The sequence below is a fragment of the Pseudomonas sp. N-1-13 genome (assembly GCF_057787095.1).
This window is the reverse complement of sequence record NZ_JBYNRI010000001.1, coordinates 2,242,495-2,357,837: the sequence shown is the minus strand read 5'-3', so window position 1 is coordinate 2,357,837 and position 115,343 is coordinate 2,242,495. Positions and strand designations below refer to the sequence as shown.

Here is a 115,343-nt window from a genome sequence, read left to right as displayed (position 1 = left end):
GCCAAGCGATGCACCGGCCAGAGGTACGCCAGCGGCCAGGCCAAAGGTGAAACACGCAAAGGCTGATCGAGCAATGCTGCCTCGTCACTGGCCGGCAGCGACTCGGCTTGCGCTTGCAGCAGTGCCATTTCGACCCACTCGTAGTGAGCCAGCTCGGCCACGAACGCCGGCTCGTCAGGCGACTGCCGGGCCGCGAGATAGCCCACGAACTCCCCGGCAATGTCTGCGAACCGGGGGGCTACGCAACGATGCTCACGCAAGAAACGGCGTACGCAGGCCCGCCACGCCTCCTGCCCCAGCACGCTCACCAGTACCGGGAATGTGCCGCTGAGCAACGCACGCATGTTTTCGAAAATCAGGTCCCGATACACCTGCGCCCGAGCCACGTCCATGCCCGGCGGAATCGGGCAGTGATCAGGATCGCGCAGGTAGCGGGTCAACGCCTGTTGCTGTTGCTGCAGTGTCTGCATGATTTCAGCCATGGGCCACCGCCTGCCCCGGCTCGGCCTGATCCTGCAATCGGCGAATAGTCTGCAGTTCGGCGGCCAGCACGGCGTAGGGCGGGAAATTGAAGTCCCGCTCGAGCAAGGTCGGCTGGACGCCGAAACGCGCGTAGGCCTGAGCCAGCAAAGCCCAGACCAGCGGTTTGACCGGCGCGCCATGGCTGTCGATTTTCAAGGTGTCGGACTCGTCGTAGTGCCCGGCCACGTGCATGCCCACTACCCGCTCAGGCTCAAGACCGGCCAGGAATGCCTGGGGATCGAAGCCGTGATTGACCGAGTTGACATAAACATTGTTGACGTCCAGCAGCAGGTCGCAATCGGCTTCGTGCAATACCGCGCGGGTGAATTCCAGCTCCGTCATGTCTTGCTGCGGGGCGGCGTAATAGGAAACGTTCTCCACGGCCAGGCGCCGCCCCAGTACGTCCTGGGCCTGCCGAATCCGTGCCGCTACGTGATGCACCGCCTCCTCGGTAAAGGGCAACGGCAGCAAGTCATACAAGTGCCCTTCATCGCCGCAGTAACTCAGATGCTCGCTGTACATCGGTACATTGAAGCGCTCCAGGAAGTCGCGCACCTGCGCCAGAAACGCCAGGTCCAGCGGCGCCGGTCCGCCCAAAGACAGCGACAGGCCATGACACGACAACGGATAGCGTTCGGCCAGCCCATGCAAAGCGGCGCCGTGAGCGCCGCCAATGCCGATCCAGTTCTCCGGGGCCACTTCGAGAAAGTCGAAATCCCCAGCGGGGGCCTCGCGCAGTTCATCGAGCAAGGCGCGGCGCAGACCCAGGCCTACTGAGGGTTTGGTAATTGAGGGGGTGACCTGTACGGCGGGGCCTTTCAGGCCTGAATGTTGAGGCATGGCACATCTCCTTGGGGTAAGAGATGGGAAGCCATGAAGGGCGATTGCCAATCAGTCTGTAAAAACCAAACCCTGTGGCCAGGGAGCGGCTCCCTGGCCACAGTTGTTCGCTCGACAGGGCATCACTGGCGCCTGCCCCGTCAGACTTCCCACCGGTGAAAGTCAGGACTCGATAGCCGCCCCGCACTTGCCCTCGCCGCATTTGCCTTCGGCGCTCTTGGCCTGGCCCGCCAGGTATTTCTCGGCCTCAGGCAACGAGATGCCGCCATCATGGTTGGCGTCGATCTTGTCGTATTCAGCCGCGCGCTCCGGCGCCGCCGCAATGAACTCCTCGCGTGAAACCTTGCCGTCGTGGTTGGTATCGGTCTTGGCGAATTTATCTTCGCCGCACTTGCCCTCAGCGGGTTTCTTCACCGTATCGGCCGCCGCCAGGGTGTAGCCCTGGGCCAGATCGTTCATGGTCAGGGCCGAGGCTGCGGTGGAAAGGCCAAGGCCGCCGACCAGGGCCAGACCGAGTGCAAGAGACGAACTGCTGGAGAAGTTGAGCATGGGGGTGTTCCTCGAAAGTTCAGATACGCCAGTCACCGGCACCGGGGATCGGTGTCGGCTGGCAGGCGTAGTTAACCGTCGATGTGTATCCGGGCTGTGTCGCCAGCCGAGGTGAAAACAAGCAAATGTATCCAGGCCGCCCTGCTACACACTGGGATACACGCCCATGCGCGCGTGGCCGGTCGATCCGAACGAGCGCGGCATCGTTGTGCAGACCGCCAAACAGCTGCCGGGGAATCGCCAGGACAAGGAATGAGCCAGGCCTCTGCGACGACCGTTTTGCCTGAAGGCCAATAGCCAAGCGCCTCTGCGCCGTGTCAACTGTCGGAACGGTTAAGTTAATTGAGCCGACAGCCGATACAGGGACGTGCGGGATATTTCGCGTTTAGCTGATGGCTTGTTTATGAATGAAGATGCTGGCAACGACTCCACCGTTTCGCCCCCAGGCCTGCCCAGCCAGAGCTTCACCCGTCGCACCTTCCCGGCCATCATGCTTTTGCTGTTCGTCATGTCAGCACTGGCTATCGCACTGTTGCTCAGCATTACCGGGGCCCAGGATAGGCGCGCCCGTGAACAGAGCCTGTTTTTCGCCCAGCGCGCCATCGACGGTATCCGCGCCGGCATCGGGCGGGACCTGAGTGACTATTCCAAGTGGAGCGACGCCTACCGGCATCTGCATGTCGAAATGGACAAAGACTGGGCCTATGACCAGGAAAACGTCGGCAGCAGCGTTTTCGGGCTCTACGGCTACCAGGCGGTGTTTGTCATTTCCCCGACCGGCAAAACCGTCTATTCGGTGATCAATGGCGATATGAGTGAGGTCGACGCCGACACGTGGCTGGCCGGTGACCTACAAGGGCTGGCGAAGAAAGCCAGCGACCCGCAGAACCGCGATGAAGTCATCGTCGAGCTGCTGCATCACGACGGCGCACCTGCGTTCGTCGCCGCCTCGGCCATCACCGTCGGCACCGACGACAGCGTGCCCGAAATCCCGGGGCCGCCCAGTTTGCTGCTGTTCGTGAAAGTCCTTGATGCTGCCTCTTTGCAAAACCTGGCGCGAGACTTTGCCCTGCCAGATGCCCACATCACCCATGCGCCGGAGCAGATGGACACGGCCCGGATATCCCTTGACGGCCAGACCGGCGAGGCTTTGGCGTGGCGTCCGGAGACCCCCGGCAACGACCTGCGCAAGGCCCTGCTGCCCTTGCTGGTCCTGGCGCTGCTGGTGTTGGCCATCCTCGCGCTGGCAGTGCTGCGCCATGCCCTGGTCATGCTTCGCGCCCAGGAACGTCAATACGCCAGCCTGTTGGCCCACCGCAAGGCACTGGAACGTAGCGAAGAACGTTTTCGGGATATTGCCGAAGTGTCCTCCGACTGGTTATGGGAAGTGGATTCGACCGGGACGCTGACCTACCTGTCGGAACGTTTTGAACAAGTGACCGGCTTCAACCCCACACAATGGCTGGGCAAGCCCCTGCATCGGTTGCTCCATCCCCACGGTGGCTCGATTTCGATTGCCCAATGGCTGCTCGGCGGGGCCAACAGCGATTCGTCGGCCCCGTTGTTATGCGAGTACACCGCGCGCAATCAGCGTATCCGCACGTGCAAACTTTCGGTCCGCGCCATCGAAGCCGGCACCTTGGGCTTTCGGGGCACCGCCACCGACATTACCGAGGAGCTGCGGGCGCTGGCCCAGATCAAGCACCTCTCGCTGCACGACCCGCTGACCGGGCTGGCCAATCGAAACCGGTTGTTCGATTGCCTCAGCGAACACCTGGACCCGGCCGACGGGGCACCGCTGGCGGTGCTGAACCTGGACATGGACCGGTTCAAGCCGGTCAACGATTCCCTGGGGCATGCCGTAGGCGACAAAGTGTTGCGGGAAGTGGCCCATATCCTTCAGCAGAACGTGCGCAGTTCCGACCTGGTGGCCCGTCTGGGCGGTGATGAGTTTGTCATCGTCATGCCCGATCCCGGCAGTCCCCGGGACCTGGAACAACTCTGTGAGCGCCTGATCGATTGCATGCAGCGCCCTATGCACCTGGACGGCAACACCTTGTACCTGGGCGTGAGCATCGGTGTGGCCTGGTCGCAACCCGGTGACGAGCGCGCCACTGAATTGTTGCGTCACGCGGACATCGCTTTGTATGCGGCCAAGGCGGCGGGCCGCAACACCTGGCGGGTCTATGAGGAGGCCATGGGCAACATGGCTCGCGACCGTCGGCGCTATGAGCAGCAACTGCGCGACGCCATGCAACGCGAACAACTGGAGCTGCGTTACTTGCCTCGCTTCGATGTGTGCGCCGAACAACTGCACGGCTTCGAGGCCCAGACTTTCTGGCACCATCCCGAGAAAGGTGAACTGGGTGGAGCGGACTTCATCCCGATCGCCGAAGCGTCTGGCCAACTGGAAGAGCTGGGGACCTGGATGTTGATCAACGTCTGCGAAGAAGCAGTGACCTGGCCCACCGCTGTCAACGTTTCCGTCGCGGTTTCGCCCAAGTGGTTCAGCAGCAGCTTCTTGCTCAATCAGGTGCGAACGGCCCTTGAGACAAGTGGCCTGGTCCCCCAGCGCCTGACCCTGGAAGTGGCCGAAGGGGTTCTGCTGATCGACCACAAAGCGGTCGCCAGTACCCTTCATGCGCTCAAGGACCTGGGCGTGCGCATCAATATCGACAAGTTCGGCACCAGCATCGCCTCCCTTCGCGAGGTACTGAACCAACCGTTCGATGGCATACGCTTTGATCGCAACATCCTGTCGCAGCTGGGCCTGGAACACGATCGCGAAGGCGTGCTGGCGATGATCCGACTCAGCCGCAGCGTGGGTCTCATGGTCACCGCCGAAGGCATCGAAAACGCCCGGCAATTCAGCCAATTGCGCAGCGTGGCCTGCGACCACGTACAAGGCCCCTACTTCGGCTCGGCCCTGGCCCGCTCGGAAATGGCCTCGTTCTTTACAACACCCCGGTGGTTATAGGGCATCGTTCTGGATGACTTGAAACCACTCTTTGCGCTCATCCAGCGTGTGCCGAATCAATTCGACAAGCATCTGCACTTGCGGCATGTCCAGGGCGTGACTGCCCACGGCCATCCATAACTGACGCTGCATCGGGTGCTCGAATACCCTCGGCAACGCGATCAGGCCACGGTCCAAGCCACTCATGTACTGAGGCAACAGACCGATGCAGGCGCTGCAACGAATCATTTCCAGCATCAACGCGTAGGATTGCACCTGCACCACGCCCGCGCGGCGTTGCTCCATCAGAGCGTTCCACGGCGCGAAGCTGTCCACCTGACCGTCTGGCTGCCATTGCACAAGCATGTAGTCGCTCAGGTCGTCCAGGCACTCGGGGCGGGTAGCCGGGCGTGAGTAGCGCTTGGCGATGTGTGGCACATAGTCCAGCCGTGCCAGTCGTTCGGGTGATTGCGTGGGAAAACTCGGCCCCGGTCCCAAGGCGTGCGAATCACTCAACCACAGCACCAGGTCGGCACTGATGGCTTGCAGCGCCAGCTCACTGTCCAGGGTGATGATCTGCAACCGCACACTGGCGTTGCGCCGCAGCAAAGAGATCAGGTCACGGCCCAGGATGTCGTGCAGAATCGACTCGGCCACGGCCAGGCGGACCCGTGGTTGATCATTGTGCGGCACTGAGCTTTCGTGGACCTGTGCAATCAATCGCGCCTGCAGCTGCCGGCCCTCGCGACTGAGGGTCAAGGCGCTGCCCTGGAAACTGAACAACGAGCGTTGCAGCGTCGCCTCCAGCTGCGCCAACTGCTTGCGCAGCCAGGTCGCTTTGACGTTCAGGCTGCGAGCCGCCTGCATGAAACAGCCGCAACGGGCACTGACCAGAAAACACTGCGCCACCTGAGGCGAAATGCCGGATGCCTGGACCAGCCAGGGCTCAGCGATGCGCGACGGTGAGCGATACTCGGTGACAGCCTGGCGTCCTGCGGGCTCGATGAATGACATAGGTGACTCCCTGTCGGTTGTACGGGATAAGCGTTGATGCACACTCCAGCCAAGCATAATTCCCGTGGCGAGGGAGCTTGCTCCCTCGCCACAAAAGCTTGGTGCGGGCTTGGCTAGCGCGCCTCCTCCAGCACCTTGCTCAACTGCGCGCCATCAATGCTCAGGGTCGCGGTGTCAAGCATGCCGTCCAGGTAAGCCTTGGCAATCTGTTCCTGGCGCTGGGCACGCAAGGCCTGGGTCAGGCGCTCGCGTACTTCCTCCAGGGTTGCTTCCCGGGGCGGCTGTTGTTCAGTGAGTTTGATCACATGGAAGCCCGCCGCGCTCTGCACCGGGTCCGATACGGCGCCGAGCTTCAAACGCGCCACAGCCTCACGCACTGGCGGCACCAATTGCTGCAACGGTTGCAGGCCACTGTCGCCACCGCGCTCGGCACTGGTGCGATCCTGGGAAAACCGGGTCGCCAGGGCGGCGAACTCTGCGGGCGACGCCTGGGCTTTCTGGCTCAACTCGACGGCTCTGCGGCGCGTCGCCTCCATTGTTTGCGGCTCGGTGGCGGCCAGGAATATCTGACTGACCCGGTACAGCGCCGGCACTGCCCAGTTGGCTTTCCCTGCCTCGTAAGCCTGCTGCAATTCCTCCTCACTGGGATACTCGGCCGGCACCTGACTAACCGACTGCAAGTAATCACGAAACACGATCTGCTCAGCCGCCGCCCGGGTCTGGCTTTCCACCTCCGGGCGCTGACGCCAGCCCTGGGCATCGGCCTGTTCCAGCACGGCTTTTTCCGCCAGCCGCGTACGGATCCAACCCTCCAGGACCGCTCGGTTACCGAGCATCTGCTGACGAACTTCCGGCGCCAGCGCTGACAGCAACACTTTGAGCTCTTGCGGGCTGACTTGCTGGTTGCCCAAGCGGGCCAGACTCGGCGAATCGGCCGAGGCAACGCTGACGGTCTGCACCGCCGCTACCGGATCGCTGCCCGGCCTCAGGCCAAGCACAACAGCCACGGCGACCAGGCCCAACGCGGCGGCGCTGATAACAAAAGTCGGTTTTTTCACGATGCGGTGGCCTCCTCCAACGGCGGCTCGGCGGGTTCAACCTGGGGCTGCATCCGTGCCGCGTTCTGGCTGTACTCGCGCAGATAAACGATGAACTCCTGCAACAGGCGATCCCACAACTCCAGGTTGCTGCGCAAGTGATCTGCGCTGACACCTGCGGCGACCACGACATCCATTTCCATCACCAGGAACTCGCCCTGCACCGACAACCTTGCAAAACGCCGCGAAGCGTTCCATAGCTCGGCCAGACCGGCCGGCAACTCACCCTGTACCCGCAAGGCGCAGCTGAAGGTGAAGTCCAGATACTGATCAGGCGCGGCCGACAGGTTGCCGAAGCGCACCGCATAACCAATGCCCTGGCTGGCGCTAAGCAGTTGCACGATGCCGTTCTGTTCCGTTTCGTTGACCCGGTACCCGGCGGCTTGCAACAGCTCGGTCAGGGACGTTGGGCTGACGTGTTCAATCAATGAAGTCATGGTCGACTCTTCCTTGCGCTATCAATGGGTGATCGAGGCCTGGGGCGCATCGAAACGGTTCTTGTAGAGGTCATCGCCAAAGCCCTGGGCCAGCTCTTCGAAACGCACCCGGGTCTTGGCGGCGAAGGGCTGGCGGATTTTCATGACGTCGGTGACGTCAATGGTTTCGTAGGCGTGGAGCAGCGTCTTGGCGACTTCGTACATCTGCTGATTCTTGACCGAACATTGCTGCACTTGTGTGTCACGCTCACTCAGTTGAGCTTCCAGACGAGCACGTTCGGCTTCCTTGCCACGGGCCAGGACCAGCAACTCGTCATAGGCTTTCTTGAACTTGCCGATCTGGTCATTGCTGGCCGCCACCTGGGCCTGGGCCTGGCTGCGCAGGCTCTGCTCGTGCCCGGCCAATTGCTCGTTCAGGGCCTGGGCCTTGCTCAACTGCGCGGTCAATTGCTTGATCTGCTCCTGGGCTTGCCGGGCCTGGTCTTGCGCCGCCTGCCGGGCGGCGCTGGCCTGGGCCTGTTCACTCTGCAAGGTTTGCAACTGCGCGGTGGTGCTGCGCAATTGCGCCCGCAGGCGTTCTTCCATTCCTTCGCCGTGGGCCGTGCCGCTTAACAGCAGGCCCAGCACCAGCAACGCTACCGGACAATGGTTCATGGCTCGCCTTTTCATGAGGCCTCCCTGCGCTTAGAAGCGCGTGTTGATTTCAAGCTGCAAGACATCGATGTCATACGGCGCGCCGTACACCGCTTCGGAACTCAGCCAGCGACCGGTGGCGAAGACGTTGCTCGCCAGACCGTAGTTGCCGCCCAGGAAGTAACCTTTGGCATTGGTGCCACCCAGGTGAAACGACGAATCGTTGAAACCGTCCGGCAAGGCATCCGGCTGGATGTACTTGTAGCCGGCGAACAGGTTCCAGTCGCCCTGGCGCTTGAGTTCCAGTGAGTTGCCCAAGGTGAACTGGAGCATCCAGGCGTTGGCGCCGCTTTCCACCTCACCGTTTTCGTCCAGGTTGTTGGCGAACTGCCCTTCGGAGCGCTTGCGCATCTCGCCTTCGTCGTAGCCCAGGTTATGCACGTAGTTGGCCTGGCTGCGCAGTTTCAGGTCTTGCGGCAGATCGGTGTCCCACTGCAGATTCAGGTCCAGCAGGTTGAACTCCGAGGCCAGGCCGACATACTGCGGCTGTGGGGTGGTGGACGGGTTGAGAGGATTGGGTGTGATGTCCCGCAGCAGGAACACCGTGTTGCCCTTCTGCATGAACGCCACGCGCGAGCCATCGCTGTCGCAACCCGGGTCACCGGCCCACGGCTCGCATGGCGAGGAGCGCTGGCCTTCGATATCGTCGAAGCGGTAATAGGCCAGCGCGCCCTTGACGCGGTTGCTGTCGTTGATCGCCCAATTGGCCCCCAGCTGCGCCCCGTACAACCACTTGTTGTCGCTCTCCTCTTTGTCGGAACCGTTGCTGGTGCTGGTGTCGTTGGTGTACTCCACCGGGAACGCACCGACGGTGCCGAACAGGCCCCAGTCCTGATTGAGCTTGCGGTTGAAAATCGCCGCCACGCCGTCGAAGTTCAGGTCACCGGAATACAACAGGTCGGTGGAGTAAAACGGATTGGCGATTCGCCCGCCGGTCAGGGTCAAGTCGTCCGAGGGTTTCCAGGTCAGGTAACCCTGGTCGAGCCAGATGTCCTTCTTGCCGAAACCGCCGCCCAGGGTCTGGGTGGTGGACACCGGGTTGTTGTCCGAGCCGGTGCCGATGCGAATGCCGGCGGTCCATTGCGGAGCGATCACCGCCTTCATGCCCAGACGTGCGCGCAGGCGGAACAGGTTTTCCCGGTCTTCGCGCGTATTGAGCAACGGCGGCAGACTGGAGCTGCTGTTAGGGTTGACGTCGTACGGTCCTCGGTCATTGAGCCGGGCGAAGTCGACGATTTCGTTGCTGTTGGTACCCGAGTAGTAGCGCGACTCATCGCGCAGACGAATGTCGCCATCAAAACTGATCCGCGAGACCCAATCCGGAAAGGTGTTGGGCTGGGCCCAGTTTTCCTGCTTGGCGGTGGCCATCACTTCAGCCTTGACCTGATCGCGGATCTGCTCGCGCACGATGTTTGGCACGTATTGCACCCGCACATCCCCCGGTGCGCCAGCCGGCGTTGCGACGACCGCCGTGGCCGCCTGACGGGCCTGCACGGCTTCCCGTTCGGCCTGGGCGATCAGGCCATCGGCCTGGTCCTGCTTCAACACGCCCTGCTGTACCAGCAGGCGGATCAGATTGATCGTGGCGTTTTCCGACGGCGCCGGGGCGGCCGCCGCGTGCCCGGCCAGGCTCAATACAACCAGGCCGATTGCCCAAGACAATCGATTCACATTGGAAATCATCTGCACACAACTCCTGTTGGCAAACTTTCAAATATTCGGTTAACCCGGACGCCGTCCCTGCAAGGACAGGCGCACGGGCAAAGTCAGGGAGGCCGGTGGCCGTTCACTCAGAGGGGGAGCGGTGCGCAAGGCGGTGATGACTTGTTCATCCACTTGCCCGTTGCCGCTGGACTTGACCAGCTCGACCCGGGTGATCTCGCCCACGGCGCTCAGCCAGACGTCGGCCTGCAGTGAGAAGGCCAGGCTGCGCAGCTCGGGGTTTTCCCGAAGCAGGCGCTGGAAGGTGAACGCCAGGAACTGGCTGTAGGTGCCGTTACCCAGCCGTCCACCTCCAGCCCCGGCCATGCCACCGCCCTTGCCCGCACCGATGTTGAACGCGTCGTTGCCGGCCTGGGCATCACCGTCCATTTGCATGGGGTTCTCCAGGTCATCCACCGGTGACGGCGGCGCTTCTTCTTCGGGCTTGATCTCCTCGGGTTCCGGGGTCGGTTCTGGCTCGAGCACTTTCTCCTCGACCTGGGGCTCCGGTTCCTTGGGTTTTTCCGGCGGCGGCGGGGGCGGCGGTGGCAGCGGAATAATGGTTGGCACCTTTGGCGCTTCACGGCGCACGCCACTCATGTCGTTGGCCCATTGCCACAGCAGCCAGGCCACCACGCCACCCAGCACCAGGGCGGCGGCCCACTTGAACAGGCGCAGCGGCGCGTTCTTCACCGGGGGCGGGTTGATGGGAAGTTTGGCGGTCATGGTCAGCCCTGGCTCGGTTTGCCGGTCACGAGACCGACCTGTGACAGTTCCAGGCGCCGCAACAGATCCAGCACTTCGATGACTTTCTGGTACTGCACCGTGGCGTCGCCGCGCACGATCACCGGAAAATCCGGGCTCTGGGCTTTTTCGATACGCAGACGCTCCTCCAGCTCGCCCAGGGTCACCGGGTAGGCATCAAGGAACACCTGCCCGCCGTCGTTCACCGAAATGGCCTTGGTCTTGGCTTCGGACAACGACACCGAGGCGCTGGCCTTGGGCAGGTTGATCTGAATACCCGACACCTGCGCCGTAGCGGTGAGGATGAACATCACCAACACCACCATGAGCACGTCCACCAACGGCGTGATGTTGATGCTGTCCACTGCGGCGTCATCGTCGTCATCGTGTGAAGCGTTTACGCTAGCCATGACTGCGCTCCTCAGGCCGGTACGGGCGATTGAACGTGATGGTCACGGCGATGCGCCGCTTCACCGGACTGACCTTCGCCGTGCATCTCCGCCAGGCGCGTGATGAACTCGTCGACGAACACCCGCATGTCGGCGCTGACTTCTTTGTTGCGGGTGATCAGCCGGTTGTAGCCAAACAGCGCAGGGATCGCGACGAACAAGCCCATGGCAGTGGCGAGCAAGGCCGCGGCCATGCCCGGGGCAATGGCGTTGATGTTCACGTCACCGGCCATGGCTGTGCCGAGGAACACCACCATGATCCCCAGCACCGTGCCGAGCAGGCCGATGTACGGCCCGCCGGCGATGGCGTTGGAGAGGGTCGAGAGTTTCGAGCTCAGTTGCTGGTTTTCCCGGGTGCGCACACCGTCCATGGAGCAGCGGATCGCTTCGATGGTTGCGGCCGACACCGACGAGGTATCGGCGCCCTGCTCGCGACGGGTGCGGATCTCCTTGACCGCCACCAGGTACAACCGCCACAGGGACGAATGTTGCAGGCGCTGGGCGAGGTCCTGATCGTCGGCGAACATTTCCAGGCGCGTGCCGATCGTGGCGAACTGCTCACGGAAGGCTTCGTTGGCGGCACTGAGGCGGCTGACCATGCGGTTCTTGCGGATCATGATGACCCACGACTGGAACATCATCAGCACCAGCACCGCGATGATCACCCAGGCGTCCAGCGGCACAGCGTTGAGCAGGAAACCCAGGCTGCCGAAACCGAAACCGGACTGCTCTTCATCGACCCCGTAGGCCACCAGTTTTGATTCGGCGCCCTGGGCATTGGCATCAGCCAACAGCAGCGGCGCCGCACGGGCGACCTTGGACAGCCGCACCTCGTCCATGGCACCGCTGAACGGCACGAAAGCCCCGGTGGGAAGATCAGTTGAAGGGTCGGAGGCAAGCCCCGTAGAAAGATCGGCTCCCAGGGCGATCGGCGAATTGAACGCCGGCATCGCCACCGCCAGGCTCGCGGTTTCACGACCGTTGACGTACAGCACGACCCGGTCGCCCGAGGCGGTCAACGCCAGGTGTTGCCATTGGCCGGGGTTCAACGGTTGAGTCGAGACGGCACGCTGACCGTCAATGTCCAGGAATGGCACACCCTGGTTCACCCCCACCAACAGGCTGGCGGCGGCCTCACGGCGGGCCAGGATCACCTGCTCACCGCTGGCCTGATCCTGGCGCAGCCAGGCGCTGAATGTGAACGCCGCGCCGGCGCTGTGCTGCAATGAAGGGCTGGCCGGCAACAGCAGCGGCTGACCGTTGAATTGCAAGGCACGACCGATCACGCCATCGATGCTGGTTCCAGCGGCACCCTGGGCATTGTTGCCATACGCCGTGGCATCCCGGGGCGGTACACCGGTGGTGCCATCGAAGTGGTAAAGAGCGGTGTAATCCGGGTCGAAGGTCAATTGGCCGCTGCCGGTGGCCGGCGCCTTCTGGTTGCCGTAGTACATCCACAGATCCTGACGCTGGCCACCCTCCACGTTCGGTACATCGACCCAGATCAAGGCCATCCCCATCAACGGGTCGAAGCTTTCGATCTGGTGATTGAGCACGGTCTTGTCATCGGCACTGACAAAACGCAGGTCCGAGCCATCATCCTTGACACCGTCGAAGGTGAAGTTGCCGGTGTGCAGGCGTACCAGCAATGCGGTGCGGCCCAGGGCCTGGCTGATCGCCGCGCCTTGGGGCGTGGTGTCCACGGAAATCTGTTTGCGGTAGTGCCAGTCGTCCTGCCACCAAGCATTGGCCGTGGCTGGAAGCACCAGCCCCAGGCAGATAAACAGGGATAACAATAAGCGTTGCATGGACATGACTCCTAGGTTCAAAACGTCGCTTGCAGGTTGAAATGCAGGCGCGATTCCTGTTTCGAGGTGTTCGGCCCTTCGAGCAGCGGGTAGCCCCAATCGAGGCTGCCGGACAGCCATTTGCTCAGGCTCGCGCGAGTGCCGAGGCCGACACTGGCCAGGCTGTAATCCGCGTCCTGATCGGGCAGTTCGTCGCGCAAGTACAACTGCGCGCCTTCGGCGAAGGCGTAGAACCGCCACTCCTGGACATAACTGCCGAGGAACTTGGCAATGGAAGGTGTACGCAACTCCTGGGACAGCAGGTAGCCGTCATCCCCGGTACGCTCGGCGGCCAGATAACCGCGAACCGATGTCGCGCCACCGGCAGAGAATTGTTCGTTGGAAACCAGCGGCCCGGACGCCAGCTGGAACGCGGCTTTGGACGCGGTCTGCCAGTCGTTGGCGAAGGTGAAGGTGTAATTGCCGTCACCCTTGAGCACGGCAAAACTGGGGCTGGCGCGGTAGCGCTTGTAGTCGAAGTCTTCGTCGGAACTGCCATAGCCCAGCAGGCTGCGGGTGCCCGCCACCAGGCTCAGGCCAAGGCCCAACTGGCTGTTTTCGGTGTAGCGAAAGCCGTTGTAGGCGAAGGTGAACGGCGCGTACTTGAGCGGTACTTTGTCGCTGGCGCCGCCCAGATTCAGCTCTTCCTCAAAGTCTTTGAAATCCACGCCAATGGAAAACGTATTGGCCCAGGCGGCGCTGGACGCCAAGGTGTAGATCGCCGAGACACCGTACGAATGGCCCCTGCCCAAGACGTTGCTGCCGCCGATGGTCGCCACGTTGCTGTCGGACTGGTAACCGGAGAACTGCACACTCCAGTGCTCGTCCAGCGGTGCGGTATAGGAGCCCGACCAGACCTTGGCGTTTTCGGTGTCCTGGGGCGCGGTGAAGAAGGTCAGCGAGAGGCTGTGACCCAATTGCCAAAGGTTGTTGTAGCCCAGGCTGGCGACTGTGCGCAGCTTCTCGGTGTCGGCGCTGTAATCGTTATTGAGCCCCAGGCTGGCTTGCCACGGGTTCTGATCCTCGACCTGCAAGTCCACATCCATGGTGCCGGGCCGCTGGCCCTCGCGCACCAACGGCATGACCTGGCGCCCCGGGGTCTTGTTCAACTGCGCCAACTCGGTCTGGACCTGGGCGAAATCGGGCACCTCGCCTTCCTTGAGCGCGGGCACGTCCTCGCGGATCTCCACGGGCGAATAATGCTTGGCACCCACCACGCGGACTCGGCCGACTTTGGTCTCGCTGACCTGCAGGTAGACGATGCCGTCTTCGACTTTCTGCTCCGGCAACTCGACGAACACCGATTGATAACCGCGCGCCTGATAGGCCTTCTGCAGCGCCTCCCGGGCACCTTCGATATCGCTCAAGGCCTTTTGCGGGCCGAGGAACGGGTACACCGCCTCCTCGATGGCCCGGGCATCGAGCACGGTGTTGCCACGCACGAAATACTCGTTCACGTCCACCAGGCGAGCCGGGGCCGATTCGACTTCCTGCTGCGCTTGCGCGGCGAACGCCGACGGCCCCCCGACCGTCAACACCAACCAGCCCCACAGCGCTGGCCGCGATTTGAAGAAATGCTCCACACCACCCCCTGAATTCAAAGTACCGCTCAATTGCTTGCAGTCGATGTCGTGGCGTGCCGCGCCAGCCAGGTGTGCAGCAGCGCGAAATTCAAGGAGAACTCCGGCATTTGCAGCAAGGCACCGCAGAACACTTCACCGATTATTTTCTGGATGAGCCTCACCGCCCGCGCATCGCCCAACAGCGTGGCGAGGTCTTTGCTCAAAACGTCGAAGCGCCAGACCTTCTGGTTCAGGTCCAGGCCGACGAACCAACGGAACAGCAGGTTGTAATTGAGTTGTTCGTAGAGTTGCTGCTCGCTGGGCACCGAATAGAGCAGTTGCAGTAAAAGGATGTGCATGACGGTCTGCGGTGCGATCAGCATCTCGGCGCTTGCGGTGAGGCCTTGCAGCACGTCGCGGTGGTCGTCCAGCAGGTCGTCGATTTGCGGACGCAGCAACACCAGTGAATGGCCCTGCGGGATGTAGCTGGACACTTCCTTGAGTGCGCCCTGCCAGTCATCCTGGGAAACGATCCAGACCCACGGTGCGCCGTAGCGATACACCGAGACCGGCTGCTTGCGCGCCGCCTCGACGATCTTCGACAACCGCTGGTCAAGCTCCTGCATGCCCACTTTCGAATAACGTTCCATAGTTCCCATCGCCTCACTCCCGGCTGCCTGCCCCGGTTCCAAACGACCTTGCAGGTCCCCTCGAACACGTCACACAGGCTTGACGGGAATGGCGATGTGCTACCGAACTTTTGTCATGAAAGCTTCATTTCCGATGAGACGGATGGAGGCGGATTGCGGGCCTTGCCCTATTGCTCCGCAGGAGCGGGGTTGCTCGCGAACGCGAAAGATCAGTTGCTGTGGCGTTGAAGGTATCGCCGCCATCGCGAGCAGGCTCGCTCCCACAGGGTCTTGAGTGATCACAAGAGTAGTGTTCACCGCAGATTCCTTGTGGGAGCGAGCCTGCTCGCGATGCCGGCGCCTCGGTGCCAGCCGATCGCTACAAACTCAACCGCCCCCGCTCCTCCTCGGTCAAGCGCTGCCGGGTCTGTTCATCCAGGGGGCCGGCTCCCAGCACTTGCACCGGGCTGGCCGGGTCGTAGGCCCGTGGCGTGTCGCGGCTGGCACCGTCGCGGGACGGGGCCAGTTGCTCGGAGCCGAAGCTCACCACCTGCACGGTGAACACCGACGCCTGGTTTTGTCGCGCCGCGTTCTGCTGCTGGCGCGCCACGTCTTCCGCCGCTTGTGTCGCCGAGGACGCCGCCGAACTGGCCGAGGTGATGGCCCCGGTGTTAACCGTGGCCGCCAGTGGCACACCGGAGGATTTGCCCTGGGTCTGGATGTTGGCCGCGTTCACCACGGTCAATGCCGCGATGTTGACGTTGCCCGACACCCGGATCCCCGCCTCGCCCGCATCGATGGTGCCCAAGGGCGCGATCAGGTCGATGTCGCCCGGCGCCACTTCGGCAATCGGGTTGAGCGTGGCGATACCGGCGCCGGTGCTTGGCACCGACGGCGACAACGTCACGTTACCCCAGCTGTCATACAAGCGCTTGGGCGGCGTGTAGACCACGGTGGTCTTCGAACCGCGACCGGCGTTGATATCGCCCTGGGCCGACCAGCCGAGAATCGAACCGCCGAAAGTGGTCATGATCCGGCTCTGCCCCAGCAGGATGCTGTTCTGCGCATACAACTGGATATCGCCCTCGCCCTGGGTAATGACCCCGGCGGTGGACGGTGGTGCGTTGCCTTCGATGCCGAACGTCTGCCCGCCGCCCGGCGTGAGCATCTGGATGCCACCGCCGAAATCGGTGTGCACCCCCGCCCCACCGAACATCGTGATATCGCCCTTGTAGGTGATCGCGTTACCCGCCACATCCTTGCTTGGGAACAACAAGTCGATAGCCTCCCGCCCGCGCAGGTAGCTGCCCTGGCGCACGCCGCCCACTTCGTTGTACTCACGGCCACCGGCCTTGAGCTCGGCGAAGTACACGTCGCGGGCAAACACCCGCTGCTGCTCGGCCGGCAGCGCCGCGAAGTAGTTGCGGGCCTGCTCGGTGTCGCCGCTGAAGCCGAAGCGTTCCTTGAGCCAATCCACCAGTTCCGCCTCGTAGGTCTTGGCGACTTTACCGTCCTGGTTCGCCAGGGGCACACCGGCCAAAGCCTGGTTGGCCGGGTCCAGGTACGCCTTGACGAAGCGCTGGTAATCCGCGCCGTTGAGTCCCGCGCCGGCTTGCAGCACCAGGCTTGCGCCAGGGCGCGAATCCCCCGGCACCACAGCGCCGATACTGTTGATGCTGACCTTGTCGTCCATCCGCAGATTGCGCCCGGCGGTGATCTCCAGCAGGCCGGGACCGGCGACGTTGAAGTTGCTGTAAAGGATGTCGCGCCCGGCCGAGACGATGGAGATGTCGGTGGAGTTGTTGTGGATGAAGAGGTTGCCGGTGCTGGTGTAGTTCCCCAGGTAGAAGTCGCTGGTCAGCGAGCCGCCCAGCGGTATACCGCTGCTTACAATGTCTCGTCCGGCCTTCATCCAAACGGCCCCCATACCTTCGAAGGAAATCTGTCCGAATCGGCCATCGTTCTCAGAGGTGTACCTCATCGCTCGTCCACTCGCGACTGCCAGCAAATCGCCTGTGAGCGCATAAAAGCGAGCAGGATCCGTGTTGCCGGCCCACTCGTTGGAGGCGCTGCTGGTATCGAAGGTAATCAACGGTAAAGTATCCGCGCTGGGAGGCACACGATTGGCATCAGCGGAGAGATTGCTGACCACCACACTGCCATTTACGAGCCCGGCAAAGGCTGGGCGCAACGGTGTCGCCAGGGCCGCAGACGATGCACCGGAACGACTGACCGACATATCGCCACCGTAGATGGAATCGCCGGCCATGAATTGCAACTCACTGTTGATGCCAGGAGCGAGCAGCAGGGCTGGACGATCGTTGCCGTTGTAGCCGGTTCCATCCCATACCGAGGATTGGCCATAATAAAGACTGCCATTGGCCGCCACAGCCCTCAGGATCGACGGGTAGACCACGGCTAAATCCGTGGCCGTCGCGCTAACGAAAGGCGTCAGGTTACCTCCCGACGACCACAAGTCGATCGCCGTGTTGGCGGTCCACAACGTAAACCAGCTGACACCCGATCCGTTGGTCGCACCACTTTTGAAGGGCGAAACGCTCATCATCGGCGCCCGGCCCGGGTCTGCTACGTCCATCACTACCAAGTCGCCCGAAGTGCTCAGATTGAACGTGGCATCGCCCGGCATCAGGGTCAGCCCGCCTGTTGGCAAGCTTCGCGTAGCTCTGAAAGAGTCATAAGCGCGTGTTTCTCCGGGAGACTGTACCGAAGCAACGTTGCCATAGCGCAGGTCGATTCGACCGATGGCACCGCTATCGATCTGCGCATGCCCCCGCAGGTTGATGACCGCGCCATTGAGATGCCCGTTCACGAACAGGCTCTCGGGATTCAAAGCACCACCCACACGCAGATCAAGATCACCACCACCGGTCAATTGCAGACTGTCATCAGCGCCCACACGCCCGGTGCTGCCCACGGCAAGAACCAGTCCTTGGCTGCGGCTGTTGCTGATCGGCACAAGACCACTCCCTGCCATTTGATCGAGCACCCCCGCATCGCCGGCCACCTGAACATTCAGGTTACCGCCGCCTAGAGTACCGAACCCCGTAAACCCGACCATCAAATCAGCCTTGCCGTCCTTCGCGGCGGTGTAACTGCCAAAATTGATCCACCAAGCGGTGGGTTGTGCCTGCGTGCCGGTTGCGACTGAGCCATTGCCCTGACGCCACAGCCAATTGCCGACGTTGACCGTATCGTAACCAACGTCTCCCCCATTGGGCCGCCCCCTATCCGTACTCGATACGTCCAGGCTATTACCGGTCAGATTGCCGCCAACCTTCAAGCTCAGGTTGCCGCCAAAGTCCGGGTACCAGGCACGATAAAGACTGTTGCTACCACCATCCACGAACTGCTCGTTTTCACCTAGTGCATCATTGAGCACCTTGCCCGCCGCCCCCAGCGCCTTGGGCTGATTGTACGGGTCGTTGGCATAAGTCTCGCTGGCTGAACTGCCGGCGGTGTAGACGCCGTACAGAGAATCCATTTTCAGATCGCCCGCCGACAGCAGCTCAAGGTCTGCCGCTCCGGTGCGGATCACACTCCAACGTTGGCTGCCTGCCTTGTATTCCGTTTGCCCAACAGCGGTGCAAAACGACGGGGTGTCGTCACACATTCCAGGATAGGCAAGGTTTTCGAAATCAATCGGTTGACCCACGAGGTCTGGAACCCCGAAGTTTTCCGCCCCTTCCTCCGTCCAGACAAAGCCGCTACTGGCCTTGCAAAACGACGGGGTATCCTCACACATCCCTGGATAGGCAACGTTCTCAAAATCAATGAATTTACCTGCCAGGCTCGGATCTCCGAAATTTTCCGCCCCCTCTTCGGTCCACACCAGCCCCCCCGCCCCGGCCTTGCCAAACATGCCGTAGTGACTATCAGCCAAATGAAGATCTCCACCCGCCAACACAGGCTGCACAACCCGGCTGTCCGCCGCCTGCGTATCGGCGCCGGCCACCAGGCGCAACGACCAGGACTGCGAACCCTCGGCCAGCATCGGCGCAATGGCCCAGTTGCTCCCCGCCACTTCCGGACGCAACTGCACCGACTCGACACCGGCCGGCAACTTGATGTCGGTACCTGAAGGAATTTTCGAACCCACACTCAGCGCCAGGGCCCCGCTGAGACGCAGCACATTGGTCAAGCCGTTGCTCGCGCCCGCAATGCCTGGCAAGGCAACGCCTTTTGGCCAGATCAGGCTGCGTATTGTTGCGCCGCTGCCCAGCAGGCTGCCTACCCCCAGCACCGTGCCCGCCTCCAGGGTCTGGGTCGAAGCCAACAAAGTGCCAGCGGCGAACAACAGATTACCCGAGGCGTCATGCACCGCCGCAGCCAGCACCGTGCCCGCCGGCAGCACCAGTGGCTGATCAAGCGTCGCCGCCACCGGCAGGCGTGTTCCCGCCGCCAGGGTCGCGCCCTTAAGGGGTACGTCGAAGTTGAGCACCGAGCCCGCTGGAAACGCCGTGCCATCCGCCAGGGTCACACCGGTACCGGGCACGACAATATCACCCGCCGCGAAATCAATGCCCGGCAACAGCACCCAGCCCTTGTCGTCGTTGGTCGCGGGCGGTTGGGCGAATCCGTCGGTGATGCTGCCATAGATGTTCAGGTCACCCCCGGCGCGCAGCGTCAGCGCACCCGACTCACCGGAGCCGTACACGGCGGTTTTACGAGTATGCGGATTCACACTGGCGTAGCGATAACCGGACAGGTCCAGGTCACCCCGCACCACCAGATCACCGTCGGCCGTCGCGCTGACGATCTCCACACCGGGCCGTAGGTGGAACGCATCGGCATATCGAGCGTTGTTCAGACCGGCGAGTTTACGTTGCATCAAATCGCCGTTGGCCAGCGCCGCGTTGATGAAGGCAATACTGTCCTGGTGCTTGCCATCCAGGTACGCCTGGTCGATGACCTGATAAGGGCGTCCGCTGGCTGCCGGATCGCTGCCAAACTCTGCATCGTTGTACTGCCACATACCGTTGACCGCGATGGACCGGGCGCCCTGGATATCCAGGCCACCGCGTGCATCGATGGCAATGTCGCCCTGGGTCGGGGTCGAGCCGGCGCGGCGTGCATTGAGTTCCAGCGTGCCACGGGCACGGCCGTCGTGCTGCCCGGCGAGCGCCGCAGTGCCATGACGCAGATCGATGCGTGCACCGTCGGCCAGGGTCAGCACGCCGTTGCGGGAAGTCAGGTCAACGATGGCACGGTTCGGCGAATCGATGATCTTGCCGTAGCTGTCCACCCGCAGACGATTACCGTGGGCGTCAAGCACCGCGTTGCGGCCCAGGGTCAGGGAGCGCCCGGCCGCGAGCCGGATGCTGCCGACCCGCTCGCCGCTGGCGTCCACCTTGCCGTTGACCAGCAGGCTGCCATTGTCCAGGGACACGTCAATGGACGAGGCCTTGAGTTCGTTGCCGATCACCAGGTCGCCCTGTTTGAGCTGGAAGCTGCGGGAACCGAACAGCTGTCCGTCATTCAACCGTTGGTTCAAGGCCGCGAACTGCTCGCTGAGGTTACCGCTACCGCCCAGGCGCTGGGCCTGGATCTCCACGCCACCGGCCAGGTACGGCATGGCTGTGCCGCCGGCGTCATATTCGCCGGTGCTGCTGCCGAGAATCCGCCCTTGCAAATCGACCACACCGGCCGCGCCGTCCAGGGCCACCGCACTGAGCCGGCCAGCCTGGTTGTTGCGCGCCGAAAGCTCGATGCTGGAACCAGCAGCCTGGCGGATGTTGCCGCTCTGGCTTTGCAGGATCACCTCGCCTCCGGCGCTGTAGCGTGTCACATCGTTGAAGGTGACGGTGCGGCCCGCCACGTCGATCAGTGCCCCATCGGCCAGGGTCAGGTCATCCGTTGCGCTCAGGGTCAGCTTGCCGCTGGGCAGCATCACCGCGCTGGCAAGGTTCAGGCTCGCGCCTTTGATGGACAACTCGCCCCCAAGCCCGGAGACAGTGCCCGGCTTAGCGCTTGTACCCGCTACGTTGACCGCGCCGCCTGCGGTGATGCGGTTGACCGAGCCGGCTTCACCGGTCAGCAACGGGGTGAGGATATTCAGGTTGCCGCCGCTGTAGGCGTAGCCCGTTTTCGCGTCATAGGCGCCCTGGCGTTGATACACCGCCAGGCTGCCTTTGTGGTTGGCGGTCAGGCGTTCGCTGGCGCTAAGGTTGACGTTGGCGAAGCCCAGTGCAAGACGGTCCAGGGTAGTGATCGAGCTCGGTTGGGCGAAATCGCCATAGCCGAATTCGATGCGCTGAGCCTGGATGTCCAGGCGACCGGCACCGGTGCCGGCCCCACCGGCAATCACCGAACCCGGCGCGCCAACGGCGCCGTTCCAGATCAGGTTGGCGGTGCGGATGGTCGCCACGTCGTTGACGCTGCCGGCGCCATAAATGGCCGGGGTGCTGAGCATCAGGTTATTCAGGCGCGACTTGCCTGTTGTCGGGTCATAGGTGTCCAGGCTGACGGTGCCGTAGAAATTCAGCGCCTGACTGGCCGACAGTTCGAGGGTTTCCAGGGCCGGGGCGCCGTATTCGGTGTCCCCGCGCAACAGGCGATCGAGTACCGTCTGGCTCAGGGTCAGACCGGCCGGCAAGACCTGACGCGCCGCTGCGTCGCTCAATGCCGGGGCGGTGCCGACGTTGATATTGCTCAGGGCCAGGGTCAGGTGACGGGTGCCGTAGCGCACCTTGTCGTCCAATTCCAGGCTCCCTCCGGTGGCGGCGACGATGCCGCCCTCGGAATGAATTCGGGTGACGCCGCTGCATGGCGTCAGGCTGCAGCCGCCGATGTTGATGGAGCCGCTGCTGCCCGATGAGGGTGCCAACACGTTGAGCAAGCCGTTGGAGGCGGCCAGCAAGTTCTGACCACTCACATTGAGGTCATAGATAAAACCGTCATGGGCATCGTAGGCAGCCGCGCCACGACCAATGGTATTGATGGCGGCGCCTTGTTCCATCGACACCTCGCTGCTGGCCAGCAGGAAAACCTCCGGTGCCGCCAACGTAGCGCCTTCACGCAAGATCACTCTGGACGAGGTTCTACCTCCACTGCTCGAGGGCGTGATGTAGTTTCCGCTCTGACCATAGAGCGTCAAGAACTGCCCGCCAATAACCTGACGCGATGCATTCAAGGCATTCAGGCTTTCGGCATTGAGGGTCACGCCCTCGAAGCCGGCCGTGGCCCCGCGCCCATCGGCAACGACCTCCAACGCCCCATTACCTCCAACCACCGTGACGGTACCGCCGTAGCCACCTTTCTGAGGCGCGAACTTGCCGATGCCTTTAAAGGAGAACGCCTGATCTCCCGCTCCTGGCGCGAGTTTCAACTTCAAAGTCTTGGCGTCCACCGGCAACAGGGCTCGTGGCACGCCCAGGCGTGCGGCATCGGCTACAGCGAACTGGGCGTAGCTGGTTTCGTTGTACTGCGAATAGCGACGCAGCACATCGCCCGAAGTCAGGATGACCTGGCTGGACAGACTGTTGCGCTGCCCGGTATTGACCACCGACAGCACCCCGGCGGTGGCCCAGGAGCCGTTGCGCATCTGCAACGCACCCGCCGTGGAACCCTGACCCGCCAGACCGTTGACCTCGACCCGGAACGCCCCCGGCAGCAAGGCATAGGTGGACGGCATCAGCGTATAGGTACCGGCGGCCAGCCCCGGTACACCGGCGCCAATGGTGATTTGTTGTCCGATCCTGGGGTCCACTGCGCCGCCCTCGGGCGCCACTGGTGCGTATGCACTCTGGTTGCCCGGCACAATGGCGTAGACCGGGTTGCTGGACAGGCCCGGTAAAGTAAAGCCGCCGTTGGCACCGATTTGCACCAGCGGGTTGAAGCGCGCGTCGGTGGAGCCGCCACGGCCGGAAATGAAACCGGCACCCAGCAGATCACCGCCACCCGAAAGATCGAGTACCGAGCCTTCCTGGGCCGCAACAGACTTTCCGCCCAGAATCACACCAATATTCAGATCCCCGTTGCCATAGGAGATGGCCCCTTGCCCCAGAAGCACCACCTTCTTGCCCGCGTACTCATAACTCTGACCATCGACGGTACCGCCGTAAGGCAGAACCAGACCGAGGCCACTGACTGAAGTGAGGCTGTTCGGCAGCAAGTCCACTTGGCTAGTGATGCTAGTGCCGTCGTTGGTGCCGACCTCAATCAACCCCAGCGGGGCCCGAACCACCCCCCCCTGCTCGATATTCGCACTGCCCAGTTGTAAGTGACCGAATGCCGAATAAGGTACCTGAGGCGTCACCTGGGTAGTCCGCCCGATGACCAAGCTGCGCGCCGGGTCGTAGGCAGAGGTGCCACTCAAGCTATACCCCGCCAATACCCGAGCCCCGACCCCGGTCGCCGGATACAGTTGCGCCGCTTGCAGGATCATGTCCGAAGGAGTCATTAATTGCGTGCTAAAGCCCGTAGGCAATCCTTCGCCGGAGAATCCCGCCAGGAAGCGCAAATCACCACGGCTGCTTAACTGGACCAGGTCGAACCCGGCGCGCTCCAACTCGACCGTGGTGCCATTGGCCTGTCTCAGCGTGCCTTTGCTGCTGAATCTCACATTGCCCTGTACATCCAACAAGTCGGCGTTGACGGAAAGCACCGCCTTGTTCGCAAGTGGCGATACGTCGCCTTCGATCAGCGGTCGGGTATAGGAATCCATATTCGGTAGACTGGCCGCCGGCCCCGCCAGCAGCAAATGAGCTGCATTAAGTTGAACACGGGTGTCGGCTGGCGCGGCTGTGCTCAACCCGAAGCTACGCGCATATAGGCTCAGGCTTTGGCCGAGGGACAACGACACGTCGCCACGGATACTAATAATGCCGTTACTCAGCAGAGACAGGCTGTCGAAGCCGCCCGCCTGGACCTGGTCCACACCCAAACGCCCATGACCATAGATCAACGAATCCGCCGAGGCCTTGGCGGTGTCGCTTAGCGGGCTCGCCTGGGCGGTTTGTCCCAGCACCAGTTCACGCACCTGCAAGACCCGGTCATTGACCGCGCTTTTCAGGTAATACGGTGTCTCCAGCGCCACCGACAAACTGCCCCCTGCGGCCCCCGTGCCACCGGAACGGGCGCTGAATTCGCCGTCCAGGTACAGACCATTGGCCGACGCCAGGGAAATACTGCCACCGTTGCTCGTCACCGATGTGCGTCCCTGGCCAGGAACATCCAGCATTGCCTGGCTGCCATCCGCTTGCAGGCGTGCCCCCTCGCGCATCACCACGAACAATTCCGGCGCCGAAGCCGATCCTTTCGCGACATCAATCTGACCACCAATGACAATCTCGCCGCCGTCATGCACCAGGCCATAGGTCTGGCCGCGCATGTCTTGGGCAGTCACGGCCCGACTGGAGACATCGATCAATGCTTGCTCGCCTAACCAGATGGAGCGTCCATGGCCTTGGGCATTGACCGGGTTGCGAACTGGGTTGCTGACGCTCAGTTCGGTGAGACTGACTCGTCCGCCCCAGGCGTTGAGGGTGCCGTTGACGGTCAGTTGACCGATGCTGCGCAAGTCGATGCCTTGTCCCGGATCGACGCTGATCACGCTTCCACGCCCGATGTTCAATACCGTGCTGGCCATGTCTGCCGCGCTGGAGTTCGCGGTACCGGCAGTGAGGCTCAGGCTCGCGCCGTGGCGCTGGGTGAGAACACCTTTGATCGCATCTTCCTGATACAGCTCCGGCGTCCAGCGCTGCAAGGCATCAGCCGGCTCTGCGTTGCTGCCGGTAGTCAACGCCTGCTCGCCGAAACGGTACACCGGCATCGTCACATCGACCCGGGTCCCATCGGCCACCGTCAGGCCTTCGTTGCCGGTGATGTCATAGGCCGAGAAACCCTTGTCGAAAAAGTCGCCGTCCAGTTGCAACGTTCCCGGTTCCAGTGGCGAGCCACTGTTGCCGATCAGCACTTTGTTGGCCGCCAGCTTCAAGGTCCCGCCACCGCTCACCCCGGTGCCGCGCAGTTCACCGTCCAGGTTCAAGGCGCCGTTACCGGACGACGCGCCGGTACTGGCGGTCAGGGTCAAGTCACCGCCCTTGCCACCGCGGGTCTTGCCATCGGCCATGACCGCAGCACCGGAGCTGACGTCGATCAGGCTGCCCTGGCGCACATCGATATCGCCACTGCTGCGCACAGACACCGTACCGCCATTGATGAACGGCAGACCTTCACGGTCGTTGCCGTCGAGCAGCAAATTGCTCCACCGCCCAGCGGTGTTCAACGTCACGCCTTCGCCCAACGTGACCGCTGCACGCTGACCGGTGGCAGGCGAAAGCACGACGTCTACCATCTGGAAATTATCGGTTCTGACCTGTTTAAGCACGTTACCCAGGGCAATGCGACCGCTGCGGGCCGTCAGGTCGGCGTTCACTTCCACCTGCGGCGCGTAAAGCGTGATATCACCGCCATCGGCCACGTTGAGCGCGCCGTCGACTTTGATGCCTTGCGCCGCTGCCACCTTGACCGCGCCGAGTTGGAAGCCATTGAGCAGCTCATTGTCCAGCACCAACTTGCCTTGCCGATCAGTGCCGACCACCGAGGTCAGGTCAAGGCCCGCAGCAATCTTGTCGTTGACCTCGCCGACGGTGACCTGATCGAAGGTAGGGTTCAGGCCACTGTTGATCACACCGCTGGCCTTGTCGTAGATCGGCGTGTAACTGCCAACCAGCAACTGAGCCCGCCGGGCCACGGCGTTTTGCGATTGCTGGTAACCGTCGAGGTTGAGGTTCGGTGCCTGGTTCTGGCGTTCGCCCTGGTAGACCTCGCCGACGATCTGGCCTTCCAGCACCGCGTTGCGGGTCGACACCACCAGCTTGCCGGCATCGCGGCCAACGGTGTAGCCGGCCTCAAAGCGCTCGCGGGGGGCGATCAGTGGGTTGTAGTAGTAATCGGTCTGGCCCCAGCGTTGGCTGTGGTCTTCGTAACCCTTGTAGATGCCGCTGTAGAGGATGTCCCCCGGCGCCTTGGACAATTCATACAAGCGCCCATTGGGGCCCCTGAGCCAGGACTGCCGCAGGTAGCCGCTCTGCACATCCAGGGTACCGCCGGACAGGTTCAACTGCGCCGCCTGCTGGGTCACCACGTCGTTGCCGGTGAACGTCAGCGTGCCACCTTGGGCGGCCCATTCACCCATGCTGTGACCCCGTGTGCCCAGGTAGCCGCCGACTTCCAGCAGCCCACCCGCCGTGTACCAACGGTCGGTGGCATAACCGTTGGTGCCCGCCGGCACGTAGATCAAATCACGCACGTCCACCCAGACATCGTTGTTGGTCAACTTGCCGCCCTCGCGGTTGACCGGTGCGTCACGCTGTTCGTTGCCCTGTACGTTGACCTTGATGGAGTTGGACTCCATCGCCACCTTGACGCCGATGGCGCCGGACACGTCGATCACCGCACCATCGCGCACCAGGCTGCGACCGGCGGCGCTGACCGCGACCTGACCGCCGGTGGCCAGGGTGATGGAGCCGTTCTGGAAGTCGACGCTGCCGCCACTGACGATCTCGACCCGCGACTGGTCGGTGCGGTCGACCACGCTGCTGAGGTTGTTGAACCGACCGGTGATCAGGTTGTTCGGCGTACCGTCCAGGCCGGCGGGCCCGGCATTGTATTGGCTGTCCAGGGCACTGCCGCCGCCGGCGTCAAGCAGCACCGCCGTGGCACTGCCCTGCCCCAGGGTGACGCTGCCGGTGCTGTCGCTGAAGGCGTTGAGCAAGTGCACGGTGCCGCGGGTGTCCACCGAACTGCTCGCCACCGCCACGCCATTCTGCTGCACATTGTGCCCGGTGAGGGTGATGTCGCCGGTGCTGGCCTGGATCAGGCCGCTGTTGATCACCGTGCCGGCGCTGCTGCCCGGCTTGAGGGACGTCGCGACCTCGTTGCCACGGGTGGTGGAACGCGGGTTACCGCTGGTGCCCTGACCCCGGCGAATATAAAAACTGTCGCCCGCTGCCAGGGTGGTCTGGCCCTTGGCGGTGATGATGGAACCGGCGTTCTCCACTTCCGAGCCCAGCAGCAAGGCATAGCCGCCCCCGGCGGTGGAGGTGGCGGCGCGGTGGGTCTCGATCCGCGCACCGCGCTGCACTTCGATCTTGCCGGCGGCGTCAGTGAAGGTCGGCTGGGTGCCAGTGGCATCGACGTACAAGCCGCGCTGGCTGAACTGCTCGTCGCTGACGTTGGCCGCCACCGCCGCCAGGTTGCGCACGTTGACCTGGCTGCTGCCGCTGAAAATGATGCCGTTGCGGTTGACCAGCATCACCGTGCCGTTGCCCTTGATCTGGCCCTGGATCTGGCTCGGTCGCGCTTGAGGGTCGTTGACCCGGTTGAGCACGGCCCAGTCCGACTGCTGCTGGAAATCCACTGTGGTATTGCGGCCGACGTTGAAGGTTTCCCAGTTGAGAATCGCCTTGTCGGCGGTCTGCTCGATCTTCACCGTGGTCTTGCCGCCGACCTGGGTCTGCTGCGGTCCCTTGGCGTTGAGCCAGCCCTGGGTCAGGCTGTTATCGACCTTGAGCCCGCCCTCGCCCAAACCGTCGGGCACGGTCTGCACCTGCCCGAATGCGGCTTGCCGCCCCGCAGCCTGGGCCGCCTGCTGGGCCGCGATGGCGGCCACGGTGTTGTTGAGGTTGGTCAGCGAACGCTGCAACTGCGCATTGGCCCGTTGCTGTTGCGCCAGGGGTGGCGGCATGCCTGGCTGCGCGGTCGTAGGTCGCCCCGCGCCACCGGCCTGAGACGCGCCCTTGGCGGCAAACCAGGCCGAACTGAACGCCGTCGCCGCGTGGGCATTGCCGGCCACCATCAGCAGGGCAATGGCCTGGGCCAGCGGCTTGAGCCGCAACATCGACAACTCGCCATCGCGACGGGGGGCATTCAGGTTCGTCTGGGGTTTGCAGCGCAGCATCCTACTCATCCTTTCGGGTTCGCTCTAAGGGGTCACAACGCCGTGCTGTCAGGCTGCCAGCGTTGGTTATAGGGGATAGGCGGTTACAACCGCTCGGGACCGAACGGTTGTCATGAAAATTTCATGTGGCTGTGTTGGCGCCGGTATTACGCAAAAATCAGCAACGGCTTGCGCCGTTGCTGATCGGGTGTTGCGGGTCGCTCAAGCGTAGGCTTACAACGGACGACCGACGCCATTACAGACGTTGGTGTTGCCGATGCTCAGAGCGTTAGAGGCGGTCAGGAAGCTGCCGCGGATCGCGGACTTCCAGGCGCCTGGCAGCGGCACGAAACGGTTGGCGGTGATAGCCGCGTCGTTGCTGCTGGCAGCAGTGGCGTTGTAATGGCGAGTGAAGAAGTCACGCACTTGCGTGGTTTGGGTGGCATCGGCGTAGCACTGGCTGAAGATCACGTTAGTGAAGCCCAGGATCGGGTAGCCGGTGGTTGGGTAAGCCACAACGCTTGGATCGCTAGGGTTGGTGGTTGCAGCGAATACCGGTACCCAGGCGTTCGGGTTAGCGCGGTTGGCGGCAGCAGGCACGGTGACAGCTGCGATTGCGGCCGACACGTTGGCCGGGGCTGGGGAAACACCGGCAACGCGAGCGACCTTGGTGGCGTCGTCCAGGCCGGCCAAGGTGGTGGCGGCGTAATCCGGGCTCATGTAGGTGATGCGACCTTGGGCAGCATTCACCGCATCCATCACAGCTTGGCTACCAGTGGCGGCTACGGCGCCGGCTGGCAGACCAAGGCTATAGCTGGAGGCGAAGTTGGTGGTGATGGCGAAAGTGCCGGGCACAGCGGGTACAGCTGTAGGGCACTTGGCGTTCAGAAAGCGGGTGAACAGTTCGGTAGTACCGCTGCTCTCAGCACGATAAGTCACAGTGATCGGGCCGGAACGGCCGGAACCGGTGATTTGGTTCCAGTCAGTCAGCGTGCCGGCGAATACGCCGCACAGCTGAGCGACGCTGAGGTCAACGTTGGCGGTGCCGGTCTTGTTGAAAGGAATGGCAACCGAAGTGGCGACCGAAGGCACCTGGATCAATGGGCCCCAGGCGGTGCCGTGGTTGGTGACGTAGGCGTTCAACTCAGCCTGGGTGAGCTTCGAATCGCTGCCCGCCCAGTGCACGTTCTTGCTGGTGTCACCAGGCACGAAACGGGTGTAATCGTTGTTCAGGAAAGCGGCCTTGCCAGCACCGCTGCCCACGCCAATGTAAGGGGCGAAACCGGCAGTCAGGACGCCGGAAGTCTGGTACAGCGGCTGAGGCAAGGTAGCGCCACCACCGTTGACATCAGCCATGGCGGCCTGAGCGGCGCAGAGGCCGGCGAGGGTCAGGGATACCGCGAGAACGTTGCGCTTAAACATGAAGAATCTCCTTTCATCGTGTTCGTACGTAGGTTGGGTGACGCGTGCTTGCCGTCATGGCGCTCGGTCCTGTGCCGATGGCGATGGGGTGAGGCCATGGGTTAGAAACTCGCAGTTTCCGGTGACAGATAAAGGAAAAAACCTCGGGAGCTGGAGGCTGTTTTTTGGGGTTTTTCCTCGGGTGTTCGAGGGCTCTGGGTTGGGGTTTCAGACAGGTTTTGTGACGGTGTTGCGCAGGGTGGGCGTGGAGATGGCGGCGGGTGGTTGTCTGACGATGGAAGATGACAGAACGAGGAACCCGAGTTTGGTGTTGGCGAGGGTCGGGAGGTGTTGCGGCACTGCAAAAATAACTGACGGGTCTCTGCTGTTGTGGCGAGGGGATTTATCCCCGCTGGGCTGCGAAGCAGCCCCAAACCAGACACCTCGGTGTGTCAGGCTGGTTGCATTCAATCTGATTGGGGCTGCCGCGCAGCCCAACGGGGATAAATCCCCTCGCCACAAAATCAATGTTCACCACGGATTGCGTGCGCTTATTGAACCAACTGATTGATCTCGATAATCGGCAGCAAAACCGCCATGACGATCACCAGCACCACACCGCCCATGACCACGATCATCAGCGGCTCCAACAGCGCAGTCATGCCCATGGCCCGGCGTTCGATGTCGCGGGACAGGGTTTGTGCGGCGCGTTCGAGCATTGGCGGCAGGCAGCCGGTTTTTTCGCCGCTGGCAATCAGGTGGATCAGCACCGGCGGGAAGACTTTTTCCACCCGCAACGCCGCCGCCAGGTTGACCCCTTCGCGGACCTTGGCCGTGGCATCGCTGACGCTCAGGCTCAGGCGGTCGTTGGACAGGGTCTGGCGCGCCGCCTCCAGGGCTCGCAGCAAGGGCACCCCGGCGCCGCCGAGAATCGCCAGGGTCGAGGCAAAACGCGCGGTGTTGAGGCCCAGCACGAAACGCCCGATCAGCGGCAGGCGCAGGATGCGACTGTGCCAGTTCAACCGCGCCTGCGGGTTGCGCAAATACAGCCGCCAACCCCAGAACCCACCGGCCAGCATGCCAAAACACAACCAGCCCCAGGCGCGGATGAAATCGCTGGCGGTCAGCATCGCCACGGTCAACCCAGGCAGGTCCTGGCGGGCCTGGGAGAATGCGCTGACCACTTGGGGCACCACGTAGCTGAGCAGGAAAATCACGATGGCAATCGACACCAGCCCCACCACGCCCGGATAGATGAACGCCGTAAGGATCTTGCCCCGCAGGTTGTTGCGCTCCTCGATGTAGTCCGCCAGCCGCTCCATCACCTGGGCGAGGTCGCCGGACTCTTCACCGGCGGCGATCAGTGCCCGGTAGATGTCCGGAAAGTCCCGGGGTCGCGCCGCCAGGGCTTCGGCCAGGCGCATGCCGCTGCGCACATCGGCGCGCACTGCGCTGAGGGTCTGGGCGATGTGTTTGCGCTCAGCCTGTTCCACCGTGGCGCTCAACGCGGCCTCCAATGGCAGGCTGGCTCCCAGCAGGCTCGCCAGTTGCCGGGTGGCCCAGGCCAGGTCGTTGTCCGAGAGTTTGGCGCTGAACAGGCCGCCGCCATGGGCTTGCGTTGTATTGCGTTCGACCTGCACCTGCAACGCCGTCAGCCCGCGACTGCGCAGCAGGTTGAAGGCGCCACTCTGGCTGTCGGCTTCCAGGTGCCCGACCTCGATCTTGCCGGTGGCGTCGGCGGCCTCAAAACGGTAGCGATTCATCAGGCGTCCCGTGTCACGCGCAGGATTTCTTCAGGGGCGGTGGCGCCACTGCGCACCCAGCGTTCACCGTCCTCGCGCATGCTGAACATGCCGGCCTGGCGGGCGGCCGCACGCAGCGCCTGCTCCCCTGCCCCCTGGTGGATAAGCGTGCGGATATCATCGTCGATGCAGAACAATTCATGGATGCCGGTGCGACCGCTGTAACCGGTCTGGTTACAGCTCGGACAGCCCACCGGGCGCCAGGTGCCGGGGGTTGCCGGATCAGCTTGTTTGCACTGCGGGCAGAGTCTGCGCACCAGGCGCTGGGCGAGTACGCCGAGCATCGACGAGGCCAGCAGGAACGGCTCGACGCCCATGTCAATCAAGCGGTTGATGGCCGACACAGAGTCGTTGGTGTGCAGCGTCGCCAACACCAGGTGACCGGTGAGGGACGCTTGCACGGCAATTTGTGCGGTTTCCAGGTCGCGGATTTCGCCGATCATGATGATGTCCGGGTCCTGGCGCAGAATCGCTCGCAGGGCCAGGGCGAAGGTCATGTCGATCTTGGCGTTGACCTGAATCTGGCTGATGCCCGGCAGGTCGTATTCCACCGGATCTTCCACCGTGAGAATGTTGTGTACGCTGGCGTCGAGCCGAGCCAGGGCGGCGTAGAGGCTGGTGGTCTTGCCGCTGCCGGTGGGGCCGGTGACCAGCACGATGCCGTGGGGTTGGCGGATCAGGTGATCGAGTTTGCCCAGTACGTCCGGGTCCATGCCCAGGGTTTCCAGTTGCAGGCGCCCGGCCTGTTTATCCAGCAGGCGCATCACCACTCGTTCGCCATGGCCGGTGGGCACCGTCGAAACCCGGATGTCAATCGGGCGCCCGGCCACACGCAGGGCAATGCGGCCGTCCTGGGGCAGGCGTTTTTCGGCGATGTCGAGCTGGGCCATGATCTTGATCCGCGACACCAGCGCGCCATGCAGGGCCTTGCGTGGCGAGACCACGTCACGCAAGGTGCCGTCGACCCGGTAGCGCACCACCGAATGGCTTTCGTAAGGCTCGATGTGGATGTCGCTGGCCTCATCCCGCGCGGCCTGGGTCAGCAAGGCGTTGATCATGCGGATCACCGGCGCGCCGTCCTGGGTGTCCAGCAGGTCGGTGATCTCGGGAATGTCCTGCATCAGTCGGTCGAGGTCCACCTCATTCTCTGCCGCGCCCACCACGGCGGCGGCGCTGCCGGTGTCGGCGTAGGCCGTGTTGAGCAACCCGTCGAGTTCCTCGTCACGCACCCGCTCCAGCCGCACCTCGCCGAACTGGCGGCGCACTTCACTGATGGACCAGCCTGGCGTGGAGGGACAGACCATCAACACCGCGCCTTCATCCGACTCACGCAGCACCAGGCGTTGGGCCTTGGCCCAGGCGTATGGGAGGGTGTTCATGCTGACACCTCAGGTCCATAAGATGCATCCGCACCTTGTGGGAGCGAGCCTGCTCGCGATAGCAGTGTGTCAGCTTGCATGGATATTGACCGGGTCGCCGTCATCGCGAGCAGGCTCGCTCCCACAGGGCTGGTATTCATCAGCGAGTGCCTCCTTCAACCGGAACCGCCTTGATCACCGCCCTGGGCGTTTGCAGCCCGGCGGGGGTGGCCTGCGGAATGGCCTTGGCCGAGGCCGGCAGTTGCGGGGCTTGCATGTCCGGCATCGCCCAGCTGCGCTCCGGTTGCAGCAGGCCCTGGGCGCGGCGCATGAAGTCGTAGCGGTTGAGGGTGATGCCGCGCCCCGCCGCCGTGTCGCGGATGATGTAGGGGCGCAGGAACACCATCAGGTTGGTCTTGGTGATCTGCCGCCGCTCGTTGCGAAACAGCGCACCAATACCGGGGATGGTCGACAGCCACGGCACCGCGTCGTTGCTCTGGCTGTAGCCGTCCTGCAACAACCCGCCAAGGACCATGATCTGCCCGTCGTCCAGCAGGATGCTGGTGTCGATGGCACGCTTGTTGGTGACAATCCCGCTGGCGCTCGAAGCGCGGTTGTCGACGCTGCTGACCTCTTGATAGATGTCGAGCTTGACCGTCCCGCCTTCGGAAATCTGCGGGCGGACGTTGAGCTTCAGCCCCACCTCTTCACGGGTCACGGTCTGGAACGGGTTGTTGCTGGTGCCACCGCCGCCGGTGACGTAACTGCCGCTGACAAACGGAATGGTCTGGCCGACGAAAATGCTCGCCGCTTCGTTGTCCAGGGTCAGCAGGTTCGGCGTCGACAACACGTTGGTGCCGCCCTTGCTCTTCAACGCCCGGGCCAGGACCTTGAGGTCGAGGATCTTGCCGATGCCGGGAATGTCCACCGTGCCGTTGACCAGGCCCAGGTTCAAGCCCTGGGGCAACACGTCGATGCTGGTCTTGCCGTTGAGGTTGAGCCCGGTGCCACCGAGGTTGACGCCGCCGATCACGCCGCTGCCGCCCAGGTTACCGGTCTGCCATTGCACGCCGAACTCGCTGGCATCGTCCTCGCCGACCTCGACGATCAGGCTCTCGATCACCACTTGGGCGCGACGCTGGTCGAGCAGGTCGATAACTTCCCGCAGGTTGCGGTACAGCGGGTCCGGCGCGGAAATCAGCAGGGTATTGGTGGTGGCATCGGCCTGGATGGTCACGCCGCCGGCACTGAACGCGGTGCTCTGATCGTCCTGCGGCGAAGCCGAGCTTTGTCCGCTGCTGCCTTGGGCATAACCATTGCCAGAGGTCGAAGCGCTACCGCCCGTGGTCCCGCTGGTGCTGGCGCCATCGCCGCTGCTCTGGCCGTTGGTGCTGGCGCCCATGCTGCTGAGCACCGAACGCGAGTTATCACTGCCCTCGCCTTCGCTTTCCCCGGTGAGCAAGCCGCGCAGGGATTGGGCCAGTTTGCCGGCCTGGGCATTGCGCAGGTACACCACGTGCAGGTTGCTCGGGTTGTTCTGGGCGTTGTCGAGCTTGTAGATCAGGTTACGCGCCAGCTCGGTGCGCTCGGGGCTGCCGGCGCGGATGATGATGGCGTTGGAGCGCGGGTCGCCGATCACGTTGATCTTCTGGGTCTGGTCTCCGCCCTGGGTTTCCAGCAACTCGGAGACCATCTGCGCGATGTCCACGGCGATGCCGTTGTGTATCGGCACCACGTCGGTGTCGATGGCGCTGGGGGTATCGATGCCTTCGATGAGCTGCGCCACCCGCGACAGGTTCTCGGCGTAATCGGTGATGACGATGGTGTTGTTGCCGGGGTAGGCATTGATCGGGTTGTTCGGCGACACGATCGGGCGTAACACCGGGATCAGGTTCACCGCGTTTTCGTATTGCAGGCGAAAGGTGCGGGTCAACATGCCGTTGCCGGCCGGTCTGTCGGCGCTGTAGATCGGCCCGCCCAGCAACTTGGCGTCGGCCTCGGGCACCACCTGGGCCACGCCGCCGACGTCCACCACGCTAAAGCCCTGCATGCGCAGCGCGGCCAGCAGCATGTCATAGGCCTGGTGCGCCGGCACCTGACCTTCGGACACCAGCGTCAGGTTGCCCTTGACCCGAGGGTCCACCAGAAACTGTTGGCCGGTGGAACGGGACAAGGCCCGCACCACCGCCTGAATGTCGGCCTCGACAAAGTTCAGGGTCACCGGTTGGTCACCCAGCGGGCTGCGTGCAGGCGTACTGCTGCGGGGCTCGCGGGCACGGGCGGTGAGATCGACCGAGTGCCGCACCGGCGGTTTCTGTTCACGCAAGGTCTGGGCCCGCTGACGGTCCAGCAGCGCATCGCCGCTGCGCTGAGTACTGCCCAGCGGAATGCCCAGTTCACTGTCCACCAGCAACGGTGGCTGCGACGTTGGCGGTGTGCTGTTGCAGGCGCTCAATGCCAGCAACAGAAACGGCACGCTCTTGCGCCAATGACGCGGGTATCGGGACCCCTTCATGAAGCTTCCTTAGCGCCTTGCGCCTGATCCATGCGAACGGTTCCGGACAGGGTGCCGGCGGTGTTTTCAGTGTTTTCGATGTTGTCGGTGTTGGCCGGGGCCGTGCGCCGCAAACGGGCTTCAAGCACTTGCAAGGAAAATTGCCGTGGACTGCTCAACAGCCAGCCCATCACCTCATCGGCCGGCGCGTCGTTGAAAGTGAGTTGCCAAGCCGCGTCCACGGCCTGCAACTGGTAGTGCTCGCTCAAGCCGCCGGCATCCAGGGCCTGGCGCAGAGCCGCTTCCAGAGGCTGGCCTGACGCCGGGCCGCCGACGTCCCGCAAGAGCACTTCGAGGGCCTGGGTCTGCGCGCGCAACTTCGGCGTTTCGACCTGCCAATACGCAAGGGTTTGGAGCGGTGGCTGGATCAACAGCAACCAGACCAGCAGCCCGCCGAGTACCAGCGCCGCCAGCGACACGGCGCGCTGCTCGCGCACCGCCAGGCCCTGCCAGGACGTCCGGCCACGCGCGCGCAGGGTTTGCCACTGCGCCCATAGCCGTGCCGGGAATTGCTTATTCATCCTCGGCTTCCGGGGGGTGTTCGGAGGTGTCCTGCGCGCCCTGTCCGGGCAAAGCAGCACGCAAGGTCCAGCCCTGGTCATTGGCCGCAACGTCGATGCCGGCCTCGGTCAGGGGGATTTTCCAGTCGTCTGCGGCGGATGCTTTTTGTGCCTCGGCCACGAGCGTCAGGCGTAACTCACCGTTTTCAAACACCAGTTCCTGCACGTTGCCGCTCATGAACGGCATGGCGCTGCCCGCCTGTTGCACCAGGCTGGCGAAGCGTTGCGCCGGGTCCGCCGCTGTGCCGCTTTGGCGCGCGGCGATTTGCTGTCGGGCTTGTTGCAAGGGGTTGAGAATCACCGGCAGTTCGGGAAACGCCTGCTTTACCCGCTGGCTCATCTGCGCCTTGAGTCGTTGGCCCTGGGTGGCCTCACGGGTGGCGTAGAGATTGAGGCCGACCACCCACACCGCCAGCGCCACCGCGCAAAGCGTCGCCGCCCTGCCCCAACCGCCACGCTCGGCCGGGCCATGCGTCAGGCCAGCATGCAAGCCCCAGCCCGGCGCGGCACCAGTCCAGCGCTGGGGGGCGGGCAAGGTTTTGATCGAAACCTGCGGCGGCGAATCGCCCACCCACTGCAGCCCGGCCCCTGCCTCCAGTAACCATTCATCCAACGCCTCGTCCAGCAGCGGCTGCACCACCGCGTGCTGCACGCTATAACGCACCAGCAGGTGGCCGTCGTCGATGCAGGCCACCGGCCCGGACAACACTGGCAGGGCGTAGGCCGCCGGGTACAGCCCGTGCAGGTGCAGGCCGGCCTGGCGCAGCATCCGGCCCAGGGCATCGAGTGACTCTCGGTCGAGCCAGGCAATGTGCACCTGCCCGTCGGCACCGCGCGCGCTGTGAGCCACCTGCATGCGCTCGCTGGCACCGAGCATCAGCGCCTGGGCGGCGCAGTTCACCGCGGCGGTGATTTTCGCTGCCGGCAACTGCGGCAGTTCCAGACTGATGAGCAAGCTGTCGCGCGGATGGAGAAAACATTCGACCCGCTGCTTCTTTGCACCCTGACCGAGGTCCCGGAGGTTGCTGTGCCCCTGGTCGCGGACCTGGCCCTGGCGATCGAGCCAGGCGAATGCCACCGGGCTGTCGAGGCTCAAGCTGCCCAGTGGCATCAACGCTATGCGCAAGCGAGTCATACGCCCACCCGTGACCAGATCACCTGAGGCATCCGGTCCTGGCTGCGTTGCAGCAAGGCATCCAGCACGACCCGCCGCTGCCCACTGCGCGCCTGCCCCCGCAGGCGGAACCAGTCGCTGGTGATGCCGACCTTGACGGAGGCCATTTCCAGCTCAGGCATGCGCAGGCGATTGACGAAATCCCCACGGTTGATAAACCAGTGGCCGCCGTCTCGCTCAGCGATCAGCGCCTGGGCCCGCTGCAACGATAACCCCGGCACGTAAGCAGCCAGCACCGGGGCGCTGGCGGTGTTGCCGTTGAGCCAGGTATTGGCCGGCAGAATCGTCACATAAGGCGCCAGTGTTTCCAGCAGCTGCGGGGTGACACCCTTGATGCTGCGCAAATCCTGCAACGTGCGCAGCATGGGGCGTGTCGGCGCCAACGGCGTACCGGGAGCATCCGGCGAGGTGCTGCGACCGCTGTCGAACGCAGTGCTCAGCGCGGCCTTGTCCGCCAGCTCTGGGTTCAACAGCCGTGGGTACGCGGCAATCACCCGCGCGACGATGCGCGCACGTACCGTCGCGGCGATACCCAGTTGCTCGCACAACCGTTCGAAGGTGCGCACCTGTTCCTGATCCACACGTTCATTGGCGACCAGATTGCGCAGGTTGAATTTGCCTTGCTCATCTTCCAGTCGCCCTTCGAAGGGGATGTCAGCCAGGCTGGAACCGGCCATCACGAAAGGGTTGGCCCAAGCCTGACCGAAGCGCGTGAGCGGATCGCGCTGACGTGCATCCCACAACAACTGTCGGCTCAATTGCAGGCCACCCTGCAACCGCGCCGTGCCCTGGATACGCAACTGCTCGGCCTCCAGGCTGCGGGTAAACAGGGTTTGGCGGGTGAGCATGCCCCCGGCGATGACCGCCACCACGGCGGCGATCAGCAAGGCACTGATGACCGCCATGCCCCGCTGCTTCGCCGCGAAGGGCGAATCCGTTCGCATCACGGCCCTTATAACTGCCAGGAGCCGATGTCGGCATTTACACCATCGCCGTCAGGCTGGCCGTCGGCCCCCAGGGAAAAGATATCGATTTCACCATTGGCGCCCGGGTTGAGGTAGTTGTAGGGACGGCCCCATGGATCGTTGGGCAGGCGCTCCAGGTAGGAACGCCATGTGCTGTTTTTTGCATCAGCGGGCCGTTCCACCAGCACCTTGAGCCCCTGGTTCATGCTCGGGTAACTGCCGTGGTCCAGGCGATAGAGTTTCAACGCCTGCATCAATCCGCCAATGTCCTGTTTTGCCGCCGTCGCCCGAGCCTGGTCCGGCCGGTCGAGGACCTTGGGCACCACCATCGCCGCCAGAATGCCAAGAATGACCACCACAACCATGATTTCGATCAGGGTGAAACCCTGCTGCCCACGAGGGCCTTGGAGACGGGCGTTGTAACGGGCGATCTGCATCTCGACGGTCCTTCGCTGGATTCAATTCGTGGCGCAGTGTTGCAAGAAAATATGTCAGTGATATTGAAAATGCTCAGGAGCTTACGTCGTCAATCGGTCAACAATGGCGGTTAAGCTCGGGGGCTGCCTTCGCCCATAGAGCTCGCGCGATGCCACGTCACGCCCCACAAGCCGGCTTCACCCTGATCGAAGTGCTGGTCGCCCTGGCGATCATCGCCGTGGCCATGTCGGCGGCGGTGCGCGTGGCTGCGGTGATGACCCAAAGCAATGGGCTGCTGCGAGACAAGTCCATCGCACTGCTGGCGGCCCGCAGCCAACTGGCGCAACTGCACTTGGAGGGGCGTTTTGTGCAGGGTTCAAAAGTCATCGAATGCGATCAGGGACGGTTGCTACTGCGTTGCGAACAGAACCTGCGCCCGGCGGAAAATGGCCGCATGTTGCGGGTTGAACTGACCGTGTCGGATCGCAGCCACGAAGCACCGCCGTTGGCGCGGTTGGAGACGTTGGTCAGCCGGGAAAAATAGCGGCTAGACACGGTCCCTCTTGGGAGCTTGCTCCCTCGACAAGAGGGCTCGTCGTGATCTCAAGGACGGGTGAGCGAGGGTAAAGCCACCGAATCCGGCAATCGGGCCAAGGCCAGCCGCGTTTGCTGATTGCCCCGCTCGATCACCACCGCTTGCGCCTCGATCGACACCAGCCGCACCCCATGAGCCACCCGCTCTCCAGCCAGGAAACTACGAGGTGGGCCGTCGTTGAGACTGAGGATCGCCACAGCCCCGCGAGCGCCGGCCAGCACACCGCTGACCTTGATATCCACCGGCGCCGGCTGGCTGGAGAACCATTGCCGTGCAGGATTATCGGAACGCTCGGCCAATCGTTGCGGGGCAACATCCGGCGTGCGGGATTCAGCCGATGTCAGTAGCAGCGAAGACCAGGTCGCCACCCCGGCCAATGCCGCCAACAGACCGAGTGCCTGGAGGAGTTGCGCCGGGGAAACTCGGTCGATGAACACCATGGTCTGGTTCTCCTTTTTTTATCCAGTCTCCAGCGTACGCCTCGATTCTCTCCGTTTTATTTCACATCCTTATCATCTTCACCGTGCAGGATGAAGACCGACGCAAAGGAGCGCGCATGAACCTTGGCAAGCAACGCGGTTTCACCCTGATCGAATTGATGGTGGTACTGGTGATCATCGGCATCGCCAGTGCCGCGGTAGGTTTGAGCATCAAACCCGACCCGCTGAAGTTGCTGCGCCAGGACGCCGAGCGGCTGGCGCAACTGCTACAGCTCGCTCAAACCGAAGCCCGCGTCGACGGCCGGCCGATTAGCTGGCGCTGGGATGCCAAGGGGTTCGGTTTCAGCCGTCGGCAGGATCAAGGGCCAGGGCTGGATCGCTTCAAGGATGATCCACAACTGCACCCGCGGCGGTGGCAGAGCCCGTCCATGGAAGTTCATGTGGAACCCAGGCAGCGGGTCGTATTGAGCGCCGAGTGGATCGGCGCCCCGCTGAACATTCGTTTGTCGGACGGCCAGAGCAGCATAAACGTGCAACGCAGCGCCGCTGGCCGGGTGCAGATTCAATGAACGGCCGGGAGACGGGCTTCACCCTGCTTGAAGTCATGGTGGCGATTCTGCTGATGGCGGTGGTCAGCCTGATTGCCTGGCGCGGACTGGACAGCGTCACCCGAGCCGACAGCCATTTGCAGGCCAGCACCGAACAGACCGAAGCCTTGCTGCGAGTGTTGAATCAGCTGGAACGCGACGTAGCATTACGCGCCAGCATCGAGTTGAGCGAACCGTCAAACCCTGGAGTCGATGACCAGCCCTGGACCGCACCACCCGCCCTCACCGTGCGCAGCACCGAAGGTCGGGGGTTTCGCCTGGATGTGATCCGGGTGGCCGCCGCTCAAGAAGGCACGCTGCAAAGAGTGCGCTGGTGGCTCGAGGGAGACACGCTTTACCGAGCCCAAGGCCAGGCCCGCAGCCGCTACCCATTGCCGGCACCCGGCGCGGGCGTAGCGGTGCTCAGCGAAGTCAGCAACGCAGGGCTGCGTTACTGGGACAGGGAAAAAGGTTGGCGCAAGCTCAGCGGCAATCGCCAGGAAAACCCGCTGGGCATCGAAATCAGCCTGACACGGCAGACGCCACAAGGCGTGGAAAAGTATCGACAGGTGCTGGGGCCGCTGGAGTGAGGGCAAACCCAGTGTGGCCGCGAGCCGGCTCGCGATGAGGCTCATCCGGATAGCGCTGAACTCAGCTCAGCACCACCACCCCGCCCGGCAACTCGGTGCATTTGGCGCCATAGGCATCGCGGATCAACAGCGCCACGCCAGCCAGTTGATCAAGACGGAACCGCGCCTGGACCTTGCGCTGGCCCAATTCGCGATTGAGTAACAGCAACATGCCAGGACGGTAGCGGTTGATTTCGTCGATGACGCTGGCCAGAGTCGCGTCGTTGAACACCAGCACCTGCTCGCGCCAGGCAGTGGCCGCCGACACATCTGCGTTCTTTGGAGTGCCCACCCGGCCGCTGTCGTAGGTCAGTTGCATGCCCGACTCCAGATGAAAACTCTGGCCGCGCACCTGGACCTGCACCACACCTTCCAGGCAGGTCGCGCAGACACTCTGGTCGATGTAGCGGATATTGAACCGAGCCCGAGCGGCGCTGATCCAGCCCGCGCCGGCCTGGACACTGACCGTCGAATCACTGCTTCCCAGCACTTCAACTTCACCACCGAGCAACACCAATCCTTCCCCTCCATCGGCCGACTGACGGCGGCTGAGGCGGGTTTGGGTATTCAGCTCAAGACTGACACCCTTGGCCAGTTCCACCCGGCGCTGTTCGCCAACCTCGGTGACGTAGTCGGCAGCGAGTCCGGAAACCCCACCGGGCACCGTGGCGCGGATCAACAGAAAACCTGCCGACGCCGCGATCGCGCCGCCGAGCAACGCCCGTCGTCCGAAATGTCGCGGAGCCCGCAACGCCTCGGCAGCCGGTTGCAGCCCGTGCCACAGCGCCTTGGCTTGCTCGAACGCCTGAGCGTGTTCAGGGCTTTGCCCGCACCAATGGCGCAGGGCCCGGGCATCGGCCACGGTGGCGCGGCCCGAGGTCAGCAGGACCAACCAGTCTTGGGCCTCGCTGGCCAGTCGGGTCTGAGGCGTGGCCTCAGGGGAAGCAATGCTGAAGATGTTCAAGCGCACACACACTCACGAATTGGTCTGGTCTCTACTCTCAAGACTGTTTTCCCGCGCCGGGACCGAACCGCTGAATCACTTTTCTTTCCAGGCGCAGGGCGCAATGCCCCAGCGCGGCCTTGATTTCCTTCTCTACCATGCGCGTGGAAATGCCGAAACGTTGGGATATTTCCAGGTGCGGCGCTTCCTCCAGACGCGCGGCAATGAAAATCCTGCGACGCCGCGCCGGCAGCTCATACAGGGCCTTGAGCAAGGTCTGCAACTCCTTCTGCCCCCCCACCACCCGGGCCGGATCCAGCGCTTCATCGGAAATCTGCAGCAAGTCCTCGATTTCGCTGCCGGTGAGCAGGCGAGCATCGGCCTGCCGACGGTCGGCGGCAATGTTCAGCGCCATGCGATAGAGATAGGCACTGGGCTGGGCGATGTCCGGCGTCTCGACCATGCGATCGACCCGCAAGTAGGTTTCATGCAGCACATCGTTGGCCAGTTCCTCGGAGCCCAGGCGCTTGCGCAGGCGCACCTTGAAATCCTCATAAGAGGTGAGGAACAACTTGACCAACGGGCTGCGACCAGAGTGTTTCATCGCCCCAAAACCCCTTCCCCTGCTGTGCACTCCATGCTTGTTCCTGATGAGTCGGGTAATAAAAGCAGGGTTACCGGTTGGCGCAATGAACTGGGCGCCGGGCGGTCGATCCTGAGGTTTTGCAAACTGTTGACCAAGGCCTTGTCACGCATCGGATCGCCCGTGGAACTGACCAGGCGGCTATGCTGAACCACGCCGTCCCGGCCGATCCACACTTGCAGCACCGCCCGAAAACTTCCCGGGCGGGTGAGTGGTGAACGGCACAAGTTGCGCTGGATGACCGTTTGGATCGCCGCCGCATAGTTGCTGTCGCTCAAGCCCGGGGCCGCGCCGGAAGGCAGCGGCACCTCGTGAACCCGCACCGGTTGCAACGTGAACGCATCCGCTCGGGCGTAATGCGCCGCGAGCCCGGTGCCGCGAAGCAACACATTGAGCCCTTGAGAAGCGGTGAACAGTCCCTGGACGCCCAGCGTATGGCGCTGGCTGGATAGTTGCTGATCCACCAGCACCGCCATACCCGTCGCTCGACTGAATTGCTCCAGCGCCGTGGTCAGTTCCTGCGGGGCGATGTCCAGCTCCACCAGGCCGTTCGCCTGGATCGGCGCGGCCAGCAACCACAACAACGCCATCAGCCCCCCCAAGGGTGACCTGGCCAATCCACGCCTGCGCCCGCCCCCGGCTCTGCCTTGCTGCACGACTGACGTATCCGTTGAAAACCGTCATCCTGAGGGCTGTTTATGAATGTCGTATGACAACTGATACAAATTCCTCGGACCCCACTAAACTCGTGCTCTGACAGCGAACCGCCTTCTGGGCGGGCCAGGAGGTCGACAATGAAACAGTGGATGAAAATGATGGCGGGCCTCGGCCTGCTCATGGCCCAGCCTTGGGCTCATGGCGAAGAGGTACCGGCGTGTATCGAGGTGACCGTCGGTGGCTACAGGACCGCGGACTACAACTGCCTGAGCCGGCAAATGGGCAACGATCCGCAGGCCGCGGCGGCCGCGCAACGCACGCAAGAGGCCTTGAATGTGCCCGTTAACAAACGCGCGCCGAACAGCATCGGCCTGGCGACCCCAGCGGCCACCAGCGTGCGCATGGGTAATACGTTTGGCACCTCGGTCAAGCCCCAGAGACCGCCGGTCCCGGCCAGCCCCTCGCCGCTGCCCAGATAACCCCTGTCTGTGGCCAGGGAACTTGCTCCCTGGCCGCAGGAGTGCGTTGCAACGTTAAAAGTGCAGCCCCTACGCACCTCAAAACAGGCTTTGCACCTGCTCCAGGACTGCGCGGGTCATCTGGCCGGTGTGGGTATGCAGACTCACATAGCTTTGCAGCATGTCCAGCTTGGTGTTGAGCAGGTCCCGACGGGCCTGGAATAACCGTTGTTGCGCATCAAGGATGTCCACCGTGGAGCGCACACCGCCCTGGAAGCCTTTTTCCGTCGAAGCCAGTGCCCGCTGGTTGGACTCCACTGCGCGCTGCATCGCCTTGCTTTTGGCGAAGCCGGCCACCACGCCCAGGTAATCGGTTTCGATCGTCTCGGCCAACTGCTGGCGTTGCACGTCATAGTCCGACTGCGCACCGGCCAGTTGCGCCTGGGCCTTGGCCACCGACGCTCGCACCGCCCCACCGCGATACAACGGAATATCCAACTGCAGCCCCACGTAATAGGTGTCCTGGCGCGGGTCAAGTTCCTGGTACTGGCGGGTTTCCCGGCGAGTCAACTGAGTGGTCAGTGCCAAGGTCGGATAATGCCCGGCGCGCTGGCTGTCGGCCTGGGCCTCGGCCACTTTCACCGCCGCCAGCCGGGCCGCCAGCTCGGGGCTGGCCTCGCGGGCAATCGCCGTCCAGTACGGCAGGTCCTGCTCGGGAGGGATCGGGCTGCCGGCGGCAAGCTCCTCGCGCATCGGCGCAATGTCATCGATGGGCACATTGGCACGACCGGACAACGCCCGCAGCGCGGCCACGCGACGAGCCTCGGCTTCGGCCTCCTGGGCCTCGACCAGATCAAGCCGCGCCTGGGCTTCATCGATATCGGTGATCGCGCCCTGGCCACCCTCGAAGAGTTTTTTGCTCTGGATGACCAACCCGTGGATGGCGGCTTTTTGCTGGGCGATTAACTTGATCTCGTTTTCCGCCCGGGCGACGTCGAAGTAGCCCTTGGCAACCCGGTCGAACAGCGTCTGGCCGGCGACGTCGAAAAGCTGGCTGCCCAGTTGCCCTCGTGCCTTGCCTTCCTGATACGCCGCCCAGCGCGCCTTGTCGTAGAGCGCTTGCTGCGCCGCCAGGGTGACGTTGTTGGCCTGGTAATCGTTGCTGTTGACGTAGCCGCTGTCGTCACCGCCATCAGTCCGCCCACCGCGGCCATAACGCGAAGTCAGCGACACTTGCGGATAGAGGCCGCCACGGCCAATCGCTTCTTCCTGCCGCGAGGCATCATAAGCATGGGTGGCTGACTGCAAAGTCGGGTCGTTGAGCCGGGAGGCATCGTACGCCGCGGTCAGGCTCAGGCCACCGTCGGCGGCCCAGGCGACATTGAGCATCGCCCAACTGGAGCACAGGCTCAGCAGCACGCGAGCGCTGTAACGGCATCGGTCGATCATGCTCATTCCTCTTTGAAGGCTGCCAGCAAGCGTTCGCGCAACGGTTTCATCAGGTAATTCATGAAGGTGCGCTCCCCCGTGACCACCGTCACATCGGCCAGCATGCCCGGACGCACCCACAACCCGGCGGCCTGCAACGAGACGACCGTGTCGGCGGGAATCTCGACCTTGGCGGAGAAGTACGGCAAGTGCGTCTGCTCATCGATCAACTGGTCGGCCGACACCGTACTCACGGTGCCGGTTACCGTCGGCGTATCCACCCGTTGCAGCGCGGTGAAATGCACATGCACCGGCAACCCCGGGCGCAACTTGTTGGCCATCAACGGCTCGAAACGCGCGGTAATCGCCATTGGCGCATCCAGCGGTACCACCTGCATCAGGGTTTGTCCGGCCTGGGCCACGCCGCCAACGGTATGCAGGCTCACGTCCATGACCTGCCCGGCCACTGGCGCACGGATAGCGCCGTTGTCGACTTCAAATTGCAAGGCACGCATCTGATCGGCATAACCGGCCGCCTCGGCGGAGACCTCGCTGAGCTGGGTTTCAGCATCGCGACGAAACTCCTGCTGCACTTGCAACGCCTTGAGCCTGCTTTCGTTGATGGCCTGGCGGGTCCGCCCGACATCGCCCACGCCGGAGGCGATCTGGCCGGCCAGTTGAGCGGCGTTGCGCTCGGCCTCGAAGAGTTTGTTGCGCGGAACATAACCCTCACGGGCCAGCTCGCGCAGGCCTTCGAGTTCCTGTTGCTGAAAGCGCATCTGCGCGTCGTAGTTACGCTTGACGCCTTCATAGCCCTGCAATTGCTGCTGCAGCGCCGCGACCTCGTGTTCGATGATCTGCAAACGGCTGCCCAGCTCCGCGCGGCGGGTCAGAAACAACTGGTTTTGCAAGGCCATGGCGGCCTTGACCCGCGGCTCGTCGGCGCGCGCCAGCAATTCAGCCGGCCATTGGATCTCGGCGCTGCCCAGACGCTCGGCAATCAACCGCGCTTCAATGCTGCGATCGTTGAGCAACTTGCCCAGGGTCACGTCCAGTTGCGACTGCGCTTGCACGGTATTGAGCTGCACCAGCAACTGCCCCTGGCTGACTCGATCACCATCGCTGACCAGCAGCTGGTCCACTACCCCGCCGACCAACGACTGCACCGCCTTGCGCTCGCCCGCCACCACCACGGTGCCACTGCCCACGACACCCTGATCGAGGGGTGCCAGGAAGGCCCAGAGCAAAAAGCCGCCCAGCGTCAGGACCAGAAAGCCCACACCATACCGCGCAGCACCGCTGGCATCGGTACTGGCGCTGGGCAGGGTATTGGCGTCGAGCACGCTCAGTTGCTGCTCGCTGTGCGCCGATGCAGCCGGGGTCAGATCACGCATCTTCGCCGGCCTCCCTCACCGCAGCGGGCCTGGGCCCCGGCATCAATGCCTTGAGCACCCGGTCCCGTGGGCCGAAGGCTTGTTGGGCGCCGTCCTTGAGTACCAGGATGTGATCGACCACCGCCAGCACATTGGGTCGATGGGTGATCAGCACCACGGTACTGCCGGCGGCCTTGAGCGCATTGATCGCTTGTACCAGCGCCAGCTCACCTGCTTCGTCGAGGTTGGAGTTGGGCTCGTCGAGCACAATCAGCGACGGGCGCCCGTAAAGTGCCCGGGCCAGGCCCAGGCGTTGCTTCTGCCCGCCAGACAAACCCAGCCCACCGGGGCCCAGTGGCGTGTCATAACCTTTGGGGAATCTGAGGATCATCTCGTGAATGCCGGCGTGACGAGCGGCGGCAATGATTTTGTCGGCATCCTGCTCGCCGAAGCGGGCGATGTTGTCGGCAACGCTGCCATCGAACAGCTCGATGTCCTGGGGCAAGTAACCCAGGTACGGGCCCAGGGCATCATGGGACCACTGGCTGATCTCGGCGTCATCCAGGCGCACCGAACCGCCGATGGCCGGCCATACCCCGACCAGCGCCCTGGCCAGCGTCGACTTGCCACTGGCGCTGGGACCGACTACGGCAAGCACTTCGCCCTTGGCCAGGCTGAAATTGATCCCGCGCACAATCGGTTGCGAGGCGCCGGGCGGGCCGACATACAGTTGCTCCAGGCGCACCGCGCCGGTGGGCGGCGGCAAGGGCATGCGCAGGCGCTCGCGGGGGTGCTGGGTAAGCAGCTGGCTCAGACGCTGATAGCTCTGGCGTCCGGCGTTGAATTGTTTCCAGGAGCCGATGGCAATTTCCACCGGTGCCAGGGCGCGGCCCAGCAGCAGCGACATGGCGATCATCATGCCTGCCGACATCTGCCCCTCGAGCACCAGCAACGCCCCCAGGCCCAGGGCCAGCGACTGTCCCGATATGCGCACGAAACGGGTTGCAGAAGTGATACGGGCACCACGGTCACTGGCGTGGGCCTGCGCGGCAATGATGCGTTGTTGCAGCAGGCTCCAGCGCTGGCGCAACGGCCCGAGCATGCCCAGCGCCTGAATGACCTCGGCATTGTGGAGCGTGCTGTTGACATAGACAGACGACTGCACCCCCAGGCGATTGGCTTCACCCAACCGGGCGCGAGTCGCCAGCTCACCCCACAACGCCAGGCCGATCAGCACCAGGGCGAGCACCAGGGTCAGCACCCCGAACCAAGGGTGAAAAATAAACGCCACCAGCAGGAAGATCGGCAACCACGGCGCGTCCAGCAACGCGATCAGACCCTGGCCGGTGATCAACTGGCGCAACGTCGCCAAATCAGTGAGCACCTGGGCCGGGTTGGCGTTGTGCTCGCGCAGGCTGCGGGCGAAAGCGGCGTCGAAAATACGCTCGCCCAGGGCGTCGTCCAGCCCCGCACTCATGCGAATCATCACCTCGCCGCGAACCCACTCGATCAGGGCACTGAACAGAAACAGGGCCAGGGCGATCAAGGTCAGCATGAACAGGGTGGTTTCGTTGCGGCTGGTCAGGACCCGGTCGTACACCTGCATCATGTACAGCGATGGCACCAGCACCAACAGATTGATCACGCCGCTGAACAGCGCCAGCGACCAGAACACCCGGCGGTAACTTAATAAGGCAGCATCAATGTCATGACGCGGATCGAGTAGAAAGCGCATAGAGAATCAACCCGCAAAGGAATAGTCGGTCCCGGCGCAATCCATCGCGAGTTATTTGCCCGAAGGCGTCAAAAAAAAGTGCGTCATGTCGCTGACGTGCAGCTATCTGGGTCGATCCTCGCCGCTACAGACGCCAAGTACTGACAACGTAACCACGGGTTAGTGCCAGCGTGGGGCCGGTGTTTTCACCTCAATACGGACAGGATGGGGCATTCAAGACAGACGGCGTGCGATCTTGAACCGGCACCGAAGGGGGGATGCGCTGGCGCAGGTCAACGACCTTGCGCGGTACCCAAAGACTCGGCCATCCGAACGAGGTCGGCGAAAGACTTGGCCTGCATTTTTTTCATGGCATGGGCGCGGTGGATTTTCACGGTGATTTCGCTGAGGTTCATCTGCCCGGCAATCTGCTTGTTCATCAGGCCCTTGGCGGCCAGGGCCATCACCTCTTTTTCGCGGGTGGTCAACGTTGCATAGCGACTGTGCAGGTCCGCAAACTGCTGTTCGATCTCGCGCCGCCGAACGTCGGCCTCAAGCGCGGCAGTTACAGCGTCCAGCAGATCCTGTTCGCGAAAGGGTTTGGCCAGGAAATCCACGGCGCCGGCCTTCATGGCCTTGACCGACATTTCGATGTCACCGTGACCGGTAATGAAAATGATGGGGATACTGGCGTTGGAGGCGGCCAACTGGCTCTGGAAATCCAGGCCACTGCTGCCTTGGAGCCGGACATCCAGCACCAGGCAACTGGGGCCCGCTGTCCTGGGTTGACGCAGAAACTCCGTCGTGGAGGCGAACGTCTCGACACGGATGCCGACGGAGCGCAAAAGATTACTTAACGCCTCACGCATGGAGGCATCGTCATCCACCACAAACACAACAGAACCCTGGCTGCCCGGCTCATCTGACGAGGAATTGCCATTCATGCACGATCCTCTTGGGAGGGGACGAAAAAAGTGTAGCACAGCGTTTTTGCTTGCAGAGTTCGCCCCGGCGGGTGCGCTCGGAGAGCAATAAACTATGCAATAAAGTGTGGTTTCAATGCATCAATCAACGCCAATACATCTCGGGGTCGACGCAAGTAAGCACTGACTTGGGCGCTGTAACTTTCTCCACTGATGCACCAACTGCAAAAGTGTTCGCAGTTATTGGAGAACACCCGATAGCGGTTTTCACCGAGTCTTGAACGCGCCCGATCAACGATCTCACGGCTGGAATAGTTGCATTGCTCTTGAAACCGCCAGACCGGCTTGCCCAGAGCGAAGTGTTCCAGATCAGTCACTTCGATAGGACCCGATCTAAACGAGCTGCTGAAACCCGAGTAATGAGCCACCTCTCCGCCGCCCAGATAAATTCCATGGTGGATATAGAATCGGCGCGGACTGATCAAATGCGCACCGACGGGTATGCTGTCTGCGGACCTCTCGATATCGACCAGCTTCAACGGGACATCCACCATGCGCCCAGGCAGATTGCTGCCGTAACGGGCTGCGGAACACAGATGACGTTCAGGCAGCGGCACACTCAAGCGGTAGAAAACGCTCGTCGTTAACAGTGCCATGCCAATCAGTACTAACGAGCGTAGCGAGGACAACTTATCAACGGTGTTGAGCGTTAAATGATTCATGTTGAATACTCCGCAACCCTTGACCGGTACTCTATCGCGGGGCTGGCGGCGCTTCATTTGTACATGCGATTGGTTTAAGTGACCTCTTTATATACGGTCTTTAAACCTAAGTATGAATAACCTGTTAGGCAGGCCGTTGTCAGCCCAATGTTGGCGCTGACAAAGCTGGGTATGGCCTTCATTGCTGAGCGATGGGCAGCGTGAATTGCACAGTGGCGCCCCGAGGCTGGTTTGCGTGCGCCCGCAGGCAACCGCCGTGGGCCTCGATGATCGAACGACAGATTGACAATCCCAACCCCAGACCGGTGGGCTTGGTGGTATAGAACGAAGTGAAAACCAGATCGGTACTCTGCGAGGCGAAACCTGGCCCTGAATCGCTCACACTCACGACCACGTTTCCACCATCGCCCGGCGCCGCGCGGATCAGCAACTGCCGTTCACCTTCGCCGACAGCACTCATCGCCTCCAACGCATTCATGATCAGGTTGAGCAACACCTGCTGCAGCTCGACACGGTCGCCTTCGATGAAAGGCATACCGTCCATCAATTGCGTCTGTATTGAAGCACCGCTCTTGATGATCTGACTGCGGGTAAATTCGATCATCTCGCTGATCGCAGCGTTAATATCCACCAACCCCTTCTGCGGCGGCGCCTTGCGGATATGCCCGCGAATGCGGCCAAGCACATCCGCCGCTCGATTGGCATCGACGATCAGGCGACCAAGGACCTGCCGGACCTCCTCGATCTCCGGTGGTTGGGCGTTCAACCAGCGCAGCGCGGCATCAGCGTTGAGAATGGCCGCAGCGATCGGCTGATTGACTTCGTGGGCGATCGAGGCAACCAACTGCCCCATAGTCGCGACGCGGTTCGCGTGGGCCAGTTCGGTTTGCACCTCGCGATAGCGACGCTCGCTCTCACGGATTTTTTCCTCCGCCAGCTTGCGCTCGGTCAGGTCCAACACGAAGGCGACCCCTTCCCTGCTGCTGGCTTCGAACGTCACCAGCCCGACGATGACCGGCACGCGGCTGCCATCCTTCCTGAAATATTCCTTCTCATAGGGACTGGCTTGCCCGGTCAGCAGCGCCTGGGCCAACGAGCGCTCGCTGAGTTCGAGAAACTCCGGTACGGTCAGGTCTCTCCAGCGCAGACGGCCCGAGGTGAGGTCCTCTCGCGCATAGCCCACCATGCGCAGGAACGCATCATTGGCCTCAATGATGTCGCCCTCGGCATTCCAGAACAGAATCCCGATGATGTTGGCGTCCACTAGGCGCCGGATCTTCGCTTCGCGTTCGGCGACCTCGCGGTAAAGCCGGGCATTTTCCAACGAGATTGCCGCCCGGGAAGCCACCAGTTTCAACACGGCGATCCGGGTCGGGCTGAACACGCGGGCGGCAAGGTTGTTTTCCAGGTAGAGCGCGCCGACGAGCTTAGCCTGATTCATCAAGGGCAGACAGAGAATAGAACGAGCTTGTTGCTGACGGATGTAAGGATCTTCGGCAAACGTCCCGGCAACCAGCGCATCATCAAGAAAAACGGTCTCTTGGGTGCGCAGGACGTGATAAAGGATCGACTCTGGCAACAGCGTCGCGCTCACCGCAACGTCGTGCAATTGTGTGGTGTCGCCGCCGGTGGTGACCTGCGCCGCTACCCGGTACTCACCGCCGTCCGGGAGAATCAACAGCCCACGCTCGGCACCAGCCTGTTCAATCGCCGTGAACATGATCCTGTCGATCAGCTTCTCCAGGACGATTTCTCCCGACACGGCTTGGGAGACCTTGAGAACCGTGGCCAGATCAAGGTGGTCGACGAGAGTCGTCATCGTCGTCGGCCCAAGCGCAGGTTCTTCAGTGCTCAACGACGGGTACTTGCTCTCCAGATGTCGCACCTTGCCCTCGGCCCCCCAGCGCAGGTAACCGTAACGGGCGTCCTGCAGATAGACGCGAGCGACCTTGGCAAAGCCGCGCGCCGCGTAGAAGCGCGACGCCAGTTCATTGGCCAGCGCCTCGATATGCACGAAACCGCTCTGCTGCGCGGCGTCGATGGCTTGCTCGTAGAGTAGCTCGGCGTCGATCACGCGCCCTTCGACCCGGGCAATTTCGGCGCCGACCAGCGCGGCGCGACTCGCGAAGTTCTCCGGGCACTGCTGCGCCCAGGTCTGGAGCTGGCGGTGATCGGCGGCCATCGCGACCAGATACTGCCTCTGCTCATCCATTGGGGCGCTGTCACAGCAGGCGGCCCGCGCCAGGGCGCCATAGAAATGATATTCGGCTTCCTCAAAGAACGCCTGGCAAACCCAGAGCAAACGCTGCGCTTTGGTGGCCGCCTCAAGGGCCGATACAGGATCGTCGGCCAGATAGCGGGCCTGCAGTTTTCGGACCCAGTACAGACACTCAGCCAATACCAGATCCGGGTTGCTGGACAAGTGGGCTTCGGTGTCGATTTCGTTTGACGGGCCGCCATCCAGGCGGCCGAAGCCGCGGGTCAACCCTCGCAGCATCCGGATCAACGCCAATTGCGTGAGGATGAAATCGGTCACCAGCCCGAAGCGCACCTTCCTGGCATAGGCCAGGCCGCGTTCGGCCTCGTCCTGTACACCGGCCAGCGGCTCACCGGCGAAGAGCAGATCAGCGGTGAGGTTGTTGCCCGCGTAGGCGCCATAGGGCAGATCACCGATCCGGTTCGCCGCCACAAACGAGCGGCGCAACAGGTCTCGGCACTGCTCCACAGGCTTCATCCAGCGCACGGCAAAGCAGGAAAAGCACAAGTACGTGCTGGCCTCGAATCGCGTCAGACCGCGCTTTTCGACGAGTTCGCAGCCCAGCTGACCAAACCGCAAACCCACTTGGTAATCACCGAAACGTCTACCAGCGACCCTGAACAAATTGGCATAGAGCACACAGGACGCATCGCAGTTGCCATGCTCAAGACTCAGGTTGACCGCCTTGCAGATCAACAGGTCCGCCAGGTTCGCTTCGCTCTGCAAGGCTGGCGCGAAGAGCTTGCCCAGCGCGTCGAGGGTCGCCAGGGCGGTCGCGTCTTCCATCAGAGGCAAATCGATAAGCTCCTCAATGGTCCGTTCTCCCAGCAAAGTCCCGATTCGATCATACTCGTGGCGCACGTCATCGTCGCTCGGATGGGCCGACCATACGATCCCCACATGTCGCAGGTAGTCGAGACAGACAGCGACCGCACCGTCACTGCGATCCAGAAGCAGGTAGACGTCCATTAGCAGACAAGCGACGCTGGCGCGTTCGATCACCGTCACAGCACGCTTGGCCAGCGCACTCAGGCGCTCGTCCGCGACACTCAGTTGCCCGGAGAGAAACTCGCACTCGGCCCTGTTGAGTTCCAGGGCGAAGATCAACTCATGGTGAGCCCCCCAGGCATCGTCGCCCAGCATCTGCGCCCCGGCGGTGAGGTAGTTGAGCGCTGAAGCAAAGGCTGTCGACGCCTTGGCCCGTTGACCGGCCATCAGGTTGAACGCCGCCAGTTGCTCTCGCTCGTCCTGGTCAGTGAGCAACGCAGCGCCGCGATTAAGCTGGCCGACGATCTCGAAAATCGCTTCCTCGCGCTCCTGAGCGGACGTTTGCGCCACCAGCAGCCGACCGATACGCAAGTGAGCAGCGGCGCGCAAGTCGGCGGGGATCAGTGTGTAAGCGGCCTCGTGAATACGATCGTGAACAAACCCATAACCACCGTCGCGCCGCTCGACCAGTTCCTGGCGAGTCGCCTCCCAAAAAAGCGCGCGGACCTGAGCCTTGGGCACGCCCAGAGCGGTGGACAGCGCCTTGAACCCGGCGACGCTGCCCAGGCAGGCAAGCTGCTGCAACGCATCTTGCGTTTCGCTCGGCAAGCGAACCAGTTTGCCAACCATCAAGTCCACAATGTTGTCCGTGTAGCCCTTGGCATGAATACGATCGGGGTCCCACCACCACTGCCGAGTTTCATGATCGAAAGTCAGCAGTTGCTCATCGGCCAATGCTTGCAGAAACTGGATCACAAAGAACGGGTTGCCGGCGGTTTTATCCAGAACCAACTGCGCCAAGGGCTCGATGCGTTCAGGTTCGTCATGAAGCGCATCGCCGATCAGTTGCTCGACATGCACGTTGCCCAGCGGCGCCAGCGAGATCTCACCGATCTTGCCACCTGCGCGGCGAATGGCCTCGAGTTTGGCAGTCAACGGATGCGAGGCGTCCACCTCGTTGCTGCGGTATGCCCCTACCAGCATCAAATGCCGCACGTCCGAACTGGTCAACAGATCCGCCAGCAGGTCGAGCGTGGCAGCGTCGAGCCATTGCAGATCGTCGAGAAACAGCGCCAGCGGATGCTCCTGGCGGGCAAATACACCAATAAAATGCCGGAACACCAGAAGAAAACGGCGTTGCTCCTGTTGAGGATCAAGCGGCGGCACCGGCGGTGGCTCACCGATGATCAGCTTGAGCTCGGGAATGAGATCGGTCATCAGCCGCGCATTGGCAGCCAGCGCTTGCAGCAAAGCGTCACGCCAGCTCGCCAGTTCCGTGTCGTTCTTGCCCAACAGCGTGCGCACCAGGCTCTGAAAAGCCTGCACCAGCGTTGAATAGGGAACGTCACGCCGATACTGATCGAACTTGCCACTGGCAAAAAGCCCTCGTGGCGGCACCAGCACCTTGTGCAGCTCATTGACCACCGAGGACTTGCCAATACCGGAGTAACCCGTGACCAGCACCAGCTCCGGTGCACTGCTTTCAACGACCCGGGAGAACGCCGCAACCAGGGTAGCGACCTCACGCTCACGCCCGTAGAGCTTTTCCGGAATCAGCAGCCGCTCGGATGCCCCCTGCTCGCCCAGGACGAAGACATTGATCTGGCACAACTGCTGCCAGTCTGCCAGGCACCGTCGCAGATCATGCTCGACACTGGCGGCCGTCTGGTAACGTTCCTCGGCGGTCTTGGCGAGCAGCTTCATGACGATCCGAGAAAGCATTTGGGGAACAGAGGCGACCCGTTCGCGGGGTGACAAGGGCTTTTTGGCGATATGGCAGTGTACCCACTCCATCGGATCGGCTGCCGTGAACGGCAACGAGGCGGTCAACATCTGGTACAGCGTGACGCCGAAAGAATAGAGATCACAGCGCGAATCGATCGAGCGATTCATCCTGCCGGTCTGCTCCGGTGCCATATAGGCGAGCGTACCGGCCAGGGTCTCGGGCGCCTGCCGCTCCCGCGGCAGCCGCGAGGCAAGACCAAAGCCGGTAAGCCGGGCTTGCCCGTCGGTGCAGTTCACCAGGATATGGCTGGGCTTGATGTCCTTATGGACGAGGCCGCACTGGTGGAGCTTGCCCAGCGCCGAGGCGATGCTCACGGCGAGGGGTAAAAAGATTGCCGTGTCCATGGGGACGTTGAGCAACTGCACAAGCGGTTCGCCCCCTGGATCCTCGAGCACCAACTGCATTCGGGTGCCGTCGCGCACCATTTCCAGAGGCCGCACCGACCAGCTACTGTTCAGTTCATCCTTGAGACTAAACTCATGAGCCAGACGGTCAATACAGCCGGGAGGCGGTTGTTCGGCGGCAGGCCGCGCTATCAGGACGTTGCGATCGCCCTCTACGCCCAGTCGTGATTCGCGACAGAAAATTCGCTCGCCATCGTCCCATAATACTTGCATGTGGTTATCCATCGGCACGGATCAATCAGTTGTGTTATAGGCCGCACGCTGCCGTTGGGCTGTCGTCCTGTGTCATATCGCAAGTGCCGATGTCGTCGCGTGGGGCGGCTTCCGTGGCTTGGCTGGAGGACCGTTGATGAGGCTGTACCGGGATCCAGAACGGGTCGTGTTGTCAAAGCCTAGATTAGCGCCTCATCAAAGCCCTTCAAGTGATTTCATTGAGCGACAGCGGATTAATCGGCAATGCGCGCAGACCGGCGGTGGCGAATCTGCACCCGGCGATGGGCGCCAGTCTACGCAGGCAACCAGCCGAGGTCAGTTGTACCCGGGTACAGTGCAAGTATCCCCTGGGTTACGCGCCGCCGACCGTGAGTGAACGAATCAGGCCAACGTCGAGCCTTTAGTCTTAACACGCTATACGTAGGTATACTTTTACGCCCTTCGAGACCGCGTATCGTGTAATGACGACAGGCGCTGTCACGAGCGACCCACTATGCACGACACCCCAAAACGCAATACCGCGACGATAGCCGTCGTGGATGATGACGAATCCGTTCGGACAGCTCTGGAAGGCTTGTTGCGCTCCAGCGGCTATCAAGTCCAAACCTATCGCAACGCCCTGGCGTTCCTCGACGCCAACACCCTCGCAGAGACGCACTGCCTGATTTCCGATATCCAGATGCCGGGAATGAGCGGTGTGCAGTTGCACGAAAAACTGAACGCGATGGGTTTTCAGATCCCCACCATATTCATTACCGCTTACCCGCACCTGGGTGCCGACACACCGGGACTGGTTGCCTGCCTGCCCAAACCCTGTGAAGCCGGCCGATTGTTAGGCTGCATCGAAACTGCTGTGCTGCAACGGCACTGATCCCAGTAAGCCCCTCGCCCCTCCATACCTTCGTATATCTCCCCGCCACTGAGGTATGGCTTTGCTGAACCCATGTAGAAGTGCGCCTGCACGCCCGCGTCAATAACATGAATTCACAGCGAGCACGTCGCTGCCGAAGATTTATCGACGCCATGGCGCACGCTCGCCGGGCAACGCTGCAACCTTTCAGGAACAGGCAATGTCGGCTTTCAGAGAGTCACCCCCACGCATCCTGAAGTTCACGAGCGCAATCGCAACGCTTGGCGTGTTGTCCCTGGCCGGTTGTACGGCAGGCCCCGACTTCATGAAACCGGAAAGCGGGCTGAGGGCCGTAGAGCTGGCACCGCGGCCAGAACACGCGAATGTCGCCCCCATGTCCGACGCGGCAGTGCCCTCCCAATGGTGGTTGCTGTTCAACGACACGTTACTCGCCCAACTGCAATCGCGTGCCCAAGCGGGCAATCTTGATTTACAGATAGCCGGCGAACGCATTGAACAAAGCCGAGCGCAACTGGGCATCGCCTCTTCGCGCCTGTTACCCAGCGTGGATGCCAACGCCAGCTACGCCCGTGAGAGGCTCAGCGAACATGGCAAGTTCGCCGCGCTGGGTGCGCCTGTGGGCCCCGGCAATTTCTGGCAACTAGGCTTCGATGCCAGTTGGGAAATCGACCTTTGGGGCCGAGCGCAACGCGGGCGCGAGGGCGCTGCGGCGACCCTGCAAGCCACCATCCATGATCGCGAAGCCGCACGGGTAGCCTTGTCCGCCGAAGTGGCCAGAACTTATTTGCAATTGCGCGGAACCCAGGCGCAACTGGACATCGCCCAGCAAAACCTGACGATTGCCGAGCGCACGCTGGGGCTTGCCGAAAGCCGTGAGCGCAATGGTGTTGCCACGCGCTTCGAAACCTCGTCCGCTCGCGCGCAATTGGCGACAATCAAGGCCACGGTTCCCGAACTGACCCAACAACGCAATGCACAGATGAACGCACTGGCGTTGCTGCTGGGAGAGCAGCCCCGCGCACTGGATGTACAACTGCGTCAAGCCATGCCCTTGCCGTCGCTTCCAACCCACGTTCCGGTTGGCGTCTCTTCCGAATTGGCTCACCGACGCCCCGACATCCAGCGTGCCGAAGCGCAGCTGCATGCCGCTACCGCAGCCATCGGTGTCGCCAAGGCTGACTTTTACCCGCGTATCGGGCTCAAAGGTCGAATCGGCGTGGAAGCCTTCGAAAGCGGTGATCTCTCCAGTTGGGACTCCCGTGTTTTTTCCATCGGCCCGACGGTCTACTTGCCGATCTTCCAGGGCGGACGATTGACGCAACGCCTGGCCTTGAACGAATCACGGCAAAGAACGGCGGCGATCACCTATCGGCATACCGTATTGCGAGCCTGGCACGAGGTGGACAATGCCCTGGATGCCTGGGCTGCCCAACAGCGCCAGCACGAGGATTTGCTGGTTTCCTATGAACAGAACCGGCAGGCATTACGTGCCGCCGAACGAGGCTATGAACAAGGTGCAGCCGACTATCTGAGCGTGCTGACCGCGCAACTCAACCTGCTTGCCAGTCAGACCCACCTCAATGCCAGCGCAACCGACGCCACGCTCACCGTGGTCAATCTCTACAAGTCGCTGGGGGGTGGTTGGGAGGCGGCGAGACTGCAGAGCACGCCGCAAGCGAGCATCGATGAGTCGCCCGCGTCTTCATCGGATGACCCGCTGGTCCGTGTCTCGCCTCGCTCAGCTCGCTCAAGGGCCGCCCCATGAACAGCGCCACATTGTTGCCAGCAACCGTCACGGCCAGCATAGCCCCCCAGGCCACGCCTTCAAAACGTCCGCTGGTGGGTCTGCTGGGGATTTTCATCGCCGCGATGATGGCTGGGTTGAATATCCGGGTCGGCGCATTGGCGTTGGCTGACATCAGGGGGGCCATGGGCCTGGGCTTCGACGACGGCTCGTGGTTAACCACGGCGTACAGTGCCGGGGAGTTGATTGCCATGCCCTTTTCAGCCTGGTTCGCCATTACCCTTTCAGTACGACGCCTGGAACTGTGGATGCTCGGCATCTGTGCACTGCTGGCGGCAATCCTGCCCTTGATCCATAACCTGGACCTGCTGCTGGCCTTGCGTTTTGTGCAAGGCATTGCCAGCGGCACGACGATTCCGTTGCTGATGATGGCGGCCCTGAAATTCCTGCCACCGCCCATCCGCCTATATGGTTTGGCGCTGTATGCGATGACCGCGACCTTCGCGCCCAATCTGTCCATCTGGTTGACCGGACACTGGACCGATGGTCTGAATGATTGGCGGTGGGTGTATTGGCAAATCATTCCCCTGGCGCTCATCGCGGGATGCCTGATCGCCTGGGGCCTGCCGAAGGAATCCATCCAGCAGCACCGTTTTCCACAGGCCAACTGGTTCGGCATGGCTTGCGGTGTACCGGCGCTCGGCCTGATTGCCATCGCCCTGGATCAAGGTGTACGGCTGGACTGGTTTCATTCGCCGTTGATCATCTCATCGCTAGTGGCTGGCCTGGCCCTGTTGGCTATCTACCTGGTGAGCGAGTGGTATCACCCTTCACCGTTCATCAAGTTGCAAATCCTGGGACGCCGCAACCTGGGACTGGGCTGCACGCTGTTCGTTTCCCTGCTGGTAGTGTTGATGTCCAGTTCACTGTTACCGGCAAGCTATCTCACCCCGCTTCAGCAGTATCGACCGTTGCAGATGGCGTCCATCGGCCTGATCGTCGCGCTGCCACAACTGATCCTTGGGCCGTTGGTGGCGCTGCTGCTGTACCAGAAGTGGGTTGATGCCCGCGTGGTATTCGCGTTGGGGCTGCTGCTGATCGCGCTGGCGTGTCTGTGCGGCGCGCAGTTGACCAGCGAATGGAATCGCGACCAGTTCGTCCTGGCGCAAACACTGCAAGCCCTTGGGCAACCGATGGCGGTGGTGTCGATGCTGTTCCTGATCACCAGCGTGGTACAGCCCTCCGAAGGACCTTATGTGTCCGGCACCATCAATACGCTACGCGCCTTCGGCTCGCTGATCGGCGCGGCGGCGGTCACCCAACTGATCACCGTGCGCAGTCGTTTCCATGGGGAAATGTTGCTGGACCAAACCGCCCTGGTCAGCAACATCTCTGCGGTTGCGCCTGAGCCGGCACAGCTGATGGGCATCATCAGCCAGCAGGCGCTGGTGCTGTCGATCGCCGACGCCTATCGCGTACTGGGTTTGCTCGCGCTGTTGCTGATTCCTCTCGTGCTGCGGCTGACCTGCATCCCCCCGCCTGTCACGCAAGTAGCCCCGTCACCTTCCTCCTCACACGGGTAACCCACCATGGCCTTACCAAAGAAAGCCCAGATCATCAGTGCCGTGTTGCTCGTCGGGGCAATCGGCGGCGTGCTGTATTTCAATCGTCCCGAATCCAGTGCATCGATCCAGTCCACGGACGATGCGTACGTCCACGCGGACTTCACCACGGTCGCGCCGCAGGTATCGGGCACGGTTGAGACGGTGCTGGTCGAAGACAATCAGCCGGTCAACAAAGGCGACCTGCTGGCAACCCTCGATGACCGTGATTTCGTTGCCGCCGTGAACGCCGCCAAAGCCCAGCTCGCCAGCGCCCGTGCCGGAGTCGCCAGCTTGCAAGCACACCTGATCCAACAGGACACCGTCATACGCCAGGCACAGGCAGCGGTCGCCGCGGACGAGGCTGCGCTCAAGTTGGCCAAGGTCAATCATGCCCGTTATCGCAACCTGGCCACCGACGGCTCGGGAACCGTGCAAGCGCAGCAACAGGCCGAAGCGCAATTGAGCGTGCAACTGGCCAGTCGGGATAAAAGCCAGGCGGGTCTTCAGGCGGCTCGCCAGCAGGTAGACGTTCTCAAGGCCGACCTGGAAAAAGCCAAGGCAACCCTCGCCCACGCGCAGGCTGCGCTGGACCTCGCGAGACTGAAGCTGTCCTATACCCGAATCACCGCACCGATCAGCGGCACGATCGGGCAAAAATCGGTGCGCATCGGGGCTTTCGTCAACGCGGGAAAACCTTTGCTGGCAATCGTTCCGCTGGAGGCCGTGTACATCAGCGCGAACTTTCGCGAGACACAACTGGCCCGCGTCAAGACAGGTCAAACCGTGGAAATCGAGGTGGATGCGTTACCGGGCGAGGCGCTGCAAGGCACCGTACAAAGCCTGGGACCGGCCAGCGGCGTCAGCTACTCGACCGTGGCACCGCACAATGCCACGGGCAACTTCACCAAGATCGTCCAACGCTTGCCGGTGCGCATCCGCATCGATCCCGACCAGAGCGCTGCGGCAAAACTGCGGGTAGGCATGTCGGTCACACCGAGTATTCGTATCGGTGAATGATAGCTGGGACTGCCGGGTGCGAAGCGGCCGGAATTTTGCTCGGATGACTTGCGGCAGAGGGATCTGATCCGGATGGGGTATGCACGGCCAGAATCGCCTCCCCCCTCAGTGGCTAGTCGTAAAACGGCTCGACCAAGGTCCGACTGCCAAGAAAAAAGCTGTCCGCCACCAGACGCAACGGCTGCAGGTCCAGGTCGCTGGCCTGGTCAGCAATCAACTGCTGGAAATGCCGATACACCGCCGCGTATTCACCTTCCTGGGAAACGGTCTGGCGAACGCCGTCGATGCTCAGCACTGCCCCACCGTTGTCCAGGCGCAGGAGGCCTTCGGTGCAGCGAATCTCGATGCTCCAGAGTTCGTCGTGACCGTGGTCGAAATCGAACTCCGCACGGACATCCAGGTGTTGCGCGTCGGACATCTTGATGCTGGCGGCGATCGGCGATTGGCAGTTACTCGGCACGCGCAGTTCGGCGGACTCAACGAACAGCGGCAGCGCCAGCAGATGGGTCACGATTGAAAACGCGTTGATGCCGGGATCGAATACACCCAGGCCTCCAGGCTGCCAGATCCAGGCCTGGCCGGGGTGCCACTTGCGTACGTCTTCCTTCCAGTCGATCTTGACGCTTTGCAGGGTGCGGCTGGCGAGCCAGTCACGGGCCGCCTCGATGCCGGGCGCGTAGCGTGAATGCCAGGCGAACAGACCACTGACACCTTGCTCGCGTACCTGATCCACCAACGCCATCGCTTCACCCAGCGTGGCGCAGGGCGGCTTTTCTACCAGCACGTGTTTGCCCGCGGCCAACGCTTGTTGCACCAATGCGAATCGCCCTTGCGGCGGTGTGCAAAACGCAATCGCATCGACCTGCGGGCCGTTTTCAAGCAGCTCGCCCAGGGACCGGAAATTCTCCACACCGGCGCAGGGCTGCCCTTGGGTGGCGACAGACACCAACTGGAACGCAGGGTTGGCGAGGATAGCGGGAACGTGTTGATCCTGGGCAATCTTGCCGTAGCCCACCAGACCGAGACGAATCGGTTGCATCGATGACTCCTGATTATTTTTGTACTTTTGATGGGCCAGCAAACTAGCGGTAAATCGCGTGGCCGACAATGGCTCGCCACACATGCGCTTGATTGTCGTGGGCGCTACAGCACACGCTTCACGCCTGCCGCGGTTCGCAGGGCGCGCTCATGACGTTGGCAATCCTGCCCAAGAACGGCTCCAGGCGTTCACCCGGCGCGTCGTGCTCCACCACCAGGGCGGTGACTTCTTCACACGACGCCACCTGATAGTGGGCAATGCTGGAGAGTTTTTCATTGGTCACGGCCACCACCACCTGACCGCTCGCCGCGACGACCGCGCGCTTGAACTCCGCGTCATCCAGGCCGAACGCTGTGATGCCATTGTCCGGGTCGATGGCGCAAGCGCCGAGAAAACACAGGTCAACATTGAACTGCCGCAGTTGCTGCACAGCCGCCAGCCCGATCACTCCGCCCGACGCCGTGTTCACGCGTCCGCCCAACAGGATCACCTCGGCGCAGGGCAGCTTCATCAGTTGCACGGCAATCAACGGCGAATTGGTGCTCAGCGTCAACTTAAGGCGTGGATCGATGGCGCCGGCAATCGCCAGGTTGGTCGAGCCGGCATCGATGAACACATGCTGGCCCGCCCTCAGCAACGAGGCCGCCGCCAGGCCGAGACTGTCCTTGCGCTCGACGTTCTGCCGTACTCGAACGGCCATCGGCCGTTCCACGGCCGGCAACAGGATCGCGCCGCCATAGACGCGCTTGCATAACCCCGCAGCCGCCAATACGCCAAGATCGCGCCGTATCGAGTGCTCGGAGACATTGAATTCGCTGGCCAGATCGGCCGCAATCACCCGACCATACAGGGCCAGACGCTCGCTGATCCGTTGCTGGCGTTCACCGGGGAACACTTCGTGAGTTGAAGTCATGGCATCTATAACCTTCATAAACGAGCACTAATTATCACTAACGAGCAAATATGCCGATTGCAGAGCCTCTCGTCAAACCTCAACGCCGGGGCAGCGGACCCAAGTGAATCTGCCCCCTCTTCCCCACAGGCAAAAAAAACCCCGCCACCGAATGCGGTGCGGGGTAAAAAAATGGTTGGTTGCGGCCAACCAAAGGAGCACGGTGAAAAACCTGTACGGGCCGGCCTCAGATGCAGTCCTGTGCGGCACGTTCAAAACTCGAAGGCAGGAAGCTGGAAGCCAACAGACGCCGCTCGTAGATGAATACCTTGCCACCGTTCCCGGCCTTGTAGGCTTCCAGCACGTTGTCCGCAGACACCTTGCTTGGCACCACGATCCGGTAGCTGCGTTGGGACTGGGAGACGGTCGGGCTCATCGCGTGGTCTTGCAATTTCGGCACGACACAGTCGGCGTACTGGGCCGGCGTCTTGCTGGTCTGCAAGGTCAGGGTCGGGTCGTTCGGCGCGCTGGCACAACCGGCGAGCAACAAGGAGGCAAACGCCATGGAAGACGCAAATAAAAGGCGCATTGGTCTGGTCCTGAAAATAAAAGGTTGGTTCATCAGGCAACGGAACTGCGTTACGGGTTGCCGCCACTGCCAGGTGCATCGGGTGTGTGGCGGTCAGATGAGTGAAACCTCATCGCCCCAACTGCTTGAGTTACCTGTTCGATGGGGGGGATTTTCCAGGCATTGCCGACAAAACAGAACTTGTGTTTCGTAATGATCACTATTGCTTCCAGCAATAGTTGCGGGCGGTGAAGACCGGTTCAGTGGCCTGTGCCGCCCCCTGCTGATATTCGCGGGGCGTACAGCCAAACTCTCGACGAAACACCGTGTGCAGGTACTGCGCCGATTTGAAGCCGCAGTTCTGGGCGATGTCGGCAATCGCCGAGTCGGTGTTTTCCAAGCCCTGGGCGGCCGCTGCCAGTTTGAAGCGCAGGATCTCGTCGTGCACGCTGCAGCCCCGCGCCTTGCGAAAGTGCGCTTCCAGGGAGGAGCGCGACACGCCCACATAGGCCGCCACCTGAGCGGTCTTGATGCCCTGGCAGGCATATTGGCGAATGAACAGCAGCGCTTGCATGACGTAAGGGTTGCCTAACGGTTGGTGCAGACTCGAGGCCTGGACGTTGATCGCATCCGGAGGTATCAGCACCTGCGTGCCCGTGGACGGCATGCCGTGCAGCATCTGATGGAGCAGGCGCGCGGCGGTCCGGCCCATGGTTTCGGTGCCCTGGATCACCGAACTCAGCGGCACCCGCGTCAGGGTGCGGGTCAGGGGGTCGTTGTCGATGCCGATCAGTGCCACCTGCTCCGGCACGGCGATTCCGGCGGTCAGGCAGGCCTGCAGCAGTTGCCGGGCACGGGCGTCACTGACGGCGATGATACCGATGGGTTTGGGCAGGCTTTGCAGCCAGGCGATCTGTTGTTCGACGGCGCTGTCCCAGAGCGGCGCGCTGGTGCCCATGCCGCGATAGACCTCAGCGTGCAGACCATCGCGTTGCAGCAGCCGGCGAAAGGCGTTTTCCCGTTCCTGGGCCCAGCGATTGGCTTGTGCTTGCGGCAGGCTGAAGCAGGCAAAGCGCGTCAACCCGGCCTCGATCAGGTGCTCGTACGCCAGCTTCATCAAGGCCTCATTGTCGGTGGCGACATAGGGAATGCCCTTCGGATAAGCGCGCTCATCCTGGTAAGAGCCGCCCACCGCCACCACCGGCAAGCCGATCCCGGTCAGCGCTTCGCCGATCAGCGGGTCATCGAAGTCGGCAATGATCCCGTCGCCCTGCCAGCGTTCGATGCCTTTCAACCGACAGAGAAAATCTTCTTCAAGGAACAGGTCCCAGGACGCGCGGGTGCTGCTCAGGTAGTTGCCGATGCCGCTGATGATGCCTCGGTCGTAGATCTTGCTGCCGTTGAACAACAACGCAATGCGGTGAACGGGCGGGACGGTTTTCATGGTTTTTACCCTGGGCCGATGACCACAGACTAGGCGCGTGACCGTCGGATCTCAATACTCAAAATCGCACTGTGCCTTGGTGATTTTCATAATCAGCGGCCACCGGGCCGGCGTTAGTATCGATACACCGCCAAGAACAATAAGGAAATCGCCCATGTCGTACTTTCCCGCCATCGACAAGGTTCGCTACGAAGGCCCCGCCAGCGACTCGCCTCTTGCTTTTCGCCACTACGACGCCGACAAACTCGTGCTCGGCAAGCCCATGCGCGAGCACCTGCGCATGGCGGTGTGCTACTGGCATACCTTTGTCTGGCCGGGATCCGATGTGTTCGGCGCCGGCACCTTCCAACGCCCGTGGCAGCATGCCGGCGACCCGATGGAACTGGCCATCGGCAAGGCCGAAGCGGCCTTCGAGTTCTTCTCCAAACTGGGCATCGACTACTACTGCTTTCATGACACCGATGTCGCCCCGGAAGGCCACTCGCTGAAGGAGTATCGCAACCACTTCGCGCAGATGGTCGACCACCTGGAGCGTCACCAGGAACAAACCGGGATCAAGCTGCTGTGGGGCACCGCCAACTGCTTCAGCAACCCGCGCTTTGCCGCAGGCGCCGCCAGCAACCCGGACCCGCAAGTGTTCGCCTGCGCCGCCGCCCAAGTGTTCAGCGCGATGAACGCCACCCTGCGTCTCAAGGGGGCCAACTACGTGTTGTGGGGCGGTCGTGAAGGTTACGAGACCCTGCTCAATACCGATCTGAAACGCGAGCGCGAACAACTGGGCCGCTTCATGGGCATGGTGGTCGAGCACAAGCACAAGATCGGTTTCAAGGGCGATCTGCTGATCGAACCCAAGCCGCAGGAACCGACCAAGCACCAATACGATTACGACAGCGCCACGGTGTTCGGCTTCCTGCAACAGTTCGGCCTGGAAAAGGAGATCAAGGTCAACATCGAGGCCAACCATGCGACCCTGGCCGGGCACAGTTTCCATCATGAGATCGCCACAGCCGTCTCCCTGGGGATCTTCGGCAGCATCGACGCCAACCGTGGCGATCCGCAGAACGGCTGGGACACTGACCAGTTCCCCAACAGCGTCGAAGAGATGACCCTGGCCACCTATGAAATCCTCAAGGCCGGCGGGTTCAGCAATGGCGGCTTCAACTTCGACTCCAAGGTCCGTCGTCAGAGCCTGGACGAGATTGACCTGTTCCACGGCCACGTCGCGGCCATGGACGTCCTCGCCCTGGCCCTGGAACGTGCAGCGGCGATGGTGCAGAACGACCGCCTCCAGCAGTTCAAGGACCAACGCTACGCCGGCTGGCAGCAACCGTTCGGTCAGGCGGTGCTGGCGGGTGAGTTCAGCCTCGCTTCACTGGCCGAACACGCCTTCGACAACGAGCTCAATCCGCAGGCTGTGAGTGGTCGGCAAGAAATGCTCGAAAACGTGGTCAACCGGTTCATCTACCCCTGACACCAGGCCCCGTTCGCTGCGCAGAGGTTGTTACATTCTCGCGACAAATCTCTGCTCGCGGCACGCCGGGAGTCTCTACAGTTCTACCCGCATCACGTTCATCGTCAGGCAGTGTCTTTCGAACAACAATAAAAGGACGCACCACCATGAAAAAACTGAAACTCACGCTGCTCGCCGGCGCCCTCGCCCTGCTCTCGCTTCCGGTCATGGCCGACGCCACCAACCCGAAAATCGGTTTCTCCATCGATGATCTGCGCCTGGAACGCTGGTCGCGGGACCGTGACTATTTCGTCGCGGCGGCGGAAAAAATGGACGCCAAAGTCTTCGTCCAGTCGGCCGATGCCAACGAGCAGAAACAGATTTCCCAGATCGAAAACCTCATCTCCCGGGGCGTCGATGTGATCGTCATCGTGCCGTTCAACGCCACCGTGTTGACCAATGCCGTGGCCGAAGCCAAGAAGGCCGGGATCAAGGTGGTGTCCTATGACCGCCTGATCCTCAATGCCGACATCGACGCCTACATTTCCTTCGATAACGAAAAAGTCGGCGAGATGCAGGCCAGCGGCGTGTTGAAAGCAGCGCCCAAGGGCAACTACTTCTTGCTCGGCGGCGCGCCCACGGACAACAACGCCAAGGTCCTGCGCGAAGGCCAGATGAAAGTGCTGCAACCGGCTATCGACAAGGGCGATATCAAGATTGTCGGGCAACAGTGGGTCAAGGAATGGAACCCCACCGAAGCCTTGAGCATCGTTGAAAACGCCCTGACCCGTAACGACAACAAGATCGATGGCATCGTCGCCTCCAACGACGCCACCGCAGGCGGTGCCATCCAGGCACTGGCCGCGCAGAAAATGGCCGGCAAGGTGCCGATCTCGGGCCAGGACGCCGACCTGGCGGCGGTCAAGCGGGTGATCGATGGCACCCAGACCATGACCGTCTACAAGCCGCTGAAACTGATCGCCACCGAAGCGGCCAAGCTCTCGGTGCAACTGGCGCGTAACGAGAAACCCACCTACACCTCGCAATACGACAATGGCAGCAAGAAAGTCGACACCATCCTGCTCACCCCGACCCCGTTGACCAAGGACAACATCGACCTGCTGGAAAAAGATGGGTTCTATACCAAGGCGCAGATCGCTGGGCAGTGATCCTGGGACAACCCTGGGTGAATGAGACCTGTGGGAGCGAACCTGCTCGCGATAGCGGTGGTTCAGCTTGCATCGATGTTGTATGTGCTGCTGCCATCGCGAGCAGGCTCGCTCCCACAGGGGCTTTGCTTGGCTAGCTGCATCTGAGATGCCTGGCCCCAGGGCTGTCACCACCTCTGCCTATGTGTGAGCCCTTTTCATATGAGCCCTCGCCATGTCCGACTACCTGCTGCAAATGAACGGCATCGTCAAAAGCTTCGGCGGTGTCAAAGCCCTCAATGGCATCGACATCAAGGTCAGGCCGGGTGAATGCGTCGGCCTGTGCGGTGAGAACGGCGCCGGTAAATCCACGCTGATGAAAGTCCTGTCGGCGGTCTACCCGTACGGCACCTGGGACGGTGAAATTGTCTGGGACGGACAGCCGCTCAAGGCGCAGTCCATCAGCGAAACCGAAGCCGCCGGGATCGTCATCATTCATCAGGAACTGACCCTGGTCCCCGACCTGTCGGTGGCCGAAAACATCTTCATGGGCCATGAGCTGACGCTGCCCGGCGGACGCATGAACTACCCGGCAATGATCCACCGTGCCGAAGCCCTGATGCGTGAACTCAAGGTGCCGGACATGAACGTCTCGCTGCCGGTTTCACAATACGGCGGGGGTTACCAGCAGTTGGTGGAAATCGCCAAGGCGCTGAACAAACAGGCGCGCCTGCTGATTCTCGATGAACCCTCCTCGGCCCTGACCCGCTCGGAAATCGAGGTGCTGCTGGACATCATCCGCGACCTCAAGGCCAAGGGCGTCGCCTGCGTGTACATCTCCCATAAGCTCGATGAAGTGGCCGCCGTGTGCGACACCATTTCGGTGATCCGCGACGGCAAACACATCGCCACTACCGCCATGACCGACATGGACATCCCGAAGATCATCACCCAGATGGTCGGACGAGAAATGAGCAACCTCTACCCCACCGAACCCCATGACATCGGCGAGGTGATTTTCGAGGCGCGCCATATCACTTGCTACGACGTCGACAACCCCAAACGCAAACGAGTCGACGACATTTCATTCGTCCTCAAGCGCGGGGAAATCCTCGGCATCGCCGGGCTGGTCGGCGCCGGCCGCACGGAACTGGTGTCGGCACTGTTCGGCGCCTACCCCGGCCGCCATGAAGGCGAAGTCTGGCTCGACGGCCAACCGATCGACACGCGCACGCCCCTCAAGTCAATCCGCGCAGGCCTGTGCATGGTGCCTGAAGACCGCAAGCGCCAAGGCATCATTCCCGACCTGGGGGTGGGCCAGAACATCACCCTGGCGGTGCTGGACAACTACTCGAAAATGACCCGTATCGACACCGAAGCGGAGTTGGGCAGCATCGACCGGGAAATCTCGCGCATGCACCTTAAGACCGCGAGCCCGTTCCTGCCAATCACCAGCCTCTCCGGCGGCAACCAGCAAAAAGCCGTGCTGGCCAAAATGCTGCTGACCCAACCGCGCGTGCTGATTCTCGATGAGCCGACCCGGGGCGTGGATGTCGGCGCCAAGTACGAGATCTACAAGCTGATGGGCGCGCTGGCCGCCGAAGGCGTGTCGATCGTCATGGTGTCCTCGGAACTGGCCGAAGTGCTGGGGGTGTCCGACCGCGTGCTGGTGATCGGCGAAGGCCAATTGCGCGGTGACTTCATCAACCACGAACTCACACAGGAACAGGTGCTCGCCGCCGCCCTCAGCCACCCCGAAGACCATAACAATAATGATCGGAAGTCCGCGTAGATGAATCAGGTCAAGCAACTCTTCAGCCGCTACAAAATGCTCGCGCTGGTGATCGCCGTGGCGGTGATCTGGCTGTTTTTCAGTTGGCAGACCGAGGGCGGGTTCCTGACCCCGCGCAACCTCTCCAACCTGCTGCGGCAGATGTCCATCACCGGGATTCTGGCCTGCGGCATGGTGCTGGTGATCATCAGCGGCGAGATCGATCTGTCGGTGGGTTCACTGCTTGGATTGCTCGGTGGCCTGGCGGCGATTCTCGACGTGATCTATCACATCCCGCTGCTGGCGAACCTGAGCCTGGTCGCCTTGTGCGGCCTGGTGATTGGCCTGGGTAACGGCTACATGACCGCCTACCTGCGCATCCCGTCGTTCATTGTCGGCCTGGGCGGCATGCTCGCCTTTCGCGGCATTCTGCTGGGGATTACCGACGGCACCACCATCGCCCCGGTGTCACCGGAGCTGGTCTACATCGGCCAGGGTTATTTGCCGCACTCCGTCGGCACGGGCCTGGGCGTGCTGCTGTTTGCCTTGACCCTGTTCCTGACCTGGAAACAGCGGCGCAATCGCGCCCTGCATGGCCTGGCGGCCCACTCTCTGGTGCGTGACGTCTTGCGCGTGGTGCTGATCGGCGCGGTACTGGCCGGGTTCGTCTATACCCTCAACAGCTACGACGGGATTCCGGTTCCCGTGCTGCTTCTGCTGATGCTGCTCGGCGTGTTCAGCTACGTCACCAGCCAGACCGTGTTTGGGCGACGGGTCTACTCGGTGGGCAGCAACATGGAAGCCACGCGCCTGTCCGGCATCAACGTGCAGGCGGTGAAGCTGTGGATCTTCGGCATCATGGGCGTGATGTGCGCCCTGGCGGGCGTGGTCAACACCGCACGCCTGGCCGCGGGCTCCCCCTCGGCCGGCAGCATGGGTGAACTCGACGCCATTGCCGCCTGCTTCATCGGCGGCACCTCCATGCGCGGCGGCTCCGGCACCGTCTACGGCGCCCTGCTCGGCGCGCTGGTGATCACCAGCCTGGACAACGGCATGTCCATGCTCGACGTCGACAGTTACTGGCAGATGATCGTCAAGGGCAGCATTCTGGTGCTGGCGGTGTGGGTGGATGTGAGTACACGCACGGGGCGGCGCTAGTGGTTAGGCGCTCACCTATGGTGGGAGCAAGGCTTGCCCGCGATGAAGATGACGCGGTCTTCCGGGGGGCCGAGGTGCCTGCATCGCGAGCAAGCTTTGCTCCCACAGAAAGCCGTGCACTCACAGCGGTGCGGCAAAAGGTGATCCGAAAATCTCGTAGGAATTTACCTCTGTGGCGACGGGGCCTTGCTTGCGCAAGGTGTTTCCTGTCTTATCGAAGATCGGCTCGGATTGGGCCGTTCCTACTTTAACAAGGAGTGACTGCATGGAAGTCCACACTCAGCTACAGCCCTGCGATTGCGCGAATATGGAAGACATCCGCCGCGAGATCGATGCCCTTGACCAGGCCGTTATCAAACTGCTGGGCCAACGCTTTCAGTACGTACTGGCAGCGTCGAAGTTCAAGACCTCAGCCACGGCGGTGCGTGCGCCGGAGCGCTTCCAGGCCATGCTGGCGACCCGGCGTCAATGGGCCGAGGCCGAGGGCCTTAGCCCGGATGCGATCGAGAAAATGTACAGCGACCTGGTGAATCACTTCATCGCCCAGGAGATGGAACACTGGACGGCTCTTCGATCCGGGACCTGATCGACACGACAAGCGCCCTGCGCTCAGGCCCAGGCAACCGTCAACAGGCCGGCGCCAAGCACGACACATAACGGTGAATAGACCCAGGTGTCGAGCTTGGCGAACGTCGAGCCCTTGACCTCCTTGAAGAAACCCACCAGGTTCGATTCGCCAATGGCGCGGGCGAACATCAGCAAGGCGATTGCGCTGATCAGCCATTGCAACGCTCGATGGGTGACGGGCGGTGCCAGCAAGCCGACCCGCAGGCACACCAGAACTGCAATCAGCAGCAACGCGAGGGCCACCAGCAGCGTCAGCCATCCCGATGGGTTGAACGCCGGACGCAGCGACTCTCCTTGCCTCACCGGAACCTGAGGCACGACCGCCAGGGCCGCCCATCGCCCGCCCAGGGCCCAATACAAATGAATCAAGCTGATGGTCGCAAATACTGCGACCAGCGACCGAGCCACTAAAAGCGTCATTCGCCAGCCTCCTTGAAAGGTTGAACAATCATCCTAGCTCGAATTCGGCATTTCGCCGCACGGGCGCAGACTGCCGGTTTTCGGCGAATGACGCATTGCTCAAGATCAAGAGTTCAACCTGGCGCGCTACAGACCGGCGGCGACTTTGTCGGCAACCTCCTTGGGCACCCAGGCCTGCCAGACCTGTGGATGGGCCTTGAGGAACGCCTCGGCGGCTTCACGCGGCGGTGTGTGCTTTTCGCTCATGTCGGCCAGGGCCTTGTTCAACGGCTCGATCGGCAGATCAACTTTACTGAAGAACTCGGCAATGTCCGGGTGTTGCTTCTGAAACGGCGCGGATACGCCAATCGACAGCTTCGAGGCCAGGGAGCGGGTTGGCTTGGGGTTGGGGTTGTCGGCATCGGTCAGGGTTTTCCAGGCCTCGGCATCGAACGCAGGCTCTTGCAACTGCACCAACTTGAAACGTCCCAGCAGCGGTGTAGGCGACCAGTAGTAAAACAGGATCGGCTTGCCCCGGCGGATCGACGAGCTGATCTCCGCATCCAGCGCCGCCCCCGAACCACTCCGGAAATTCACATAGCTGTCGGACAACCCATAGGCCTTGAGCTTCTGCTTGTTGACCACTTCGGAGGTCCAGCCGATGGGGCTGTTGAGGAAGCGACCCTTGCTGGGGCTTTCCGGGTCTTTGAAGACATGCTTGTAGCGCGCCAGGTCTTCGACGCTGCGCAAATCCGGCGCCAGAGGCTTGATGCCCCGGGCCGGGTCGCCCTTGATCACATACTCCGGGACCCACCAGCCTTCGGTCGCACCCTTGACGGTATCGCCCAAGGCTATCACCTTGCCTTCGGCCTCGGCCTTGACCCACACCGGGCTGCGACCGGCCCATTCTTCCCCGATCACCTGGATGTCGTTGTTGGCCAGCGCCGTTTCCAGGGTAATGGTGGTGCCCGGCAATGTGTCGGTCGGCAGCCCATAACCCTTTTCGACGATGACCCGCAGGATATCGGTGATCAGACTGCCGCTTTCCCAATTCAGGTCGGCAAAATGGATCGGCGCCTGCGCGGCCGATGCCGGAAGTGACGAAACCAACACCGCACAGGTGGCCCAGGCAACCAACCACTGTCGAACTCGTTTCATGCGTTGCACCTCGTACCAGACACAGCGATAGCTCAACGGTCCTGCGTAACCGGACGCAAGCCTCTGAATAATTCAGTCAACTGACTGTAGCCGAGGTTCCACGCAGACCTTACGAAAACCGTTGGCAGGGCGCAAAACCCGAACGCTGTGTCAGCCCGCCTATCACATCCATCGGGCAGACGAGGTGCACATCACTCGCTGGCCTTGAAGGTGACGAGTTCACCTTTGCGCCACTTGGCGGCTTTGGCGGTCACGGCCTTGAGGGTCTTGGTCAGGCCCTCGTGCAACTGCTCGTTGGCGGCGAAAACAGTCAGCACGCTGTGCCCTTCCTTGAACAGGATCGCGTGGCCACCGGGGGTGGCCACGAAGGCGTAATCCCCAAGGCCATAGACCGTCAGCTTGATATCGCGAAAGCGGATTTCAAACTTGCCACCTTCACGACTGGGCAATACCGCTGCACGAAAATGATCACCGACTTTGAGTTCAAGCCTGGGTTTGTCATCGACCACCAGGGCCGATTCAGTATCGATTTCGGCAACATAAATACCTTCGGCGGTTTGCTCGGTGATGTAGACGAAGCGCGACTGGAACTGCTTGACCAGCTTTGCCCGCAGATCACCAAGTACGAATAACGCATGCATGTCGAGATTACTTACTGCCAAGGAAACATCCCCATCTTTGTAAACGGCCCGCCCTCTGAAAAGGACGGACCACGAGAACCCGTGCCGACTGTGTGTGTCGCAGTGGACCTGTAACTGAAAATTCGAAGTGAACGGCGTGCCCTGCCCCGGGGCGAGAGAAGACTAAAGGATTGCCACTCTCGCCGTCTTTCCCGCGGGGTCGTCAGAGGCTGAAGGAAAACGCCACTCTGAGCATCGGAAAAGGTGGGACTACTAACTTTAGGGAAATTTCTCACTTAGAAAAGCATTTTTCTGACATCGAGGGCAAAAAAAATTGCTTTAGATAGACACAGCCATCCACACGGTGCTGCCGATTCTAGAGCAGCCGCAGGCGTGGAGACTACTCAAAACACTCGGTAATTCGTCGGTAAACCATAGAAAAGGAATTCACATGGCCACTTTCACAACCCTGACCCACCCACTCACCCCTTGCATCGCTGACAAGCCTGACGGGTTTGACCAAGTCCATTACCTGCCGGTTTCTTTGTTTCAACCGCGATATCGGGTGGTTCTGGCCGGTAAGTGCTTTTTCCATATTGAAGAAACCTCGACTGGCCGTGTAAGAGGTTTCCGTACCGATCATAACGAGGCCTGTTACCTGGCCAGGCGTCTGGAACGAAGCGTTTGACCTGAGATACCACACGCCCATCACTTAACTCAGCCGCGACAGGCAACTGCTGCCATACTGCCTGCCCAGCGAAGACCGTCCCCCATTGACGATCGCGCACCCATACTATGACTTGTGAAGGAAAGGCGCGACGTGACGGAATTTGATATTGGCGAGTTTTTCATCCGGGGTGAGGCCAGAGAGGTCGAAGGCGAATTCCAGGCTGTCATCGTGATGCGCGCCAAGCCCCCCTTGACCACCACCCGTTATCATCAGGTGGAAAAGGATCGCTGGTTCAAAACCCCCGAACTCGCCGCCGAGGCTGCGCGGGCAGCGGCAAAAGCCCTGAAACTCGCGGTGGATGAAGGCGCGTTGAAAGCCTGAACCCGATCGAACTCCTGACGGGCGTTTGCCTCAGATAAAGGGAAGCAACCGAGGCGCCATGACGGCGCCCGCCCAAAGGAGAACCCCATGGAACAGCCCTCGCACGAACTGAGTACCTTGTTCGATCAACTCGGCCTGCCTTCGGATGACAAAGCCATTGATGACTTCATCATGGCCCATCCGCTGGAGCCGGAGATCAAACTGGTGGAGGCCGACTTCTGGTCGGAGCAACAGAAAGATCTACTGCGCGAATGGCTGCTCGCTGACGGCGAGGAGGCAGTGCTGGTGGATCAATTGAATGTCCGCTTGCACGACGGTAAATAACCCTCAACCCTTTAACCCCTGTGACAAGGGAGCTTGCTTCCGCTCGGCTGCGCAGCAGCCGTGCCCAGCCCCCCCCCAGCGCGGGCCAGCCTAGCGCGGCTTCTCGGGCTTATAACCCAGCCGCAAACCACCCCAATGACGCCCCTTGAGCATGATCGGCACGGAAAGGTCATGCATCAGCTCACCTGTGTCTCGAGTGTAGGTCTGCAACAGCACGGGCTGCTGGTGGCTACCGCAACGAATCCCGGTGCGGTCGGAGAATTTGCGTTTAGTGCGATTGTTCACCGTGTCCACTTGCGGATCACCGGTCAGGGGTTGGCTGAAGACCTTGTTGTGGGTCGGTACATAACCTTCCTGAGTACAAGCAATGGCGAATACCAGGCCCTCGTGCCGGGCGAGCAAAGGTTCCTGGATAGCCGGCAGGACCTGATCGGTGTAGCGGTCGAAACGGGTCTGGAACTTGGCGGGCTGGGTATTGGGGATGGGCTGGTAGCTGCGGTCGAACAGGTCCTCCAGGCTGACACGCCCCTGGTCAATGTCTGCCTCGAACTGGGCCGCGATCTGGCTCGCCCCTTCCCGCGCCAGGTCGTAGACCCGTTGGTGATAATCGTCCAGGCCAACCTCAGCCAGGCGTTCGCTGATGGTTTCGGCCTGGCCCTCCATTTGCACTGCCGCTTGGGCCAGGCGCTGGGTCTGCTGGTCGCTGATGGACAGGTCACTGCGCATCTGTTCGATGGCGTGAAACAGGCTGTCGAGTTGTTCGCGATTGGTGTCAGTGCCTTGGGCGATGGCACTGACCTGGGTTTCAACGCCGGCCGCCAGCCGGGCTATGTTTTCCAGGTGCTGACCGGTGTGCTCGACCTGCTGCACGCCACTGTCCAGGTCGCTGGCCAGTTGCCGGATCTGCTCCACCACCTGGGCGGTGCGCTGCTGGATATCCGCAACCATGACCCCGACCTCGCCGGTGGCCGCGGCCGTACGCCCGGCCAGTCCACGGACCTCGTCCGCCACCACCGCGAAGCCGCGACCGTGCTCACCGGCCCGTGCAGCTTCGATGGCCGCGTTGAGCGCCAGGAGGTTGGTCTGGCTGGCGATCGACTGAATCACCAGGCTGACCCGCTGGATTTCATCGCTGCGCACGCTCAGCGCCTCGATCAACTCGCGGCTGTCGTTCGCGCGCTGGCTGAGCTGATGCATCCGGCTGATGGACTCCACCAGTTCGCTGCGCCCGGCAACGCTGCTGCGATGGGCCTCACTGGCGGCACTCAGGGCCTGCTGGCTGAGTTGCGAGGTGGCCTGTTCAGTGGTGATCATCGATTCGGCATTACCGACGATCTGCGCCGCCGCGTCGAGCTGCGACTGGACCTTGCCAGCCAGTTGCTTGACCGAATAGGCGACGCCGGCCGCCGACAACGCGTTATGGCTGGTGGTGTAGGACAGATCACGGGTCAGCTCGGCCAACTTGTCCGCGGCTACCGGCTCAGGCGCAGCGGCCAGGCGCGAGCGCAGGCGCGGCAGCCAGACGATGAGCATCGCCAGGGGCAGGCCCAGATACAACGACCAGCCGCCCAACGTCATGCCGCACAGCAGCAATGTCAGCGCCAGACTCTGCAAGGTCGGCGTCAACCAGCGCGCCATGCTGTTGGTTACAGGCACCTGCACCTGCGCCGCATTCGCCACGGAACCGTCTGTCGCCATGTTGATCACCCACATTTCTCGTTGTTATGCCTGCATTAAACGCCACTACGGAGCCATTATCCATGGTCCATTAGTCGCGTTCTTGCGGGGGGTCAACGGAAGTAGACGAACAGGCGCAGACAAAAGCAAAAGATCGCAGCTTCCCGAAGAAAGCTGCGATCTTTTCTGAAACGCGGATCAGGCCTGACGCTGGTGCTTGTCGATCTGCTCGTGACGTTCCTGCGCTTCGATGCAGTACTTGGTGGTCGGGCTGATCAGCAGGCGCTTGAGGCCGATCGGCTCGCCGCTGTCATCACACCAGCCGAAGCTGTCGTCGTTGATACGGTCCAGGGCCTGCTCCAGCTGAGGCAGCATGCGCTGGTCGCGATCGATGGCGTTGACCAGCCAGGTCCGCTCTTCTTCTACGGAAGCAGCGTCCGCCGGGTCAGCCGGGGTATCCAGGCTCTCAATGGCGATTCGGTTCTGTTCGATGCGCTCGTGGGTTTCCACTTTCATGTTCTGCAACAGCTTGGTGAAGAAAGCCAGCTGCTCGGCATTCATGTAGTCATCCGCCGGCATGGCCAGCAACTTTTCCTTTGTCATTGATTTCTCTATAAAAAAACGTGCATTAAGGCGAATTATGAAGCGTCCCGCAGCGCGCTGCCACGCTCATCGGGAAGGCGCCGTCTATTCCAAGCGCCACCCGGCACTCAATTTACGAGGGGCGGCAGTCTAAGGCCGAGTCGAAGCCTCAGCAACTGAAAACATAGGGAAAATGTCCGACAACCCTTCTAAATGTTCTCTGACAAGCTTTTGGCAGTCATCGGAGTGCGTTTATAACAAGAAATTCGATTCAATAGCTGTATCAAGAAGACAAATGGCAACGCCACGCGGGTCAGGCGTGGCGCTTTGTCGCAGCGTAAGGACCTTCAGCGTTTGAGTTTGCGCTTGTTGCGGTACTGGTCGATGACCACCGCCACCACAATGATCAAGCCCTTGATGATGTCCTGAATGTAGGCATCCACGCCGACGAACGTGAAGCCACTGGCCATGACCCCGAGGATCAGCGCGCCGATCACCGTTCCGGTGATGCGCCCCACCCCACCGGCCAGGCTAGTGCCGCCGATCACGGCCGCCGCAATCGCGTCCAGCTCATAGGACATGCCCATGCCGGCCTGCCCGGTGGCGGCCCGCGCCGAGGCCACCACCCCGGCCAGCCCCGCCAGCAGCCCGGCGATGCTGTAGACGATCACCAGATGGCGTTTGACGTTGATGCCCGAGGTGCGTGCCGCCTGCATGTTGCCGCCGATGGCGTAGGTGTACTTACCGTACTTGGTGTAGCGCAGGGCAATATGGAAGATCACCGCCACCACCAGGAAAATGATCACCGGCATGGCGCCATGGCCGATGGCGGTATAGGAATCGGACAACATGCTCACCGGCTGGCCTTCGGTGTAGTAACGCGCCAGACCGCGGGCCGAGACCATCATGCCGAGGGTGGCAATAAAGGGCGGGATACCCGTGATGGCGATGATGCTGCCGTTGATCGCTCCGGCCAACAGCCCAACGCCCAACCCCGCCACCACCGGTATCCACACCGGTAAGTCAGTCAGGGAGGGAAACACCGCCCGGGTGAAATCCGAGGTTTGGGCCAGGCTGGCGGCGATCATGGCCGACAACGCCAGCACCGAGCCGGACGACAGGTCGATACCGGTGGTGATGATCACCTGGGTCACACCGATGGCCAGCAGACCGATGATCGACACTTGCAGGATCATCAGCACCAGGCGCTGGGAGTTCATCAGGAAACTCTGGTCGCGCATGATCCAGCCAAACACTTCGAACACCAGGCCGATGCCGATCAGCACCAGGAAGATACTCAGTTCCGTCGGCAGCCGCCGACGCGTCCTGGCCGGTGCGGCCGCGGGTTTGTTTTCCAGTATCGCGTTCATAGCATTCACCTTTTTCTCTGTGGCGAGCTTGCGCCCTCTATTATCAGGACAGGCCAGAAGCCAACTGCATCACCCGCTCCTGGGTCGCCTCGCTACGGTCCAGCGTGCCCATCAGGTCTCCTTCATGCATCACCATCACCCGGTCGCTCATGCCCAGTACTTCCGGCAGCTCCGAAGAAATCATGATCACCGCCATGCCTTCGCTGGCGAGGTAGGAAATGAGCCGGTAGATCTCGGCCTTGGCGCCAACGTCGATGCCACGGGTCGGCTCGTCGAGGATCAGGATGCGTGGGTTGGTCATCAGCCATCGGGCCAGCAGGGCCTTCTGTTGGTTGCCGCCGGACAAGGTGTCGATGCACTGTTCCAGGGACGGAGTCTTGACCCGCAACTTCTTGCACATGTCTTCGCACAACGCGCGCAAGGCTTTCTGCTGGATGAAGCCGTTGCCGACGTAATGGGGCAACACGGCCATTTCCATGTTTTCCAGCACCGACAGGCACGGGAACAGGCCACTGAGCTTGCGATCCTCGGTCAACAGCGCGAACCCCTTCTCGATGGCCATGTGCGGGTCGCTGATGCGCACCGGTTGCCCGTCGAGCAGGATCTCGCCGCCTGTGCTGGGCGTCACGCCGAAGATCGCCTCGGCCACGTTGGTCCGGCCCGAGCCCATCAGCCCGGCAATGCCCAGGATTTCTCCGGCATGCAAGTCGAAGGACACATTCTTGAAAATGCCCTCCAGGCTCAAATCACGCACCGACAGCACCAGATCGCCGATGGGTTTGTCCCGTTCCGGGAACAACTGGCTCAGTTCGCGCCCGACCATCATTGATATCAGGCTGTCGCCGTCCATGCTGTCGGCCCGTTGCAGGCCGATGTAGGCGCCGTCGCGAAACACCGCCACTTCATCGGCGATGGCGAACACTTCGTTCATTTTATGGGTGATGTAGATGATGCCCTTACCCTGAGACTTGAGGTCGGCGATGATCGAAAACAGATGGGCGACCTCCGTCTCGGTGATGGCCGAGGTCGGCTCGTCCATGATCAGAATGTCAGAGTCGTAGGACACCGCCTTGGCGATCTCGACCATCTGCCGCTCGGCAATGCTCAGGTTGCCCACCTGCTCTTCAGGATCGAGGTTGATACGCAGGCGCTCCAGCAACTTGGCGGTGCAGCGGTGCATTTCCCCGTGATCGACCATATGCAAGCCGTTGAGCTGCTCGCGGCCGATCCAGATGTTTTCAGCGATGCTCATGTGGGGCATCAAGTTCAGTTCCTGGTGGATCATCGCGATGCCGGCCTGCAGGGCTGCCAGAGGTGTGTCGAACTTCACCGGCTTGCCCCGCAGGCGCAGTTCACCGGCGTCCGGCTGGTAGATGCCGGCCACGATTTTCATCAGGGTGGATTTGCCCGCACCGTTCTCGCCCATCAAAGCCAGCACGGAACCGGGGCGCACCCGCAATTGCACATCCGACAGGGCCACCACACCGGGAAAGCCTTTGCTGACGTTGACGACTTCCAGCAGATACGGTTCATCAGGCATTACGTCCGGCCGGAAAGTCATCGCCGGGGCGCTCGAAGCAGTCGCTGAAGCGAACATGATCAGGTACTCCCTCGGCAAGGTCAGTGGGCGACCTCGCCTGTTTATTGTTGTGGTAGCAGTACGTTAAACGTCACTTGAACTGATCGACGTTTTCCGGCGTGATCAGGCGATACGGCACCCATACGGCCTGCTCGACCGGCTGTTTCTTGACCATTTTCACCGCCGTGTCGATCGAACCGTCGGCCTGGCCCTTGGCGTCCTGGAATACCGAGACCGCCATCTCGCCTTTCTTCACGGCGTTCAGGCCGTCCGGCGTGCCATCGACCCCGGCGATCAGTACGCTGCCTTTCTCCTTGCCGGCACCCTTGAGTGCCATGGCCGCGCCGATGGCCATTTCGTCATTGTTGGAGACCACGGCATTGAACTCACGGCCCTGAGTCAGCCAGTCGTTCACCAGTGTCATGCCTTTATCCCGCGACCAGATACCGGTCTGCTCTTGTTCGATCTTGATGTCGGGGTACTTGGCCAGCACTTCCTTGACACCCTTGGTGCGGTTGGTGGTGGAGTTGTTCGCCAGGTCACCCAGCAGAATCACGATGTTGCCCTTGCCCGACATTTTGTCGGCCAGGTATTGCATCTGCATCCGGCCGGCTTCCAGATCGTCGGACGCCACGGTCACCACGCCTGCGGGCAGTTTCAGGTCGTCGGGACGGCGATTGACGTACACCAACGGGATCCCGGCGGCGACCGCGGCCTTGGTAATGCGCTGGGTGGCGGCAGTGTCCACCGGGTTGACGATGATTGCGTCGACCTTCTGGCTGATAAAGCTTTCCACCTGGCTCAGTTGCTTGACCACATCACTGCGTGCATCTTCGAACTGCAAGGTGACGCCATCCGGCAGGGACTTGGCTTTGCTGTCCATCGACTCACGCAGGTACGTCAGCCAGGTGTCATCGAACTGGGACATGCTGACGCCGATCTTCAGGTCCGCCAGGGCGACGCCGCTGGTGAGCATCAACGACAGGGCCAGCGAGGCGATACGGGTCTTGGTCTTCATGAACGGTCTTTCTCCACTTTTTTGTTGGTTTTATGGATAAGGCGTGATGGATCTCAGGAACGGGGCAAACGCACGATGGGCGCACCGGGCATGCAACACACCACGGTGCCGTTGCGCTGAATGCACAGGGATTCGAACAGGGGAAGGATTGCGCACAGGCGCAGCGAGCTTGGCAGGTGAAACGCAGAACGGCTGAAGGTTTTCATCGACGGTACCTGGCTGTGTTTCTTGTTTTTGTTTTGTCCGTCATTTGCTCAAGGCTGACTTGGCAAAAGACGAACAGGGGTGTCGGTAACCTGGAATCGACTTTATTGGAAAATATTTTCCATATCAACTCATTTTAGAATTTTATTCGTTTTTTATTCCATGGCCGATAGACGTGGCCAAAACCACCACTTCGCCCTGCTCGGCGCTCAGCCTTGCAGCGTCGAGGATGCGAGTGGTCGCCAGGGCATCACGAGCCTCCACCGGCAAAGGACCAACGCCTTGCAACGCGGTTTGCAGGCGCTGGTAGAACGCCATCCAGCAGCCGCGCTCCGACGCCACACGCTCGCGCTCGCTGCCTTGCTCGAACCAGCCCCAGCGCCGATGTTCTTCGCTCCCCCAGCGCTCACCCTCGGTCGCCGGGCTCAACCCGGCCAGCGCCTGGGCCTCCTGGCCGTCCAGGCCCTCGACGGTGTAGCAGCCTCCGGTGCCGCTGACCCGAAAGCGCGGGCGCGGTGCGTTTTGCAGGCAACTGCCGCTCAGGTGGGAAAGCACGCCGCTGGCATGGGTCAGGGAGATAAAAAAACCGTTGTCGAACACCTGCCCGGGTTGCCGGTAATCCAGCTCGGCGTAAACCCTGGTCACCGGGCCGAACAGTTGCAGCGCCTGGTCCACCAGATGGCTACCCAGGTCCCGCAGAAACCCGCCGCCGCTGCCTTTGCCGACCGATGTTGGCGAATAACGCTCGAAGCTGGACTCAAAGCGAATGACCTGCCCCAGCGCACCGGACTCCAGCAGTTTGCGCAAAGTCAGGTAGTCCGAATCCCAGCGGCGGTTCTGATACACGGTCAGCGGCACGTTGCGCTGCTCGGCGGCCAGCACCATCGCCTCGGCCTGTGCGGCATCAAGGGCGAAAGGTTTGTCGCTGACCACTGCAATACCCAGTTCAATGGCCTGCATGACCACGGCCGGGCGACCGTCCAGCGGCGTGGACACCACCACCGCATCGACGCCTGCGGCCACCAACTGTTCGAGGGTATCGAAGGCTTGGGCGTGCGGGTGCTCGTTCGCCAGTTGCTGGCGCCGCTCGGCGGACCGCGTTACCACGCCGACAAACGTAGCCCCGGGCAGACTGCTGATCAGCGGTGCATGGAAAAACCGTCCGCCCTTGCCGTAGCCCACTAGTCCGATTCGCATGAAGATTCCTTGAAAGTCGTTGAATAAACACATCCCTGTGGGAGCGAGCCTGCTCGCGATGGCAGTGTATCCGCCACATTAATGCCAACAGATCCGCCGCCATCGCGAGCAGGCTCGCTCCCACAATTGACCGAGTACCTTCAGGGAAACGCGGTCGACTGTGGGAGCGGGCTCCCACAGGAGATTGTGGTTAGCCGTAGAAACGCGGGCGTTCGGGCAGTTCGACCTTGACGATCTGCCCGCTCTGCTGCGCTTCAACACAGGCATCGGCCGCCACTGCCGCGGCGAACCCGTCCCAGGCCGACGGCCCGCCCACCTGTCCGGCGCGCACGCCGTCGATGAAAGCCTGCAATTCGACGTCGTAGGCCGCGATGAAACGATCCTTCCAATCCATCAGGATCGCATTGGACAGCTTGGCGCCACTGCGCAGTTGCACCTGGGACGGCTCTGGGAGTTTGGCGATGCCCGTCTCCCCCACCACTTCGCACTGGATGTCGTAGCCATACTGGCAATTGACGAAAACCTCCACATCGATGCGCGTGCCCTTGGCGGTTTCCAGTAACACGATCTGCGGATCGCGCAGGTGCGCCAGCGCCTTGCTGGTCTTGCGCGGGAATACCACCTGTACCGAAACGTAGTCATCGGCCAGCAGCCAGCGCAGCACATCCAGCTCATGGATCAGTGTGTCGGTGATCGCCATGTCGGTCTTGTAATTCTCCCCCACACTCGGATTGCGATGCGCGCAGTGCAGCATCAGCGGTTCGCCGATCTGACCGCTGTCGATCACCGCCTTGAGCGCTCGATAGCCTTCATCGTAAGGGCGCATGAAACCGACCTGAACCAGCCGCTTGCCATGGGCGACTTCGGCTTCGACGATCTTGCGACAGCCTTCGGCCGTGACCGCCAGGGGCTTTTCACAGAACACCGGTTTACCCGCCGCGATTGCCGCCAGCACGAACTCTTCGTGGCTCGGCCCCCAGGAAGTGACCAGGACCGCCTCCACGTCCGGCGCACTGATCAAGGCATGCCCGTCGGGATACACCTCGGCGGTCAGTTTCAAGTCGGCCAGCACCTTCGCCGCCTGGGCGAGGTTGATGTCGGTCACCGCCACCACCTGGCTGTTGAGCAAGGTCTGGCTGCAACGACGGATATGGTCCTGGCCGATGGCCCCGGTGCCGATGACGCCCAGCTTCAAAGACATGAAAAACTCCTTTCGTAGGGTTGGGGCTGTTAATACTGGCGAGCCTCGGCCAGTCGTTCATTGAGGGTTTTGGCGGCCGCATCGGTGCGCGCGCTGGTGGAGACTTGCGCCACGCCGACCCGCCACCAGGACAGGTAGCTGTGGATCATGGTCTTGGGCAAGACCTTGATATCGATGAGCGTCGAGACCGTTTGCAGCCGCGCATCGGCCAGGGCTGCGTGGAGTTCGTCGAGGGTCTTGACCTTGTAGGTCTTGCAGCCGTAGGCCGCCGCGCTCATGGCGAAGTCCACCGGCACGAAGCCGCCATCGAGCTTGCTGGTGTCCGGGTTGCGGAAGCGGAACTCGGTGCCGAAGCTGTCCATGCCGTTGCCCATCTGTAAATTGTTGATGCAACCGAACGTCATGTTGTCCAGCAGCACCACATTGATCTTGCGACGCTCCTGGATCGAGGTCGCCAGCTCCGAATGCAGCATCATGTAGGAGCCATCACCCACCAGGGCATAGACCTCTTTGTCGGGCTCGGCCAGCTTCACGCCCAGCGCCGCGTTTACCTCATAGCCCATGCACGAATAGCCGTATTCGACGTGATAGGTGTTGACCCCCTTGCTGCGCCAGCTGCGCTGCAAGTCGCCGGGCAGGCTGCCGGCGGCGGCAACGATGATCGCCTCATCGGCCAGGGTTTGGTTGAGGGTGCCCAGCACGCGGCTCTGGGTCAGGCAGGAACCGGTGAGTTCGATGAATTCACGAAACACCGCCGGGTCCAGGTGATCGTTGATCTCTGGGACGAAGTCCTGGGTCTGGAACTCAGCCTGATAGATCCGGTCCACTTCGGCATCCAGTTCGGCTTTGGCATCGGCGATCTGCCCGCCCCATTCGGCACGATAGTCACCCATCGCGGCGGACAAAGCCTGCAGGCCTGAGCGCGCGTCGGCCAGCAGTTGCACACCGTCAAGCTTCAAGGCATCGCAAGGGCTGATGTTGAGGTTGAGAAACTGCACATCCGGATGCTGGAACAGCCATTTGGACCCGGTGGTGAAATCGCTGTAGCGGGTGCCGATACCAATGATCAGGTCCGCTTCCTTGGCCAGCAGGTTCGCCGCCAGGCAACCGGTTTCACCGACGCCTCCGACGTTCAGTGGATGACTGGACACCACCGCACTCTTGCCGGCCTGGGTCTCGGCAAAGGGGATTTCGAAGCACTCGGCAAAAGCCTGCAACGCTGCGTTGGCCCCGGCGTATTTCACCCCGCCGCCGCAGATGATCAGCGGCTTGCGCTTGCCCTTGAGCAGCGCCTGGGCATCGCCGAGCATGGCTTCGGTGGCCGGGCGACGGTCGATGCGGTGAACGCGCTTTTGCAGAAAGTAATCGGGGTAATCGTAGGCTTCTGCCTGCACGTCCTGGGGCAACGCCAGGGTCACCGCGCCGGTTTCGGCCGGGTCGGTGAGCACGCGCATGGCGTGGATCGCGGCGCTCATCAGTTGCTCGGGGCGGTTGATGCGATCCCAGTATTTGCTCACGGCCTTGAACGCATCGTTGGTGCTGATGCTCAGGTCATGGAACTGTTCGATCTGCTGCAGCACCGGGTCCGGTTGGCGGCTGGCGTAGACATCACCAGGCAACAGCAGCAACGGGATACGATTGGCCGTCGCGGTGGCGGCGGCGGTCAGCATGTTCGCTGCGCCGGGGCCGACCGACGAAGTACAGGCGTAGATTTTGCGGCGCAGATGCTGCTTGGCGAAACCGATGGCAGCGTGGGCCATGCCCTGCTCGTTGCGCCCCTGATGGACCACCAGGTCACCGCTGTCCTGCTCCAGCGCCTGCCCCAGGCCCAGCACATTGCCGTGGCCAAAAATCGTAAAGACCCCGGCGACGAATTTGCTCTGGACGCCATCGACCTCGACGTACTGGTTATCGAGGAATTTCACCAGGGCCTGGGCCATGGTCAGTCGTGTTGTGGTCATGCTTGCACCTTGTCTGGAATGCAAATTTGGCGGCTGGCTCAGTCCACTGTGGGAGCGAGCTTGCTCGCGATAACAGTATTTCAGGCGACTTATCTGTTGAATGTGCTGCCGCCATCGCGAGCAAGCTCGCTCCCACAGGGGTTCTTCATCATATTGATGACGGTGTCAGGCCTGGGGATTGCGCAGGTGATTCATGCTCGCCCCCAACGCCTGGCGAATGTCGGCCAGTTCATGAATGCTCTGGGCAAAGGGTTCGAAGGACAGGTAGCCCTCGTAACCACCGGCCCGCAACGCCTCGATCTGCGCGGCATTGCCGAGAATGTCGGCCTCGCCCACCAGCACGCGGTGGCCGTCGCGGATGGTCGTCAAGGGTGCCTGGGCATCCTCGACACCGGAGATGTGCACCAGCCCGGTCAGCTCGGGGAAAAATTCCTGCTCACCGGCCAGGTGATGATGAAAGGTGTCATGCACCAGACGGAACACATCCAGCCCGCCAATGGCCTTGATCGCTTCCACTGCCGTGCGCTTGCGTCGCAGCGAACACTCTTCAAACCCCAACGGCTCGATGAAACCGTAGATGCCGAAAGCCCGCAGGATCGGCGCCAGCTCACTGAGGGCTGTACGCAGCCCCGCGGCGCGTTCGGCCTCGCCGCGCGGGTCGTCGCGCTCGTTGAGCGGGCACATCACCAGCCCCTCGGCGCCGCATTCGCGAGCATAGTCGGCCAGCCGCACGGCTTGGGCACGGCGCTCCTCGTTCCATACGTCGAAGGGATACAACGCGTTGATCGACAACACCTTGATGCCCCGCTCCTCGCACAACTCACGCACCTGTGTCGGTGGCATGCCGTTTTCGATCTCGACGCCCTTCAGATCGTTGCGGATCTCGATGGCATCGGTTTTCAGCGCCAGCGCCAGGTCGATGAAATCAGGCAGTGACAGGCGCGGAGCAACCATTCGGTTCAAGGCAAAACGCAGGGGCTTGTTCATTGTTGTTATCCCTCCGGCATTCATAAACGGTTATTGGGCAGTCGGCATGCTGAACTCGGGGCCCTTGGCGATGCTGTCGGGCCAGCGCTGCATCACGCTTTTGTAGCGGCTGTAGAAGCGCAAACCTTCTTCACCGTAGGCATGGTGATCGCCAAACAGCGAGCGCTTCCAGCCGCCAAAGGAATGCCAGGCCATGGGCACCGGAATCGGCACGTTGATGCCCACCATGCCGACCTTGATGCTGCGGGCAAACGCCCGGGCAATGCCGCCGTCACGGGTGAAGCAGGACACGCCGTTGCCGAACTCGTGAGCATTGATCAAGGCCACGGCGCTGGCGAAATCCGCCACGCGAACGATGCCCAGCACCGGGCCGAAGATCTCTTGCTGGTAGATGCTCATCTGGGCGGTGACCTGGTCGAACAGCGTCGCCCCGACAAAGAACCCCTGCTCGGCCCCCGGCACCTTGAAACCACGGCCGTCGACGATCAGGCGCGCGCCTTCGGCGACCCCGGCGTCGATGAAGCCTTCGACCTTGGCCTTGTGCTCGGCGGTCACCAGCGGCCCCATGTCGGTGCCGGGTTGCTGGCCGTTGCCGATCTTCAACTGATCGATGCGCGGCAACAGTTTGGCAATCAATTCATCGCCCACGTCCCCCACCGCCACGGCAATGGAAATCGCCATGCAGCGTTCACCGGCCGAGCCGTAGGCCGCGCCGATCAATGCGTCCGCCGCCTGGTCGAGGTCGGCGTCGGGCATGACGATCATGTGATTTTTCGCCCCGCCAAGCGCCTGCACGCGCTTGCCGTTCGCCGTGCCCTGCTGGTGGATGTACTCGGCAATCGGCGTGGAGCCGACGAAAGAAATCGCCTCGATGTGCGGGTGCTGCAACAGCGCATCTACCGCCACTTTGTCGCCCTGGACCACGTTGAACACACCGTCCGGCAACCCGGCCTCCGTCAACAGCCGAGCCATCAGCAAACTGGCGGACGGGTCACGCTCCGAAGGCTTGAGGATGAAACAGTTACCGGCGACCAGTGCCAGGGGAATCATCCACAGCGGCACCATCACCGGAAAATTGAACGGCGTGACTCCGGCACACACACCCAAGGGCTGGCGCAGGTTCCAGTTGTCGATGCCGCCGCCGATGTTGTCACTGAAATCGGTCTTGAGCAGGTTCGGCGCACCGCAGGCGTACTCGACGATCTCGATGCCGCGGGTGACTTCGCCATGGGCGTCGGACAGCACCTTGCCGTGCTCGCGACTGATGATCTGCGCCAGTTCGTCGTGATGGCGGTCGAGCAATTCCTTGAACTTGAACATCACCCGCGAACGGCGCAATGACGATTGCTCGGACCAGCCCGGGAATGCCGCCAGCGCCGAGGTCACCGCGGCCTCGACGGTGCCCGGTTCGGCCAGCGCCACCCGGGCCTGTATCGCGCCGGTGGCCGGGTTGAAGACGTTGCTGAACCGCACCGTGTCGCTGTCCTGCACTCGACCGTTGATGTAATGGCCTACTACCGGGGCATCGCTCATTGTTCTTGTTCTCCGTGCAAAGGGTGGAAATCAGAGATCAAGCAGCCAACTGTGCTGCGGATCGTTATGGAACTGCCAGACCCGCTTCGGGCCGGCCATGACGTTCAGGTAATACGACTCGTACCCGTAGGGCACGCTGACCGGGTGGTAACCCTTGGGCACCACCACCAGGTCGCTGTTTTCCACGGCCATGGCCTGGTCGATGCTGCGGTCGTCGGTATAGACCCGCTGGAACACGAAGCCCTGGGACGGGTTGACCTGGTGGTAATAGGTTTCTTCCAGGAAGCTCTGGTGCGGCAGGTCGTCGGTGTCGTGCTTGTGGGGTGGGTAGCTCGACGAATGCCCCGACGGCGTGCGCACTTCCACCACCAGCAGCGAGTGGGCCGGCTCACTGTCGGGCAGGATGTCACAGACATAGCGGGTGTTGGCGCCCTTGCCGCGCACGCTGCGCTTCATGCTGTCCGGGCGGATCAGCCGTGGACCGTAACTGTTTTGCGCAGAACCCGGCGCAGCACACACGGCAATCTGTACATCGCTCAGGGCGGTGACCTGGGCCTGGCTGCCGGGGGGCAGGTACGCGGCGTAGGGCGATTTATCCTCGAACACCGACTGGCGATCACCGAGGTTGTCCCAATCGAAGGCACCCTGCCCCGGTGCTTCACCCTTGAGACTGATGCGCCCGCTGAGCAAGACCAGGCACAGTTCCTTGTCGGCGGCAGCCACCGGGAGCTTTTCACCAAGGCTCAAGCGGTAGGCGGCAAACCCGACATACTCCAGTTCGCCGGCGGGTAGCTGGACCATGGTCTGGCCGCTTGGCTGGCTTTTGATCAACAGGCTCATGACGCAGTCCTCTCTTGCAGCAAGGCGCGCAGGGTGTCGTAGCCTTTCTTGGCGTAGGCATAACTCGGTGCCACGGCCGGATCCTGTTCGGCTTCGACCACCAGCCAGCCGTGATAGTCGGCGGCCAGCAGCACGTCCAGCAACGCGGCAAAGTCGATGTCACCATCACCCGGTACGGTGAAGGTGCCGTTGACGATGCAGTCGGGGAAACTCCAGAGGTTGTTGCGCGCCAGTTGCACCACAGGCTTGCGCACGTCCTTGAAATGCACATGGCAAATGCGCTCGATGTGCTTGCGTAACACCTGCAAGGGTTCGCCGCCGCCCATGTAACAGTGGCCCGAGTCAAACAGCAGGCCAACCTCACTGCCGGTCAGGGCCATCAGTTTGTCGATGTCCGAAGGCGATTCGACATAGGCGCCCATATGATGGTGATACGCCAGGCGCACACCCCGGGACAGGGTGAAGCGCGCCAGTTCGGTGAGTTTTTCGGCATAGTCTTGCCAGGCTTCGTCCGTGTGAAAACGCGGTCGCTCGATCAGTGGGATGCGCTGGCCTTGAATGGAATCGGCCACCTCGCCGTACACCAGCACCGTCGCACCGTTTTGCGCCAGCAATTCGACATGGCTGGCGATGGCATCGATTTCTTCGGCCGCCGAGCGCCGGGCCAGACGGCTGGAATACCAGCCGGAGACCAGCGCCAGGTCATAGGGCCGCAGCACATCGCCAACGCCCTTGGCATCCTTGGGAAATTTGCCGTTGAGCTCGAAACCTTCGTAACCGATTTCCTTGCCTTCGCTCAGCGCCGTACTCAACGGCGTCTCGCCACCCAACGATGGCAGATCGTCGTTGCTCCAGGAAATCGGGTTGATGCCAATTCGAATAGCGGGCATGGCTGCACCTTTTATTGTTTTTACCTAACCATTGAAGGCGGCGATGAACCCTGTGGGAGCGAGCCTGCTCGCGATAGCGGTGTGTCAGGCGACTTAATGTTGACTATCAGTCGGCTATCGCGAGCAGGCTCGCTCCCACAGGATCAGTGTTCACAGCTTTTAACTTCGCGCAGCACGCCACGCCTCAATCAACTCCACAAACCTACCCTGCACCTGCCGGATCAACGTTTCATCGTCGATTTCCCCGGCCAGCCAGGCACGACTCGGTTCCTGGAAGATTGTCCGTCCGACGGCAAATCCACGGCAGGTTGTGCTCTGGCTGGCCTGGCGGAAACCCTCGGCCAGCACGGCGGCCGGGGCGTTGAGGCCCAGCAGTACCACACCTCGGCAATAGGGATCACGCTGTTGAATCAGCTCATCAAGTTGCTTCCATTCGTCGGCCGTCTGGGCTTCGATTTTCCACCAGGCCGGAAAGATGCCCAGGTTGTAGAGGCGTTTGAGGGCGCGATACAGCACGTCCGGGTGCGGCGACGGATGATCCTTGGGTGGAATGACTTCCAGCAGCAGTTCATGGCCGCTGACCTGGGACGCCTGATACAGCGCCATGAGTTGCGCCTCCTGTTCCAGGCGCAGCAGCGGTTCGTCGTCGGGGTGAAATTGCACCAGGCACTTGATGATCTGTTCCTGTGGCCAGGCGATCAGGTTGCTGCCGATAGAGCGCCCATGTTCGAACGCCAGCGGCCGTGAACCCTGCACCTCCACTGGCCGGGCAACCCACCAGTCACGTCCAGTGGCGGCGTTCAGCGAGTCCTGGCCGAAACGTTGGTCGGCCAGCAGACCGACATCGGCCTCGATGCCCTGACGTTTCAGGTCGGCTTCGACCCGTTCCACGGCCTGGATGAACAGTTGCTTGAGTTCGCTGATAGCGCCCAGCTCACGCCCGCCTTTATGGGCCAGTTCCACCAGTTGCCAGCGATGATCGAAGGCAAAGATGAACAGTTGCTTCCACTGTTTGCGCGGCACGCTGACCTGATGCAGACGTTGCAATGCCGCGTCTCGATCCGGCCGGGTAATCGGCACCGGGCTATTGAACAGGTAGTCGAGTTCAGCCCGGGTCGGCATCGCTGGGGCACAGGCATGGCGCGACACCACCAGGCCACCGCAGGCATTGGCCAACTGGCAGCAGCGTTCATCGCTGGCGTCCTCCAGCCAACCGGCGAGAAAGCCCGACATGAACGCATCACCTGCACCTAATACATTCAGGACCTCGACCCGTACACCAGGATAAATCGCGCCGTCTTCAAGCCGGGCCGGGATGGCGCCATGAATCACCGTGCAACCTTGCGGGCCGAGCTTGACCACCAAGGTCGCCGCCGTCAGCGAGCGCACGGTACGCAACGCGCTCAGCAGATCTTCGCTGCCGCCGGCGATCAGGAATTCTTCTTCGGTGCCGACGATCAGGTCGAAACGCGGCAGGATGCTTTGCACATGCTGGCTGACTTTCTGGTCGGCGACGAAGCGGGTTTCCCCATCGGCCTTGCCCGCCAGGCCCCAGAGCACCGGACGATAGTCGATGTCCAACACGCGTTTGACGTTGTGTTTCTCGGCGTAATCCAACGCCTGGGTGCTGGCCTTGTAGACACTTTCGGTAGAGAAATGCGTGCCTGTGATCAGCAGCGCCTTGCTGGAGGCAATGAACGTTTCATTGATGTCCACGGCGCGCAGCGCCATGTCGGCGCAGTTTTCCCGGTAGAACACCAGGGGAAAGGTTTCCCGGTCCTTGATACCCAGCAGGACCATGGCCGTCAGGCGTTCAGGGTCGACCTTGATGCCGCTGACGTCGCAGCCTTCGCGGGCCAGGGACTCCACCAGGAAACGGCCCATATGATCGTCCCCTACCCGGCTCAGCATCGCCGACCTGAGCCCTAACCGCGCGGTGCCGAAGGCGATGTTGGCCGACGAGCCACCCAGGTATTTGGCGAAGCTTGCGACATCTTCCAGGCGCGCTCCGACTTGCTGCGCGTAGAGGTCGACGCCCAGGCGTCCCAGGCAGATCACATCCAATTGACGCCCACTGGCAAAACGAGTCTGGCCCATGCTGGCTCCTGTTATTTTTATCAGCCCGCGCTTGCCACCGAAACCGGCGCCAACGCTCTTGGTGGATGCAGACTAAAACGAGCAGCGGCCAATAATCAATAATTATTCTATAAATTTTTTACGTGGAATATTTTTTCCAATACGCTATCACTGAAGCGCGCCAGACGCGGTGCATCGTTTCAGCAGGTGTCGCAACGTTGTCTGCTCATGATTTTCCCCGCGCCTACGCTGTAGACTGCGATCAGCCAACCTATTGTCGAGGGCCGGCCCTTTTCCCGGGCCGCCCTATAAGAACAAGCCAGAAGGATTTTCTATGACCCGCCCCGATCTGCCGGCGCCGTCCGAGAGCGCGTCCGAACCCGCCCTTTCAAGCCCACCGATCAATGCCGAGCGCCTGCTGCAACTGATTACCGACGAGTATGAAAGCCTGCCGCGACAGCTCAAACGCATCGCCAGCTACATGAGCCAGCAAAGCGACCGGATCATGGTCGATCGCATCAGCGACATTGCGCGCGAATGCGAAGTGCATCCGTCGGCCATCGTGCGGTTTTCCCAGCGTTTCGGCTTCAGCGGGTTCAGCGAAATGCAGGCCTTGTTTCGCGAGGCCTATACCCACAAGACCACGCCGGTGCAGAACTACCAGCAGCGCATCCGCAGCATGATCGCCAACAAGTCGCAGAAAGCCAGCGGCGGCGACCTGGCGCGCGAATGCGTCAACGCCACCCTCTCGGGCATCGAGCGTCTGGGCCTGGAGCTGGACGATCAAGCCTTCGACAAAGCCGTAGACCTGGTGGTCAACGCCGACAACATCTATGTGGTCGGCGTGCGACGCTCGTTCGCGGTGGCCGATTACCTGGTCTATAACCTGCAACACACCAACAAGCGCATCCATCTGGTGTCCGGCCTGGGGGGCAGTTATCGCGAGCAAATGCGCAGCGTGCGGGCCAACGACCTGGTGATCGCGATCAGCTTTACGCCCTACGGCAAGGAAACCCAGCACTGCCTGCGCATTGCCCAGCATCATCAGGCCAAGACGCTGATCATCACCGACAGCAACCTGTCGCCCCTGGCCAAACGGGCCAATGCGGTACTGTTGGTGAACGAAGGCAGCTCTTTCGCCTTCCGCTCGTTGAGTGCCACGTTGTGCCTGTGCCAGGCGTTGTTCATCGCCGTGGCTTACCGACTGGAACTCAAGGTCGATGAAATCCATGAACAGGTCGGGTTCGAGGATTAACCCCGCAAGATTCTTCTGAAGGAGACGTCATGAAACTGATCGGCATGCTGGACTCGCCCTACGTGCGACGCGTCGCCATTTCCGCCAAGTGCCTGGGGGTTGCCCTGGAACACGAGTCCGTTTCGGTGTTCAGGCATTTCGAACAGTTCCAGCGCATCAACCCGGTGGTCAAGGCACCGACCCTGGTGCTCAACGATGGCAACGTGCTGATGGATTCCACATTGATCATCGACTACCTCGAAGCCTTGGCCGCGCCGGGCAAAAGCCTGATGCCGGTCGACAGTGGGCAACGGCTGCGCGCATTGCGCGTGATTGGCCTGGCCCTGGCGGCGTGCGAGAAGTCAGTGCAGATCTACTACGAACGCAACCTTCGGCCGACAGAAATCCAACACGCCCCCTGGGTCGAACGCGTGGAAGGCCAACTGGCGGCGGCCTATGACATGCTCGAACAGGAACTGGTGAAACAGCCCCTGGCCACCGATGGCACCCTCGATCAGGCGGGCATCACCGTGGCAGTGGCCTGGAGCTTCACCAACCTGGTGGTGCCGGATCAGGTGCAGGGAAAGTCATTTCCATCGATCAGCGCGTTTACCGCCTATGCCGAAGGGTTGGAGGCGTTCGCCAGCACGCCGATGGTATAGCGGACGAGCGCGGCTTGTGTGGGAGCGGGCTTGCTCGCGAAGACGGTGGCAGACTCAACATCATCGTCTCAGATAGACGCTATCGCGAGCAGGCTCGCTCCCACAGTTGGTTCCTGAGTGACCATCGGATGAGGCCCCCCCAGATCTATGTGGGAGCGAGCCTGCTCGCGATAGCGGTGGGTCAATCAACATCAATGGCACTGATCCGACGCCATCGCGAGCAGGCTCGCTCCCACAGCTTGGAGCCGGGGGACTGCAAAATTTGTGTTCGGCACAAAGAGTTGCTTCAAGTCAGCTCCATTTCCTTTGGCTTTACCACCGGCGCCACCTCGAAGCGATCCGCCAGGAACGGCGTGATGTCCAGCGGCAAGGGCTCGTTGTTCACCAGTTTGTCCAGCAGCACACCAGTGATGGCCGAGGTCAGGATGCCGGTGCGAAAGTGCCCACAGGCATTTAGGTACCCCTCCACGCCGCGCATCGGGCCCAGGATGGGCAACTCATCAGGTGAGCCGGGGCGCAAACCGGCCCAGGTGCGTTTCAGGTTGATGTCGGCCAACTGCGGTATGCAGCGCATCGCGCCCTGCACCAGCCCCTCGATTTCCGGGTAGGTGGTGGTCACGTCGAAACCCTTGTCCTCGGTGGTACTGCCGATGAGGATTTCGCCGTTGTCCTTTTGCGCGACATAGCAGTCGCTGGTGGTCAGGCACCCGTTGAGGATCTTCGGCATGCGTTCGGTCAGCAGGATTTGCCCCTTGACCGGCTTGACCGGGATTCGCACACCGGTGGCCTGCTCGCTCAGGTCCGCCGCCCACGCACCGGCGGCATTGATCAACGTCCGACACATGAACGTCCCGGCTTCGGCGGTTCTCACCCCCGTCACCCGCGCCCCGTCTCGAAGCACCTGCGCCACGTTGGTGTTGAAGAACATATCGACGCCGTTCTGCCGGGCACCCTCGGTGTAGGCATCGGCCAGCCGGAACGGGCTGACCTGATGGTCGCACAGAAACTCCAGCGCGCCCCGGGCCTCATGGCTGACATTCGGCTCGGCCTCGCGCAGGGCGGCCTGGTCGAGCCAGCGTACCTGATCGGCCAGGTGGGGAATGCAGGCGACGATGTGCTCGGCATACAAACGGTCTTCATCGTCGTAGATCACGAACTTGAGCCCGGTCTCCTCGAACTTGAAGTCCATGCCGTGGTTGTCCATCAGCTCGCGGTGCAGTCGGGGATACATCGCGTTGGACTGCAAGGCGAAATCGAAGAACGACTGGGGCAGGATGTGCGGCGTGCTGGCATCAACCGCCACGGCGGCACCCTGGGCCTGGCGCTTGCGGTTGGCCGACATCATCCGAAAGAAAATCACCCCGCAGCCCAGGCCCACGGATTCACCGATGGCCCACAGGCCGCCGGCCGAAGCGCGGGTGGCGTTGCCGGGGCGCTTGGCGTCGATCAAGGCGATCTTCAGATGCTTGCGTTTGGACAGTTGATAGGCACAGGACGCACCGATCACGCCCCCGCCGACGATAACGACATCATAGTGCTTGAGGTCTGGATGCTCAGTCATGCCGGAGGGCCTCCGTGCCGACGTTCTGAAAGGCTGAAAAGGGAATCGGGTCGATGGGGAAACGCGGCCGCAGCCAGCCAACGTCGGCACGCCCGGTGGCCTGGCGCAGGCGATCACTGCAATAGCCCACGCACATCCGTCCCTGACAGTCACCCATGCTCACGCGGGTGCGCATTTTCAGGCTGGCCATGTCTTGCACGCCCTGCTCCAGGGCGCGGTCGATGTCGGCGCGGGTCGCGTGTTCGCAGCGACAAATGACCGTATCGGCGGTCGGCAACGCGGTTTGTCCGGCACCGCGTTGCGTGTAGCGGTCCACGGCGGCGCGAAAGCGAATGATCCGGTCCAGTTGCGCTCGATACCGGTCGCGGTACTCCAGGGCAGTGGACGAATCCAGCAGGTCGGCCTGCATCAGGATCGACAGTGCGGCGATGCGCCCGCTCAACATGGCGGCTTCACCACCGCGAATCCCGCCCACGTCGCCGGCCAGGTGAATGTGCGCCTCGCTGCTTTGTTGCCAGGCATCGGACACCGCCCGCAAATAACCGTCATCGCTGAAGCCATGCTCCAGGCCCATCTGCTGGCTCAATTGGGTGCGCGGGATGAAACCATAGCCGACCGCCAGCGTCTGGGCCGGGACCTGTTCGGCTCGTTCGAGGTCGGGCTCCCAGGTACTGGAATACGGTGCAACGGTGACGATGTCCAGCTCGCCCTCGCCGTTGGCCTGAACCACTCCCCAGCCATAACGCACGGGGATGCGATGCAGTTTGAGATAAGCCAGCATGCTCAGGCCGTCGAGGAACAATTGTGGTTTGTTCAGCAATGCCAGGCTTTCTCTGGCGATCTTGCCGAAGGCACAAGCCTCATAGACGCCCGCCACGGCCACGCCCGAAGCGTGAAGTTGACAGGCCACCAGCGGCAGCAACGGGCCCGTACCGGCGATCACCACTGGCCCCGGCGGTTTGACCGCTCCGCTCTTGATCTGCAATTGCAGGCCACCGAGCAGCATCACCCCCGGCAGTGTCCAGCCAGGGAACGGCACGCTGCGCTCATGACAACCGGCCGCCAGCACCAGGTGGGAATAGCTGACCTCGCGCAGTTGTTCATCGGCGTTCAGCAGCATCAGCGCCTTGAACCCTTCGGCGCCGATGACGCGGTGGTTGAGTCGCACATCGATCAGCCCGGCGTAGCGCTGGAACTCACCGTGGAGTTTGTTCAGGGCTTCGCTGTAGCGCGGCCCGAGGTAATCCAGGCTCACCCCGTCGCGCAGCGGCCCGCGGTAGACCACGCCACCCAGGCGCGGCGCTTCTTCGAGCAGGGTGCAACGCACCCCGTGGGTGGCCAGCTCGATGGCCGCGGCCATACCCGCCGGCCCGCCGCCGACAATCACCGGATGGAGGTTCATGGTGCCTCCCTTTCGGCGATGCGATTGGCCCGGGTTTCGATTTGCATGCCGGGACGCACTTGGGTCTGGCAGGCGCGGCGCTTGTGGCGGCCGTCGATCTTGACCAGGCAACATTGGCACACGCCCATGCCACAGTATGCGCCACTGAGTTGGTCGTGATCGTTGCGTGCTACCTGGCGCTGGCCCAGGGCCTGAATGACGCTGAGGACGGTTTCACCTTGGGCCGCGCTGACGGACTGCCCATCAAGGTGCACCGTCATGTCGGCTTGCCGCAGCGGCTGGATATCAAATTTTCGGCGTAGAAGGTCTTGAGGTTGCATCATGTTGCTCTTCCTTGAAGGTTCAGTGAGGTCTCGGCTCCTTGCGGCACACCATCACCGGTTCGTGTCAGTGCCCATCAGCGACAGCGCGCCAAAGCAGGGCAACGGACGCAGCATGATGGTGCGCACTAAATTTATGTTAGGGATTATTTGTGACCAAGTGTTGATCCAGGCCAGTGAATACCGCTGTCGGCGTCCATGAACATTTTTTCAGAAAGCCGACAGCTATTTTTTGGCAGAATGCTGCGCAATGGCTTCAATTTCTCACCCGGTACCGCCCATGAACCGCATTTTGACCATCGAAGACGACGCCGTGACCGCCCGTGAAATCGTCGCCGAACTAACCCGCAATGGCCTGGATGTCGACTGGGTCGACAACGGCCGCGAGGGCCTGGAACGGGCGGTGAGCGGCGATTACGACCTGATCACCCTGGACCGCATGCTGCCCGAACTCGACGGGCTGGTGATCGTGACGACCTTGCGCACCATGGGCGTGGCCACGCCCATCCTAATGATCAGCGCCCTCTCCGATGTGGACGAGCGGGTACGCGGCCTGCGGGCCGGTGGCGACGATTATCTGACCAAGCCGTTCGCCACCGACGAGATGGCCGCCCGGGTCGAAGTCCTGCTACGACGCAACAACGGTGCCCGCGAGCCGGAAACCGCACTGCGGGTGGCCGACCTGGAACTCAACCTGATCAGCCGCGAAGCCAGCCGCAACGGGCAACTGCTCAGCCTGCTGCCCACCGAATACAAGCTGCTGGAGTTCCTGATGCGCAACAGCGGCCAGATCCTCTCGCGCATGATGATTTTCGAAGAGGTCTGGGGCTATCACTTCGATCCCGGCACCAACCTGATCGACGTCCATATCGGCCGCCTGCGCAAGAAAATCGACCCGCCGGGCCTGGAACCGCTGATTCGCACGGTACGAGGTTCCGGCTATGTCATTGCTGAACCCCGCTAAGGGCTGGCGCTCCTCCAGCAGTCGCCTGCTGGCGCTGTACAGTTCGCTGTTCGTGCTCTGGAGCGCGGTCCTGATGGGGGTGATGTATTACGAAGTGTTCGGTTACCTCGACAGCCTTGCCAAGCACTCCCTGATGCAGCGTCAGCACCTGTTCGCACGTATCCATGGCGATCAGTTGGAAGATGCTCTCATGGCCAGCCTGACCCTGGATGAACGCGGCGTCGACGCCTACGGCCTGTTCGATCCGCAATTGCGCCACTTGAGCGGACCGATCCGGCACGTCCCCCCCGATCTGCCCCTGGACGGCAATATTCATATGCTCGGCGGCTGCGTCGATTCCAGGGATCCAGGTATTCCTTCCGACAGTTGCGACGCGGTGGCGACCCGGACCCAGGACGGCCGCTGGTTGGTCCTGGCGCGGGACAACGGCTCGCTGTTCGCTGTCACGCGCATCATTCTGCACGCGTTGTTCTGGGGCGTGTCCCTGACCATTTTGCCGGGCATTGCCGGCTGGCATCTGTTGCGTCGGCGACCGTTGCAACGCATCCGCAAACTGCAGGCCAGTGCCGAGGCCATCGTGGCCGGTGACCTGACCCATCGCCTGCCGCTGTCGAGCCGTCGCGATGAGCTGGACATGCTGGCGGCAATCGTCAACGCCATGCTCGATCGTATCGAACGCTTGATGAACGAGGTCAAGGGCGTGTGCGACAACATCGCCCATGACCTGCGCACCCCGCTGACTCGCCTGCGCGCCCAGCTTTATCGCATCCAGCAGCAAGCCCCGGACGGCTCGTCCGAGGCGTTGCAGATGGATCAGGTGATTGCCGAGACTGACACCCTGATGGCGAGGTTTCGGGGCTTGTTGCGGATTTCCGAGCTGGAAGACCAGCAACGACGCTCAGGGTTCGTGCGCCTCGATCCGTTGCAGTTGTTGCAGGAACTGCACGATTTTTATCTGCCGCTGGCCGAGGAGCGGGAACTGACCTTCACCCTCCAAGTACCCGATGCCCTGCCCTTGCTCAACGGCGACCGGGCATTGCTGTTCGAGGCGGTGTCCAACCTGCTGAGCAACTCGATCAAATTCACCCCGCCGGGCGGTGAGGTGATCCTGCGTGGCGTTGATCAGGGCGACAGCAGCCGCATCGAAGTACTCGACTCCGGGCCCGGAATCCCCGAGGCGGAGCGCAAGGCTGTGTTTCGCCGCTTCTACCGCGCCGAGGGTAGCAGCCAGCAGAGCGGCTTTGGCCTGGGACTGTCGATCGTCGCGGCGATTGTCAACTTGCACGGGTTCACGCTGGAAGTGGGCAGCAGCGAGCAAGGCGGCGCTCGGCTGGCACTCGATTGCCGGGCGACGCTGCTGTAGGTAGCGGCTACCAAGTTCAGCGGAAATGTTCAGCGGATCACTCAGGCGGGGTCACTTCGATACAGCGGGGTATTTTCAAGCTCATACCGCAACTCATCGATCAGCTTTGCCAGGCTTTCTTCCGAGCGGACGCTGTCGACGCTCATGCCACTCACCACCAAATCCACCTCCCCGCTTTCGCGGTGATACAGGCGTACGGTAAGGGTTCCGTCGCCGTTGAGGCTGCATTCGCAGGCCAGTGGCTTGAAGCTTTCTTCGAGTCGGGCGCGCAGGGGGGCCAGTAAGGTCATCCGTTGCTCCTCAGCGCTGTAGCCGTGAGCGACCGGCGGGCAACTGCGGGCTCATAGGCCCGGCAAGCGTCCTGGCGATTGCACAATTGATTCGTTCACTGCTCATTGTGGCGTGTTCCTTGACTGTTTCGTGGGGGACGCGGCATTGCGCAGAGAATGCCGCACCCTCACAGCCTAAGGAGCCAACGGCGCGGGCAAAACCCGAATTTGCACCAGCACGCCCGGTGCATTTGCACTGGCCATCATGGTGCCTTCATTCGCCACTCGTTGGCGAACAGGCCGCGTTCGCGCGCCCAGACGATTGCCTCGCTGCGGCTGTGAACATCGAGTTTGGAGTACAGCGTCGCCACATGATTGCGCACGGTATTGGGGGCCAGCTTCAAGCGCGCGGCGATTTCCTTGTCGGCCAGGCCCTGGCAGATCAGCCCCAGCACATCACGCTCCCGGGCTGTGAGCTCGGTAAATGAAGTGCTGGGCAACTGGGCGTTGATGCTCTTCACATTGGCCAGTTTTTCGATCAGGGTCCGACTGAACCAGGAGGCATCTTTCATCACCTCTTCGATGGCCGCCACCAGCTCCAGCTCCGAGCGTTTGCGTTCGGTGATGTTCATCAACACCAGCAAATAACACGGCTTGTCCTGAATGACGACAGTATCGGCTGCCATCTCGCAGTCGATCTGTTCCCCACCTTTTTTGTGAACCTTGACGTCGACGCTGGACACGGTTGCGGTTTTTTCCAGCGTGGCAAACAGTGCGGCGCAGGCATCCGCGTCGAGAAAGCCGATTTCCTCCACGGTTTTGCCCAGCAGCTCTTCACTGGCATAACCGGTGGTCTGAAGAAAGGCTTCGTTGATCTCGAGCAGTTGCTGTTCGGCGCTGCACACCAGGGTTGGCACGGGCGTGAGACGGAACGATTTGGCAAAGCGCTCCTCGCTCTGGCGCAACGCCGTTTCGGCCTTGCGGCGCGGCTCCATGTCCATGAAGGAAAACAGCATGCAGTCTTCGTCATGCAGGTCATCCAGCGGCTGGCCCGCGACAATCACTTGCTTGCTGCCGCCCCCTGGCAATTTCAACTCAGCCTGCATTTGCGGAATGGTCGCGCCCTGCCCCAGGCGCTCGATGGCCAAGTCACGTTTCTCGGCGGCCTCGAGCACGTCCAGCTCATACACCGAACGCCCGATCACCTGCTCGCGGCTGTAGCCAGTCATTTCCAGAAAGCCCTGGTTGACCTTGATATAGCGCAAGTCACTGAGGCGGCAGATCACCGCCGGCGCCGGGTTGGCACCGAAGGTTCTTTCAAAACGCTGTTCGGCGCTGGCCCACTCGGTGGCATCGCTGAGAATCAGCACCAGCAATTCCGCCTCACCGCTGCGGTCGGTCAGCACCATGCTGCGAATCCGATGAACCCAGGTGCGGTCCGGATCAGCCTCGGGCGTGACCTCCACCAATACGTCGCTGAACTCATCGCCACGGGCGACCCGGGCAATGGGGTAGTTGTCCGCGGTCAGCGGGTGGTTGTTGCGATAACGCAAATTGAACCGCTGGGCGTATTCCTCGGCGTTGGCCCCCAGCTCCTTGAGGTCAGTGACCCCGTGCATGGTCAACGCCGCTTCGTTGGCCCAGGCGATGGTCTGATCGACTTCGATCAACATCACCCCGTCAGACAACCCGGCGATGATTTGCAGCAGTTGACGACGATTGGTATCGGTAGTCGGGACATCCTGGCTCATCGGGTCTCCATGTGGTCAGAGGAGCATGGAGATTACGACCATCCGCGGCGATGACACGTTCCCCTATAGGAACTGTCGAGTGCAACGAGGCTGCGATCTTTTAATCCTCAAGCTGCTTCAAGCCGCCATGCGTCCCTCGGCAATCGCCTGTGAGGCGGCGAGCATCGCTCGCAGCAGCACCGCACACCCGGCAGCCAGATCATCCGGGGCGGCGTTTTCGATTTCGTTGTGGCTGATGCCGCCTTCGCACGGCACGAAGATCATCCCGGCTGGCCCCAGTTCGGCGAGGAAGATCGCGTCGTGGCCTGCGCCGCTGACGATGTCCATGTGGGACAGGCCCAGCCCTTGGGCAGCACCGCGCACAGCTTCGACACAACCCTTGTCGAAGTACAGTGGCGGAAAGTCAGCCGTAGGGGTCAGTTCATACGTCAGGCCGTGTTGCTGGCAAGTGTCATCAATGACTTGCCTGACCTCGGCGATCATCGAATCCAGGCGTGCCGGCTCCAGGTGACGAAAATCCAGGGTCATGCGCACTTCGCCGGGGATGACATTGCGCGAACCGGGATAGGCTTGCAGGCAGCCAACCGTGCCGCAGGCATGGGGTTGATGGCCGAGGGCCGCGCGGTTGACGGCGCCGACGATGATCGAAGCACCGACCAAAGCGTCCTTGCGCAGGTGCATCGGGGTCGGGCCGGCGTGGGCTTCGACGCCCCGCAAGGTCAGATCGAACCACTTCTGCCCCAGTGCCCCCATCACCACACCGATGGTCTTGCGTTCGTCCTCCAGGATCGGCCCCTGCTCGATATGCGCCTCGAAATACGCCCCCACCGGATGCCCGCTGACCGGGCGTGGCCCGGCGTAGCCGATGGCATTGAGTGCCTGGCCGACGGTAATGCCCTCGGCGTCGGTCTTGGCCAGGGTTTCTTCGAGGGTGAACTTCTCGGCGAATACGCCGGAGCCCATCATGCACGGGGCGAAGCGCGAGCCTTCTTCGTTGGTCCAGACCACCACCTCCAACGGTGCTTCGGTCTCTATTTTCAAATCATTGAGGGTGCGCAGCACTTCCAGGCCGGACAGCACACCGAAGCATCCGTCGAACTTGCCACCGGTAGGCTGGGTGTCGATGTGGCTGCCGGTCATCACCGGTGGCAGGTTCGGATTGCGCCCCGGCCGACGGGCGAAAATATTGCCCACCGCGTCAATGCTGACGGTGCAGCCGGCCGCCTCGGTCCATTGCACGAACAAGTCCCGGGCCTGGCGGTCCAGATCGGTCAGGGCCAGCCTGCACACCCCACCCTTGACCGTGGCACCGAGCTGCGCCAGGTCCATGAGCGACTGCCACAAGCGGTCGCGATTGATGTGCTGTTGGGTGGACTGTAGAACGTCGACGGCTGCGTTCATGGGGGATCTCCAGTTTTTTCAGGCATTTTCTCGTTGTACTTGAGGCCGCTATCGCGAGCAGGCTCGCTCCCACAGGGGATCTGCTGTGCACACAGGCTTGCATTCCCCCCAATCCAGTGTGGGAGCGAGCCTGCTCGCGATGAGGCCCTCCTTTACACCGCAGTTTTAGCGATGGACGGGCTCGCCCGCATACTGCACAACCCGTAATAGATCACCCCGCCCAGTGCCGAGCCGGTGAACCAGCCGTAGCTGTAGAACCAGCTGAATGCGTCGCTGCCCAGCGACAGCAGCGTCAGCACCACGGGCACGCCAAAGGCGATGAAGCCGTTCCAGTTCCAGGCCGGGTAGACGTCGTCGCGGTACAGCCCGGCCAGGTCCAGTTGTTGTTTCTTGATCAGGAAATAGTCCACCACCATGATCCCGGCAATCGGCCCCAGCAGGCTCGAATAGCCCAGCAGCCAGTTGGAATAGACCGACTCAAGGCTGACCTCGGAAACGATCAGACCGAGTTTCTTCAGCAGTTCGTGGGCCATCAGCGCCAGCCCTACCAGCCCGGTCAGCATCACTGCCTTGGTACGGCCAATCAGTTTTGGCGCCAGGTTCTGAAAATCGTTGGTGGGTGAGACGATGTTGGCGGCGGTGTTGGTCGAGAGCGTGGCGATGATGATCAGCACCATGGCCAGCGCCACCCACAGCGGGCTCTGAATGTGTCCGATCAGGGTCACCGGGTCAGAGACGGTCACGCCCACCAGTTTCGCCGAGGCCGCCGTCATCACCACGCCGAGGGCGGCGAACAGGAACATGGTCAGCGGCAGGCCGATGATCTGCCCCACGATCTGGTCTTTCTGGCTCTTGGCATAACGGCTGAAGTCAGGAATATTCAACGACAGCGTGGCCCAGAAACCCACCATCGCTGTGAGCCCTGCCAGGAAATAACTGGTCACGCCGGCACCTTCGGGCCGCTTGGCCGGCTGCGCCATCAGTTCGGTCAGGGAGACGTTGGGCAACGCCCACATCAGCAGCCCGACTCCCACCAGCACCAGCAGCGGCGCGGACAGGGTTTCCAGCCATTTGATCGACTCGGCACCGCGCAGCACCACCCACAGATTCAGGACCCAGAACACCATGAAACCAATCACTTCGCCGGTGCCACCCAGGCTCTTCCAGCCCTCGAACACCGAGCCGAGAAACAGGTGAATCGCCAGCCCGCCGAACATCGTCTGGATTCCGAACCAGCCACACGCCACCAGTGCGCGGATCAGGCAGGGAACGTTGGAGCCGATGACGCCGAAGGACGAGCGCAACAGCACCGGGAACGGAATGCCGTATTTGGTCCCGGCAAAGGCGTTCAGGGTCAGGGGAATCAGCACGATGATGTTGGCGAACAGGATGGCCAGCAACGCTTCACCCACCGACAACCCGAAATAGGCCGTGAGCACGCCGCCCAGGGTGTAGGTCGGTACACAGATCGACATGCCGACCCATAACGCGGTGATGTGCCATTTATTCCAGGTTCGCTCATGCACCTGGGTTGGCGCGATGTCATGGTTGTAACGGGGGCTGTCGAGAACGTCGCTGCCGGCTTCAAGCTCGAATAACCCGTCGCGCTCGGTCACTGTTGATCTGGTCATGTCCGCTCCACTGTTTTCATTATTTTTGCTCATCGACTGGCGATGGCCGGAGTACTTGCATGTAAAGCGCGCGTTCTACCGGCGGCCCTGCCTGGCAGCGACAGCACTCAATAACTGTGCCGATTGCCTCGCCGGGTTGACCGGTTGAACGATATAACACTGACAACTTTATGATATTTAACGCTTTAATTTAATTTCATTGTCCGCTCGCACTGCGCGCCAGTGCCCTTGAGGCTAGATGACCTGCACGTTCTGTCGAGTCCGAGATTCAAAGTGGTGCACCCCACAATATTGCGAAGCGTCTAAACCGCACTTTAACGCCTTTCAAGCTGCTGATTTAGCATGATAAATCTCGCTCAAATAATGATCCTGTCAAGTGCGTCAAAATGGTGAGGCGGCTCACCATTTTGGTGATTTATAGATTAAATTGATATTTTTCAATTGGTTATACATTCAAACAACCCATTAAAAATAATCTTGCCGATTCGTAAAACTCCAGCTAGCTTCTAATCCTGACAGCCGTGACAGGATTAGAACTCTGCACGACTTCATCACTTCCCCATCATGATCTATACAACATAAAGAACCGGCATCAGTCGGTCATGCCTGCGAGGAACTCGGAATGTCTTTGTTGATCCGTGGCGCCACCGTAATAACCCATGATGAACGTTATCGCGCCGATGTGTTGTGTGCCGAGGGTGTGATCAAGGCCATTGGTGAAAACCTGGATGTGCCCGCCGATGTCGAGGTAATCGATGGCAGCGGCCAATACCTGATGCCGGGCGGCATCGACCCGCATACCCATATGCAGTTGCCGTTCATGGGCACCGTCGCCAGCGAAGATTTTTTCAGTGGCACGGCAGCAGGCCTGGCGGGAGGCACGACGTCGATCATCGACTTTGTCATTCCCAATCCCCAGCAATCGCTGATGGAAGCCTTCCACCAGTGGCGCGGCTGGGCGGAAAAAAGCGCCAGTGATTACGGTTTTCACGTGGCGATCACCTGGTGGAGTGAACAGGTTCGTGAAGAGATGGCCGAGCTCGTCAGCCATCACGGGGTAAACAGCTTCAAGCACTTCATGGCCTACAAGAACGCGATCATGGCGGCCGACGACACCTTGGTGGCAAGCTTCGAGCGCTGTCTGGAACTGGGCGCCGTGCCCACGGTGCATGCCGAGAACGGCGAGCTGGTTGATCACCTGCAGCGCAAGTTGCTGGCCCAGGGCATTACCGGCCCCGAAGCCCATCCGCTGTCGCGGCCCTCGCAAGTGGAAGGTGAAGCCGCGAGCCGGGCCATCCGTATTGCCCAGACCCTGGGCACGCCGCTGTACCTGGTGCATGTGTCGACCAAGGAAGCCCTGGATGAAATCACCTATGCCCGCAGCCAGGGCCAGCCGGTCTACGGTGAAGTACTGGCCGGGCATCTGCTGCTCGACGATAGCGTTTATCGCCACCCCGACTGGCAGACCGCCGCCGGTTACGTGATGAGCCCGCCCTTCCGCCCTCGCGGGCATCAGGAAGCGCTCTGGTATGGCTTGCAATCAGGCAACCTGCACACCACCGCCACCGACCATTGCTGTTTCTGCGCCGAACAGAAAGCCGCCGGCCGCGAAGACTTCAGCAAGATTCCCAACGGTACCGCCGGTATCGAAGACCGTATGGCGGTGCTGTGGGATGAAGGGGTCAACAGCGGCAAATTGTCGATGCATGATTTCGTCGCCCTCACCTCCACCAACACGGCGAAGATCTTCAACCTTTACCCGCGCAAAGGCGCCATTCGCGTCGGCGCCGACGCCGACCTGGTGCTCTGGGACCCGCAAGGCAGCCGCACGATTTCGGCCAAGACCCACCATCAACAGGTGGACTTCAACATCTTCGAAGGCAAAACCGTGCGCGGCGTGCCCAGCCACACCATCAGCCAGGGCCGGCTGGTCTGGGTCGATGGCGACCTGCGGGCCGAACGCGGAGCGGGACGCTACATCGAACGACCGGCTTACCCGGCGGTGTTCGATTTGTTGAGCAAGCGGGCGGAGTTGCACCGGCCGGTTGCAGTGAAACGCTGATAGCGGCCTACGGCCTATCGCGAGCAGGCTCGCTCCCACACTGGATTTTGAATGGATACAAAATCTGTGTGCACCGCAGATCCCTGTGGGAGCGAGCCTGCTCGCGATGAGGCCAGTCCGGACACAAAAAACACTGCCCACCAGAGGCAGCACCTCAAACACCGTGAGGCCAATTCCATGATCCAGCCCTTGAGTCACCTCCCCCATTCCCAGGAAGACCCGACCACCCTGGCTGCGCGCTTCAGCGACCTGGCGCCGCCGCTCAACCCACGACAGGCGCACCTGGAAGCATCCCGGTGCCTGTACTGCTACGACGCGCCGTGCGTGAACGCCTGTCCGAGCGAGATCGACATCCCTTCGTTCATCCGCAACATCCATCAGGACAACGTCCAGGGCGCGGCGCAGAAGATTCTCTCGGCCAATATCCTCGGCGGCAGTTGTGCCCGGGTCTGCCCCACGGAGATCCTTTGCCAGCAAGCCTGCGTGCGCAACAACGCTCAGGAGTGCGCGCCGGTACTGATCGGCCTGTTGCAACGCTACGCCGTGGACAACGCCCACTTCAGCGAACACCCGTTCAAACGCGCCGCCGCCACCGGCAAGCGCATTGCCGTGGTCGGCGCGGGTCCTGCGGGGTTGTCCTGCGCTCACCGCAGCGCGATGCACGGCCACGATGTGGTGGTGTTCGAGGCCCGGGAAAAGGCCGGTGGCCTCAACGAATACGGAATCGCCAAATACAAGCTGGTGGACGATTATGCCCAGCGCGAACTGGACTTTCTGCTGGGCATCGGCGGCATCGAAATCCGCCATGGGCAAAAGCTGGGCGAAAACCTCAGCTTGAGCGACTTGCATCAGCAATTCGACGCTGTGTTCCTCGGCCTCGGCCTGGCCGCCAGCAAACAACTGGGCCTGAGCGATGAACAGGCGCCGGGGCTGCTGGCCGCCACCGAGTACATCCGCGAACTGCGCCAGGCTGACGACCTTAGCCAGTTGCCGCTGGCCGATCGCTGCATCGTCCTCGGTGCCGGCAACACCGCCATCGACATGGCCGTGCAGATGGCCCGGCTCGGTGCCCGGGACGTCAGCCTGGTGTACCGGCGCGGCCTTGAGGACATGGGCGCCACCGGCCATGAGCAAGACATCGCCAAGGCCAATCAGGTGCGTCTGCTGACCTGGGCCCAACCGCAACAAGTGCTGCTGGACGAGGCCGGGAATGTGCGCGGCATGCGTTTCTCCCGCACCCACCTGGAGAACGGTCGGTTGGTCACCGGCGCCGACACCTTCGACCTGCCCGCTGACGGGATTTTCAAAGCCATTGGCCAGGCCTTCGATGACCACGCGCTGGCGGACCCGCTGGCCCGTGAACTCAAACGCCAGGATGGACGGATCCTGGTAGACGAGCATTTGCGCACCAGCATCGCCGGCGTGTATGCCGGCGGTGACTGCACCAGCCTGGACCAGGACCTGACGGTGCAGGCCGTGCAGCACGGCAAGCTTGCCGCCGAGGCGATCAACGCTCAACTCATGCTCAACGTGGAGGCTGCGTAAATGGCCGATCTGTCGATTGTCTTCGCCGGCATCAAAGCCCCCAATCCGTTCTGGCTGGCCTCCGCGCCGCCGACCGACAAGGCCTACAACGTGGTACGTGCCTTCGAGGCCGGTTGGGGTGGCGTGGTCTGGAAAACCCTTGGAGAGGATCCGGCGGCCGTGAACGTGTCGTCGCGTTACTCGGCCCACTTCGGCGCCAATCGCGAGGTGCTGGGCATCAATAATATTGAGCTGATCACCGACCGTTCGCTGGAGATCAACCTGCGGGAAATCACCCAGGTGAAAAAGGACTGGCCGGACCGGGCGCTGATCGTGTCGTTGATGGTGCCGTGCGTGGAAGAATCCTGGAAACGCATTCTGCCCCTGGTGGAGGCCACGGGTGCCGATGGTATCGAGCTGAACTTCGGCTGCCCCCACGGCATGCCCGAGCGGGGCATGGGCGCGGCCGTCGGCCAGGTGCCGGAGTACGTCGAGCAAGTCACGCGCTGGTGCAAGACCTATTGCTCGCTGCCGGTGATCGTCAAGCTGACGCCGAACATCACCGACATCCGCGTCGCTGCCCGGGCGGCCCATCGGGGCGGCGCCGATGCAGTGTCGTTGATCAACACCATCAACTCCATCACCAGCGTCGACCTGGACCGCATGGTCGCCCTGCCCATCGTCGGCAGCCAGAGCACCCACGGCGGCTACTGCGGCTCGGCGGTCAAGCCGATCGCGCTGAACATGGTCGCGGAAATCGCCCGCGACCCGCAGACCCAGGGCTTGCCGATCTGCGGCATCGGTGGCATCGGCAGTTGGCGCGACGCGGCGGAATTCATCGCCCTGGGCAGTGGCGCCGTGCAAGTGTGCACGGCGGCGATGCTCCACGGTTTTCGTATTGTCGAAGAGATGAAGGACGGTCTGTCACGCTGGATGGACGATCACGGCCACGCCAACCTGCAGGCATTTTCCGGTCGCGCGGTGGGCAACACCACCGACTGGAAGTACCTGGACATCAACTATCAAGTCATCGCGAAGATCGACCAAGCGGCCTGCATCGGTTGCGGTCGCTGCCACATCGCCTGTGAAGACACGTCCCACCAGGCCATCGCCAGCCTCAAGCAAGCGGACGGGACGCACAAATATGAAGTGATCGATGAAGAGTGCGTGGGCTGCAACCTCTGCCAGATCACCTGCCCGGTGCAGGACTGCATCGAGATGGTGACGGTGGAAACGGGCAAGCCGTTCCTGGATTGGAACCATGATCCGCGTAATCCCTATCATGTAGCGGTTTGAAGAAGCTGTGGCGTCTGGACTGACGCCATCGCGAGCAGGCTCGCTCCCACACTGGGTCGTGTCGTTCACAGATTTTGTGTACGCCAGAAATCCACTGTGGGAGCGAGCCTGCTCGCGATAGGGCCATCAGCCTCAACACAGATCTCAGGGCTCCAACCCAATCCCCCGCAAAATCACACTGGTCACCGTCTGCACTGCCCGCTCGAACTGCATGTCCGACAGCGGCTGATGGTCGTTGAGGATATTGATCTGGTGGTCGAAGTCGGCGTAGTGCTGGGTCGAGGCCCAGATCATGTAGAGCAGGCTTGACGGCTCCACGGGGAGGATGCGTTTGTCCTCCACCCACTGGCGGATTTTTGCCTCTTTCATCTTGGCCCAGTCATAGAGGCTGGCATCCAGCGCCTGGCCCAGGGTCGGGGCGCCGTGGATGATTTCGTTGGCCCAGACCTTCGAGCCGTAGGGCCGGCTACGGGAGTGGTTCATCTTGGCGCGGATGTAACTGCTGAGCACCACCCGCGGGTCATCGAACATCTCGAAGCACAAGGCATCCTGCTTCCAGACCTCCAACAGATCGAACAGCACGGCGCTGTACAGCTCGCTCTTGGTGCTGAAGTAATAATGCAGGTTGGATCGGGGCAGTTGCACCTCGGCAGCGATGTCGGCCATGGCGGTGCCGCCGAAGCCCTTTTCGGCAAAGACCTTTTCGGCGGCCAGCAGGATTTTCTCGACGTTACTGCGACGAATCTCGATCTTGTGATTGCCCATGAGGGCTCCCTGACGACAGCGTTGGTCAAGACTAGCATTCACCCACTGTCGAAAACACAGGTGTTAACCATGTCTCCCGATGATCGTTCCCACGCTCCTGCGTGGGAATGCCGCCAGGGACGCTCCGCGTTCCGCTTCTGGCAGTGACGCAGAGCGTCACGGGCGGCATTCCCACGCAGAGCGAGGGAACGATCAAACCGGCTGCGCTATGTCGACTGATGTGCTTCGACGTTATCCAGCACACGGTTCGCCAGCAATCCGCTCAATTCGATCAATTGCTGGATGCCCAGGGCGATGTGGCGCCTGGGACCTTCCAGGTCGAAGGCCAAGTCACTGACCATGGCATTGGCCGAGGCCAGGTTTTCGCTGAGGTTGGCGAGCAGGGTTTCGGTGTCGACGCCATTGGCGACGGTGAACAGTTGGCCGGGATCGGCCTCGGATTTGCTGGGTTTGGGCTTGAGGTAGTGGTCGAGGATGCGGTCGGCGGCTTTGTCGAACGCCTTGGAATTGGATGGATCTGTACCGGGTGGGTTGGGGGTTACTTTGAACATAGGTGAATCTCCAAATCGAAAAATGGAGCCATCACTCTCGCTACCAAACGAAGGGTGGCGGCCATACGCGGGTTGGTAGACCGGTGACTTGGAGAACCGGCGCGTCCGAAAACGCCCTGCGCATGACCGCCATAAAACAGATACCAAAACGGACTGTATGACAGGGGCTATGCGTCAAGTCAAAAGCCGGGCTACCAAACCCGATCACTGATTCAATCAGCGACCCGGAAACGATAGAACCCTGCCCCCCAGGCGCACAAGCCGGCGGATTCTGGCGCAGTTGTAGGCAACGGCGCAAGACAACGTAGCCCGACCCCGAACGATCCTACATCTGGATAAACACAAACCCGTTTGGACCCGGCATAGGGTTAAACAACACACCCTCGCCACAAGAGCCTTCTTGTTTGATCGTTCCCACGCTCCTGCGTGGGAATGTCGCCAGGGACGCTCCGCGTTCCGCTTCTGGAAGGTGACGCAGAGCGTCACTGGATGCATTCCCACGCCGAGCGTGGGAACGATCAAAAACACCGGCGCTGCTTGTGGGAAAGCTTCTGTGGCGAGGGAGCAAGAGCTCCCTTAAGACTTCCAATCGCCAGCATTCGACTAATGTCTTAGACCAGTCATCGCACAACCAAGCACCCTCCCCGCTACTCTCAAACCACGCTTCGACACGGCGCCACGGCCTGCAATCTTGAGCTCGGCCAGCGCCAGCCATTGAAACGTCTCATTTTGAGCACATCCGAGTTGGACAATTCCGATAATGGCCAGTTGACAACGAGGAGCAGCTTCCAAATAATCCACCTCATGTTGTACGACGACGTATGACAAATAAAAACAACAAAAAAGTAGGGAGCGTCATAGTGAGCACACGTGTCCGTTTTTCGCCCAACCACCGTCAAAATCGCCGTACCTTTCTCAACGCCAGCCCCGCCCTGGTCCTTCTCGGTTGCAGCAGCCTTGCCGCGTTCCTGCCAATGTCCGCCAGCGCCGAAGGCTTCGTCGATGACGCCAAGGTCAATCTCAACCTGCGCAACTTCTACATCAACCGCAACTTCACCAACCCGGCTAACGCCCAAGGCAAAGCCGAGGAATGGACCCAGAGTTTCATTCTCGACGCCAAGTCCGGCTTCACCCAGGGCACAGTCGGTTTCGGTGTAGACGTGCTGGGCATGTACTCGCTCAAGCTCGACGGTGGTCGCGGCACTGCCAATACCGCCTTGTTGCCGGTGCATGACGATGGCCGCCCGGCCGATGACTTTGGTCGCCTGGGTGTCGCACTCAAGGCCAAGGTGTCGAAAACCGAGTTGAAGGTGGGCGAATGGATGCCGGTGCTGCCAATCCTGCGCTCTGACGATGGCCGCTCCCTGCCGCAGACTTTCCGCGGTGGTCAGGTCACCTCCACCGAGATCAACGGCCTGAGCCTGTACGGCGGCCAGTTCCGCGCCAACAGCCCGCGTAACGACGCGAGCATGGAAGACATGTCGATGAACGGCCGCGGCGCGTTCACGTCCGACCGCTTCAATTTCGGCGGCGGCGAATACGCCTTCAACGACAAGCGCACTCAGGTCGGTGTCTGGTACGCGGAACTGTCGGACATCTACCAGCAAAAATATTTCAACCTGACCCACAGCCAGCCCATCGGTGACTGGACCCTGGGCGCCAACCTGGGCTACTTCATCGGCAAGGAAGAAGGCAGTGCCCTGGCGGGCGACCTGGACAACAAGACCGCCTTCGCCATGCTCTCGGCCAAATACGGTGGCAACACCTTCTACGTCGGCCTGCAAAAACTCAGCGGCGACGATGGCTGGATGCGCGTCAACGGTACCAGCGGCGGCACCCTGGCCAACGACAGCTACAACTCCAGCTACGACAACGCCCAGGAAAAATCCTGGCAAGTGCGCCACGACTTCAACTTTGCCGCCGTCGGCGTACCGGGCCTGACCCTGATGAACCGCTACATCAGCGGTGACAACGTACACACAGGCACCATCACCGACGGTAAGGAATGGGGTCGCGAAAGCGAACTGGCCTACACCGTACAAAGCGGTGCGTTGAAGAGCCTCAATGTGAAATGGCGTAATTCAACGATGCGTCGGGATTACAGCAACAACGAGTTCGATGAAAACCGCTTGATCGTCAGCTACCCGATCTCGCTTCTTTAAGCCGGGATCGGTCGCCATGGTCGCTTTTCAAAAGGGCCATGGCGACGCGACAGCCAAAGGCAGGGACGCCGTTGTAGAGCGATTCGTCGATCAAACGTTGACAAGGTAGCGGTAGGATAAGGATATTCCCTCTCGGTCGTACGACAACTTATAACAACTGATACCTCTCACCGTTTGCTCAGGTAATTTCATGACTACGACACACATTCGCCAACCCTTCAATCGTCTGCTGCTGACCGGTGCTGCCGGCGGCCTGGGCAAAGTCTTGCGTGAACGCCTCAAGCCTTTCGCCCGTCACATTCGCCTGTCGGACATCGCCAACATGGCCCCGGCCATTGATGAAAGTGAAGAAGTGGTGCCGTGCGACCTGTCTGATAAACAGGCGGTGCATCAACTGGTGGAAGGCGTCGATGCCATTTTGCATTTCGGCGGTGTTTCGGTAGAGCGTCCGTTCGAAGAAATCCTCGGCGCCAACATCAGCGGCGTGTTCCACATCTATGAAGCCGCCCGCAAGCATGGCGTCAAGCGCGTGATCTTCGCCAGTTCCAACCACGTCATCGGTTTCTACAAGCAGGACGAGGCCCTCGACGCCCTATCCCCTCGCCGTCCGGATGGCTACTACGGCTTGTCCAAGTCCTACGGCGAAGACATGGCCAGTTTTTACTTCGATCGCTACGGCATCGAAACCGTGAGCATCCGCATTGGCTCGTCGTTCCCCGAACCACAAAACCGCCGGATGATGAGCACCTGGCTGAGCTTCGACGACCTCACCCAACTGATCGAATGCTCGCTCTATACCCCGAAAGTCGGCCACACCGTGGTGTATGGCATGTCCGCCAACCGCGACGTCTGGTGGGACAACAGCCAGGCCGCGCACCTGGGCTACCAGCCCAAGGACAGCTCCGAAATCTTCCGTGACAAGGTCGAAGCGCAGCCGATGCCGGCCGCCGATGACCCGGCCAGGGTCTACCAGGGTGGCGCCTTTGTCGCAGCCGGCCCGTTCGACGACTGATTCGCCTGTTTTTCATGGGATACGAACGAACCAAGGAATCGCCATGCAAGCCGAATTGATTGTCGATGCACGCAACGCCGTCGGTGAGAGCCCAGTGTGGGTTCCCGAGGAGAACGCCCTGTACTGGGTGGACATTCCCAGCGGTGGGTTGCAGTGCTGGAATGCCGGAACCGGACAGCTCAAAGGCTGGGAAACCCCCGAAATGCTCGCCTGCATCGCCCGTCACCAGGACGGGGGTTGGATCGCCGGCATGGAGAGTGGTTTCTTTCGCCTGCACCCCTTTGATGACGGCAGCCTGGACAGCGAATTGTGCGCCAGTGTCGAGCACGCCCGCACCGACATGCGCCTCAACGATGGCCGTTGCGACCGCCAGGGCCGTTTCTGGGCCGGCAGCATGGTGCTGAACATGGGGGCCAACGCCGACCAGGGGCGGATGTACCGCTTCGATGGCGGACAGCGCGGGCCGGTCGAGGCACAACTGAGCGGGTTCATCGTGCCCAATGGCCTGGGTTTCAGCCCGGATGGGCGCACGATGTACCTCTCCGACTCACATCCGTTGATCCAGCAGATCTGGGCTTTCGACTACGACATCGACAGCGGCACGCCCTCCAACCGACGGCTGTTCGTCGACATGATGCCCCTGGCCGGACGCCCGGACGGCGCGGCGGTGGACGCAGAAGGTTGCTATTGGATCTGCGCCAACGATGCCGGCCTCATCCATCGTTTCACCCCGGATGGCCGACTGGATCGCTCTTTGGCGGTGCCGGTGAAGAAACCGACGATGTGCGCCTTTGGCGGCAGCCGTCTGGACACCCTGTTCGTCACCTCGATCCGCCCTGGCGACGACACTGATCCGCAGTCCCTGGCCGGGGGCGTGTTTGCCCTCAACCCCGGCGTCAAGGGCCTTGCTGAAACGGCTTTCGGAGGATCGAAACACGCCGCCAACTGACCTGCATTGCCGCTTCATTCGATAGATATAAAAACAACAACACTGGAGATTGACCATGAATTTCAAACGCACGCTTCTGATCGCAGCCCTCCCCCTGGCCTTCCTTGCGCAAGCGGCACAGGCTCTTGAGATCAAGTTTGCCGATATCCACCCCGATGGCTATCCAACCGTGGAAGCGGAAAAAATCCTTGGCAAGACGCTGGTCGAGGAAAGCAAAGGCCAAAAAGACCCGTTCACCTTCAAGATGTATTCCGGCGGTGTGTTGGGCTCGGAAAAAGAAGTCATCGAGCAGCTTCAGGTCGGTGCCGTCCAGATGGCCCGCGTCAGCCTGGGCATCGTTGGGCCGGTGGTGCCGGACGTAAACGTCTTCAACATGCCATTCGTGTTCCGTGACCAGGCACACATGCGCAAGATCATCGACGGTGAAATCGGCCAGGAAATCCTCGACAAGATCACCAACTCCGAATTCAACCTGGTGGCCCTGGCCTGGATGGACGGCGGTACTCGCAACCTCTACACCAAGAAACCCGTGCACAAGCCCGAAGACATGCATGGCATGAAAATTCGTGTCATGGGCAACCCGATGTTCATCGAGACCCTCAACGCCATGGGCGGTAACGGGATTGCCATGGACACCGGTGAAATCTTCAGTGCTCTGCAGACCGGCGTGATCGACGGTGCGGAAAACAACCCGCCGACCATGCTCGAGCACAACCACTACCAGAACGCCAAGTACTACAGCTTGACCGGCCACCTGATCCTGCCGGAGCCGGTGGTGATGTCCAAGTTCACCTGGGAAAAACTCACCCCCGAGCAGCAAGCCCTGGTGAAAAAAGCGGCCAAGCAATCCCAGCTGGACGAGCGCGAATTGTGGGACAAGAAGACTGCCGCCAGTGAAGAGAAACTCAAGGCCGCGGGCGTTGAGTTCATCACCGTCGACAAGAAACCCTTCTATGACGCCACCGCACCGATCCGGGCCAAATACGGTGCACCGTACGCCGACCTGATCAAGCGTATCGAAGCCGTTCAGTAACACCTCTCAATCTGTACTTGAAAAGGCCAGGTGCGCCCGATGTCACGGGCGCGCCCGGTTACGGTGGAACCCGATGAAGAATTTGCTGCTGCGCATCAACGACAAGATTTACATGACTTGCATCTGGGTCGCCGGCCTCTCTGTCCTGGCAATTGCTCTGATGATTCCCTGGGGCGTGTTCGCCCGCTACGTGCTGGGTACCGGCTCAAGCTGGCCGGAACCCACCGCGATTTTGCTGATGATCGTGTTCACGTTCATCGGCGCCGCCGCCAGTTACCGCGCTGGTGCGCACATGGCCGTGGACATGCTCACCAACCGCCTGCCCCCTCACTTGAAAACCGCGGCATCGGTGTTTTCCCAACTGCTGATGGCGGTGATCTGCATCTTCATGATCAGCGGCGGCACCAAACTCTGCCTGTCCACCTGGAACCAGTACATGAGCGCCCTGCCCACACTGCGGGTCGGCATCACGTACATGCCCATACCGGTCGGTGGTTTTC

The 115,343-nt window shown here is 61.8% G+C and carries 91 protein-coding genes (2 of these 91 only partly in view); 29 read left to right on the top strand and 62 right to left on the bottom strand.

Going from position 1 to position 115,343, the window contains the following annotated elements; all coding sequences use genetic code 11:
- The 3 genes from AC3I65_RS10725 to AC3I65_RS10715 all read right to left on the bottom strand — a co-directional run.
- A protein-coding gene (locus tag AC3I65_RS10725) for an HvfC family RiPP maturation protein (RefSeq protein WP_107321683.1) crosses the window boundary here: on the bottom strand, window positions 1–482 show its 5' portion. It extends 280 nt beyond the left edge of the window; 482 of the gene's 762 nt are visible here — the first part of the coding sequence; it begins with the start codon at window positions 480–482; its stop codon lies off the left edge, out of view.
- On the bottom strand, window positions 475–1,362 hold the full coding sequence (locus AC3I65_RS10720) for an HvfB family MNIO-type RiPP peptide maturase (protein WP_488523710.1): 888 nt from the start codon (window positions 1,360–1,362) through the stop codon (window positions 475–477). Before AC3I65_RS10720 ends, AC3I65_RS10725 begins: the two co-directional genes overlap by 8 nt.
- Window positions 1,363–1,524: 162 nt before the next feature.
- A complete protein-coding gene (locus tag AC3I65_RS10715; protein WP_047228954.1) occupies window positions 1,525–1,911 on the bottom strand; it encodes an EF-hand domain-containing protein in 387 nt (128 codons plus the stop codon).
- A gap of 403 nt (window positions 1,912–2,314) precedes the next feature.
- On the opposite strand from AC3I65_RS10715, the gene AC3I65_RS10710 reads away from it, so the two are divergent.
- Window positions 2,315–4,888 (top strand): bifunctional diguanylate cyclase/phosphodiesterase, encoded by a 2,574-nt coding sequence (locus AC3I65_RS10710; protein ID WP_488523709.1) that lies wholly within the window; start codon window positions 2,315–2,317, stop codon window positions 4,886–4,888.
- Here the strand turns inward: AC3I65_RS10710 and AC3I65_RS10705 are convergent.
- The 19 genes from AC3I65_RS10705 to gspG all read right to left on the bottom strand — a co-directional run bounded on the left by AC3I65_RS10705 (window position 4,883) and on the right by gspG (window position 38,192).
- Entirely contained in the window at window positions 4,883–5,881 is a 999-nt protein-coding gene (locus tag AC3I65_RS10705; protein WP_047228952.1) for a LysR family transcriptional regulator, read from the bottom strand. The genes AC3I65_RS10710 and AC3I65_RS10705 overlap by 6 nt on opposite strands.
- Before the next feature lie 113 nt (window positions 5,882–5,994).
- Window positions 5,995–6,939: a peptidylprolyl isomerase gene (locus AC3I65_RS10700; RefSeq protein WP_488523708.1), complete on the bottom strand. Its 945-nt coding sequence runs from the start codon at window positions 6,937–6,939 to the stop codon at window positions 5,995–5,997.
- Window positions 6,936–7,415 carry a YbjN domain-containing protein gene (locus AC3I65_RS10695; RefSeq protein WP_076385216.1) on the bottom strand — a complete coding sequence of 160 codons (480 nt, stop codon included), beginning with the start codon at window positions 7,413–7,415 and terminating at the stop codon, window positions 6,936–6,938. Before AC3I65_RS10695 ends, AC3I65_RS10700 begins: the two co-directional genes overlap by 4 nt.
- A 21-nt stretch (window positions 7,416–7,436) precedes the next feature.
- Entirely contained in the window at window positions 7,437–8,084 is a 648-nt protein-coding gene (locus AC3I65_RS10690) for a hypothetical protein (RefSeq protein WP_047228949.1), read from the bottom strand.
- Between the two features lie 15 nt (window positions 8,085–8,099).
- The gene (locus AC3I65_RS10685; protein WP_047228948.1) at window positions 8,100–9,791 is read right to left on the bottom strand and encodes a putative porin; all 1,692 of its coding nucleotides are present in this window, start codon (window positions 9,789–9,791) and stop codon (window positions 8,100–8,102) included.
- A 39-nt stretch (window positions 9,792–9,830) separates the two neighbouring features.
- Window positions 9,831–10,535 (bottom strand): energy transducer TonB family protein, encoded by a 705-nt coding sequence (locus tag AC3I65_RS10680; protein WP_305468239.1) that lies wholly within the window; start codon window positions 10,533–10,535, stop codon window positions 9,831–9,833.
- Window positions 10,536–10,537: 2 nt separating this feature from the next.
- Window positions 10,538–10,963: an ExbD/TolR family protein gene (locus AC3I65_RS10675; protein ID WP_047228946.1), complete on the bottom strand. Its 426-nt coding sequence runs from the start codon at window positions 10,961–10,963 to the stop codon at window positions 10,538–10,540.
- A gap of 11 nt (window positions 10,964–10,974) precedes the next feature.
- Window positions 10,975–12,810 carry a DUF2341 domain-containing protein gene (locus AC3I65_RS10670; protein WP_274091096.1) on the bottom strand — a complete coding sequence of 612 codons (1,836 nt, stop codon included), beginning with the start codon at window positions 12,808–12,810 and terminating at the stop codon, window positions 10,975–10,977.
- Between the two features lie 17 nt (window positions 12,811–12,827).
- A complete protein-coding gene (locus tag AC3I65_RS10665; protein WP_372241374.1) occupies window positions 12,828–14,384 on the bottom strand; it encodes a ShlB/FhaC/HecB family hemolysin secretion/activation protein in 1,557 nt (518 codons plus the stop codon).
- 74 nt (window positions 14,385–14,458) lie between these two features.
- Complete coding sequence (locus AC3I65_RS10660; RefSeq protein ID WP_047228943.1) at window positions 14,459–15,061, bottom strand: transposase; 603 nt, start codon at window positions 15,059–15,061, stop codon at window positions 14,459–14,461.
- A 358-nt stretch (window positions 15,062–15,419) separates the two neighbouring features.
- Window positions 15,420–27,962, bottom strand: coding sequence for a filamentous hemagglutinin family protein (locus tag AC3I65_RS10655; RefSeq protein ID WP_488523707.1), 12,543 nt, complete (start codon window positions 27,960–27,962; stop codon window positions 15,420–15,422).
- A gap of 213 nt (window positions 27,963–28,175) precedes the next feature.
- On the bottom strand, window positions 28,176–29,363 hold the full coding sequence (locus tag AC3I65_RS10650) for a substrate-binding domain-containing protein (protein ID WP_107321674.1): 1,188 nt from the start codon (window positions 29,361–29,363) through the stop codon (window positions 28,176–28,178).
- A 530-nt stretch (window positions 29,364–29,893) separates the two neighbouring features.
- Window positions 29,894–31,105, bottom strand: a complete 1,212-nt coding sequence (gene gspF, locus AC3I65_RS10645; RefSeq protein WP_076385230.1) for a type II secretion system inner membrane protein GspF — start codon at window positions 31,103–31,105, stop codon at window positions 29,894–29,896.
- The gene (gspE, locus tag AC3I65_RS10640) at window positions 31,105–32,523 is read right to left on the bottom strand and encodes a type II secretion system ATPase GspE (RefSeq protein WP_047228938.1); all 1,419 of its coding nucleotides are present in this window, start codon (window positions 32,521–32,523) and stop codon (window positions 31,105–31,107) included. The genes gspF and gspE overlap by 1 nt, the downstream gene beginning before the upstream one ends.
- A gap of 139 nt (window positions 32,524–32,662) precedes the next feature.
- Entirely contained in the window at window positions 32,663–35,017 is a 2,355-nt protein-coding gene (gene gspD / locus AC3I65_RS10635) for a type II secretion system secretin GspD (protein WP_305468231.1), read from the bottom strand.
- Window positions 35,014–35,577: a type II secretion system protein M gene (locus tag AC3I65_RS10630; RefSeq protein WP_047228936.1), complete on the bottom strand. Its 564-nt coding sequence runs from the start codon at window positions 35,575–35,577 to the stop codon at window positions 35,014–35,016. The genes gspD and AC3I65_RS10630 overlap by 4 nt, the downstream gene beginning before the upstream one ends.
- The gene (gspL, locus tag AC3I65_RS10625; protein WP_488523706.1) at window positions 35,570–36,751 is read right to left on the bottom strand and encodes a type II secretion system protein GspL; all 1,182 of its coding nucleotides are present in this window, start codon (window positions 36,749–36,751) and stop codon (window positions 35,570–35,572) included. The genes AC3I65_RS10630 and gspL overlap by 8 nt, the downstream gene beginning before the upstream one ends.
- Window positions 36,748–37,734: a type II secretion system minor pseudopilin GspK gene (gene gspK / locus AC3I65_RS10620; RefSeq protein ID WP_274091087.1), complete on the bottom strand. Its 987-nt coding sequence runs from the start codon at window positions 37,732–37,734 to the stop codon at window positions 36,748–36,750. The genes gspL and gspK overlap by 4 nt, the downstream gene beginning before the upstream one ends.
- An 8-nt stretch (window positions 37,735–37,742) precedes the next feature.
- Window positions 37,743–38,192 (bottom strand): type II secretion system major pseudopilin GspG, encoded by a 450-nt coding sequence (gene gspG, locus AC3I65_RS10615; RefSeq protein ID WP_274091086.1) that lies wholly within the window; start codon window positions 38,190–38,192, stop codon window positions 37,743–37,745.
- 149 nt (window positions 38,193–38,341) lie between these two features.
- Between gspG and gspI the strand changes: the two genes are divergently transcribed.
- The gene (gene gspI, locus AC3I65_RS10610; RefSeq protein ID WP_047228932.1) at window positions 38,342–38,716 is read left to right on the top strand and encodes a type II secretion system minor pseudopilin GspI; all 375 of its coding nucleotides are present in this window, start codon (window positions 38,342–38,344) and stop codon (window positions 38,714–38,716) included.
- A 59-nt stretch (window positions 38,717–38,775) separates the two neighbouring features.
- On the opposite strand, the gene AC3I65_RS10605 is transcribed toward gspI, so the two are convergent.
- Complete coding sequence (locus AC3I65_RS10605; protein ID WP_076385246.1) at window positions 38,776–39,207, bottom strand: type II secretion system protein N; 432 nt, start codon at window positions 39,205–39,207, stop codon at window positions 38,776–38,778.
- A 116-nt stretch (window positions 39,208–39,323) separates the two neighbouring features.
- On the opposite strand from AC3I65_RS10605, the gene gspH reads away from it, so the two are divergent.
- Window positions 39,324–39,776, top strand: coding sequence for a type II secretion system minor pseudopilin GspH (gene gspH, locus AC3I65_RS10600; protein ID WP_047228930.1), 453 nt, complete (start codon window positions 39,324–39,326; stop codon window positions 39,774–39,776).
- On the top strand, window positions 39,773–40,384 hold the full coding sequence (locus tag AC3I65_RS10595; RefSeq protein WP_488523705.1) for a type II secretion system protein GspJ: 612 nt from the start codon (window positions 39,773–39,775) through the stop codon (window positions 40,382–40,384). Before gspH ends, AC3I65_RS10595 begins: the two co-directional genes overlap by 4 nt.
- Before the next feature lie 61 nt (window positions 40,385–40,445).
- Here the strand turns inward: AC3I65_RS10595 and AC3I65_RS10590 are convergent, their stop codons facing one another.
- Genes AC3I65_RS10590 through AC3I65_RS10580 form a run of 3 tightly spaced genes read right to left on the bottom strand, consistent with a single transcriptional unit; the run spans window position 40,446 to window position 42,599 of the window.
- Window positions 40,446–41,387, bottom strand: coding sequence for a FecR family protein (locus AC3I65_RS10590; RefSeq protein WP_488524304.1), 942 nt, complete (start codon window positions 41,385–41,387; stop codon window positions 40,446–40,448).
- 37 nt (window positions 41,388–41,424) lie between these two features.
- Window positions 41,425–41,970 carry a sigma-70 family RNA polymerase sigma factor gene (locus tag AC3I65_RS10585; RefSeq protein ID WP_047228928.1) on the bottom strand — a complete coding sequence of 182 codons (546 nt, stop codon included), beginning with the start codon at window positions 41,968–41,970 and terminating at the stop codon, window positions 41,425–41,427.
- Window positions 41,967–42,599: a TonB C-terminal domain-containing protein gene (locus AC3I65_RS10580; protein ID WP_173407055.1), complete on the bottom strand. Its 633-nt coding sequence runs from the start codon at window positions 42,597–42,599 to the stop codon at window positions 41,967–41,969. The genes AC3I65_RS10585 and AC3I65_RS10580 overlap by 4 nt, the downstream gene beginning before the upstream one ends.
- Before the next feature lie 204 nt (window positions 42,600–42,803).
- On the opposite strand from AC3I65_RS10580, the gene AC3I65_RS10575 reads away from it, so the two are divergent.
- On the top strand, window positions 42,804–43,145 hold the full coding sequence (locus AC3I65_RS10575) for a hypothetical protein (RefSeq protein WP_047228926.1): 342 nt from the start codon (window positions 42,804–42,806) through the stop codon (window positions 43,143–43,145).
- 78 nt (window positions 43,146–43,223) lie between these two features.
- Here AC3I65_RS10575 and AC3I65_RS10570 read toward each other — a convergent pair whose 3' ends face one another.
- From AC3I65_RS10570 to AC3I65_RS10545, 6 genes are all read right to left on the bottom strand, one after another.
- Window positions 43,224–44,573, bottom strand: coding sequence for a TolC family outer membrane protein (locus tag AC3I65_RS10570; RefSeq protein WP_439125703.1), 1,350 nt, complete (start codon window positions 44,571–44,573; stop codon window positions 43,224–43,226).
- A 2-nt stretch (window positions 44,574–44,575) separates the two neighbouring features.
- Entirely contained in the window at window positions 44,576–45,946 is a 1,371-nt protein-coding gene (locus AC3I65_RS10565) for an HlyD family type I secretion periplasmic adaptor subunit (protein ID WP_488523704.1), read from the bottom strand.
- A complete protein-coding gene (locus AC3I65_RS10560) occupies window positions 45,939–47,660 on the bottom strand; it encodes a type I secretion system permease/ATPase (RefSeq protein WP_076385254.1) in 1,722 nt (573 codons plus the stop codon). The genes AC3I65_RS10565 and AC3I65_RS10560 overlap by 8 nt, the downstream gene beginning before the upstream one ends.
- Window positions 47,661–47,932: 272 nt before the next feature.
- Window positions 47,933–48,583: a response regulator transcription factor gene (locus AC3I65_RS10555; RefSeq protein WP_488523703.1), complete on the bottom strand. Its 651-nt coding sequence runs from the start codon at window positions 48,581–48,583 to the stop codon at window positions 47,933–47,935.
- A gap of 92 nt (window positions 48,584–48,675) precedes the next feature.
- Entirely contained in the window at window positions 48,676–49,284 is a 609-nt protein-coding gene (locus tag AC3I65_RS10550) for a lecithin retinol acyltransferase family protein (RefSeq protein ID WP_139050502.1), read from the bottom strand.
- Window positions 49,285–49,462: 178 nt separating this feature from the next.
- On the bottom strand, window positions 49,463–54,931 hold the full coding sequence (locus AC3I65_RS10545) for a trifunctional serine/threonine-protein kinase/ATP-binding protein/sensor histidine kinase (protein WP_488523702.1): 5,469 nt from the start codon (window positions 54,929–54,931) through the stop codon (window positions 49,463–49,465).
- 493 nt (window positions 54,932–55,424) lie between these two features.
- Between AC3I65_RS10545 and AC3I65_RS10540 the strand changes: the two genes are divergently transcribed.
- The 4 genes from AC3I65_RS10540 (at window position 55,425) to AC3I65_RS10525 (ending at window position 60,167) form a co-directional block, all read left to right on the top strand.
- A complete protein-coding gene (locus AC3I65_RS10540; protein WP_107321664.1) occupies window positions 55,425–55,802 on the top strand; it encodes a response regulator transcription factor in 378 nt (125 codons plus the stop codon).
- A gap of 199 nt (window positions 55,803–56,001) precedes the next feature.
- Complete coding sequence (locus tag AC3I65_RS10535; protein WP_488523701.1) at window positions 56,002–57,567, top strand: efflux transporter outer membrane subunit; 1,566 nt, start codon at window positions 56,002–56,004, stop codon at window positions 57,565–57,567.
- Window positions 57,564–59,129 (top strand): MFS transporter, encoded by a 1,566-nt coding sequence (locus AC3I65_RS10530; RefSeq protein ID WP_188251643.1) that lies wholly within the window; start codon window positions 57,564–57,566, stop codon window positions 59,127–59,129. The genes AC3I65_RS10535 and AC3I65_RS10530 overlap by 4 nt, the downstream gene beginning before the upstream one ends.
- A gap of 6 nt (window positions 59,130–59,135) precedes the next feature.
- Window positions 59,136–60,167, top strand: a complete 1,032-nt coding sequence (locus AC3I65_RS10525) for an HlyD family secretion protein (RefSeq protein ID WP_107321661.1) — start codon at window positions 59,136–59,138, stop codon at window positions 60,165–60,167.
- A 112-nt stretch (window positions 60,168–60,279) separates the two neighbouring features.
- Here the strand turns inward: AC3I65_RS10525 and AC3I65_RS10520 are convergent, their stop codons facing one another.
- The 4 genes from AC3I65_RS10520 to AC3I65_RS10505 all read right to left on the bottom strand — a co-directional run bounded on the left by AC3I65_RS10520 (window position 60,280) and on the right by AC3I65_RS10505 (window position 64,110).
- Entirely contained in the window at window positions 60,280–61,206 is a 927-nt protein-coding gene (locus AC3I65_RS10520) for a Gfo/Idh/MocA family protein (RefSeq protein ID WP_047228922.1), read from the bottom strand.
- A 118-nt stretch (window positions 61,207–61,324) separates the two neighbouring features.
- Window positions 61,325–62,119, bottom strand: coding sequence for a DeoR/GlpR family DNA-binding transcription regulator (locus tag AC3I65_RS10515; RefSeq protein ID WP_076385256.1), 795 nt, complete (start codon window positions 62,117–62,119; stop codon window positions 61,325–61,327).
- Window positions 62,120–62,345: 226 nt separating this feature from the next.
- Window positions 62,346–62,687 (bottom strand): lipoprotein, encoded by a 342-nt coding sequence (locus AC3I65_RS10510; protein ID WP_047228920.1) that lies wholly within the window; start codon window positions 62,685–62,687, stop codon window positions 62,346–62,348.
- 199 nt (window positions 62,688–62,886) lie between these two features.
- Complete coding sequence (locus AC3I65_RS10505; protein ID WP_488523700.1) at window positions 62,887–64,110, bottom strand: XylR family transcriptional regulator; 1,224 nt, start codon at window positions 64,108–64,110, stop codon at window positions 62,887–62,889.
- 154 nt (window positions 64,111–64,264) lie between these two features.
- Between AC3I65_RS10505 and xylA the strand changes: the two genes are divergently transcribed.
- The 5 genes from xylA (at window position 64,265) to AC3I65_RS10480 (ending at window position 70,223) form a co-directional block, all read left to right on the top strand.
- Window positions 64,265–65,581, top strand: a complete 1,317-nt coding sequence (gene xylA, locus AC3I65_RS10500; RefSeq protein ID WP_047228918.1) for a xylose isomerase — start codon at window positions 64,265–64,267, stop codon at window positions 65,579–65,581.
- Window positions 65,582–65,727: 146 nt separating this feature from the next.
- Window positions 65,728–66,729, top strand: coding sequence for a D-xylose ABC transporter substrate-binding protein (gene xylF, locus AC3I65_RS10495; protein ID WP_047228917.1), 1,002 nt, complete (start codon window positions 65,728–65,730; stop codon window positions 66,727–66,729).
- 214 nt (window positions 66,730–66,943) lie between these two features.
- Complete coding sequence (xylG, locus tag AC3I65_RS10490) at window positions 66,944–68,500, top strand: D-xylose ABC transporter ATP-binding protein (protein WP_488523699.1); 1,557 nt, start codon at window positions 66,944–66,946, stop codon at window positions 68,498–68,500.
- The gene (locus AC3I65_RS10485; RefSeq protein ID WP_047228915.1) at window positions 68,501–69,637 is read left to right on the top strand and encodes a sugar ABC transporter permease; all 1,137 of its coding nucleotides are present in this window, start codon (window positions 68,501–68,503) and stop codon (window positions 69,635–69,637) included. It abuts the gene before it with no gap.
- Between the two features lie 265 nt (window positions 69,638–69,902).
- Window positions 69,903–70,223 carry an isochorismate lyase gene (locus tag AC3I65_RS10480; protein ID WP_139050512.1) on the top strand — a complete coding sequence of 107 codons (321 nt, stop codon included), beginning with the start codon at window positions 69,903–69,905 and terminating at the stop codon, window positions 70,221–70,223.
- A 23-nt stretch (window positions 70,224–70,246) separates the two neighbouring features.
- Here AC3I65_RS10480 and AC3I65_RS10475 read toward each other — a convergent pair whose 3' ends face one another.
- From AC3I65_RS10475 to AC3I65_RS10465, 3 genes are all read right to left on the bottom strand, one after another.
- Complete coding sequence (locus AC3I65_RS10475) at window positions 70,247–70,684, bottom strand: DUF3995 domain-containing protein (RefSeq protein ID WP_047230212.1); 438 nt, start codon at window positions 70,682–70,684, stop codon at window positions 70,247–70,249.
- 126 nt (window positions 70,685–70,810) lie between these two features.
- Entirely contained in the window at window positions 70,811–71,821 is a 1,011-nt protein-coding gene (locus tag AC3I65_RS10470) for an ABC transporter substrate-binding protein (RefSeq protein WP_454864835.1), read from the bottom strand.
- A 191-nt stretch (window positions 71,822–72,012) separates the two neighbouring features.
- Window positions 72,013–72,462: a hypothetical protein gene (locus AC3I65_RS10465; RefSeq protein ID WP_047230210.1), complete on the bottom strand. Its 450-nt coding sequence runs from the start codon at window positions 72,460–72,462 to the stop codon at window positions 72,013–72,015.
- A 430-nt stretch (window positions 72,463–72,892) separates the two neighbouring features.
- Between AC3I65_RS10465 and AC3I65_RS10460 the strand changes: the two genes are divergently transcribed.
- The 3 genes from AC3I65_RS10460 to AC3I65_RS10450 all read left to right on the top strand — a co-directional run bounded on the left by AC3I65_RS10460 (window position 72,893) and on the right by AC3I65_RS10450 (window position 73,816).
- A complete protein-coding gene (locus tag AC3I65_RS10460; RefSeq protein WP_454864836.1) occupies window positions 72,893–73,129 on the top strand; it encodes a hypothetical protein in 237 nt (78 codons plus the stop codon).
- Between the two features lie 132 nt (window positions 73,130–73,261).
- Complete coding sequence (locus AC3I65_RS10455) at window positions 73,262–73,492, top strand: hypothetical protein (protein WP_047230209.1); 231 nt, start codon at window positions 73,262–73,264, stop codon at window positions 73,490–73,492.
- An 87-nt stretch (window positions 73,493–73,579) separates the two neighbouring features.
- The gene (locus AC3I65_RS10450) at window positions 73,580–73,816 is read left to right on the top strand and encodes a DUF2789 family protein (protein WP_047230208.1); all 237 of its coding nucleotides are present in this window, start codon (window positions 73,580–73,582) and stop codon (window positions 73,814–73,816) included.
- A 90-nt stretch (window positions 73,817–73,906) separates the two neighbouring features.
- Here AC3I65_RS10450 and AC3I65_RS10445 read toward each other — a convergent pair whose 3' ends face one another.
- From AC3I65_RS10445 to AC3I65_RS10380, 14 genes are all read right to left on the bottom strand, one after another.
- On the bottom strand, window positions 73,907–75,130 hold the full coding sequence (locus AC3I65_RS10445; RefSeq protein ID WP_370695191.1) for a methyl-accepting chemotaxis protein: 1,224 nt from the start codon (window positions 75,128–75,130) through the stop codon (window positions 73,907–73,909).
- A 561-nt stretch (window positions 75,131–75,691) separates the two neighbouring features.
- Window positions 75,692–76,096: a TraR/DksA family transcriptional regulator gene (locus AC3I65_RS10440; protein ID WP_003202859.1), complete on the bottom strand. Its 405-nt coding sequence runs from the start codon at window positions 76,094–76,096 to the stop codon at window positions 75,692–75,694.
- 326 nt (window positions 76,097–76,422) lie between these two features.
- Window positions 76,423–77,445 carry an ABC transporter permease gene (locus tag AC3I65_RS10435; protein ID WP_047230207.1) on the bottom strand — a complete coding sequence of 341 codons (1,023 nt, stop codon included), beginning with the start codon at window positions 77,443–77,445 and terminating at the stop codon, window positions 76,423–76,425.
- Between the two features lie 43 nt (window positions 77,446–77,488).
- Window positions 77,489–79,042 (bottom strand): sugar ABC transporter ATP-binding protein, encoded by a 1,554-nt coding sequence (locus AC3I65_RS10430; RefSeq protein WP_047230206.1) that lies wholly within the window; start codon window positions 79,040–79,042, stop codon window positions 77,489–77,491.
- Window positions 79,043–79,115: 73 nt separating this feature from the next.
- A complete protein-coding gene (locus tag AC3I65_RS10425) occupies window positions 79,116–80,042 on the bottom strand; it encodes a sugar ABC transporter substrate-binding protein (RefSeq protein WP_076385258.1) in 927 nt (308 codons plus the stop codon).
- 53 nt (window positions 80,043–80,095) lie between these two features.
- Complete coding sequence (locus AC3I65_RS10420) at window positions 80,096–80,248, bottom strand: hypothetical protein (protein ID WP_171061383.1); 153 nt, start codon at window positions 80,246–80,248, stop codon at window positions 80,096–80,098.
- A 142-nt stretch (window positions 80,249–80,390) separates the two neighbouring features.
- The gene (locus AC3I65_RS10415; protein ID WP_488523698.1) at window positions 80,391–81,443 is read right to left on the bottom strand and encodes a Gfo/Idh/MocA family protein; all 1,053 of its coding nucleotides are present in this window, start codon (window positions 81,441–81,443) and stop codon (window positions 80,391–80,393) included.
- A gap of 190 nt (window positions 81,444–81,633) precedes the next feature.
- Window positions 81,634–82,644 carry a bifunctional inositol 2-dehydrogenase/D-chiro-inositol 1-dehydrogenase gene (gene iolG / locus AC3I65_RS10410; RefSeq protein WP_305468209.1) on the bottom strand — a complete coding sequence of 337 codons (1,011 nt, stop codon included), beginning with the start codon at window positions 82,642–82,644 and terminating at the stop codon, window positions 81,634–81,636.
- A 29-nt stretch (window positions 82,645–82,673) separates the two neighbouring features.
- Complete coding sequence (gene iolD / locus AC3I65_RS10405) at window positions 82,674–84,605, bottom strand: 3D-(3,5/4)-trihydroxycyclohexane-1,2-dione acylhydrolase (decyclizing) (RefSeq protein ID WP_488523697.1); 1,932 nt, start codon at window positions 84,603–84,605, stop codon at window positions 82,674–82,676.
- 165 nt (window positions 84,606–84,770) lie between these two features.
- On the bottom strand, window positions 84,771–85,592 hold the full coding sequence (locus AC3I65_RS10400; RefSeq protein WP_488523696.1) for a TIM barrel protein: 822 nt from the start codon (window positions 85,590–85,592) through the stop codon (window positions 84,771–84,773).
- Between the two features lie 30 nt (window positions 85,593–85,622).
- On the bottom strand, window positions 85,623–87,125 hold the full coding sequence (locus AC3I65_RS10395; protein ID WP_047230200.1) for a CoA-acylating methylmalonate-semialdehyde dehydrogenase: 1,503 nt from the start codon (window positions 87,123–87,125) through the stop codon (window positions 85,623–85,625).
- A gap of 30 nt (window positions 87,126–87,155) precedes the next feature.
- A complete protein-coding gene (iolB, locus tag AC3I65_RS10390) occupies window positions 87,156–87,965 on the bottom strand; it encodes a 5-deoxy-glucuronate isomerase (RefSeq protein WP_139050520.1) in 810 nt (269 codons plus the stop codon).
- On the bottom strand, window positions 87,962–88,855 hold the full coding sequence (iolE, locus tag AC3I65_RS10385; RefSeq protein WP_047230198.1) for a myo-inosose-2 dehydratase: 894 nt from the start codon (window positions 88,853–88,855) through the stop codon (window positions 87,962–87,964). The genes iolB and iolE overlap by 4 nt, the downstream gene beginning before the upstream one ends.
- A gap of 159 nt (window positions 88,856–89,014) precedes the next feature.
- Window positions 89,015–90,952, bottom strand: coding sequence for a bifunctional 5-dehydro-2-deoxygluconokinase/5-dehydro-2-deoxyphosphogluconate aldolase (locus AC3I65_RS10380; protein ID WP_488523695.1), 1,938 nt, complete (start codon window positions 90,950–90,952; stop codon window positions 89,015–89,017).
- A gap of 313 nt (window positions 90,953–91,265) precedes the next feature.
- Between AC3I65_RS10380 and AC3I65_RS10375 the strand changes: the two genes are divergently transcribed.
- Entirely contained in the window at window positions 91,266–92,186 is a 921-nt protein-coding gene (locus AC3I65_RS10375; protein WP_047230196.1) for a MurR/RpiR family transcriptional regulator, read from the top strand.
- Between the two features lie 29 nt (window positions 92,187–92,215).
- Window positions 92,216–92,827: a glutathione S-transferase gene (locus tag AC3I65_RS10370; RefSeq protein WP_047230195.1), complete on the top strand. Its 612-nt coding sequence runs from the start codon at window positions 92,216–92,218 to the stop codon at window positions 92,825–92,827.
- Window positions 92,828–93,113: 286 nt separating this feature from the next.
- On the opposite strand, the gene hcnC is transcribed toward AC3I65_RS10370, so the two are convergent.
- From hcnC to hcnA, 3 genes are read right to left on the bottom strand one after another with little or no spacing between them, the layout of a single operon-like run.
- On the bottom strand, window positions 93,114–94,388 hold the full coding sequence (gene hcnC, locus AC3I65_RS10365; protein ID WP_488523694.1) for a cyanide-forming glycine dehydrogenase subunit HcnC: 1,275 nt from the start codon (window positions 94,386–94,388) through the stop codon (window positions 93,114–93,116).
- Complete coding sequence (hcnB, locus tag AC3I65_RS10360; RefSeq protein ID WP_488523693.1) at window positions 94,381–95,790, bottom strand: cyanide-forming glycine dehydrogenase subunit HcnB; 1,410 nt, start codon at window positions 95,788–95,790, stop codon at window positions 94,381–94,383. The genes hcnC and hcnB overlap by 8 nt, the downstream gene beginning before the upstream one ends.
- Window positions 95,787–96,110, bottom strand: coding sequence for a cyanide-forming glycine dehydrogenase subunit HcnA (gene hcnA / locus AC3I65_RS10355; protein ID WP_047230214.1), 324 nt, complete (start codon window positions 96,108–96,110; stop codon window positions 95,787–95,789). Before hcnA ends, hcnB begins: the two co-directional genes overlap by 4 nt.
- 280 nt (window positions 96,111–96,390) lie before the next feature.
- Between hcnA and AC3I65_RS10350 the strand changes: the two genes are divergently transcribed.
- Entirely contained in the window at window positions 96,391–97,074 is a 684-nt protein-coding gene (locus AC3I65_RS10350) for a response regulator transcription factor (RefSeq protein ID WP_047230191.1), read from the top strand.
- Complete coding sequence (locus tag AC3I65_RS10345; protein ID WP_274091073.1) at window positions 97,052–98,437, top strand: sensor histidine kinase; 1,386 nt, start codon at window positions 97,052–97,054, stop codon at window positions 98,435–98,437. Before AC3I65_RS10350 ends, AC3I65_RS10345 begins: the two co-directional genes overlap by 23 nt.
- 41 nt (window positions 98,438–98,478) lie before the next feature.
- On the opposite strand, the gene AC3I65_RS10340 is transcribed toward AC3I65_RS10345, so the two are convergent.
- From AC3I65_RS10340 to AC3I65_RS10325, 4 genes are all read right to left on the bottom strand, one after another.
- The gene (locus AC3I65_RS10340) at window positions 98,479–98,727 is read right to left on the bottom strand and encodes a DUF1652 domain-containing protein (protein ID WP_047230189.1); all 249 of its coding nucleotides are present in this window, start codon (window positions 98,725–98,727) and stop codon (window positions 98,479–98,481) included.
- A 242-nt stretch (window positions 98,728–98,969) separates the two neighbouring features.
- Window positions 98,970–100,457, bottom strand: coding sequence for a helix-turn-helix transcriptional regulator (locus tag AC3I65_RS10335; RefSeq protein WP_448693698.1), 1,488 nt, complete (start codon window positions 100,455–100,457; stop codon window positions 98,970–98,972).
- A 117-nt stretch (window positions 100,458–100,574) separates the two neighbouring features.
- Entirely contained in the window at window positions 100,575–101,858 is a 1,284-nt protein-coding gene (locus AC3I65_RS10330) for a Zn-dependent hydrolase (RefSeq protein ID WP_047230187.1), read from the bottom strand.
- 152 nt (window positions 101,859–102,010) lie between these two features.
- The gene (locus tag AC3I65_RS10325; protein WP_047230186.1) at window positions 102,011–103,489 is read right to left on the bottom strand and encodes an NCS1 family nucleobase:cation symporter-1; all 1,479 of its coding nucleotides are present in this window, start codon (window positions 103,487–103,489) and stop codon (window positions 102,011–102,013) included.
- Window positions 103,490–104,111: 622 nt separating this feature from the next.
- Between AC3I65_RS10325 and hydA the strand changes: the two genes are divergently transcribed.
- From hydA to preA, 3 genes are all read left to right on the top strand, one after another.
- Window positions 104,112–105,551, top strand: a complete 1,440-nt coding sequence (gene hydA, locus AC3I65_RS10320; RefSeq protein WP_488523692.1) for a dihydropyrimidinase — start codon at window positions 104,112–104,114, stop codon at window positions 105,549–105,551.
- A 177-nt stretch (window positions 105,552–105,728) separates the two neighbouring features.
- Window positions 105,729–107,096, top strand: coding sequence for an NAD(P)-dependent oxidoreductase (locus tag AC3I65_RS10315; protein ID WP_076385282.1), 1,368 nt, complete (start codon window positions 105,729–105,731; stop codon window positions 107,094–107,096).
- Entirely contained in the window at window positions 107,097–108,371 is a 1,275-nt protein-coding gene (gene preA / locus AC3I65_RS10310) for an NAD-dependent dihydropyrimidine dehydrogenase subunit PreA (protein ID WP_047230183.1), read from the top strand.
- Window positions 108,372–108,515: 144 nt separating this feature from the next.
- On the opposite strand, the gene AC3I65_RS10305 is transcribed toward preA, so the two are convergent.
- Both AC3I65_RS10305 and AC3I65_RS10300 read right to left on the bottom strand, forming a co-directional pair.
- Window positions 108,516–109,136: a TetR/AcrR family transcriptional regulator gene (locus tag AC3I65_RS10305; protein WP_047230182.1), complete on the bottom strand. Its 621-nt coding sequence runs from the start codon at window positions 109,134–109,136 to the stop codon at window positions 108,516–108,518.
- A 206-nt stretch (window positions 109,137–109,342) separates the two neighbouring features.
- Complete coding sequence (locus AC3I65_RS10300) at window positions 109,343–109,687, bottom strand: DUF6124 family protein (RefSeq protein ID WP_488523691.1); 345 nt, start codon at window positions 109,685–109,687, stop codon at window positions 109,343–109,345.
- A gap of 974 nt (window positions 109,688–110,661) precedes the next feature.
- Between AC3I65_RS10300 and AC3I65_RS10295 the strand changes: the two genes are divergently transcribed.
- From AC3I65_RS10295 to AC3I65_RS10275, 5 genes are all read left to right on the top strand, one after another.
- A complete protein-coding gene (locus AC3I65_RS10295) occupies window positions 110,662–111,849 on the top strand; it encodes an OprD family porin (protein WP_488524303.1) in 1,188 nt (395 codons plus the stop codon).
- A gap of 190 nt (window positions 111,850–112,039) precedes the next feature.
- Complete coding sequence (locus AC3I65_RS10290; protein WP_488523690.1) at window positions 112,040–112,861, top strand: NAD-dependent epimerase/dehydratase family protein; 822 nt, start codon at window positions 112,040–112,042, stop codon at window positions 112,859–112,861.
- Window positions 112,862–112,904: 43 nt separating this feature from the next.
- The gene (locus AC3I65_RS10285; RefSeq protein ID WP_047227598.1) at window positions 112,905–113,810 is read left to right on the top strand and encodes an SMP-30/gluconolactonase/LRE family protein; all 906 of its coding nucleotides are present in this window, start codon (window positions 112,905–112,907) and stop codon (window positions 113,808–113,810) included.
- Between the two features lie 55 nt (window positions 113,811–113,865).
- Window positions 113,866–114,843, top strand: coding sequence for a TRAP transporter substrate-binding protein (locus AC3I65_RS10280; protein ID WP_047227599.1), 978 nt, complete (start codon window positions 113,866–113,868; stop codon window positions 114,841–114,843).
- 73 nt (window positions 114,844–114,916) lie between these two features.
- A protein-coding gene (locus tag AC3I65_RS10275) for a TRAP transporter small permease (protein ID WP_047227600.1) crosses the window boundary here: on the top strand, window positions 114,917–115,343 show its 5' portion. The gene runs 101 nt beyond the window's last position; 427 of the gene's 528 nt are visible here — the first part of the coding sequence; its start codon is at window positions 114,917–114,919; its stop codon lies off the right edge, out of view.

What these genes read in the sequence shown, in the direction of transcription:
- AC3I65_RS10720 (WP_488523710.1), bottom strand. Translation starts at nt 1,362, where the DNA reads ATGCCTCAACATTCAGGCCTGAAAGGCCCCGCCGTACAGGTCACCCCC.
- AC3I65_RS10715 (WP_047228954.1), bottom strand. Translation starts at nt 1,911, where the DNA reads ATGCTCAACTTCTCCAGCAGTTCGTCTCTTGCACTCGGTCTGGCCCTG.
- AC3I65_RS10710 (WP_488523709.1), top strand. Translation starts at nt 2,315, where the DNA reads ATGAATGAAGATGCTGGCAACGACTCCACCGTTTCGCCCCCAGGCCTG.
- AC3I65_RS10705 (WP_047228952.1), bottom strand. Translation starts at nt 5,881, where the DNA reads ATGTCATTCATCGAGCCCGCAGGACGCCAGGCTGTCACCGAGTATCGC.
- AC3I65_RS10695 (WP_076385216.1), bottom strand. Translation starts at nt 7,415, where the DNA reads ATGACTTCATTGATTGAACACGTCAGCCCAACGTCCCTGACCGAGCTG.
- AC3I65_RS10690 (WP_047228949.1), bottom strand. Translation starts at nt 8,084, where the DNA reads ATGAAAAGGCGAGCCATGAACCATTGTCCGGTAGCGTTGCTGGTGCTG.
- AC3I65_RS10685 (WP_047228948.1), bottom strand. Translation starts at nt 9,791, where the DNA reads ATGATTTCCAATGTGAATCGATTGTCTTGGGCAATCGGCCTGGTTGTA.
- AC3I65_RS10680 (WP_305468239.1), bottom strand. Translation starts at nt 10,535, where the DNA reads ATGACCGCCAAACTTCCCATCAACCCGCCCCCGGTGAAGAACGCGCCG.
- AC3I65_RS10675 (WP_047228946.1), bottom strand. Translation starts at nt 10,963, where the DNA reads ATGGCTAGCGTAAACGCTTCACACGATGACGACGATGACGCCGCAGTG.
- AC3I65_RS10670 (WP_274091096.1), bottom strand. Translation starts at nt 12,810, where the DNA reads ATGCAACGCTTATTGTTATCCCTGTTTATCTGCCTGGGGCTGGTGCTT.
- AC3I65_RS10660 (WP_047228943.1), bottom strand. Translation starts at nt 15,061, where the DNA reads ATGGAACGTTATTCGAAAGTGGGCATGCAGGAGCTTGACCAGCGGTTG.
- AC3I65_RS10655 (WP_488523707.1), bottom strand. Translation starts at nt 27,962, where the DNA reads ATGCTGCGCTGCAAACCCCAGACGAACCTGAATGCCCCCCGTCGCGAT.
- AC3I65_RS10650 (WP_107321674.1), bottom strand. Translation starts at nt 29,363, where the DNA reads ATGTTTAAGCGCAACGTTCTCGCGGTATCCCTGACCCTCGCCGGCCTC.
- gspF (WP_076385230.1), bottom strand. Translation starts at nt 31,105, where the DNA reads ATGAATCGCTACCGTTTTGAGGCCGCCGACGCCACCGGCAAGATCGAG.
- gspE (WP_047228938.1), bottom strand. Translation starts at nt 32,523, where the DNA reads ATGAACACCCTCCCATACGCCTGGGCCAAGGCCCAACGCCTGGTGCTG.
- gspD (WP_305468231.1), bottom strand. Translation starts at nt 35,017, where the DNA reads ATGAAGGGGTCCCGATACCCGCGTCATTGGCGCAAGAGCGTGCCGTTT.
- AC3I65_RS10630 (WP_047228936.1), bottom strand. Translation starts at nt 35,577, where the DNA reads ATGAATAAGCAATTCCCGGCACGGCTATGGGCGCAGTGGCAAACCCTG.
- gspL (WP_488523706.1), bottom strand. Translation starts at nt 36,751, where the DNA reads ATGACTCGCTTGCGCATAGCGTTGATGCCACTGGGCAGCTTGAGCCTC.
- gspK (WP_274091087.1), bottom strand. Translation starts at nt 37,734, where the DNA reads ATGCGAACGGATTCGCCCTTCGCGGCGAAGCAGCGGGGCATGGCGGTC.
- gspG (WP_274091086.1), bottom strand. Translation starts at nt 38,192, where the DNA reads ATGCAGATCGCCCGTTACAACGCCCGTCTCCAAGGCCCTCGTGGGCAG.
- gspI (WP_047228932.1), top strand. Translation starts at nt 38,342, where the DNA reads ATGCCACGTCACGCCCCACAAGCCGGCTTCACCCTGATCGAAGTGCTG.
- AC3I65_RS10605 (WP_076385246.1), bottom strand. Translation starts at nt 39,207, where the DNA reads ATGGTGTTCATCGACCGAGTTTCCCCGGCGCAACTCCTCCAGGCACTC.
- gspH (WP_047228930.1), top strand. Translation starts at nt 39,324, where the DNA reads ATGAACCTTGGCAAGCAACGCGGTTTCACCCTGATCGAATTGATGGTG.
- AC3I65_RS10595 (WP_488523705.1), top strand. Translation starts at nt 39,773, where the DNA reads ATGAACGGCCGGGAGACGGGCTTCACCCTGCTTGAAGTCATGGTGGCG.
- AC3I65_RS10585 (WP_047228928.1), bottom strand. Translation starts at nt 41,970, where the DNA reads ATGAAACACTCTGGTCGCAGCCCGTTGGTCAAGTTGTTCCTCACCTCT.
- AC3I65_RS10580 (WP_173407055.1), bottom strand. Translation starts at nt 42,599, where the DNA reads ATGGCGTTGTTGTGGTTGCTGGCCGCGCCGATCCAGGCGAACGGCCTG.
- AC3I65_RS10575 (WP_047228926.1), top strand. Translation starts at nt 42,804, where the DNA reads ATGAAACAGTGGATGAAAATGATGGCGGGCCTCGGCCTGCTCATGGCC.
- AC3I65_RS10570 (WP_439125703.1), bottom strand. Translation starts at nt 44,573, where the DNA reads ATGATCGACCGATGCCGTTACAGCGCTCGCGTGCTGCTGAGCCTGTGC.
- AC3I65_RS10565 (WP_488523704.1), bottom strand. Translation starts at nt 45,946, where the DNA reads ATGCGTGATCTGACCCCGGCTGCATCGGCGCACAGCGAGCAGCAACTG.
- AC3I65_RS10560 (WP_076385254.1), bottom strand. Translation starts at nt 47,660, where the DNA reads ATGCGCTTTCTACTCGATCCGCGTCATGACATTGATGCTGCCTTATTA.
- AC3I65_RS10555 (WP_488523703.1), bottom strand. Translation starts at nt 48,583, where the DNA reads ATGAATGGCAATTCCTCGTCAGATGAGCCGGGCAGCCAGGGTTCTGTT.
- AC3I65_RS10550 (WP_139050502.1), bottom strand. Translation starts at nt 49,284, where the DNA reads ATGAATCATTTAACGCTCAACACCGTTGATAAGTTGTCCTCGCTACGC.
- AC3I65_RS10545 (WP_488523702.1), bottom strand. Translation starts at nt 54,931, where the DNA reads ATGCAAGTATTATGGGACGATGGCGAGCGAATTTTCTGTCGCGAATCA.
- AC3I65_RS10540 (WP_107321664.1), top strand. Translation starts at nt 55,425, where the DNA reads ATGCACGACACCCCAAAACGCAATACCGCGACGATAGCCGTCGTGGAT.
- AC3I65_RS10535 (WP_488523701.1), top strand. Translation starts at nt 56,002, where the DNA reads ATGTCGGCTTTCAGAGAGTCACCCCCACGCATCCTGAAGTTCACGAGC.
- AC3I65_RS10530 (WP_188251643.1), top strand. Translation starts at nt 57,564, where the DNA reads ATGAACAGCGCCACATTGTTGCCAGCAACCGTCACGGCCAGCATAGCC.
- AC3I65_RS10525 (WP_107321661.1), top strand. Translation starts at nt 59,136, where the DNA reads ATGGCCTTACCAAAGAAAGCCCAGATCATCAGTGCCGTGTTGCTCGTC.
- AC3I65_RS10520 (WP_047228922.1), bottom strand. Translation starts at nt 61,206, where the DNA reads ATGCAACCGATTCGTCTCGGTCTGGTGGGCTACGGCAAGATTGCCCAG.
- AC3I65_RS10515 (WP_076385256.1), bottom strand. Translation starts at nt 62,119, where the DNA reads ATGACTTCAACTCACGAAGTGTTCCCCGGTGAACGCCAGCAACGGATC.
- AC3I65_RS10510 (WP_047228920.1), bottom strand. Translation starts at nt 62,687, where the DNA reads ATGCGCCTTTTATTTGCGTCTTCCATGGCGTTTGCCTCCTTGTTGCTC.
- AC3I65_RS10505 (WP_488523700.1), bottom strand. Translation starts at nt 64,110, where the DNA reads ATGAAAACCGTCCCGCCCGTTCACCGCATTGCGTTGTTGTTCAACGGC.
- xylA (WP_047228918.1), top strand. Translation starts at nt 64,265, where the DNA reads ATGTCGTACTTTCCCGCCATCGACAAGGTTCGCTACGAAGGCCCCGCC.
- xylF (WP_047228917.1), top strand. Translation starts at nt 65,728, where the DNA reads ATGAAAAAACTGAAACTCACGCTGCTCGCCGGCGCCCTCGCCCTGCTC.
- xylG (WP_488523699.1), top strand. Translation starts at nt 66,944, where the DNA reads ATGTCCGACTACCTGCTGCAAATGAACGGCATCGTCAAAAGCTTCGGC.
- AC3I65_RS10485 (WP_047228915.1), top strand. Translation starts at nt 68,501, where the DNA reads ATGAATCAGGTCAAGCAACTCTTCAGCCGCTACAAAATGCTCGCGCTG.
- AC3I65_RS10480 (WP_139050512.1), top strand. Translation starts at nt 69,903, where the DNA reads ATGGAAGTCCACACTCAGCTACAGCCCTGCGATTGCGCGAATATGGAA.
- AC3I65_RS10475 (WP_047230212.1), bottom strand. Translation starts at nt 70,684, where the DNA reads ATGACGCTTTTAGTGGCTCGGTCGCTGGTCGCAGTATTTGCGACCATC.
- AC3I65_RS10470 (WP_454864835.1), bottom strand. Translation starts at nt 71,821, where the DNA reads ATGAAACGAGTTCGACAGTGGTTGGTTGCCTGGGCCACCTGTGCGGTG.
- AC3I65_RS10465 (WP_047230210.1), bottom strand. Translation starts at nt 72,462, where the DNA reads ATGCATGCGTTATTCGTACTTGGTGATCTGCGGGCAAAGCTGGTCAAG.
- AC3I65_RS10460 (WP_454864836.1), top strand. Translation starts at nt 72,893, where the DNA reads ATGGCCACTTTCACAACCCTGACCCACCCACTCACCCCTTGCATCGCT.
- AC3I65_RS10450 (WP_047230208.1), top strand. Translation starts at nt 73,580, where the DNA reads ATGGAACAGCCCTCGCACGAACTGAGTACCTTGTTCGATCAACTCGGC.
- AC3I65_RS10445 (WP_370695191.1), bottom strand. Translation starts at nt 75,130, where the DNA reads ATGATCACCACTGAACAGGCCACCTCGCAACTCAGCCAGCAGGCCCTG.
- AC3I65_RS10440 (WP_003202859.1), bottom strand. Translation starts at nt 76,096, where the DNA reads ATGACAAAGGAAAAGTTGCTGGCCATGCCGGCGGATGACTACATGAAT.
- AC3I65_RS10435 (WP_047230207.1), bottom strand. Translation starts at nt 77,445, where the DNA reads ATGAACGCGATACTGGAAAACAAACCCGCGGCCGCACCGGCCAGGACG.
- AC3I65_RS10430 (WP_047230206.1), bottom strand. Translation starts at nt 79,042, where the DNA reads ATGTTCGCTTCAGCGACTGCTTCGAGCGCCCCGGCGATGACTTTCCGG.
- AC3I65_RS10425 (WP_076385258.1), bottom strand. Translation starts at nt 80,042, where the DNA reads ATGAAGACCAAGACCCGTATCGCCTCGCTGGCCCTGTCGTTGATGCTC.
- AC3I65_RS10420 (WP_171061383.1), bottom strand. Translation starts at nt 80,248, where the DNA reads ATGAAAACCTTCAGCCGTTCTGCGTTTCACCTGCCAAGCTCGCTGCGC.
- AC3I65_RS10415 (WP_488523698.1), bottom strand. Translation starts at nt 81,443, where the DNA reads ATGCGAATCGGACTAGTGGGCTACGGCAAGGGCGGACGGTTTTTCCAT.
- iolG (WP_305468209.1), bottom strand. Translation starts at nt 82,644, where the DNA reads ATGTCTTTGAAGCTGGGCGTCATCGGCACCGGGGCCATCGGCCAGGAC.
- iolD (WP_488523697.1), bottom strand. Translation starts at nt 84,605, where the DNA reads ATGACCACAACACGACTGACCATGGCCCAGGCCCTGGTGAAATTCCTC.
- AC3I65_RS10400 (WP_488523696.1), bottom strand. Translation starts at nt 85,592, where the DNA reads ATGAACAAGCCCCTGCGTTTTGCCTTGAACCGAATGGTTGCTCCGCGC.
- AC3I65_RS10395 (WP_047230200.1), bottom strand. Translation starts at nt 87,125, where the DNA reads ATGAGCGATGCCCCGGTAGTAGGCCATTACATCAACGGTCGAGTGCAG.
- iolB (WP_139050520.1), bottom strand. Translation starts at nt 87,965, where the DNA reads ATGAGCCTGTTGATCAAAAGCCAGCCAAGCGGCCAGACCATGGTCCAG.
- iolE (WP_047230198.1), bottom strand. Translation starts at nt 88,855, where the DNA reads ATGCCCGCTATTCGAATTGGCATCAACCCGATTTCCTGGAGCAACGAC.
- AC3I65_RS10380 (WP_488523695.1), bottom strand. Translation starts at nt 90,952, where the DNA reads ATGGGCCAGACTCGTTTTGCCAGTGGGCGTCAATTGGATGTGATCTGC.
- AC3I65_RS10375 (WP_047230196.1), top strand. Translation starts at nt 91,266, where the DNA reads ATGACCCGCCCCGATCTGCCGGCGCCGTCCGAGAGCGCGTCCGAACCC.
- AC3I65_RS10370 (WP_047230195.1), top strand. Translation starts at nt 92,216, where the DNA reads ATGAAACTGATCGGCATGCTGGACTCGCCCTACGTGCGACGCGTCGCC.
- hcnC (WP_488523694.1), bottom strand. Translation starts at nt 94,388, where the DNA reads ATGACTGAGCATCCAGACCTCAAGCACTATGATGTCGTTATCGTCGGC.
- hcnB (WP_488523693.1), bottom strand. Translation starts at nt 95,790, where the DNA reads ATGAACCTCCATCCGGTGATTGTCGGCGGCGGGCCGGCGGGTATGGCC.
- hcnA (WP_047230214.1), bottom strand. Translation starts at nt 96,110, where the DNA reads ATGCAACCTCAAGACCTTCTACGCCGAAAATTTGATATCCAGCCGCTG.
- AC3I65_RS10350 (WP_047230191.1), top strand. Translation starts at nt 96,391, where the DNA reads ATGAACCGCATTTTGACCATCGAAGACGACGCCGTGACCGCCCGTGAA.
- AC3I65_RS10345 (WP_274091073.1), top strand. Translation starts at nt 97,052, where the DNA reads ATGTCATTGCTGAACCCCGCTAAGGGCTGGCGCTCCTCCAGCAGTCGC.
- AC3I65_RS10340 (WP_047230189.1), bottom strand. Translation starts at nt 98,727, where the DNA reads ATGACCTTACTGGCCCCCCTGCGCGCCCGACTCGAAGAAAGCTTCAAG.
- AC3I65_RS10335 (WP_448693698.1), bottom strand. Translation starts at nt 100,457, where the DNA reads ATGAGCCAGGATGTCCCGACTACCGATACCAATCGTCGTCAACTGCTG.
- AC3I65_RS10330 (WP_047230187.1), bottom strand. Translation starts at nt 101,858, where the DNA reads ATGAACGCAGCCGTCGACGTTCTACAGTCCACCCAACAGCACATCAAT.
- AC3I65_RS10325 (WP_047230186.1), bottom strand. Translation starts at nt 103,489, where the DNA reads ATGACCAGATCAACAGTGACCGAGCGCGACGGGTTATTCGAGCTTGAA.
- hydA (WP_488523692.1), top strand. Translation starts at nt 104,112, where the DNA reads ATGTCTTTGTTGATCCGTGGCGCCACCGTAATAACCCATGATGAACGT.
- AC3I65_RS10315 (WP_076385282.1), top strand. Translation starts at nt 105,729, where the DNA reads ATGATCCAGCCCTTGAGTCACCTCCCCCATTCCCAGGAAGACCCGACC.
- preA (WP_047230183.1), top strand. Translation starts at nt 107,097, where the DNA reads ATGGCCGATCTGTCGATTGTCTTCGCCGGCATCAAAGCCCCCAATCCG.
- AC3I65_RS10305 (WP_047230182.1), bottom strand. Translation starts at nt 109,136, where the DNA reads ATGGGCAATCACAAGATCGAGATTCGTCGCAGTAACGTCGAGAAAATC.
- AC3I65_RS10300 (WP_488523691.1), bottom strand. Translation starts at nt 109,687, where the DNA reads ATGTTCAAAGTAACCCCCAACCCACCCGGTACAGATCCATCCAATTCC.
- AC3I65_RS10295 (WP_488524303.1), top strand. Translation starts at nt 110,662, where the DNA reads ATGTCCGCCAGCGCCGAAGGCTTCGTCGATGACGCCAAGGTCAATCTC.
- AC3I65_RS10290 (WP_488523690.1), top strand. Translation starts at nt 112,040, where the DNA reads ATGACTACGACACACATTCGCCAACCCTTCAATCGTCTGCTGCTGACC.
- AC3I65_RS10285 (WP_047227598.1), top strand. Translation starts at nt 112,905, where the DNA reads ATGCAAGCCGAATTGATTGTCGATGCACGCAACGCCGTCGGTGAGAGC.
- AC3I65_RS10280 (WP_047227599.1), top strand. Translation starts at nt 113,866, where the DNA reads ATGAATTTCAAACGCACGCTTCTGATCGCAGCCCTCCCCCTGGCCTTC.